At 59.2% G+C, this 112,437-nt stretch carries 103 protein-coding genes, 1 tRNA gene, 6 pseudogenes and 1 riboswitch (1 of these 111 only partly in view); of the genes and pseudogenes, 61 read left to right on the forward strand and 49 right to left on the reverse strand.

The genetic code is table 11. The features are described from left to right. Positions 1-79: 79 nt before the first annotated feature. Both ACEPAJ_RS01125 and ACEPAJ_RS01130 read right to left on the reverse strand, forming a co-directional pair. Complete coding sequence (locus ACEPAJ_RS01125; RefSeq protein ID WP_425913028.1) at positions 80-1,372, reverse strand: sensor histidine kinase; 1,293 nt, start codon at positions 1,370-1,372, stop codon at positions 80-82. Next, a complete protein-coding gene (locus tag ACEPAJ_RS01130) occupies positions 1,362-2,045 on the reverse strand; it encodes a response regulator transcription factor (RefSeq protein WP_425913029.1) in 684 nt (227 codons plus the stop codon). The genes ACEPAJ_RS01125 and ACEPAJ_RS01130 overlap by 11 nt, the downstream gene beginning before the upstream one ends. Positions 2,046-2,150: 105 nt before the next feature. On the opposite strand from ACEPAJ_RS01130, the gene ACEPAJ_RS01135 reads away from it, so the two are divergent. The 3 genes from ACEPAJ_RS01135 to ACEPAJ_RS01145 all read left to right on the forward strand — a co-directional run bounded on the left by ACEPAJ_RS01135 (position 2,151) and on the right by ACEPAJ_RS01145 (position 5,433). Beyond that, positions 2,151-4,109 carry an LTA synthase family protein gene (locus tag ACEPAJ_RS01135; protein WP_425913031.1) on the forward strand — a complete coding sequence of 653 codons (1,959 nt, stop codon included), beginning with the start codon at positions 2,151-2,153 and terminating at the stop codon, positions 4,107-4,109. Between the two features lie 50 nt (positions 4,110-4,159). Beyond that, positions 4,160-4,903 (forward strand): phosphatase PAP2 family protein, encoded by a 744-nt coding sequence (locus ACEPAJ_RS01140; protein ID WP_425913033.1) that lies wholly within the window; start codon positions 4,160-4,162, stop codon positions 4,901-4,903. A gap of 167 nt (positions 4,904-5,070) precedes the next feature. Continuing rightward, positions 5,071-5,433, forward strand: coding sequence for a hypothetical protein (locus tag ACEPAJ_RS01145; protein ID WP_425913035.1), 363 nt, complete (start codon positions 5,071-5,073; stop codon positions 5,431-5,433). A 47-nt stretch (positions 5,434-5,480) separates the two neighbouring features. Here the strand turns inward: ACEPAJ_RS01145 and ACEPAJ_RS01150 are convergent, their stop codons facing one another. Next, entirely contained in the window at positions 5,481-7,004 is a 1,524-nt protein-coding gene (locus ACEPAJ_RS01150; RefSeq protein WP_425913036.1) for a fumarate hydratase, read from the reverse strand. Positions 7,005-7,268: 264 nt separating this feature from the next. Between ACEPAJ_RS01150 and ACEPAJ_RS01155 the strand changes: the two genes are divergently transcribed. From ACEPAJ_RS01155 to ACEPAJ_RS01165, 3 genes are read left to right on the forward strand one after another with little or no spacing between them, the layout of a single operon-like run. Beyond that, positions 7,269-8,396, forward strand: coding sequence for a diguanylate cyclase (locus tag ACEPAJ_RS01155; protein ID WP_425913535.1), 1,128 nt, complete (start codon positions 7,269-7,271; stop codon positions 8,394-8,396). Next, positions 8,389-9,330, forward strand: a complete 942-nt coding sequence (locus ACEPAJ_RS01160; RefSeq protein ID WP_425913037.1) for an iron-sulfur-binding ferredoxin reductase — start codon at positions 8,389-8,391, stop codon at positions 9,328-9,330. Before ACEPAJ_RS01155 ends, ACEPAJ_RS01160 begins: the two co-directional genes overlap by 8 nt. 46 nt (positions 9,331-9,376) lie before the next feature. Beyond that, positions 9,377-10,150: an enoyl-CoA hydratase gene (locus ACEPAJ_RS01165; protein ID WP_425913039.1), complete on the forward strand. Its 774-nt coding sequence runs from the start codon at positions 9,377-9,379 to the stop codon at positions 10,148-10,150. A 62-nt stretch (positions 10,151-10,212) separates the two neighbouring features. On the opposite strand, the gene pyk is transcribed toward ACEPAJ_RS01165, so the two are convergent. Continuing rightward, entirely contained in the window at positions 10,213-11,664 is a 1,452-nt protein-coding gene (gene pyk / locus ACEPAJ_RS01170) for a pyruvate kinase (RefSeq protein ID WP_339526129.1), read from the reverse strand. 172 nt (positions 11,665-11,836) lie between these two features. Here pyk and ACEPAJ_RS01175 point away from each other — a divergent pair, with 172 nt between their 5' ends. The 3 genes from ACEPAJ_RS01175 (at position 11,837) to ACEPAJ_RS01185 (ending at position 13,125) form a co-directional block, all read left to right on the forward strand. After that, the gene (locus ACEPAJ_RS01175) at positions 11,837-12,211 is read left to right on the forward strand and encodes a tetratricopeptide repeat protein (RefSeq protein ID WP_425913041.1); all 375 of its coding nucleotides are present in this window, start codon (positions 11,837-11,839) and stop codon (positions 12,209-12,211) included. 68 nt (positions 12,212-12,279) lie between these two features. Further along, positions 12,280-12,702: a DUF4124 domain-containing protein gene (locus ACEPAJ_RS01180; protein ID WP_425913042.1), complete on the forward strand. Its 423-nt coding sequence runs from the start codon at positions 12,280-12,282 to the stop codon at positions 12,700-12,702. 60 nt (positions 12,703-12,762) lie between these two features. After that, positions 12,763-13,125, forward strand: coding sequence for a PilZ domain-containing protein (locus ACEPAJ_RS01185; protein WP_425913044.1), 363 nt, complete (start codon positions 12,763-12,765; stop codon positions 13,123-13,125). A 69-nt stretch (positions 13,126-13,194) separates the two neighbouring features. Here ACEPAJ_RS01185 and mqo read toward each other — a convergent pair whose 3' ends face one another. After that, positions 13,195-14,697 (reverse strand): malate dehydrogenase (quinone), encoded by a 1,503-nt coding sequence (mqo, locus tag ACEPAJ_RS01190; RefSeq protein ID WP_425913045.1) that lies wholly within the window; start codon positions 14,695-14,697, stop codon positions 13,195-13,197. Between the two features lie 453 nt (positions 14,698-15,150). Beyond that, on the reverse strand, positions 15,151-15,384 hold the full coding sequence (locus ACEPAJ_RS01195; RefSeq protein WP_425913046.1) for a hypothetical protein: 234 nt from the start codon (positions 15,382-15,384) through the stop codon (positions 15,151-15,153). A 223-nt stretch (positions 15,385-15,607) separates the two neighbouring features. Between ACEPAJ_RS01195 and ACEPAJ_RS01200 the strand changes: the two genes are divergently transcribed. Then, the gene (locus tag ACEPAJ_RS01200; RefSeq protein ID WP_425913047.1) at positions 15,608-16,192 is read left to right on the forward strand and encodes a YajG family lipoprotein; all 585 of its coding nucleotides are present in this window, start codon (positions 15,608-15,610) and stop codon (positions 16,190-16,192) included. Positions 16,193-16,276: 84 nt separating this feature from the next. Here ACEPAJ_RS01200 and ACEPAJ_RS01205 read toward each other — a convergent pair whose 3' ends face one another. Continuing rightward, entirely contained in the window at positions 16,277-16,483 is a 207-nt protein-coding gene (locus tag ACEPAJ_RS01205; RefSeq protein WP_322949182.1) for a hypothetical protein, read from the reverse strand. Between the two features lie 257 nt (positions 16,484-16,740). Between ACEPAJ_RS01205 and ACEPAJ_RS01210 the strand changes: the two genes are divergently transcribed. After that, the gene (locus ACEPAJ_RS01210; protein ID WP_425913048.1) at positions 16,741-17,028 is read left to right on the forward strand and encodes a hypothetical protein; all 288 of its coding nucleotides are present in this window, start codon (positions 16,741-16,743) and stop codon (positions 17,026-17,028) included. Positions 17,029-17,087: 59 nt separating this feature from the next. Here the strand turns inward: ACEPAJ_RS01210 and ACEPAJ_RS01215 are convergent, their stop codons facing one another. Then, the gene (locus ACEPAJ_RS01215) at positions 17,088-18,254 is read right to left on the reverse strand and encodes a 1-acyl-sn-glycerol-3-phosphate acyltransferase (RefSeq protein WP_425913049.1); all 1,167 of its coding nucleotides are present in this window, start codon (positions 18,252-18,254) and stop codon (positions 17,088-17,090) included. A 128-nt stretch (positions 18,255-18,382) separates the two neighbouring features. Here ACEPAJ_RS01215 and ACEPAJ_RS01220 point away from each other — a divergent pair, with 128 nt between their 5' ends. The 3 genes from ACEPAJ_RS01220 to ACEPAJ_RS01230 all read left to right on the forward strand — a co-directional run bounded on the left by ACEPAJ_RS01220 (position 18,383) and on the right by ACEPAJ_RS01230 (position 19,749). Further along, positions 18,383-18,565, forward strand: coding sequence for a CPXCG motif-containing cysteine-rich protein (locus ACEPAJ_RS01220; protein ID WP_425913050.1), 183 nt, complete (start codon positions 18,383-18,385; stop codon positions 18,563-18,565). Beyond that, positions 18,565-18,825, forward strand: a complete 261-nt coding sequence (locus tag ACEPAJ_RS01225) for a putative signal transducing protein (RefSeq protein ID WP_425913051.1) — start codon at positions 18,565-18,567, stop codon at positions 18,823-18,825. Before ACEPAJ_RS01220 ends, ACEPAJ_RS01225 begins: the two co-directional genes overlap by 1 nt. Positions 18,826-19,131: 306 nt before the next feature. Next, complete coding sequence (locus tag ACEPAJ_RS01230; RefSeq protein ID WP_425913053.1) at positions 19,132-19,749, forward strand: SOS response-associated peptidase; 618 nt, start codon at positions 19,132-19,134, stop codon at positions 19,747-19,749. A gap of 79 nt (positions 19,750-19,828) precedes the next feature. On the opposite strand, the gene ACEPAJ_RS01235 is transcribed toward ACEPAJ_RS01230, so the two are convergent. Both ACEPAJ_RS01235 and ACEPAJ_RS01240 read right to left on the reverse strand, forming a co-directional pair. Then, a complete protein-coding gene (locus ACEPAJ_RS01235) occupies positions 19,829-20,671 on the reverse strand; it encodes a methyl-accepting chemotaxis protein (RefSeq protein WP_425913537.1) in 843 nt (280 codons plus the stop codon). A 12-nt stretch (positions 20,672-20,683) separates the two neighbouring features. Continuing rightward, positions 20,684-21,979 (reverse strand): annotated as a pseudogene (locus tag ACEPAJ_RS01240) (HAMP domain-containing protein); the annotation flags it as partial. 170 nt (positions 21,980-22,149) lie between these two features. Between ACEPAJ_RS01240 and ACEPAJ_RS01245 the strand changes: the two are divergent. Beyond that, a complete protein-coding gene (locus ACEPAJ_RS01245) occupies positions 22,150-22,962 on the forward strand; it encodes a M48 family metallopeptidase (protein ID WP_425913055.1) in 813 nt (270 codons plus the stop codon). Between the two features lie 68 nt (positions 22,963-23,030). Here ACEPAJ_RS01245 and ACEPAJ_RS01250 read toward each other — a convergent pair whose 3' ends face one another. The 4 genes from ACEPAJ_RS01250 to ACEPAJ_RS01265 form a co-directional block, all read right to left on the reverse strand. Then, a complete protein-coding gene (locus ACEPAJ_RS01250) occupies positions 23,031-23,474 on the reverse strand; it encodes an ester cyclase (RefSeq protein WP_425913057.1) in 444 nt (147 codons plus the stop codon). Positions 23,475-23,576: 102 nt separating this feature from the next. After that, positions 23,577-24,161 (reverse strand): TMEM165/GDT1 family protein, encoded by a 585-nt coding sequence (locus ACEPAJ_RS01255; protein WP_425913059.1) that lies wholly within the window; start codon positions 24,159-24,161, stop codon positions 23,577-23,579. 76 nt (positions 24,162-24,237) lie between these two features. Beyond that, a riboswitch (yybP-ykoY riboswitch) is annotated at positions 24,238-24,375 on the reverse strand. Between the two features lie 30 nt (positions 24,376-24,405). Then, positions 24,406-25,404 carry a methyltransferase gene (locus ACEPAJ_RS01260; RefSeq protein ID WP_425913061.1) on the reverse strand — a complete coding sequence of 333 codons (999 nt, stop codon included), beginning with the start codon at positions 25,402-25,404 and terminating at the stop codon, positions 24,406-24,408. A 28-nt stretch (positions 25,405-25,432) separates the two neighbouring features. Then, positions 25,433-26,398 (reverse strand): 2-hydroxyacid dehydrogenase, encoded by a 966-nt coding sequence (locus ACEPAJ_RS01265; protein ID WP_425913062.1) that lies wholly within the window; start codon positions 26,396-26,398, stop codon positions 25,433-25,435. Between the two features lie 81 nt (positions 26,399-26,479). On the opposite strand from ACEPAJ_RS01265, the gene ACEPAJ_RS01270 reads away from it, so the two are divergent. Beyond that, positions 26,480-27,109: a LysE family transporter gene (locus ACEPAJ_RS01270; protein ID WP_425913063.1), complete on the forward strand. Its 630-nt coding sequence runs from the start codon at positions 26,480-26,482 to the stop codon at positions 27,107-27,109. Between the two features lie 60 nt (positions 27,110-27,169). Here ACEPAJ_RS01270 and smpB read toward each other — a convergent pair whose 3' ends face one another. Then, complete coding sequence (gene smpB, locus ACEPAJ_RS01275) at positions 27,170-27,652, reverse strand: SsrA-binding protein SmpB (protein ID WP_425913065.1); 483 nt, start codon at positions 27,650-27,652, stop codon at positions 27,170-27,172. Between the two features lie 153 nt (positions 27,653-27,805). Between smpB and ACEPAJ_RS01280 the strand changes: the two are divergent. The 3 genes and pseudogenes from ACEPAJ_RS01280 to ACEPAJ_RS01290 all read left to right on the forward strand — a co-directional run bounded on the left by ACEPAJ_RS01280 (position 27,806) and on the right by ACEPAJ_RS01290 (position 29,990). Then, positions 27,806-29,208: pseudogene (locus ACEPAJ_RS01280) on the forward strand (sodium-dependent transporter). A gap of 34 nt (positions 29,209-29,242) precedes the next feature. Continuing rightward, a complete protein-coding gene (locus ACEPAJ_RS01285; protein WP_425913066.1) occupies positions 29,243-29,677 on the forward strand; it encodes a type II toxin-antitoxin system RatA family toxin in 435 nt (144 codons plus the stop codon). Next, complete coding sequence (locus ACEPAJ_RS01290) at positions 29,670-29,990, forward strand: RnfH family protein (RefSeq protein WP_425913067.1); 321 nt, start codon at positions 29,670-29,672, stop codon at positions 29,988-29,990. The genes ACEPAJ_RS01285 and ACEPAJ_RS01290 overlap by 8 nt, the downstream gene beginning before the upstream one ends. Before the next feature lie 75 nt (positions 29,991-30,065). On the opposite strand, the gene ACEPAJ_RS01295 is transcribed toward ACEPAJ_RS01290, so the two are convergent. Next, on the reverse strand, positions 30,066-30,584 hold the full coding sequence (locus ACEPAJ_RS01295; protein WP_425913069.1) for an outer membrane protein assembly factor BamE: 519 nt from the start codon (positions 30,582-30,584) through the stop codon (positions 30,066-30,068). 97 nt (positions 30,585-30,681) lie between these two features. On the opposite strand from ACEPAJ_RS01295, the gene fur reads away from it, so the two are divergent. Next, the gene (fur, locus tag ACEPAJ_RS01300; protein WP_090255961.1) at positions 30,682-31,086 is read left to right on the forward strand and encodes a ferric iron uptake transcriptional regulator; all 405 of its coding nucleotides are present in this window, start codon (positions 30,682-30,684) and stop codon (positions 31,084-31,086) included. A 71-nt stretch (positions 31,087-31,157) separates the two neighbouring features. Here fur and recN read toward each other — a convergent pair whose 3' ends face one another. After that, positions 31,158-32,831, reverse strand: coding sequence for a DNA repair protein RecN (gene recN, locus ACEPAJ_RS01305; RefSeq protein ID WP_425913070.1), 1,674 nt, complete (start codon positions 32,829-32,831; stop codon positions 31,158-31,160). Between the two features lie 155 nt (positions 32,832-32,986). Here recN and grpE point away from each other — a divergent pair, with 155 nt between their 5' ends. The 8 genes from grpE to ACEPAJ_RS01345 all read left to right on the forward strand — a co-directional run bounded on the left by grpE (position 32,987) and on the right by ACEPAJ_RS01345 (position 43,201). After that, positions 32,987-33,556 (forward strand): nucleotide exchange factor GrpE, encoded by a 570-nt coding sequence (gene grpE / locus ACEPAJ_RS01310; RefSeq protein WP_425913071.1) that lies wholly within the window; start codon positions 32,987-32,989, stop codon positions 33,554-33,556. A gap of 99 nt (positions 33,557-33,655) precedes the next feature. Then, entirely contained in the window at positions 33,656-35,572 is a 1,917-nt protein-coding gene (gene dnaK / locus ACEPAJ_RS01315) for a molecular chaperone DnaK (protein ID WP_425913073.1), read from the forward strand. Positions 35,573-35,694: 122 nt separating this feature from the next. Beyond that, the gene (gene dnaJ / locus ACEPAJ_RS01320) at positions 35,695-36,822 is read left to right on the forward strand and encodes a molecular chaperone DnaJ (protein WP_274086219.1); all 1,128 of its coding nucleotides are present in this window, start codon (positions 35,695-35,697) and stop codon (positions 36,820-36,822) included. Between the two features lie 68 nt (positions 36,823-36,890). Then, positions 36,891-37,694, forward strand: coding sequence for a 4-hydroxy-tetrahydrodipicolinate reductase (dapB, locus tag ACEPAJ_RS01325; RefSeq protein WP_274086218.1), 804 nt, complete (start codon positions 36,891-36,893; stop codon positions 37,692-37,694). Positions 37,695-37,903: 209 nt separating this feature from the next. Continuing rightward, entirely contained in the window at positions 37,904-39,052 is a 1,149-nt protein-coding gene (carA, locus tag ACEPAJ_RS01330) for a glutamine-hydrolyzing carbamoyl-phosphate synthase small subunit (RefSeq protein ID WP_425913075.1), read from the forward strand. A gap of 36 nt (positions 39,053-39,088) precedes the next feature. Continuing rightward, positions 39,089-42,310, forward strand: a complete 3,222-nt coding sequence (gene carB, locus ACEPAJ_RS01335; RefSeq protein ID WP_425913077.1) for a carbamoyl-phosphate synthase large subunit — start codon at positions 39,089-39,091, stop codon at positions 42,308-42,310. Further along, on the forward strand, positions 42,307-42,783 hold the full coding sequence (gene greA, locus ACEPAJ_RS01340) for a transcription elongation factor GreA (protein WP_425913079.1): 477 nt from the start codon (positions 42,307-42,309) through the stop codon (positions 42,781-42,783). Before carB ends, greA begins: the two co-directional genes overlap by 4 nt. Beyond that, positions 42,755-43,201: a DUF4149 domain-containing protein gene (locus tag ACEPAJ_RS01345; RefSeq protein ID WP_425913081.1), complete on the forward strand. Its 447-nt coding sequence runs from the start codon at positions 42,755-42,757 to the stop codon at positions 43,199-43,201. Before greA ends, ACEPAJ_RS01345 begins: the two co-directional genes overlap by 29 nt. A 65-nt stretch (positions 43,202-43,266) precedes the next feature. Here the strand turns inward: ACEPAJ_RS01345 and ACEPAJ_RS01350 are convergent, their stop codons facing one another. Further along, positions 43,267-43,578 carry a YhbY family RNA-binding protein gene (locus ACEPAJ_RS01350; protein WP_425913083.1) on the reverse strand — a complete coding sequence of 104 codons (312 nt, stop codon included), beginning with the start codon at positions 43,576-43,578 and terminating at the stop codon, positions 43,267-43,269. A 102-nt stretch (positions 43,579-43,680) separates the two neighbouring features. Between ACEPAJ_RS01350 and rlmE the strand changes: the two genes are divergently transcribed. The 16 genes and pseudogenes from rlmE (at position 43,681) to ACEPAJ_RS01430 (ending at position 59,899) form a co-directional block, all read left to right on the forward strand. After that, on the forward strand, positions 43,681-44,322 hold the full coding sequence (rlmE, locus tag ACEPAJ_RS01355; protein ID WP_425913084.1) for a 23S rRNA (uridine(2552)-2'-O)-methyltransferase RlmE: 642 nt from the start codon (positions 43,681-43,683) through the stop codon (positions 44,320-44,322). A 162-nt stretch (positions 44,323-44,484) separates the two neighbouring features. Next, entirely contained in the window at positions 44,485-46,401 is a 1,917-nt protein-coding gene (gene ftsH, locus ACEPAJ_RS01360) for an ATP-dependent zinc metalloprotease FtsH (RefSeq protein WP_425913085.1), read from the forward strand. A 9-nt stretch (positions 46,402-46,410) separates the two neighbouring features. Then, the gene (gene folP, locus ACEPAJ_RS01365) at positions 46,411-47,262 is read left to right on the forward strand and encodes a dihydropteroate synthase (protein ID WP_425913086.1); all 852 of its coding nucleotides are present in this window, start codon (positions 46,411-46,413) and stop codon (positions 47,260-47,262) included. Positions 47,263-47,280: 18 nt separating this feature from the next. Then, positions 47,281-48,618, forward strand: a complete 1,338-nt coding sequence (gene glmM / locus ACEPAJ_RS01370) for a phosphoglucosamine mutase (protein ID WP_425913087.1) — start codon at positions 47,281-47,283, stop codon at positions 48,616-48,618. A gap of 65 nt (positions 48,619-48,683) precedes the next feature. After that, positions 48,684-49,438, forward strand: a pseudogene (gene tpiA, locus ACEPAJ_RS01375) (triose-phosphate isomerase). 4 nt (positions 49,439-49,442) lie between these two features. Beyond that, a complete protein-coding gene (gene secG, locus ACEPAJ_RS01380) occupies positions 49,443-49,826 on the forward strand; it encodes a preprotein translocase subunit SecG (protein ID WP_425913088.1) in 384 nt (127 codons plus the stop codon). A gap of 32 nt (positions 49,827-49,858) precedes the next feature. Continuing rightward, positions 49,859-49,944 (forward strand) — tRNA-Leu (locus tag ACEPAJ_RS01385). Between the two features lie 301 nt (positions 49,945-50,245). After that, positions 50,246-50,707, forward strand: a complete 462-nt coding sequence (gene rimP, locus ACEPAJ_RS01390) for a ribosome maturation factor RimP (RefSeq protein ID WP_274086206.1) — start codon at positions 50,246-50,248, stop codon at positions 50,705-50,707. A gap of 68 nt (positions 50,708-50,775) precedes the next feature. Beyond that, positions 50,776-52,257 carry a transcription termination factor NusA gene (nusA, locus tag ACEPAJ_RS01395; RefSeq protein ID WP_425913089.1) on the forward strand — a complete coding sequence of 494 codons (1,482 nt, stop codon included), beginning with the start codon at positions 50,776-50,778 and terminating at the stop codon, positions 52,255-52,257. Between the two features lie 27 nt (positions 52,258-52,284). Beyond that, a complete protein-coding gene (gene infB, locus ACEPAJ_RS01400) occupies positions 52,285-54,774 on the forward strand; it encodes a translation initiation factor IF-2 (RefSeq protein WP_425913090.1) in 2,490 nt (829 codons plus the stop codon). Positions 54,775-54,882: 108 nt separating this feature from the next. Continuing rightward, positions 54,883-55,290 (forward strand): 30S ribosome-binding factor RbfA, encoded by a 408-nt coding sequence (gene rbfA, locus ACEPAJ_RS01405; protein ID WP_425913091.1) that lies wholly within the window; start codon positions 54,883-54,885, stop codon positions 55,288-55,290. Positions 55,291-55,294: 4 nt separating this feature from the next. Beyond that, a complete protein-coding gene (gene truB, locus ACEPAJ_RS01410; RefSeq protein WP_425913093.1) occupies positions 55,295-56,215 on the forward strand; it encodes a tRNA pseudouridine(55) synthase TruB in 921 nt (306 codons plus the stop codon). 204 nt (positions 56,216-56,419) lie between these two features. Further along, on the forward strand, positions 56,420-56,689 hold the full coding sequence (rpsO, locus tag ACEPAJ_RS01415; RefSeq protein ID WP_090243769.1) for a 30S ribosomal protein S15: 270 nt from the start codon (positions 56,420-56,422) through the stop codon (positions 56,687-56,689). 214 nt (positions 56,690-56,903) lie between these two features. Then, positions 56,904-59,009 carry a polyribonucleotide nucleotidyltransferase gene (pnp, locus tag ACEPAJ_RS01420; RefSeq protein WP_425913094.1) on the forward strand — a complete coding sequence of 702 codons (2,106 nt, stop codon included), beginning with the start codon at positions 56,904-56,906 and terminating at the stop codon, positions 59,007-59,009. A 264-nt stretch (positions 59,010-59,273) separates the two neighbouring features. Further along, positions 59,274-59,642, forward strand: coding sequence for a BON domain-containing protein (locus ACEPAJ_RS01425; RefSeq protein WP_425913096.1), 369 nt, complete (start codon positions 59,274-59,276; stop codon positions 59,640-59,642). Positions 59,643-59,701: 59 nt separating this feature from the next. Further along, positions 59,702-59,899, forward strand: coding sequence for a CsbD family protein (locus tag ACEPAJ_RS01430; protein ID WP_274086199.1), 198 nt, complete (start codon positions 59,702-59,704; stop codon positions 59,897-59,899). A gap of 63 nt (positions 59,900-59,962) precedes the next feature. Here the strand turns inward: ACEPAJ_RS01430 and ACEPAJ_RS01435 are convergent, their stop codons facing one another. The 23 genes and pseudogenes from ACEPAJ_RS01435 to ACEPAJ_RS01545 form a co-directional block, all read right to left on the reverse strand. Then, positions 59,963-60,253, reverse strand: coding sequence for a DUF2845 domain-containing protein (locus tag ACEPAJ_RS01435; RefSeq protein ID WP_274086198.1), 291 nt, complete (start codon positions 60,251-60,253; stop codon positions 59,963-59,965). A gap of 42 nt (positions 60,254-60,295) precedes the next feature. Continuing rightward, on the reverse strand, positions 60,296-60,595 hold the full coding sequence (locus ACEPAJ_RS01440; protein ID WP_425913099.1) for a DUF2845 domain-containing protein: 300 nt from the start codon (positions 60,593-60,595) through the stop codon (positions 60,296-60,298). A gap of 3 nt (positions 60,596-60,598) precedes the next feature. After that, a complete protein-coding gene (locus ACEPAJ_RS01445; protein ID WP_425913539.1) occupies positions 60,599-60,844 on the reverse strand; it encodes a DUF2845 domain-containing protein in 246 nt (81 codons plus the stop codon). Between the two features lie 62 nt (positions 60,845-60,906). Next, entirely contained in the window at positions 60,907-63,903 is a 2,997-nt protein-coding gene (locus tag ACEPAJ_RS01450; protein WP_425913101.1) for a DUF748 domain-containing protein, read from the reverse strand. Between the two features lie 103 nt (positions 63,904-64,006). After that, entirely contained in the window at positions 64,007-65,023 is a 1,017-nt protein-coding gene (locus ACEPAJ_RS01455) for a class I SAM-dependent rRNA methyltransferase (protein ID WP_425913102.1), read from the reverse strand. A 104-nt stretch (positions 65,024-65,127) separates the two neighbouring features. Next, entirely contained in the window at positions 65,128-66,309 is a 1,182-nt protein-coding gene (locus ACEPAJ_RS01460) for an acetyl-CoA C-acetyltransferase (RefSeq protein ID WP_425913104.1), read from the reverse strand. A gap of 95 nt (positions 66,310-66,404) precedes the next feature. Beyond that, positions 66,405-67,283, reverse strand: coding sequence for an oxygenase MpaB family protein (locus ACEPAJ_RS01465; RefSeq protein WP_425913541.1), 879 nt, complete (start codon positions 67,281-67,283; stop codon positions 66,405-66,407). A gap of 126 nt (positions 67,284-67,409) precedes the next feature. Continuing rightward, positions 67,410-69,347 (reverse strand): acetate--CoA ligase, encoded by a 1,938-nt coding sequence (gene acs / locus ACEPAJ_RS01470; protein WP_425913106.1) that lies wholly within the window; start codon positions 69,345-69,347, stop codon positions 67,410-67,412. Between the two features lie 111 nt (positions 69,348-69,458). After that, a pseudogene (gene pgi, locus ACEPAJ_RS01475) lies at positions 69,459-71,122 on the reverse strand (glucose-6-phosphate isomerase). Between the two features lie 103 nt (positions 71,123-71,225). Continuing rightward, positions 71,226-72,086, reverse strand: a complete 861-nt coding sequence (gene panC / locus ACEPAJ_RS01480) for a pantoate--beta-alanine ligase (protein WP_425913108.1) — start codon at positions 72,084-72,086, stop codon at positions 71,226-71,228. Next, positions 72,083-72,883 carry a 3-methyl-2-oxobutanoate hydroxymethyltransferase gene (gene panB, locus ACEPAJ_RS01485; RefSeq protein ID WP_425913109.1) on the reverse strand — a complete coding sequence of 267 codons (801 nt, stop codon included), beginning with the start codon at positions 72,881-72,883 and terminating at the stop codon, positions 72,083-72,085. Before panB ends, panC begins: the two co-directional genes overlap by 4 nt. Before the next feature lie 226 nt (positions 72,884-73,109). Next, entirely contained in the window at positions 73,110-73,607 is a 498-nt protein-coding gene (folK, locus tag ACEPAJ_RS01490; RefSeq protein ID WP_425913110.1) for a 2-amino-4-hydroxy-6-hydroxymethyldihydropteridine diphosphokinase, read from the reverse strand. Beyond that, positions 73,607-75,013 carry a polynucleotide adenylyltransferase PcnB gene (locus ACEPAJ_RS01495; protein WP_425913111.1) on the reverse strand — a complete coding sequence of 469 codons (1,407 nt, stop codon included), beginning with the start codon at positions 75,011-75,013 and terminating at the stop codon, positions 73,607-73,609. The genes folK and ACEPAJ_RS01495 overlap by 1 nt, the downstream gene beginning before the upstream one ends. A gap of 701 nt (positions 75,014-75,714) precedes the next feature. Next, positions 75,715-77,139, reverse strand: coding sequence for a sigma-54-dependent transcriptional regulator (locus tag ACEPAJ_RS01500; protein ID WP_425913113.1), 1,425 nt, complete (start codon positions 77,137-77,139; stop codon positions 75,715-75,717). 66 nt (positions 77,140-77,205) lie between these two features. Further along, positions 77,206-80,168 (reverse strand): annotated as a pseudogene (locus ACEPAJ_RS01505) (sensor histidine kinase). Between the two features lie 45 nt (positions 80,169-80,213). Beyond that, positions 80,214-80,390, reverse strand: a complete 177-nt coding sequence (locus ACEPAJ_RS01510; RefSeq protein ID WP_090243806.1) for a hypothetical protein — start codon at positions 80,388-80,390, stop codon at positions 80,214-80,216. Between the two features lie 271 nt (positions 80,391-80,661). Next, complete coding sequence (locus ACEPAJ_RS01515) at positions 80,662-81,618, reverse strand: DUF808 domain-containing protein (RefSeq protein ID WP_425913115.1); 957 nt, start codon at positions 81,616-81,618, stop codon at positions 80,662-80,664. A 1,046-nt stretch (positions 81,619-82,664) separates the two neighbouring features. Continuing rightward, on the reverse strand, positions 82,665-83,576 hold the full coding sequence (locus ACEPAJ_RS01520; protein WP_425913116.1) for a glycerophosphodiester phosphodiesterase: 912 nt from the start codon (positions 83,574-83,576) through the stop codon (positions 82,665-82,667). A gap of 228 nt (positions 83,577-83,804) precedes the next feature. Then, complete coding sequence (locus ACEPAJ_RS01525) at positions 83,805-84,377, reverse strand: HupE/UreJ family protein (RefSeq protein WP_425913118.1); 573 nt, start codon at positions 84,375-84,377, stop codon at positions 83,805-83,807. Positions 84,378-84,408: 31 nt separating this feature from the next. Further along, positions 84,409-85,023: an urease accessory protein UreG gene (gene ureG / locus ACEPAJ_RS01530; RefSeq protein WP_296222197.1), complete on the reverse strand. Its 615-nt coding sequence runs from the start codon at positions 85,021-85,023 to the stop codon at positions 84,409-84,411. 19 nt (positions 85,024-85,042) lie between these two features. Then, positions 85,043-85,717 carry an urease accessory protein UreF gene (locus ACEPAJ_RS01535; protein ID WP_425913120.1) on the reverse strand — a complete coding sequence of 225 codons (675 nt, stop codon included), beginning with the start codon at positions 85,715-85,717 and terminating at the stop codon, positions 85,043-85,045. Next, entirely contained in the window at positions 85,714-86,214 is a 501-nt protein-coding gene (gene ureE, locus ACEPAJ_RS01540; RefSeq protein WP_425913122.1) for an urease accessory protein UreE, read from the reverse strand. Before ureE ends, ACEPAJ_RS01535 begins: the two co-directional genes overlap by 4 nt. A 166-nt stretch (positions 86,215-86,380) precedes the next feature. After that, complete coding sequence (locus ACEPAJ_RS01545; RefSeq protein ID WP_425913543.1) at positions 86,381-86,971, reverse strand: TetR family transcriptional regulator; 591 nt, start codon at positions 86,969-86,971, stop codon at positions 86,381-86,383. Between the two features lie 301 nt (positions 86,972-87,272). Between ACEPAJ_RS01545 and ACEPAJ_RS01550 the strand changes: the two genes are divergently transcribed. The 3 genes from ACEPAJ_RS01550 to ACEPAJ_RS01560 all read left to right on the forward strand — a co-directional run bounded on the left by ACEPAJ_RS01550 (position 87,273) and on the right by ACEPAJ_RS01560 (position 90,490). Beyond that, a complete protein-coding gene (locus ACEPAJ_RS01550) occupies positions 87,273-88,388 on the forward strand; it encodes a ferredoxin reductase (protein ID WP_425913124.1) in 1,116 nt (371 codons plus the stop codon). 11 nt (positions 88,389-88,399) lie between these two features. Beyond that, complete coding sequence (locus ACEPAJ_RS01555; protein ID WP_425913126.1) at positions 88,400-89,488, forward strand: fatty acid desaturase family protein; 1,089 nt, start codon at positions 88,400-88,402, stop codon at positions 89,486-89,488. A 111-nt stretch (positions 89,489-89,599) separates the two neighbouring features. Further along, on the forward strand, positions 89,600-90,490 hold the full coding sequence (locus ACEPAJ_RS01560) for an esterase/lipase family protein (protein ID WP_425913128.1): 891 nt from the start codon (positions 89,600-89,602) through the stop codon (positions 90,488-90,490). Positions 90,491-90,630: 140 nt separating this feature from the next. On the opposite strand, the gene ACEPAJ_RS01565 is transcribed toward ACEPAJ_RS01560, so the two are convergent. Both ACEPAJ_RS01565 and ACEPAJ_RS01570 read right to left on the reverse strand, forming a co-directional pair. Next, positions 90,631-90,957, reverse strand: coding sequence for a Rieske (2Fe-2S) protein (locus ACEPAJ_RS01565; RefSeq protein WP_425913130.1), 327 nt, complete (start codon positions 90,955-90,957; stop codon positions 90,631-90,633). A gap of 118 nt (positions 90,958-91,075) precedes the next feature. Further along, positions 91,076-93,268 (reverse strand): TonB-dependent hemoglobin/transferrin/lactoferrin family receptor, encoded by a 2,193-nt coding sequence (locus tag ACEPAJ_RS01570; protein WP_425913132.1) that lies wholly within the window; start codon positions 93,266-93,268, stop codon positions 91,076-91,078. Between the two features lie 130 nt (positions 93,269-93,398). Here ACEPAJ_RS01570 and ACEPAJ_RS01575 point away from each other — a divergent pair, with 130 nt between their 5' ends. The 8 genes and pseudogenes from ACEPAJ_RS01575 (at position 93,399) to ACEPAJ_RS01610 (ending at position 99,867) form a co-directional block, all read left to right on the forward strand. Then, complete coding sequence (locus tag ACEPAJ_RS01575) at positions 93,399-94,127, forward strand: energy transducer TonB (protein ID WP_425913133.1); 729 nt, start codon at positions 93,399-93,401, stop codon at positions 94,125-94,127. A gap of 20 nt (positions 94,128-94,147) precedes the next feature. Next, the gene (locus ACEPAJ_RS01580; protein WP_425913135.1) at positions 94,148-95,218 is read left to right on the forward strand and encodes a hemin-degrading factor; all 1,071 of its coding nucleotides are present in this window, start codon (positions 94,148-94,150) and stop codon (positions 95,216-95,218) included. A 1-nt stretch (position 95,219) separates the two neighbouring features. Continuing rightward, positions 95,220-95,861: a MotA/TolQ/ExbB proton channel family protein gene (locus ACEPAJ_RS01585; RefSeq protein WP_274086170.1), complete on the forward strand. Its 642-nt coding sequence runs from the start codon at positions 95,220-95,222 to the stop codon at positions 95,859-95,861. After that, positions 95,858-96,289, forward strand: a complete 432-nt coding sequence (locus tag ACEPAJ_RS01590; protein WP_397495180.1) for an ExbD/TolR family protein — start codon at positions 95,858-95,860, stop codon at positions 96,287-96,289. Before ACEPAJ_RS01585 ends, ACEPAJ_RS01590 begins: the two co-directional genes overlap by 4 nt. After that, the gene (locus ACEPAJ_RS01595) at positions 96,276-97,175 is read left to right on the forward strand and encodes a heme/hemin ABC transporter substrate-binding protein (RefSeq protein ID WP_425913138.1); all 900 of its coding nucleotides are present in this window, start codon (positions 96,276-96,278) and stop codon (positions 97,173-97,175) included. Before ACEPAJ_RS01590 ends, ACEPAJ_RS01595 begins: the two co-directional genes overlap by 14 nt. Next, the gene (locus ACEPAJ_RS01600) at positions 97,172-98,209 is read left to right on the forward strand and encodes a FecCD family ABC transporter permease (protein WP_425913140.1); all 1,038 of its coding nucleotides are present in this window, start codon (positions 97,172-97,174) and stop codon (positions 98,207-98,209) included. The genes ACEPAJ_RS01595 and ACEPAJ_RS01600 overlap by 4 nt, the downstream gene beginning before the upstream one ends. Beyond that, a pseudogene (locus ACEPAJ_RS01605) lies at positions 98,209-98,975 on the forward strand (heme ABC transporter ATP-binding protein). The gene ACEPAJ_RS01600 and the pseudogene ACEPAJ_RS01605 overlap by 1 nt, the downstream one beginning before the upstream one ends. A gap of 10 nt (positions 98,976-98,985) precedes the next feature. Further along, positions 98,986-99,867 (forward strand): ChaN family lipoprotein, encoded by an 882-nt coding sequence (locus ACEPAJ_RS01610; RefSeq protein WP_425913141.1) that lies wholly within the window; start codon positions 98,986-98,988, stop codon positions 99,865-99,867. Between the two features lie 553 nt (positions 99,868-100,420). Here ACEPAJ_RS01610 and ACEPAJ_RS01615 read toward each other — a convergent pair. The 4 genes from ACEPAJ_RS01615 to ACEPAJ_RS01630 all read right to left on the reverse strand — a co-directional run bounded on the left by ACEPAJ_RS01615 (position 100,421) and on the right by ACEPAJ_RS01630 (position 103,760). Beyond that, positions 100,421-101,221 (reverse strand): Crp/Fnr family transcriptional regulator, encoded by an 801-nt coding sequence (locus ACEPAJ_RS01615; protein WP_274086165.1) that lies wholly within the window; start codon positions 101,219-101,221, stop codon positions 100,421-100,423. 106 nt (positions 101,222-101,327) lie between these two features. Continuing rightward, the gene (locus tag ACEPAJ_RS01620) at positions 101,328-101,600 is read right to left on the reverse strand and encodes a TfoX/Sxy family protein (protein ID WP_425913142.1); all 273 of its coding nucleotides are present in this window, start codon (positions 101,598-101,600) and stop codon (positions 101,328-101,330) included. 168 nt (positions 101,601-101,768) lie between these two features. Then, positions 101,769-102,113: a pentapeptide repeat-containing protein gene (locus ACEPAJ_RS01625; RefSeq protein ID WP_425913143.1), complete on the reverse strand. Its 345-nt coding sequence runs from the start codon at positions 102,111-102,113 to the stop codon at positions 101,769-101,771. An 84-nt stretch (positions 102,114-102,197) separates the two neighbouring features. Then, positions 102,198-103,760, reverse strand: a complete 1,563-nt coding sequence (locus ACEPAJ_RS01630; RefSeq protein WP_425913145.1) for an AAA family ATPase — start codon at positions 103,758-103,760, stop codon at positions 102,198-102,200. Positions 103,761-103,877: 117 nt separating this feature from the next. Here ACEPAJ_RS01630 and mrcB point away from each other — a divergent pair, with 117 nt between their 5' ends. Genes mrcB through ACEPAJ_RS01645 form a run of 3 tightly spaced genes read left to right on the forward strand, consistent with a single transcriptional unit; the run spans position 103,878 to position 107,239 of the window. Next, the gene (gene mrcB, locus ACEPAJ_RS01635) at positions 103,878-106,196 is read left to right on the forward strand and encodes a penicillin-binding protein 1B (protein ID WP_425913146.1); all 2,319 of its coding nucleotides are present in this window, start codon (positions 103,878-103,880) and stop codon (positions 106,194-106,196) included. Between the two features lie 15 nt (positions 106,197-106,211). Then, positions 106,212-106,910: a tetratricopeptide repeat protein gene (locus tag ACEPAJ_RS01640; protein WP_425913148.1), complete on the forward strand. Its 699-nt coding sequence runs from the start codon at positions 106,212-106,214 to the stop codon at positions 106,908-106,910. After that, positions 106,910-107,239: a YqcC family protein gene (locus ACEPAJ_RS01645; RefSeq protein ID WP_322949150.1), complete on the forward strand. Its 330-nt coding sequence runs from the start codon at positions 106,910-106,912 to the stop codon at positions 107,237-107,239. Before ACEPAJ_RS01640 ends, ACEPAJ_RS01645 begins: the two co-directional genes overlap by 1 nt. Before the next feature lie 15 nt (positions 107,240-107,254). Here ACEPAJ_RS01645 and ACEPAJ_RS01650 read toward each other — a convergent pair whose 3' ends face one another. Continuing rightward, a complete protein-coding gene (locus tag ACEPAJ_RS01650; RefSeq protein ID WP_425913150.1) occupies positions 107,255-107,698 on the reverse strand; it encodes a DUF4124 domain-containing protein in 444 nt (147 codons plus the stop codon). Positions 107,699-108,105: 407 nt separating this feature from the next. On the opposite strand from ACEPAJ_RS01650, the gene ACEPAJ_RS01655 reads away from it, so the two are divergent. From ACEPAJ_RS01655 to ltrA, 3 genes are all read left to right on the forward strand, one after another. Continuing rightward, positions 108,106-109,830 carry an acetolactate synthase 3 large subunit gene (locus tag ACEPAJ_RS01655; protein WP_425913152.1) on the forward strand — a complete coding sequence of 575 codons (1,725 nt, stop codon included), beginning with the start codon at positions 108,106-108,108 and terminating at the stop codon, positions 109,828-109,830. 2 nt (positions 109,831-109,832) lie between these two features. Further along, positions 109,833-110,324: an acetolactate synthase small subunit gene (gene ilvN, locus ACEPAJ_RS01660; protein ID WP_090243865.1), complete on the forward strand. Its 492-nt coding sequence runs from the start codon at positions 109,833-109,835 to the stop codon at positions 110,322-110,324. Positions 110,325-110,796: 472 nt separating this feature from the next. After that, positions 110,797-112,218, forward strand: coding sequence for a group II intron reverse transcriptase/maturase (gene ltrA / locus ACEPAJ_RS01665; protein WP_425913153.1), 1,422 nt, complete (start codon positions 110,797-110,799; stop codon positions 112,216-112,218). 79 nt (positions 112,219-112,297) lie between these two features. On the opposite strand, the gene ilvY is transcribed toward ltrA, so the two are convergent. Continuing rightward, a protein-coding gene (gene ilvY / locus ACEPAJ_RS01670) for an HTH-type transcriptional activator IlvY (protein WP_322949147.1) crosses the window boundary here: on the reverse strand, positions 112,298-112,437 show its 3' end. Its footprint extends 742 nt past the window's final position; the window shows 140 of its 882 coding nt (coding positions 743-882); the start codon falls outside the window, past its right edge — the gene reads right to left on this strand; its stop codon occupies positions 112,298-112,300.

A 112,437-nucleotide genomic window follows, 5' to 3' on the forward strand; every position in this document is an offset into this window, starting at 1 on the left:
GGTAGGCAGGGCAAGCATGGCTGAGCGTCCAGTAAGGGGGAACGCTCGCCACATTAGGTGTCAGGGCATCAACAGGCTGTTAAGGGGATGTGAAAATTTCGTTAGCGGGTGGGTTGAATTTGACGGTGAAGCAGGTGCCACCCTCTGCACGGCTCTGCACAGTGATACTCCAGCCTTGCTTGGCGCAGATGCGTTTTACCAGCGAGAGCCCCAGCCCGAGCCCTTCACCGCGTGCCTGCGGGCCGCGTACGAAGGGTTGGAAGATCTGCTCGTGCTGCTCGTGGGGAATGCCCGCACCACTGTCCTCCACACGAAAGCCGCCTTCTTCCAGCACCAGGCGAACCACGCCGTGTTCGGTGTAATGCAGGGCGTTGCGCAACAAGTTAGCCATGACCGTACTGAGGAAGGTGGCGTTGTAGAGGCCGTTATCGTTGCCTTCTTGCGCATGCTGGAAGGCTAACCCCTTGTCATTGAACATCGGCTCCCAGCGCTCTATTTGTGCCGCCGCGATACTGGCGAGGCTGCTGTCTGCAACAAAAGCGCTTTCATTGGCTTTGCTGCGGGCCAGTTGCAAGAAGGTCTGCACCAGCTCGCGCATTTCCTCACAGGCTCTGGTGATGCGCTCAAGCTGTTGGCGTTCACGGGGTGACAGGGCGGCTTCTGCAAGCAGTTCGCAGGAGGTGGCAATGACCATCAAGGGTGTGCGCAATTCATGGCTGACATCGCTGGTGAACAGGCGCTCACGCTCCAGCGATTGGCGTACCTGCCCCAGGGTGCTGTCGAAGGCGGCGGCCAGTTGGCCCACTTCGTCATCGGGGTAGTCCGGTGCCAGCGGCGGGGCCAGGGTGTGCAACTGGTCGCGGTGGCGAACCTGTTGCGCCAGGCGGCTGACCGGTGCCATGACCCTGCGCGCCATGATCAGGCCCAAAGCCCAGGCGCCGACGACGGTCAGCAGAAAGCCGGCGAGTACAACATTGAACAGGGCTTGCTCGCGGGCCTCGAATTCGTGCTGCTCTTGCACCAGCTGGTAGGTGTTGCCGTTGATTTCCTGCACATAAACGTAAAAAGCTTTGTCCCCGTCAAATACCTCATTGAAGCCCTCCGACAGCCCGGCGTATTGCTCGGGAATGGCGTAGCCGGGGAGGTTGGAGGCAAAAAAGCGTGTGCTGGAATCCAGGCGAGGGCGGTTGCCATGTTTGAGGTCTTCATGCAGCACGGTATCCAACTCGCGGCTGAGTTCCTCGGACACCAGATGTTCTTCAAGAACATGCACCACCGCCACGATACTCAGCGAAAACAGGCCGCTGACCAGCGTCGTCATCAGCACAAAGGCGATCAGGATGCGCTGGGCGAACGGTTGCTTAGACGCCATTGGCATGCTCCGCCAGGCGATAGCCGACGCCGTGCAAGGTATGCAGCAGCGGGGTCGCGAAGGGTTTATCCAGCACTTGGCGCAGTTGATGGATGTGGCTGCGTAAGCTGTCGCTGTCTGGACTGTCGTCCCCCCAGAGCGCTTCTTCCAGCGCTTCGCGGCGGATCACCGCCGGGCTCTTCTGCATCAGTACGGCCAATAATTTGAGGCCGATGGGGTTGAGCTTGAGTGGCTGCCCAGCACGGCTGACATGCAGCGTGTCGAGGTCATAGACCAGGTCGGCGACTTTCAGCTGGCGTTTGCGGCTGCCCTGGCTGCGCCGCAGGATCGCCTCAATGCGCGCCACCAGTTCGGACAACGCGAAGGGTTTGATCAGGTAGTCGTCAGCGCCGGCATTCAGTCCTTGCAGGCGATCATCCAGTGCATCGCGGGCCGTCAGCATCAGAATGGGCACCTCATTATGACCATCCTCACGCAGGCGCTTGCACACCTGATAGCCGTCAATGCCGGGCAGCATGATGTCCAGCACGATCAGGTCATAGTGGCCACTGCTGGCCAGGTGCAAGCCGCCCAAACCATCTTGCGCGCAATCAACGCTAAAGCCTTTGAGCTGCAGGTAGTCGAGTATGTTGGCCAGAATATCGCGGTTATCTTCGATGACCAGGATGCGCATGAGCGGGTGTTCCTTTCGCGTTGACGTTTTTTTCACATCGTTTTGACAAGCGCCTCACAGATGCAGTTGCACACTGCGGCACGTTCATCCAAGCAGGATCATACGATGCCTCAGCTCCACTTCGCGCAACTTCGTTACCTGTCGATCATCGTGACGGCATGGTTGGTGGTTTTTTTTCTGACCCGCAGTGCGCTGCTGGCCACCCATCTGAGCGACGCCAATGTCAGTGTGCTGCAGTTGTTCAGCCTGTATGGGGTTGGCGTGGTGTATGACCTGAGCTTCCTGCTCTACGCCAGCCTGCCGCTTGCCGTGTACCTGCTGCTGTGCCCGCGGCGCCTGTGGCAGCAGCGCTGGCATAAACAGTTGCTGCTCGGCGTGGTCGGGGTCAGCCTGTTTGTCATGCTGTTTACCGCGGTGGCGGAGTGGCTGTTCTGGGATGAGTTCGGCGTGCGCTTCAACTTTATCGCCGTGGACTACTTGGTGTACTCCGAGGAGGTGATCAACAACATCCTCGAGTCCTACCCGATTGACCCACTCCTGGCGATGCTGGCGATCGTGGCCATTGCCACCACTGCGCTGTTGCGTAAAGCGGTGCTGGCGGCTCTGGATGCACCGCGCCTGCGGCCGTTGCCGGCACTGCTCAGTGTGTTGGCGGTGCTGTCGCTGGCCGGTTTGAGTAGTCTGCTGATTGGTCAGGATGCCCCGCGGGGCACGGATGGCAACGCCTACCAGCGCGAGTTAGCGAGCAATGGTCCATTCCAGTTCTTTGCCGCGTTTCGTAATAACGAGCTGGATTACCTGCAGTTCTACGCCACCCTGGCGGATGCTGACGTGGCCGGTCTGCTGCGCAATGAGGTGCGTGAGCCGAATGCGCGTTTTATCGGCAGTGACCCGCAAGACATCCGCCGGGTGATCGACAACCCGGGCAAGCCTGAGCGGCTGAACGTGGTGCTGGTGACCATCGAAAGCCTGAGTGCCAAGTACCTGGGCAGCTTTGGCGACACGCGTGGCTTGACGCCAAACCTGGATCAATTGCGCCAGCAGAGCCTGAGTTTCAGTAACTTCTACGCCACCGGTACGCGTACGGACCGTGGTTTAGAGGCCATTAGCCTGTCCATGCCGCCAACGCCTGGGCGCTCCATCGTCAAACGTATCGGCCGTGAGTCTGGCTTCGGCAGCCTCGGGCAGCAGTTCAGCGCGCAGGGCTATGACAGCGTGTTTCTCTATGGTGGGCGTGGCTATTTCGACAATATGAATGCCTTCTTCGGCGGCAATGGTTATCGCATCGTTGACCAGAGCAGCGTGGCCGAGGCGGATATGGTGTTCCAGAACGCCTGGGGCATGTCCGATGAGGACATCTACACGCAGACGATCAAGGTAGCCGACGCGGATCATGCCGCCGGCAAACCCTTCTTTCTGCAGTTGATGACCACCTCCAACCATCGGCCGTATACCTACCCTGAAGGCCGTATCGACATCCCATCCGGTGATGGTCGCGAAGGGGCGGTGAAGTACACCGACTACGCCATCGGCCAATTCCTTGCCCAGGCGCGGGATAAACCCTGGTTCAAGCAGACGGTGTTTATTTTTGTCGCAGACCACACGGCAGGCAGTGCCGGCAAAGAAGACCTGCCGGTAGCCAATTACCACATTCCGCTGTTCATCTATGCCCCAGCGCATATCCAGCCGCGCGAATTCAATGACGTAGCCAGTCAGATCGACCTGGCGCCCACGCTGCTGGGGTTGCTGAATATGGACTATGTCTCGACCTTCTTCGGCCGCAATGTGCTGCGCGATGACCGTGCGCCAGGGCGTGCGCTGCTGGGTAACTACCAGCACCTGGGGCTGTTCGACGGTTCCAGCCTGGCGATTCTAAGCCCGCGTAAAAACATGCGCCGCCATGATGATGCGCTCGGCCTGAGCCATGAGATTGCAGTGGATGCCTCCGATGAGTTGCAGCGTCGCAACATCGCCTATTACCAGGGCGCCAGCCACGCCTTTAAAGAACACCTGATTGCCTGGCGGCCGACCCTGTTGCCTGACGAGCAACTGAGTAAGCGTTAACCCTAAAACTTTCAGGCACTGCCGCGCAGTGCCTTGGTTGGAGCACCGTTATGCGGGCCAATCGGTCTAGTGAGTTCTCACGTTATTTTGATTTCCGGCTGGGCCTGGGCATACCTCTGCTGCTGATGGCCTTGCTATTGCTGCTTGACCCCAGCGGCCTGGATTTCGCCATCGAGCGCCTGTTCTACCAACCGGGCCAGGGCTTTATTGGAAAACACAGCTTTTGGTTGGAAGACATCCTGCACGACCGGGCCAAGCAGCTGGTTATCGTGTTTGGTGTGCTGGCCATTATTGGCTTTGTCATCAGCCTGTTACCCACCCGTTTTAGGGTGTGGCGTCGGTCGCTGGGGTTCTTGGTCCTGGCGCTGGGGATCTCGACCAGTGTGGTTACGCCCTTGAAGGCGCTCACCGCCGTGCATTGCCCTTGGAGCTTGAGTGAGTTTGGCGGCACGGAGACCTTTACCCCGCTGCTGAGTGAGCGCGCTGCAACGGAAAGTCCAGGGCGTTGCTGGCCGGGTGGCCATGCCTCATCGGGGTTTTCCTTGCTGGCGCTGTTTTTTCTCCTGCGTGACAAACGCCCGCGAAGTGCACGTGTCGCGTTGGTATTCGCGTTGGGGCTGGGTGCGCTGTTTTCGTTGGGGCGAATGATGCAGGGCGCGCATTTCCTGTCGCACAACCTGTGGACCTTGCTCTTCGACTGGACGATCTGCCTGCTCTGTTATCGCTGGGTGCTCTATCGCGCGCCGCTGCCTCAGCACGCCGAACAACCTGTACTTAAACCGCTGGAGGGCTAGTTAATGGCACGCATGGTTTACCTGTGTCGTCTTGGTTTTGCTGCACTGCTATTTACGCTCGCTTTAGTGGCACTGCCTTACAGCATGGCGTGGAGCGCAGAGGCTGTTTTGCCAAGCCCGCTATGTCCGCTTATCCAGGGCGCTTGAGGCAGCTGCGGATGATCAGCATGCCTGCTGTGACCTGGTTAAGAATGGCCGCGCTTGGCGTGGCGGCAGTGTTGCTGTGCGGTTGCCAACATACCCGCGAGCAGATGCAGGCCGAGGGTTACCCACCGGCCTTTGTTGATGGTTTTGAAGCGGGTTGCAGCAGTGGCCGACAAGCCGCTGGCGCACTCGATGGTTTCCGCAAGGATGTGCCGCGCTACCTGGCAGCGCCGCTGTATGCCCAAGGCTGGGACGATGGCTTTCGCCAATGTCAGGCCACTCAGCAAAGCGCCCTTGAGCGCGAGTGGCATGACGACGATTGGCGTGACCGCGAATGGCGTGCGCATGTTGATCAGTCCATGGCGCAGGCGCTGCGGCGTCGCTAAAACAACAAACCCGGCACTAGGCCGGGTTTGTGTTAACGCTGCAACGCTTACTTGATTTCGACTGCCAGGCTGTCGTGGATCTTCTTGTTCCAGATCGCTGGACCGGTGATGTGCACCGACTCGCCCTTGGTGTCGACTGCCACGGTTACCGGCATGTCTTTCACGTCGAACTCGTAGATGGCTTCCATGCCCAGTTCGGCAAAGGCCACCACGCGCGACTTCTTGATCGCCTGGGCGACCAGATAAGCGGCGCCGCCGACGGCCATCAGGTACACGGCTTTGTTGTCCTTGATTGCCTCGATGGCAATTGGGCCGCGCTCGGATTTACCGATCATGCCCAGCAGGCCGGTGCTTTCGAGGATCTGCCGGGTGAACTTATCCATCCGCGTGGCGGTGGTCGGGCCGGCCGGACCGACAACTTCTTCGCGTACCGGATCGACTGGGCCGACGTAATAGATAAAGCGACCTTTCAGATCGACTGGCAGCGCTTCACCTTTATTCAGCATATCGACCATGCGCTTGTGCGCAGCGTCGCGGCCAGTGAGCATTTTGCCGTTGAGCAGCACGGTTTCGCCCGGCTTCCAGCTCTGCACGTCTTCCGGCGTCAGGGTGTCGAGGTCAACGCGGCGTGCGCTCGGGCCGGCTTCCCAGACGATTTCTGGGTAGGCGGACAGGTCCGGCGCTTCCAGCTCGGCTGGGCCAGTGCCGTCGAGCACGAAGTGCGCGTGACGGGTGGCGGCGCAGTTAGGGATCATACACACCGGCAAGCTGGCAGCGTGGGTCGGGTAATCCATGATCTTCACGTCGAGCACGGTGGTCAGGCCGCCGAGGCCCTGGGCGCCGATGCCCAACTGGTTCACTTTTTCGAACAGTTCGAGGCGCATTTCCTCGATCTTGTTCTGCGGGCCGCGGGCTTTCAGCTCATGGATGTCGATCGACTCCATCAGCACTTCCTTGGCCATTACCGCGGCTTTCTCGGCGGTGCCGCCGATGCCGATCCCGAGCATGCCAGGCGGGCACCAGCCCGCGCCCATTTCCGGGACGGTCTTGAGTACCCAGTCGACGATCGAGTCGGACGGGTTGAGCATGGCCATCTTCGATTTGTTCTCGGAGCCACCACCTTTGGCGGCAACGTCCACTTCAACTTTATCGCCTGGGACGATGGAGAAGTGGATGACTGCTGGGGTGTTGTCCTTGGTGTTCTTTCGTGCACCCGCTGGGTCGGCCAGAATCGAGGCGCGCAGGACGTTTTCCGGCAGGTTGTAAGCGCGGCGAACGCCTTCGTTGATCATGTCGTCAACGCCCATGGTCGCGCCATCCCAGCGCACATCCATGCCCACACGGATAAATACGGTGACGATGCCGGTGTCCTGGCAGATCGGCCGGTGACCGGTGGCACACATACGCGAGTTGATCAGAATCTGTGCCATGGAGTCGCGCGCAGCGGGCGACTCTTCGCGCAGGTAGGCCTCGTGCATGGCCTGGATAAAGTCCACGGGGTGGTAGTAAGAAATAAACTGCAGGGCGTCGGCGACGCTCTGAATCAGGTCGTCTTGCTTGATCACGGTCATGCTATGCGCTCCCTTTATATGGGTAGGAGTAGGGCAGGAACTTCGAAGCGCGCAGGGGCATACCCGGCGCAGGCTTATCAGGGCCAGAGGACAAGATAAAAAAGGCGCGAAAGTATACCGTGCACGCCGCCGGGCGGACACCTCGGCAGGCTTAGATCATGGTCGCTGATCGGTTACTGACGTCGATTAATTGACTAGGCATCCTGTGGTCACGGGGGTAGAGTGGCGGCTAGATGCCAGTATGGGATGGAGCCCATAATGCCCATGACCTCAAACAGTCAAACAGGTACCCGGCGCACCTTACAAAGCCTACTGCTAAAGCGTTTCGGTATGGCAGTGGGAACTTACGCTTTGACCGGGCTGTTGTGCGGCGTTGGCGTGTTTGCTGGGTTGTTTGATGCGCCGCCGTTAGCCGTTTTAGGCATCGCCGCCTTGGCCGCGCTCAGCCAATTAGTTTTTCTTGGGCTGTTTCTGTCCCGCCTCAATCTGCGCTTCGCCGATCCCAGCTTGACTGAGCCTCAGGTGCTGGTGGCATTGCTGTGGCTGACAGTGCTGCTTTCGCAGTTCAGCGAGGGGCGCGGCAGCTTATTGGTGATCTACCTGCTGATTTTGCTGTTCGGCGTGTTTCAGCTGCCGCCCAAGGTCTTTGCCCGCTGCGCATTGGTCGCCTTTTGGGGCTTTACCGGGTTGAACCTGTATGAGGCCTATACCCTGCAGTTGCGTGCGCCACGTATGGCGCTGATGCAGGCCTGCGTATTGGCTATGGTGCTGGTGTGGCTTTGCCTGTTTGCCAGCTATGCCCAGGCTTTGCGCAAGCGAATGCGTCAGCGCCGTTTTGCCCTGCAAGCCCATCAGGATACGCTGCGCGGTATGATGCGCCAGCTGGAAGACTTGGCTGCGACTGACGAATTGACCGGGCTGTACAACCGTCGGCACTTCCTGCGCTTGGCCAGTTGTGAGCTAGAAAGTCTGTGTGGTGGTCGTCAGCACGGCCTGGCATTGCTGGATCTCGACCATTTCAAGCGCATTAATGATATGCACGGTCACGCGGCGGGTGATCGCGTCCTGCAAACGTTTGCCGCCGTCGCCCGCGCCTGCCTGCGCGATGGGGATGTGGTGGCACGTTATGGCGGTGAGGAATTTGTCTTGCTGTTACCCAATACCGAAGCCGATCAGTTCACGGCCTGCTGCGAGCGCTTGCGCGAGGCTTTTAGTCGCGCCGAGCCGCTGGGCGTGCAGGTGGCCAATCTGAGTGTATCCATTGGCATGACCTTGCTGACCGCTGACGATGACCTTGATGAAGCCCTGCAGCGTGCCGATCAGGCGCTGTACCAGGCCAAGCGTGATGGGCGTAACCGTTGCGCGGCGACCTGGGAGGATGTGGATGCCTGAGTTGCGGGCCGCTGAACGCTGCCTTGAGGTCGCCCCTGCCAGTAACCTGCTGGACAGCCTGCTGGCTGCTGGCATCGCCGTGCCCTATAGCTGCCGCGCTGGCAGCTGCCATGCCTGCCTGGTGCGTTGTGTGCGTGGCGAGTTGCTCGATGCCAAGCCTGAGGCCCTGGACGAAGCGCGGCGTGAGCAGGGCTGGCGGCTGGCGTGCCAGTGTCGGGTGGTGGATGACGTGCAGGTCGAGGTGTTCGATCCGTTGCGTGATGCGGTCCCAGCGGTCATTCACAGCTGCGATTGGCTAAGCCGCGATGTACTGCGCCTACGCCTGACCCCACCGCGGCCAGTGCGTTACAGCGCCGGCCAGCACCTGCAGCTCTGGACTACCAGCGGGATTGCCCGACCCTACTCCTTAGCCAGCGTGCCGGGCGAGGATGCCTGGCTGGAGTTTCATATCGATTGCCGTCAGGGTGGCGCATTTGCCTCAGAGGCGCGGGCTTTTCAGCCGGGTGACAACCTCCGTTTGGGTGAGTTGCGCGGTGCAGCGCTGCACTATGATCCTGATTGGCAAACCCGGCCGCTCTGGCTGATGGCTGCGGGTACCGGGCTGGCACCGTTGTACGGGGTGCTGCGCGAGGCGCTACGCCAGGAGCATCAGGGGGCGATTAGGGTTATTCACGTGGCCCATGATGCTTCTGCGCATTACATGGCCGAGCCCTTGCGGGCATTGGCGACCAGCCATTCTCAGGTACAGGTCGAGCTGCTTGTGGCGGTCGAGTTGCCGGCTGCTTTGGCCGAACTGCGCCTTGTTTCACGGCAAACCGTCGCCTTACTCTGCGGCCACCCTGACAGTGTCGAAACCTTTGCGCGCCGTCTGTATCTGGCGGGTTTGCCGCGTAGTCAGGTTTTCGCTGACGTCTTTTTGCCCCACGCACGGTAGTGGCTTTTATTGCTGGCATGCGGGTAGCCTGTTTCGAGGAATGATGATGAGTGAGCATCTACTGGTTGAGCGTGAACAAGGGTTGCTGACCCTGCGCATGCACCGCCCCGATAAGAAGAATGCCCTGACCCGCGCCATGTACAGCGGCATGGCCGAAGTGTTGGTGCAGGCTGATCAAGATAAAAGCGTGCGCGCCGTGCTGATCACTGGCGGCGAGAGCTGCTTTACCAGCGGCAATGATGTCGCCGACTTTATCAAGGCGCCACCGACTGGGCTGAACAGCGAAGTGTTCCTGTTTATGCAGGCGCTATTCGAGTTCAGCAAGCCGGTGGTGGCTGCAGTCAACGGCCCTGCGGTGGGCATCGGTACGACGATGCTGCTGCACTGCGACCTGGTGTATGTCAGCCGTGATGCCAGGTTGAAGATGCCTTTCGTCAACCTGGGCCTGTGCCCTGAGTATGGTTCCAGCCTGATCCTGCCGCGCTTGCTCGGCCATGCCCGCGCTGCTGAGCTCTTGCTGCTGGGGGAAAGCTTTACCGGTGAGCAGGCAGCGACTTGGGGAATTGCCAATCAAGCGCTGGACGGCGGTGCCGCCACCCTGGCCAAGGCCCGCGAAATGGCCCTGCGCTTTCAGCAACTTGCACCGGCTGCAGTGGCGGATAGCAAACGCCTGATGCGCGCGCCGGATCGCGAGCAACTGCGCCGGGTGATCGAGGAGGAGGGCGCGCTGTTCGGTCAACGCCTGCGCTCGCCGGAAGCCATCGAGGCGCTGACCGCTTTTATGCAGCGGCGCACGCCGGACTTCAGCACGTTCACCTGATGCCTTGAGGTAAACAAAAAAGGCCGCTCAATCGAGCGGCCTTTTGCATTGCAGCGCAGCAGTTAAACGAGCGCTTCACCGACATGCAAAAGCTTCATGGTGTTGGTGCCGCCGATGGTGTGGTAGCTGTCGCCCTTGGTCAGGATCACCCAGTCACCAGCCTGTACCACGCCGCGTTTTAGCAACTCGTCCACTGCGGCCTGGCTGACTTCGGCCGGTTGCAAGGCAGCTGGGTCGAACGGCACGGTGTAGACGCCACGGAACATGGCCGCACGGGCCTGGGTTTCGCGGTGCGGGGAGAAGGCGAAGATCGGCACCGAAGAACGGATGCGCGACATGATCAGCGGCGTGTAGCCGCTTTCGGTGAGGGCGATGATCGCTTTCACACCGGGGAAGTGATTGGCCGTGTACATGGCCGCTAGGGCGATGCTTTCGTCGCAACGCTCGAACTCGGTGCCGATACGGTGGCTGGACTTCTTGCTGGTCGGGTGCTTTTCCGCGCCCAGGCAAATCCGCGCCATGGCTTGCACCGCTTCCAGCGGGTAGGCGCCGGCGGCGCTTTCCGCAGAGAGCATCACTGCATCGGTGTAGTCGAGCACGGCGTTGGCAACGTCGGAGACTTCCGCACGGGTCGGCATCGGGTTCTGGATCATCGACTCCATCATCTGCGTCGCCGTGATCACCGCCTTGTTATGGCGGCGCGCGTGCAGAATGATTTTCTTCTGGATACCGCACAGCTCGGCATCGCCGATTTCCACGCCCAGGTCGCCACGGGCAACCATTACGGCGTCACTGGCGCGGATCAAGCCATCGAGGGTTTCGTCATCGGCTACGGCTTCGGCGCGCTCGATCTTGGCCACCAGCCAGGCGGTGCCGCCGGCTTCATCACGCAGCTTGCGTGCGTAGTGCATATCGTCGGCATCGCGCGGGAAGGACACAGCCAGGTAATCCAGCTCCATCTCGGCTGCCAGTTTGATGTCGGCTTTGTCTTTCTCGGTCAGCGCCGGCGCAGTCAGGCCGCCGCCACGGCGGTTAATGCCTTTGTGGTCGGACAGCGGACCGCCGATGATCACTTCGCAGTGCAGGGCGTCGCTGGTGGCGCTGACGACGCGCATCACCACACGGCCGTCGTCGAGCAGCAGCTCGTCGCCAACGCCGCAATCCTTGACTAGATCCGGGTAGTCGATGCCGACGATGTCTTGCGTGCCGGCGGTCAGCGGATGGCTGGTGGAGAAGGTGAAACGGTCACCGAGCTTGAGCTCAATGCGCTTGTTGGCGAATTTGGCGATGCGGATCTTCGGGCCTTGCAGGTCGCCCAGCAGGGCCACGTGGCGGCCGTGCTTTGCGGCCAGTTCGCGCACCAGCTTGGCGCGCGCTTTGTGCTCGTCTGGCGAGCCGTGGGAGAAGTTCAGGCGGGCAACATCCAGGCCGGCGATGATCAGTTGTTCAAGAACCTCGGGGCTGTTGCTCGATGGGCCGAGGGTGGCGACGATTTTGGTGCGGCGAACGGTCATGCACAGACTCCTGAGTGGCAACTGCAGACGAGGCTACTATGCCGCAACCCTGTAGTCATTGTTCCGCTGCACTACCTCTGGCGGCCACGTGATGCTGCATGAGTTATTGCTGGGTGTGGTGCTGCAGAATTTCTTTGAGCAGTCGATACACTGCACATCGGAGGAGAGGCTTATGCGCATACTGTTGATTGTTTTTTTGCTAGTGGGATTGGCCGGCTGCAACCGCTACTCGTTCGACCATCACCTAAATAGTGCCTACGAGGCTTATGATCGCGGCGAGTGCGAGGCGGCCATTTTGTCGTTGTCCAAGGCCGAGCGTAATAGCCGTTCGCGGCGTTATATGCAGCCCGAAATCTCTCTGCTGCGAGGCCAGTGCCTGGAGCGTCAGGCGCTGTTTGTCGATGCCATGCAGACTTATCAGTTCATCATCAATCAATACCCAGCCAGCGAATATGCCTACCGTGCCCGTGCGCGTATGAATACCCTGCGCCAGCTTGGGCATGAAGGTGTTGATATGGCGGTTAAGGTCAGCCCGGTCAAGCCTTGACCGCTGGTCGTCATCGCTGACAGAGCGCTGATCGCGGCAGTAAGCTGAGGCTTTTCGGGAGGGAATCCATGCGTGTTTTGTTGTGCCTGTTGTTGTTACCGGGGCTGGCCGCTGCGGAAATTTATCGTTGGACGGATGCCAATGGTCAGGTGCACTTCGGCCAGCGCCCTGCAGTCGCGGGGGCGGAAAAGGTTGAAGTGAAACCACAGGTGGTTGAGCGTGACCAACTGACCCGTGAGCGGGAAGAACGTACCAGTCGGTTTTACGATGCCCGCCGTGCAGAGCAGGCGCAGGCCTCCGCAGTTGCAGCCGAGCAGCAGGCCAAGCGTGCCCAGGAGTGCCGCGAGCTGCGTAAGCGCCTGGCCTCTATTCCTGAAGGGCGTAGCTACTATCGGGATGAGGCCGATGGCCAGCGCAGTTATTACAGTGACAAGCAAATTGATACCGCCCGTCAGCAACTGCAAGGCCGCGTATCCGAACGCTGTTCCTGAAACTGGTTTAAGCGCAGTAGTGGGGCCATACTTAATGGCCGTTTATAGCGATTTGCCACTATGCCAAAGCATGTTCAGCGCCGCATCGAACGTCATCAGCTGCCGTACTACCTGAAGGTGTTCAATCGCATCACCGACAAGCCCATGGGCTATATCGGTAACGTCTCTCTGGACGGTCTGCTGCTGATCAGCCAGCTTCCCCTGCTGGTGGGTGCGCGCTTTGATATGTGTTTGAAAATTCCAGGTCATGATGCCCTGCATCACATTGACTTCTCGGCCACTTGCCAATGGTCCCGTGAGGATGTCACTCCCGGCTACTATGATTCGGGTTTTGCGCTGGTGGCGCCGCCCGCTGACTATGTTGAGATGGTGGATGCGCTGCGCCATTATTTCAGTTTCAGGCAGATGACCACCTCAGCCTGAATGCTTTTGCGCTGACTGAGCATGCATAAAAAACCGCCCCGAAAGGCGGTTTTTTATTGCCTAAGCGGTTTAGGCGTTAACGCTTTGCTCCAGTTGCAGCAAGGCATCGGAGCGCGACTGCACTTCGCGGTAGCGCTCGGCATCGCTGGCCAAAACATCAGCCATGGCCGGGAAGATCTCGTTCAGCTTGGTGCGCCATTGCTCTGACTTCACCTGCTCGCCGAAGCAGCGCTGGATCAGGTCAAGCATGATCGAGACGGTTACCGAAGCACCTGGCGATGCGCCCAGCAGGGCGGCCAGAGAACCGTCTTGTGCGGCCACCAGCTCGGTGCCGAACTGCAGGATGCCACCGTTTTTCGCATGCTTCTTGATGATCTGCACGCGTTGGCCCGCGATCTCAATGCGCCAGTCTTCGGCTTTGGCTTCTGGGTAGAAGCCGCGCAGAGTTTCCAGGCGCTTCTCTTCGGACTGCAGTACTTCCTTGATCAGGTAGCGGGTCAGGTCGAAGTTGTCGCGCGCCACGGCCAGCATGGGGCCGATGTTGTTGAAGCGGATCGACAGCGGTAGGTCGAGGAACGAACCACGTTTGAGGAACTTGGTGGTGAAACCGGCGTAAGGGCCGAACAGCAGCGAGGTCTTGCCTTCGACTACGCGGGTATCCAGGTGCGGGACCGACATCGGTGGTGAACCGACGGCCGCTTGGCTGTAGACCTTGGCCTGGTGCTGTTTGACGATTTCCGGGTTGTCGCAGCGCAGCCACTGGCCGCTGACCGGGAAGCCGCCAAAGCCTTTACCTTCAGGAATGCCAGACATCTGCAAGAGCGGCAGCGCCGCGCCGCCGGCACCAAGGAAGACGAACTTGGCTTGGATTTCCCGAGTACTGCCGTTTTCCAGATTCTTGACGCTGACGCGCCAGCCTTGACCGCTGCGCTTGAGGCCTACAACCTTTTGGCCACAGGTGACCTTGGCTTCGTTCTGCTGACGGAGGTGGTCGAGCAGGTGCAGGGTTAATGCGCCGAAGTTAACGTCGGTGCCGGCCATCACTCGGGTGGCGGCGATTGGCTCGTTCGGGTCGCGGCCCGGCATCATCAGCGGCATCCATTCGGCCATGGTGGCGCGGTCTTCGCTGTATTCCATTTCGCTGAAGGCGTGGTGAGCGGTCAGCGCGGTAAAGCGCTTCTTCAGGAAATCGATGCCTTTCTGGCCACGTACGAAGCTTAAGTGCGGAACCGGGCTGATAAACGATTTGGGCGAGCCAAAACGACCTTTCTCGACCAGGTAAGCCCAGAACTGCTTGGACTCCTCGAACTGAGCATTGATGGACACCGATTTTTTGATGTCGATCGAGCCATCAGCCGCTTCTGGCGTGTAGTTCAGCTCGCACAGGGCCGCATGGCCGGTGCCCGCATTGTTCCACGGGTAAGAGCTTTCACTCGACGCGGTGCTCATCATATCGAGCACTTCCAGCTTGATGGCTGGGTCGAGTTCTTTCAGCAGTACGGCCAGGGTCGCACTCATGATGCCGGCACCAACCAGCACCACATCCATTGTTTCGTATTCGTTTTGCGCCATTACCACTTCTCCGCAAACCAGCACTCAATAGACGTTAATCAGCCAGGACAAACAGGCAATCAGCAGTCGGTGAGACGTTCAGGGTTGAAGGAAGCAGGCTTCTGGGAGCAGATGCCAACCGCGAGATCGTTCATTTTCGCCACACTCTTGTGAAGTTTTCCAAACCGTTTTTTTCACGCTCTTTTGGAGTCGTGAACCTCAAAACACGTTTGCCTGAGCCAGCTTTTCACCGACGTAAAGCGACCTTTGCAGAAGCTGCATGGCGTTTCACAGTTGGGAAAAGCGCTAGCTAGAAGGCAGCGTGAAGTGGGCGACTCTCTGGGGCGCGGCCGATGAGTGGTGCATCAGCGTGACGGCAAGGCCCGAACAGGAGGCGTCCTTATATTCGGGGCGCGATTATAAGGGCAAAGCAGGAAAATTGATCGCCTGGTGTGACTTTTCTTCTTTTGTCCGTCAGGCCGCCAGCGTTTGCCGGGCGTGCAAACATGGCACGATTTGTAAGGTTCGGGCGCTGGCTGGCAACGGCCGATTGAGCCAGCTGGAGCAACTTTGTTGCACCTCAACCCAGCCAGGGCCTTGCGGGGCTTGGGCTGACTGGCGCAGCGCCGTGCAAATGCCCTGCGCGTCGAGTAGGGCGAATGAGCGCATCGGACGCTTTGGGGCGAGCAGGCTACGCAGGGCAAACATGGCGATCACTCACAGATAGGGAAGACTAAAGTCTTATGCCCGATGCGCATGACAAAGGCATTACGGGAACCTGTTACACCCCTGTGCGTCAGATGAGGGGCTGTTGCCGTGTTGGATTAGCTGCACGTACAGCGCTAACCGACCCCAACCAGCGCTGTCAGGCACATATCGCGCTGGTTATACTGCGCGCCACATCTGCCCCTTATTCTATGGAGAGTTGAGCATGCTGCATCGTCTGCTGTTTGGTCTGGTGGCTGTTGCCAGCCTTACTATGGTGGGTTGTGCCCACAGCCCGCAACAACTCAGTCCACAACCCAAACTCAATAGCCCGATCACGGCTGTTGGTCAGGGCCAGCCAGTGGTGGTGCGGGTGGCCGATGGGCGTCCTTCGCCGGTGTTAGGCACCCGCGGTGGTCTCTACCCTGAAACCAGCGCCATCAGTGTGTCTGGTCAGGACATCCTGCCCAAGCTGCAGGCCCAGGCTGAAGCGGCCGTACGTTTGCTAGGGTTTACCCCAAGCGCCAATGCCTACAACGCCCCTCAGTTGACCTTGACCCTGGCCGAGCTGAAGTACCAGTCGCCGAAAGAAGGTTTGTACGTGACTGAGGCTGACATGACTGCGACCTTCCGCGTCGACGTGCAGAACACTAGCCGTCGCTACAGTGGCCGCTACGGCGCGTCGTTGAATCAACGTTTCGGCATGGCGCCTAATCAGGCCACCAACACCAAGCTGGTTAGCGATGTGTTGAGCGATGCCCTGACCCGCGCGTTTAAGGACCCGACCATTGGTCAGGTGCTCGCGCAGTAAGCGGTGTTGGCGTAATAAAAAAGCCCGGATTATTCCGGGCTTTTTTCTATTTGCGATTTCTCGCCTGCAGCGAACGACCACGCTTTAGGCGGCTTCGCTGTAAAGCGCTGGCAGGCTGATGCCCGTGCGCGTGTCGATATCAGGCAGGGCGTAATGTTCATGGCCGCCGAGGGCGCAGTACACCAGCCAGTGCTCGTCTTGCACGTTGAATGACAGCCCGTCGATGACGGCTTCAACGTCGTCCAGCGAGTCGATCAGGTAGTCGCGGTCTTGGGGTTGGGCATGCAGCATGGTGAGATTCTCCATGGCTAATAAGGGGCTGTGCTTCGCGCAAAGCCTTTTGGGCGCGGCGTTGCGGCGCGCGTTAAACCCTATATCAAGCATGTGACAGTACGCTCACAGTCACTGCGATTCGTCGGAATCGAGCCGCGAGAGCGGCATCCTTCGGTAGACTCCGCGCCCGTAATTGGACTGCCCGTTGCTGTATCGGGTGTGCTGATGGTCAGGCGCGACACTGCTCGCATGCCATTAAGAAGTTGAGGTCTAACATGTCGTTGCAAGCGCTCTGGTGGCTGATCGAAGGGCAGCCCGGGCAGTGGCTGAATGGGTTGGCGCTGTTTTTTGCCCTGGCCGGCGCCTGGTTGCTGTTGGCCACCCGCCTGCGTGAGCAGCTTGCGCAGGCGCGGTTGTTGGCCGGTAACGCGCTAAACGCGCTGGCGCAGCAGGCCGATGCTTGTGATGAGCCGACCCGGCGGATCAACCGTTTCTTCTATCGATTTGGTTATGCTTGCCTGGCCTTGGCGCTGCTGCTGTCCTGGCTCAGTATCCAGCTGTAGGGTCGGGTTAGACAAAAACGGCAGCCATTGGCTGCCGTTTTTTATTGCGGGTAAGGGCGCTAAAGGGGCAAGCCGGCCTTGATTCGGTACTGGTTACGCACCGGGTTGGCGTATTGCAGGATCAGGTAGGGCTGCTGCTCGCTCGGGCAGTTGGCCAGGCGGCGTTGCCATTCGATTTTTGCCGCACTGAGTTCTGCGGCAGGGAACAGTTCGGCCGCGTCGGGCACAGCCAGTGCAGGGTCGCGATCCGCCCACATGGCATACGCCAGGTAATGCACGGGGAACAGCCGGTAGCCGGTAAGAATCTGCCGATCCATCTCCGCCGCCAGAACCTTGCTGTCCTCTAGGCATTGTTCCACCGGCGCGCCGAAGTGCACATGTACGCGGCCTTTGTAGCCGGTAATGCCGAGCGCGATGCTTTGGTCATCCTCGCCGGCGGCCTTGGTGTAACTGCCACTGCTGGCGCGGGTTGACAGTTCGCGGGCCTTGGCCTGATCGCAAGGGTCGTATTCATAGCTGATCGACACCGGCGTCAGGCGCAGGCTGTTGATCAGCTCGGCAAACGGCTCGGTTTTACGGCTCATATGAAACATCTTGAGGATCGCCGAGTCGGTGCGGTCATCACCGTCCTTGGCGCGCCCCTCAGCCTGGGCGATCCAGATAGACTCGCCATCAACGCGGATCGAGTGATTGATATAGGCCGAGAGCAACTGGTAAGCCGCCAGCTTCTCGCGCCGGCCAGTGATCGAGCGGTGCACGATAAAGCTCTTGTTCAGGCGCATCAGGTCGCTGACAAACGGCTTTTGCAGCAGGTTGTCGCCAATCGCGATGCGTGGCGTCGGCAGGCCTGCGTGGTATACCGCATAGTTGACGAACGCCGGGTCCATCACGATATCGCGGTGGTTGGCGAGGAACAGATAGGCTTGGCCAGCTTGCAGGTGCTCGATGCCGGAATAGCTCACGCCATCGGTCGCCTGCTCAATGGTGTGGTCGACATAACTGGCAATGCGCGTTTGCAATTGCGCCACCGAACTCACGTCACGGAACTCAAGACGCAGGCGATAGGCTATAAGTGGTTTAAGCAACCAGCCCAAAGGCCCAGCCAGGCGCGGGAAGCGGAACTGAGTGAGGATGCCGAGAAACGCATCGTCGGCCAGCAGGCGCGCAAGTACGGCAGGGACTTCTGCGTCAGCGTAAGGTCGGATGGTATCGAATTCGCCCATCATGTTCTCTTGTCGTGGTTGGCTGTAGAGATGTTCACTGCTCTGGTCGTCGCGCTCAGCATGGGCTGTTGCGCGACCGCAGGGCCAGCTATAGACCGGCGATTATACGCCCAAGTCACAAGGAGACCGCGATGCTGGAAACTCAGGACTACCAGTGCCCTTATTGTGGCGAGCAGGTCGAGGCTTTACTCGACCTGTCTGCTGGCGATCAGCAATACATCGAAGACTGTCAGGTGTGCTGCCGGCCGATCGTATTTTCGCTGCAGACCGATGGTGAGGACTGGAGCCTCGACGTGCGCGGGGAGAATGACTGATGCAACGCATTTATGAGCCGCAAGACCTGATGGAAGCTGAGTTGCTGCTCGGCATGCTGGCCAGTGAGGGCGTCGACGCCTACCTCACCGGGCAGCACCTGGCGGGCGCAGTGGGCGAGTTGCCTGCCTGCGGCTTGCTCGGGGTGATGGTTGAAGATGACCAAGCGCACAGCGCACAACAGCTGATCGCCGCGTACAATGCCGCCCTGCCGCTGCCCGGCGATGAGCCGGATAATGTCCAAGGTACGCTGCTCTGCTGATTGCCGGTTATGGTCTGCTGCGCTTCGGATCTGCGTTGTTTAAAGCAGACCGGGCCGCGGCGTCTTGCAAAGCCTCTTGTGGCTAATGCGCTTCATTGCGACCCCGAATGGGCGAGTAATGCTCATGTGCAAACGTACACGCGTGTGCGAGCCCAGCCCGCTTGATTCGCTACGCTCCCCCTTCGGGCCAGGCTGCGGCTGTTACTAAAGCAGCGCCTTACAGGGCTCTAGCTTGCGAGACCGTAAAGCACGTTTTCAAATGTCGTTGTGCAGCTTTTTCTCTATTCAAACGCTATCGAGTTGCCCATGTGTGGACGTTATGCCCTGTTCCGTTGGACGCCTGCATTTGCGGCGATTCCCGGTTTTCCCGCTGACCAGTTACCGCACTGGAGTATCTCGCCGCACAGTCAGGTCTTGCTGCTGCGCAATGTCGACGGCGAGCGCCAACTGGCGCGCGCGCGCTGGGGGCTGACGCCACCCTGGTTGACGGATCTCACTAAGACCCCCGCCCAGGCACGCGCGGAAACTCTGGCTGAACAGCCGATGTTTCGTGAGGCGTTTCGTCTGCGCCGTGGTCTGTTGCCGGCTAATGGCTTTTACGAATGGCGAGGCACGGCGCGCAAACGCCCGTATTGGCTGACGGGTGAGGGCACGCCGCTGTACTTTGCGGCCTTGTGGGAGGCTTATCCGGTTGAGGGTTTCGTCTACCTAAGTGCTGCGGTCGTCACCCAGGCGGCTGCCAATCAGCGTCGGCCGTTGATTCTCGATGAGGCCGGGCAAGCGGCGTGGTTGTCGGCCGATACATCGCATGCTGAGTTACAGGCCCTGTTGGCAAGGCCGCAACCGGCACTGCGCGAGCGGGTGCTGGCCAACCTGGTCAATGATCCCAAGCTGGATGCGCCGGAGTGCCTGACGCCTGCCTAGTTGGCGGGTGCTCCTTACAAGGCATGAACAATAAAAAAGGGCGAACTGCGAGGCAGTCCGCCCTTTTTTGCCTGCCCAGTTAGACCTTGAATTGGTTGATTAAGCGACGTTGCTGTTCGGCCAGTTTGGTTAGCTCTGCGCTGGCCTGGCTGGCCTCGTCGGCGCCACCTGCAACTTCATTGGCCACCTGGCCAATATTGGTGACGTTACGGTTGATGTCTTCGGCAACTGCGCTTTGCTCCTCGGCCGCGCTGGCGATCTGCGTATTCATGTCGTTGATCACCGAAACCGCCTGAGTGATGGACTGCAGTGCTTCGGCTGCCTGGCTGGCCTGCTTCACGCTGATTTCGGTTTTGCTCTGGCTGTCTTCCATGACCTTGACGACGTCGCGGGTACCTTGCTGCAGCTGCTGGATCATGGTCTGAATTTCTTCAGTGGCCTGCTGGGTTTTTTGCGCCAGGTTACGCACCTCGTCGGCCACTACGGCAAAGCCTCGGCCCTGTTCGCCAGCGCGTGCGGCCTCGATGGCCGCGTTGAGCGCGAGCAGGTTGGTTTGCTCGGCAATGCCGCGAATCGCCACCAAGATAGCGTTAATGTTCTCGCTGTCTTTGGCCAGCGTTTGCACCACTGTCACCGCGCGTCCGATTTCCTGGGCCAGTGCAGCAATCGAGTCAGCGGTGTCCTGTACCGTTTGCTTGCCTTGATTAGCGGCGCGGTCTGCATGGTTAGCCGCTTCAGCTGCATGAGTCGCGTTGCGTGCCACGTCTTGGGCCGTAGCGGTCATTTCATGCACGGCAGTGGCGACCAGTTCGATTTCCGCCATTTGTTTCTGCACGCCCTGGTTAGTGCGGATGGCAATGTCGGCAGTGTGCTCGGATGAGTCGCTGACTTTCTGTACCGAACTCACCACCTGGCTGATCATGGCCTGCAGCTTACTTAGGAACGTGTTGAAGCCGAGTGCGATCATGCCCAGCTCGTCCGCTCGGTCGGTTGTTAGGCGGCGGGTTAGGTCGCCTTCACCCTTGGCGATGTCATCCAGCATCGCCACCATTTGTTTTAGTGGGCGGGCAATGCCGTAGCCAACAAACCACACCACCAATAAGCCAATAGCCGCAATCAATAAGCCCACCAGCGCCATGCCCAGGGTGTCGGCCTCGCCTTGTGCGTGGAGGTCGGCCTGCATGCTCTGTAGATCAGCCATGACGGTATTGACCGGGAGTACCAGCATGAGCACCCAGCGAGTATCGCTATCGCCAATATTGAAGCTGAGAAACAGTTCGATGTGGTTCTTGGACGGGTCTTCTTGCTCGTCAATGTCATAGATGACTTGGCCTGCAGTCATGCTTTGTAAGTTCGCCACTTCGTTAGCGTCGAGCAGCTCAGTTGCAGGGCTACCAAGCTTATCCGGGGCTTGAGTCGACGCGACCAGGCGGCCATTACTCGCGATAAGCGCTATTTCCCCGGCGCCGTCATAGAGTTGGCTGTCTGCTTTGAGCAGCAACTCCTGAATGAAGTTAACGGCCAGGTCTGCCCCGGCAATGCCACGAAATTGGCCATTAACGAGAATCGGAGAAGTAAAGGAGGCGAGCATGATCATCTTGCCGCCGACGTCGTAGGGGGCAGGGTCAATCACGCAGGTTTTTTTGCTCTCTTTGGGGCAAAGGTAGTACTCGCCAGCGCGAACACCAGTAGGGAGCAACGTTTCGGTCTCCATATCGCCAAGGGCATCAATACCTAAGCTGCCATCGGCATTGCGGAACCACCATGGGTTGAAGCGCCCCGAGCCATCGTAGCCGTTTTCTTTTATGCCGGCGTAGACGTCATCATTGGCGTCGAAGGCATTTGGCTCCCAGCCGATATAACTGCCCAGCAGTTTAGGGTTTTGTGCTGTGGTTTCGTGTACGAGGTTTACCAGCTCTTCCCGGCTAATGGACAACAGCGGGCTGCCAGTGCTGTCCTGCATACCGAGTAGCGCGTTAGTTCGCGCCAGGTCGGCAGTGATCTGCAGGGGTACGTCTAACTCACGCTGAATCTGTAAGACCTGGGCTTGCGCCAGAGCCGTCAAACGTTGCTGGATGACGTGTTCGAGTAGGTCGCGGGTGCGCTCCTGCACTAACTCCTGGCTTCTGCTGCTGGCAAAAACTGCGTACATCACCAGTGCAGCGACCACGGCGAGGACGCTCGCACCGGCCATCGCTGCAACTGAAAATTGAATGGATTTAAGCTTCATGGATGCTCCGGCGAGAGTAGGGGGCTATCCATAGCTATCGGCAGGCTGGGATGGAATCCGTAGTGCCGTATGCAGATAAAAGATGGCTTAGGCTGATTGTGCAAGTTCAGCTGTTGCTCGGTTGGAGGGGGCGGCCTAGCATACGAGCCTTGTTTATCGGGAGATTCAGCATGAAACACTTGTTGCCATTATCTGCGCTGGCTGCGGCCTTGCTGTTGGCAGGATGCCAGGCCGTTAATACCACCAGTGGCGGCGCGGTGGGTGTAGAGCGCAAGCAGTACATGTTTAGCGCGCTCTCGACTCAGGAAGTTAATCAGATGTATGCGCAGTCCTATCAACAGACCTTGGGCGAGGCTTCCAGTAAAGGTGTATTGGATAAAACCAGTAATAACGCCAAGCGTCTGCGTACGATTGCCGATCGCCTGATCAAGCAAGCGCCGCTGTTTCGCCCGGATTCCGCGCAGTGGCAGTGGGAAGTCAACCTGATCAAGAGCCCCGAACTTAACGCCAACTGCGGCCCGGGCGGCAAAATTATTTTCTACAGCGGCATCATCGATAAGCTGGACCTGACTGATGACGAGATCGCCGCGATCATGGGCCACGAAATGGCTCACGCGCTGCGCGAACACAGCCGTGAGGCAATGTCCAAGGCCTACGGTATCGAAATGGCCAAGCAAGGCGCCGGCGCTTTGCTCGGGCTGGGCTCAGACACTCTGGCGCTGGCCGATGCCGCGGTGGAATACGGCATGACCCTGCCCAATAGCCGTGGCAATGAGAACGAGGCCGACCTGATTGGTTTGGAGTTGGCGGCCCGCGGTGGCTACAACCCTAACGCCGCGGTGAGCTTGTGGCAGAAGATGGCTGCAGCCAGTGAAGGCGCACCGCCTGAGTTTATGAGCACTCACCCGTCGTCGAATAGCCGTATCGCGTCCTTGCAAGCGGCAATTCCTAAAGTAATGCCGCTGTACGAGCGGGCGCGTTAAGTCGCGATCAATATCAAAAAGCCCCGCTTGCATGCGGGGCTTTTTTGTTTGGGGCATGGTGTTCGCGGTTAAGGCAGGGCTTTGGCTGCAAAGGATTGCGTGGGCATGCCCAGCTGTGAGCGGAAACTTTCCATGTCGAACATGGTGCAGATTTCCTGGATTTCATGGCTTGGGGTGAGCGTCCAGAAGGCCATGGCCGAGATGCTCAGCACTTTGTCGCTGGGCTGATAGCCGAGGGCAGGCCGCTGGATGGTGCCGATCAGGGTGCTCCAGGTCACCACTTTGTAACCTTCGGCAATGCATTCCTCAACCACCACCTGCAAATCTGGCATGGCGTGACGGATGTCTTTCACCATCTGCGTAAACGCTGGGCTGTTGAGTGGTCTGCCCATAAACGAACTCTTATAGAGAAAGTCTTTGCTGTGCAGTTGCTCTGCCAGCATCGGGCGGCCTTTGTTCCACGACAGGTCTATATGCTGGCGTACCAGCTTTTTCCGATCATCCAGTGGCATGCATGTCTCCGTGACGGCCTGTAGGCAGGTTTTTTCCCACTTTAGCAGTCGTCTACGGGTCGAGATAGGGGATTGACGCCAGTGTCCTGGCGTCGTTGCGGGTTAAATCAGCCCACTGAATTTCATTGCCTGGTACCCGGCATAGATGGCCAGAGCTGCAAAGGCGCAGGCGGCCACCCGGCGAATCAGCGTCAATGGCAGGCGCTCGGCTGCAAAGTTACCGGCCAGTACCACCGGCACGTTAGCCAGCAACATGCCCAAGGTCGTGCCCATGATCACCAATATGAAGTGTGGGTATTGTGCCGCGAGCATCACCGTTGCCACTTGAGTCTTGTCGCCCATTTCGGCGATGAAGAAGGCGATCAGCGTCGTGAGGAACGGGCCGTATTTTTTCAGGCCGGATTCTTCGTCCTCGTCGAGCTTATCCGGCACCAGTGTCCAGAGCGCGACGGCGACAAAGCTGGCGGCGAGCACCCAGCTAAGGGTGGCGGGGGAGAAGAAGCTGGCTACCCAGTTGCCGACAGCACCCGCCGCGAAATGGTTGGCCAGGGTGGCGACCACGATGCCCCAGATGATGGGCCAGGGTTTGCGAAAGCGTGCGGCCAGGAGCAAGGCAAGCAATTGCGTCTTGTCACCGATTTCGGCCAAGGCAACGATGAAGGTTGGAACAAATAGGGATTCGAGCATCAGGCTTTCCTAAAGGGGCGGGTCGACACGGCTATGACACGTACAGCCTTCCCGCCCCGGGTAAGGTGTGCGTGTCATAGGTCTTGTCAAACCGCAGGCCCCGCTGAGTGGGCCTTGGGTCGCACGCGCCATGCTCTGTTGAGCAAGTATGTTGACGCGTGCCGGGCGAGCTGGCGCTCGCGGGAGACTACTCCCCTAGGACGCGCGCATTTTGCCCGCGCACCCGCGAGAGGGCAAGCTTGTTTTAGTTTTTGCGGGCGCGGTAGATGCGAAAGCCCTTGGCATCGGCCAGCGTCTGGCAGGTACCGAGGTGCTGCTCGATCAGTGGCGGGTATTTGAGGAAGCTGTTGGCGACCAGGCGCAGCTCGCCTTGGCTGGCCAAGTGTCGGGCCGCCTGGCGCAGTAAATGTTCGGTAGCCTGGTAGTGGGTGTGCACGCCCTGGTGGAAGGGCGGGTTGCTGAGGATTACGCTGAGGCCGGTGGGGGCGGCATCGATACCGTCACCACTGATTACATCGGCGTGCAGGCCATTGGCGGCGAGCGTCAGGCGGCTGCTTGCCACGGCAAAGGCGTCGACATCCAGCATCGTCACCTGGCTATCTGGGTAACGGCGTTTTAGCGCCGCGCCGAGAACCCCGGCGCCACAGCCGAAATCCAGCATGTGCCCGCTCGGCAGGTTATCCAGGTGCTCCAGCAGCAGTGCACTGCCTACATCTAAACGGCCATGGCTGAATACGCCGGGCAGGCTGAGCACTTTCAGGGGGCCATCGCTCAGGGGTAGCTCATAGTGCTGCGCCAGGCTGTGCAGATCCGGCGTGGCCGGTGTGTGCTCAACCCTGACTTGCCAGAGTTGGCAGTGCCGTGCGCTGTCGAGTTTGCGCGCCTGGCCAAACGCTGCCAATTGTTTGGCCGCACGCTCGACACCTGCGCGCTTTTCTCCCACGAGGAACAACTCGCGCCCACCCAGGCGCGCGGCCAGAGTGTTGAGCAAGTATTCGGTCAGTTCGCGGGATTTCGGCAGAAACAATACCGCCGCCTGGAAGTCGCGTTCGTCAGGCTGGGTGGCAAACTGGCAACGGTTGCTGAAGCGCGCATCCAGCAGGGCATGCTCACCGGCGTGCCAGCTCCAGCCGTGGGCCTCCGGGAAATGACCGAGCAGATCATCCGCCGGCAAGCCAGCCAGCAGCAATTGGCTGGTGAATAGATTGGCCTGACGCAGCAGTACTTCGCTTCGCGGGTCCATGGACGCTCCTGGAAAAAAGTCGCGTAGCTTAGCCGACTACGCGCACCGGTGCGCCGTTGAAAAATGCCTGAGCGTTTTCTGTCATCTGGCCGACGATGCGTTGCCGTGCCTCGCGGCTACCCCAGGCGCTGTGCGGCGTGATGATCAGTCGAGGAATATCGGCGGCGAGCAGCACGTTGCCATCCTTGGGCGGCTCCTGGGTCAGTACATCGGTGGCTGCGCCGCCGAGGTGGCCGGCGCGCAGCGCATCAGCCAGGGCCTGTTCGTTGACCAAGCCGCCACGCGCAGTGTTGATCAGCAGGGCGCCAGGCTTTATCAGGCTGAGCTCGCGGGCATCGATAAGGTTCAGGGTGTCGCTGTTCAGCGGGCAGTGCAGGGTGAGCGCGTCGACCTGTGGCAGCAGTTCATCCAGCGGCAGACGGTCTGCGCGGGCCGGGCGGCCGGGTAGCTGACCGAGCAGTACGCGCATGCCAAAGGCTTCGGCCAGTCGGGCGACGGCGCTGCCGAGCTCACCATGGCCAAGCATGCCGAGGGTTTTGCCGTGTAGCTCGATAATCGGGTGGTCTAACAGGCAAAATTGCTGCGCCTGTTGCCAGCGACCGGCGCGCACATCCTGCTGATAATCCGGCAGGCGCGTGGCCAGCGCGAGCAGCAGCATCAAGGTGTGCTGCGCCACCGATGGTGTGCCGTAGCCCTGGCAGTTGCTCACTGTAACGCCGTGAGCGCGTGCGGCAGTCAGGTCAATTGAGTTGATGCCGGTGGCCGCTACCAAGATGAGTTTCAGCTCAGGGCACGCGGCGAATACCTCGGCAGTCAGGGGCACTTTGTTGCTGATAGCAACCTGTACACCTTGCAGGCGTTCGATGGTCTGCGCCTGGGTGCTGTGCGGATACAGTTGCAGGTCGGCAAAGCAGGCGCTCAGGCTGGATAAATCAAGATCGCCCAAGTCGAGCGAGCTGTGGTCGAGAAAGACGGCGCGGTGACTATTACTCATCAGCTGTATCTATCCTGCTGGTTTGGGTGGGGAGTAAGGTTGCGAGCCTAACAGAATCATTTCGTCGTCGCGGAGTCGCCCATGTATTGGACTGAGTTTTTAGCTGTGGCCCTGATCCACTTGCTGGCAGTGGCCAGCCCCGGGCCGGATTTTGCGATTGTGGTGCGCGAAAGTGTTGGTCACGGGCGACGTGCCGGTATGTTCAGTGCGCTGGGCGTGGGCTGCGGGATTTTTATTCATGTGGCCTATTCGCTGTTGGGCATCGGTTTAATCGTGTCGCAATCGCTGGTGCTGTTCAACGCGTTGAAATGGCTGGCGGCTGCGTACCTGCTTTACATCGGTATCAAGGCGTTGCGCGCCAAACCGGCCGGTGCGAATAGCGCCGAATTGAGTGTGCAGGAGGGTGTACGCTCACCCCGCGCAGCCTTTATGGCGGGCTTTGTGACCAATGGTCTGAACCCTAAGGCCACGCTGTTTTTCCTGTCGTTGTTTACCGTGGTGATCAACCCGCATACGCCGTTGCTGGTGCAGGCGGGGTATGGCGTTTACCTGGCGGTTGCGACAGCGCTGTGGTTTTGCATGGTTGCCCAGCTTTTCAGTCATCAGCGGGTGCGCGCCGGTTTTGCGCGAATGGGGCATTGGTTTGATCGGTTGATGGGTACGGTGTTGATTGGTTTAGGCGTGAAGTTGGCCTTCAGCGAGTTGCGCTAACTTCGCTTGTTAACGAAAACGCCCCGCATCAGCGGGGCGTTTTGATTTGGCTCGGCGCGTTTAGTCGTCTTTGCCTTTGGTGCGCATGGCGCGCTGCACTTCACGGTCGGCGTCGCGTTCTTTCTCGGTGTGACGCTTGTCGAAGTCTTTTTTACCCTTGGCCAGGGCAATTTCGCACTTGATCAGGTGCGCCTTCCAGTAGATCGACAGCGCCACGCAGGCATAACCTTTCTGCTGCACGGCACTGAACAGCTTGTCCAGCTCGCGCTTGTTCAGCAGCAGCTTGCGGGTGCGGATGGGGTCGGCAATCACGTGGGTGCTGGCCGCGGTCAATGGGGTGATGTGGCAGCCCATCAGCCAAGCTTCGTCGTTTTTCAGCAGCACGTAGCTGTCGACCAACTGAGCCTTACCAGCGCGCAGACTTTTCACTTCCCAGCCGGCCAGGACTAAGCCCGCCTCGAATCTGGATTCGACGAAGTAGTCATGCATCGCCTTCTTGTTTTGCGCGATGGTGCCTTGTGGGTGTTTCTTTTGTTTAGCCATAGGGCGCGCATTATAGGGAGTCCCAGGCGCGGAAGCTATGTGTGCGATCAGGCAATAGCACTCACGGGCCATCCAGTGTCGGCTGCGCTTGAGCCGACCTGGCGAATCCCCGACAATACGCGATCTTTTTTAAATAGAGCAGGCTAGCCGAGCATGGCGAACGATAAGGTTTCGATACACGGTGCCTGGGCCAGCCGTTGGGTGTTTATTCTGGCGGCGACTGGGTCGGCTGTCGGCCTGGGTAATATCTGGAAGTTCCCCTACATGACCGGCATGTACGGCGGCGGGGCTTTTGTGATGATGTACCTGGTGTGCATCTTTATGGTGGGTCTGCCGATCATGCTCGCGGAGACGCTGATCGGTCGGCGCGGCCGGCAGAGCCCGGTAAATACCCTCAAAACCTTGGCCATTGAGTCGGGGGCTTCGCCGAAATGGTCGTGGGCCGCGCTGGTCGGAATGGTTGCCGCGCTGTTGATCCTGTCGTTTTACAGCGTGGTGGCCGGCTGGTCGCTGGATTACATCCTCAGCATGGGCAGTGGGCAGTTTGCCGGTGTCAGTGCGGAAGGGGCCGGTGCGGCGTTTGGTGCGCTGACCGCCGATCCGTGGCGGCTTACCCTGTGGCACACGCTGTTTATGCTGCTGACCGGTTTTGTTATCGCCCGAGGTGTGGTGGCGGGGCTGGAGCGTAGTTTGCGCATCATGATGCCGCTGCTGTTTGTGCTGTTGTTGGTGTTGCTGGGTACAGCATGACCACCGGCCACTTTATGCAGGGCTTCCACTTTCTGTTTAATTTCCAGCCCGAGCGGGTTCTTGATGGTGTGCTGGCCGCCATGGGGCATGCCTTCTTTACCTTGAGCGTCGGCGTGGGCGCGATCATGGTTTACGGCTCTTATATGCCGAAGCAGGCTTCGATTGGCAGCACGATTCTCACCGTGGGTATTCTCGATACCCTGGTGGCACTTACGGCGGGAATGGCGCTATTTCCTATTGTCTTCGCCGGCGGTCTGGAGCCGAGTGCGGGGCCGGGGCTGATGTTTGTCACCCTGCCCGTGGCATTCGGCAATATCGCCTTCGGCCAGGTGATGGGCACGCTGTTCTTTGTTCTCGTGCTGATTGCCGCATGGACTTCTTCAATCTCCATGCTGGAACCCGCGGTGGCTTATCTGGTTGAGCGCACTAAACGCAGCCGGGTGCTGGTGACCAGTGTGCTGGCATTTCTGTGCTGGGTGGTTGGCATGGGCACTGTGCTGTCGTTCAACCTGGGTGCTGAGGCGAAGTTCTTTGTATTTGCCGAAGACGGCTTTCATCTGTTCCAGTGGGGAGCAGAGGGCGGGCGGAATTTCTTCGACAGCATCGATTACCTGACCAGTCGCATCCTGTTGCCGCTCGGTGGTTTGACGTTTGCCCTATTTGCCGGCTGGGTGCTCAAGCGTGAAGCGGTGCGTGAAGAGCTGGCGATGAAGAGCCCGTTGCTGTTTAACGTGGTGTATTGGTTTATTCGCGTGGTTGCGCCGATTGGTGTGCTGATCGTGTTTGTTGCAGAGCTGAATAAATGATCACCTGTATCCCGTTTAACCCAGTGGTTGGATTATGAGTACGCATATTCAGCGTTCGGCGTTGTTGCCGTATCCGGCGCGAGCGCTTTATGACCTGGTCAATGATGTGGCCAGTTACCCGCAGTTTTTGCCCTGGTGCTCGGCCAGTGAAGTACTTGAAGTCAGTGATACGCACATGCGCGCCTGTCTTTCTGTGGCCAAAGGCAGCTTGAGCCAGCGTTTTGTCACCGCCAATGTGCTGGTGCCAGGTGAGCGTATTGCCTTAAATCTGGTCGAGGGGCCGTTCACTCAGTTGTTTGGGCATTGGGAGTTCAAAGCGTTGGGCGACAAGGCCTGCAAGATCAGCCTGGACCTCACGTTCGACTACGCCGGGCCGCTGGTGCGCGCAACGCTCGGGCCATTGTTCAATCAGGCCGCCAACACCCTGGTTGATGCGTTTTGCCAAAGGGCCAAACAACTCTATGGATAAGCCAAACATCGTGGTCGAGGTGGTGTATGCCCTGGCTGACAAGCAGAAGTTGCTGCGTCTGAGCGTGCCCTATGGCACTACGGTGCGGCAGGCCGCGTTGCAGTCCGGTATGCAGGCGCACTTCCCCGGCCTGGATCTACACCACACCCCGCTGGGTATTTTCGGCAAGGCAGTAAGCAAACCCGATGAGCGCGTGCTGGAAGAGGGCGAGCGGGTGGAGATCTATCGTCCGCTGATTGCTGACCCCAAAGAGGTGCGTAAGCAGCGCGCGGCCAAGGCCGCACAAGCCAAGGCGGACAGTGGCGGGGATTAGTGATAAAGGCGTGTCGTCAGAGATGGCGAGGCACAAAAAAGCCCGGACATGTCCGGGCTTTTTATCAGCGCATTATTACTGCGGTGTGCTGTCCAGGGGTTCTGGTGTCGGCACTGGGACGACTTTTACATCGTCTACTTCACGCTGAATCTGCTCGAGCAGCGAGCCGGGTGCAGGCTTCTCTTCTGTTCGAGTTGGCTGCGCCGCCTGCGGCGTGGTAACACCACTGCTTTCGCCGAGGATTGCCTGGTCGCGGCTCACGCCTGGCATAAAGTCGCCCGACAGGCCGACCAGTTGGTCCTCAGCACTGAAGTTCACACTCACACGCTCTTGCAAGCGCTGACCGCCACCTGGCTGGATGCTGTACAGGTAATCCCAGCGGTTGGCGTGGAAGGTGTCGGTGAGCAAGGGGTTGCCCATGATAAACCGCACTTGCTTGCGGGTCATTCCCGGGCGCAACTGGTCTATCATGTCCTGCGTGACGACATTGCCCTGTTGGATGTCGATTTTGTAAACCCCGGGGAATGAACAACCGGCGAGTGCGAGTAGCCCCGTAAGGGAGAGGCTGGTCAGCAGGAGTTTGGTCTTTTGCATCGGTGGGCGACTTCCACTATCTTGGCTGGGCAATATAAACCCGGATCATACCCGCAATAAAGGAAGCTGCGAAGCCGCTTCCGTGAGAAAGCAGACCATGGTTGAAAATAGCGAACTACGCAAGGCTGGCCTGAAAGTGACCCTGCCACGGGTCAAGATACTACAAATGCTCGACTCTGCCGGCCAGCGTCACATGAGTGCCGAAGACGTATATAAGGCTTTAATGGAGGCTGGTGACGACGTAGGTTTGGCGACTGTCTACCGCGTACTGACTCAGTTTGAAGCCGCAGGCCTGGTGGTTCGCCATAATTTTGATGGCGGTCATGCGGTCTTCGAATTGGCGGACAGCGGGCATCACGACCATATGGTGTGTGTCGATTCTGGTGAAGTGATTGAGTTCTTTGATGCGGAGATCGAAAAACGCCAGAAAGAAATCGTCAAAGAGCACGGCTTTGAACTGGTTGATCATAATCTTGTGTTGTACGTGCGCAAGAAAAGCTGATCAGCCTGTTTGTATGCCAAAGGCGACCCTCGGGTCGCCTTTGTGCTTTCTAACGTTCTGGTGCGGCTGAATCAGGCTTGGGCGCTACCGACCATTTGCCGTGCGTGGGCCAGGGATTCTTCGGTTAGGTCTACGCCGCCGAGCATGCGGGCGATTTCCTCGACGCGCTGAACCGGGCTGAGCTTGCTCACCGCGGTGCGCGTGGCATCGCTTTCGCGGACCTTGTGAACAAACAGGTGCTGATGCCCCTGCGCTGCGACCTGCGGCAGGTGAGTCACGGTGAGCACCTGGCCACGTTCGCCGAGCTTGCGCAGTAGTTGTCCGACCACTTCTGCGGTAGGGCCGCCGATGCCGACGTCGACTTCATCGAATACCAAGGTTGGTACCCGTGAGGTTTGCGCGGTGATCACCTGGATCGCCAGGCTGATGCGCGACAGTTCGCCGCCCGAGGCCACTTTGGCCAGGGCTTTGAGCGGCTGGCCGGGGTTAGCGCTGACCAGAAACTCCAGCTGCTCCAAGCCATTGGGGTGTGGCTCATTGTTGCTGTTAGCGCTCAGCTTGATGGTGAAGCGCCCGCCGGGCATGCCGAGGGTTTGCATCTCCACTTCTACCGCGCTGGCCAGTTGGCCAGCGGCGTTATTGCGCAGTGTGCTGAGTTCTGTTGCTTTTTCCTGGTAATGCCGTTCGAAGGCTGTCAGCTCCTCGCTGAGACGCTCGGCCGCCTGGTCGTCAGCGTTGAGGCTTTCCAGTTCTTCGAATAATTGTTGCTGCATCGCCCCCAGTTCAGTTGGCTGGATACGGTGCTTGCGTGCCAGGGTGTAGATCGCATCCAGGCGCTCTTCCATCTGTTGCAGGCGCTCGGGGTCGGCATCGAAGTGGTCGAGAAAGCGGTTCAGCTCGCCGACGGCTTCTTCAACTTGGATCTGTGCGCTGGCCAGTAGGTTGGTCGCTTCGCTCAGCGCTCCGGGCTGGCCCTGGAAGTTGCCAAGGCGGTTGAGGCTGTTGGTGAGGGCGGACAGGACGTTGCCTGCATCATTCTCGCTGCATTGTTCAATCACCAGGCGACAGGCGCTGAGTAGGCTTTCGGCATTGGTCAGGTTCTTGTGTTCCTGCTCCAGTTGCTCAAGTTCATCTTCGCCGAGGGCCAGATTATCCAGCTCTTCGAGCTGGTAGCTGAGCAGCTGGTGGCGAGCGCGCTGCTCGTCGCCGAGGCTGGAAATCCGTTGCAGTTCATTCTTGGTTTGTTTCCAGCGTTGCGCGGCCAGTTGCACCTGGCGCGCCAGCTCCTGGCTGCCAGCGTATTCATCGAGCAGCCGGCGGTGGGTCTCGGGTTTGAGCAGCGACTGGTGTTCATGTTGGCTGTGGATGTCGATCAGCAGCTCGCCGAGCGCCTTAAGGTCGCCTTGAGGGCTGGGGGCGCCGTTGATATAGCCGCGCGAACGGCCTTCGGCAGTAATGACCCGGCGCAGGATGCACGGGCCGTCGTTGTCCAGGTCGCGTTCGGCGAGCCAGGTGCGGGCTTCGGGGATGTCGCTCAGGTCGAAGCTGGCGAGGATATCGGCCTTGTCCGCGCCAGGGCGCACCACGCCGCTGTCGGCGCGATCACCTAAGGTCAGGCCGAGGGCGTCGAGCATGATCGACTTGCCAGCGCCGGTTTCGCCGCTGATTACGCTCATGCCGGCATCCAGTTCTAGATCAAGGTGTTCGACAATGGCGTAGTTGTTTACGGACAGGTGCACCAGCATGGCGAGGGCCTCCCAAGTTCATGTCTGGTTATTTATACAGTGTTTTTTTGTGGGCTGACAATCCGTCTTTCATCCTTGAAACGATAATTTTTGACCCCATATAACCGCCAGGCACGTGAGTTAAGGCTCGCGTCAGAATTCAAAAGGAGAGACGCATGGCTGACGAACAGACCCTGGATACGCAGAACCCTGATCTACAGACAGCTGCTGAGGCCGCTGCGGGTGATGATCTGGTTGCTCGCGTGCACGCGCTGGAAGAGCAACTGGCCGCTGCGCAGGATCAGTCGCTGCGCATGGCCGCCGATCTGCAGAACGTGCGCCGTCGCGCGGAGCAAGATGTAGAGAAAGCGCATAAGTTTGCGCTGGAAAAATTCGCCAACGACTTGTTGCCGGTGGTGGATAGCCTGGAGCGCGGCCTTGAGCTGTCGAATCCAGATGATGAAGCGATCAAAGCGGTGCGTGAGGGCATGGAGCTGACGCTCAAGTTGTTCCTCGACACCCTTAAGCGCTTCCAGTTGGAAGTCATTGATCCTCATGGTGCACCGTTCAACCCTGAGCACCATCAGGCAATGGCAATGCAGGAAAGCACCAATGTTGAGCCCAATAGCGTGCTCAAGGTGTTCCAGAAGGGCTTCATGCTCAATGGCCGTTTGCTGCGCCCCGCCATGGTGGTGGTCAGCAAGGCGCCGGCAGAAGTGCCGCCATCGATTGATGAGCAGGCTTGAAATTCATCGAGCTGCCCCATTTAACAGTCAAGCGTTTTAGTTCTACCGCCGTTGGCAATTAACCAGCGGCGGAAATATCAAAATTTCGGGAGAATGAATATGGGCAAAATTATCGGTATTGACCTGGGGACAACCAACTCCTGCGTCTCTGTTCTGGAAAACGGCAAAGCCAAAGTTATTGAAAACGCCGAAGGCACGCGTACTACGCCATCGATCATCGCCTATGCCAACGATGGCGAAATCCTCGTAGGCCAGTCGGCTAAGCGTCAGGCTGTGACCAATCCGCATAACACGCTGTACGCGGTTAAGCGTCTGATCGGTCGTCGTTTCGACGAAGAAGTTGTGCAGAAAGACATCCAGATGGTCCCTTACAAGATCGTCAAGGCGGACAACAATGACGCCTGGGTTGAAGTGAACGGCCAGAAAATGGCGCCGCCACAAATCTCGGCTGAAATTCTGAAGAAAATGAAGAAGACCGCCGAAGACTACCTCGGCGAGCCAGTGACCGAGGCGGTGATCACTGTTCCTGCTTACTTCAACGACAGTCAGCGTCAGGCCACTAAAGACGCCGGCCGTATTGCCGGTCTGGACGTTAAGCGGATCATCAACGAACCGACCGCTGCGGCCCTGGCTTACGGTATGGACAAGGCTAAAGGCGATCACACCGTGATCGTTTATGACCTGGGTGGCGGTACCTTCGACGTTTCCGTGATCGAAATCGCGGAAGTTGATGGCGAGCACCAGTTCGAAGTGCTGGCTACCAACGGTGATACCTTCCTCGGCGGTGAAGACTTTGACATTCGTCTGATCGATTACCTGGTTGACGAGTTCAAGAAAGAAACCGGCATGAACCTTAAGGGTGATCCGTTGGCGATGCAGCGCCTGAAAGAAGCTGCCGAGAAAGCCAAGATCGAACTGTCCTCGAGCCAGTCGACCGACGTTAACCTGCCCTACATCACGGCAGATGCCAGCGGTCCTAAGCACCTCAACGTGAAGATATCCCGCGCCAAGCTGGAATCTTTGGTTGAAGATTTGGTGCAGCGCACCATCGAGCCTTGCCGCATTGCGTTGAAAGACGCCGGTATCGACGTTGGCGCGATCAACGACGTGATTCTGGTCGGTGGTCAGACCCGTATGCCGTTGGTGCAGAAGCTGGTAACCGAATTCTTCGGTAAAGAAGCACGTAAGGATGTGAATCCGGACGAAGCCGTTGCCATGGGTGCTGCTATCCAGGGCGCTGTATTGGCCGGTGACGTGAAAGACGTGTTGCTGCTCGACGTATCGCCGCTGACCCTGGGTATCGAAACCATGGGTGGCGTGATGACCGCGCTGATCGAGAAGAACACCACCATCCCGACTAAGAAGTCGCAGGTGTTCTCGACTGCCGACGACAATCAGGGCGCGGTGACCATTCACGTGTTGCAGGGTGAGCGTAAGCAGGCCAGCGGTAACAAGTCGCTGGGCAAGTTTGACTTGGCCGAGATTCCGCCAGCGCCACGTGGCGTGCCGCAGATCGAAGTGACCTTCGATATTGACGCCAACGGCATTCTGCATGTCGGCGCCAAAGACAAGGCCACTGGCAAGACTCAGTCCATCGTGATCAAGGCCAACTCCGGTCTGTCCGAGGAAGAAATCGAGCAGATGGTGCGTGACGCTGAAGCTAACGCTGAAGAAGACCGCAAGTTCGAAGAGCTGGCCAGTGCCCGCAACCAAGGCGATCAGCTGGTGCACGCCACCCGTAAGATGATCACCGAGGCTGGCGATAAGGCGACTGCCGACGAGAAGGCTGCAATCGAAGCGGCGCTGAGCGCACTGGAAGTCGCGGTGAAAGGCGACGACAAAGCTGAAATCGAAGCCAAGATGACCGCGCTGTCCGAAGTGACCGCTCCGTTGGCGCAAAAGATGTACGCCGAGCAACCGCAGCCAGGCGCTGCTGAGCAAGGTGCCGAACAAGCCAAAGACGCCGGTGACGACGTGGTTGATGCTGAGTTCGAAGAAGTCAAAGACAACAAGTAAGCGCAAGCTTATGCCGCTTTGGCCGGGTGTGACGCGAGTTGCGCCCGGCATGATTCGCCGCGCGGGAGCTTGCTCCCGCGTTGGCGTGTCTGGAGTAGACGATTTTAAGGTGTTGAAGACTTATGGCTAAACGTGACTTTTACGAGGTGCTCGGTGTTGAGCGCGGTGCCAGCGAGGCGGAGCTGAAAAAAGCTTACCGTCGCCTGGCCATGAAGCATCACCCGGATCGCAATCCCGACGACAAGGCCTCGGAAGAGAAGTTTAAGGAAGCCAACGAGGCTTACGAAGTACTCTCCGATGCCGCCAAGCGTTCGGCGTACGATCAATACGGCCATGCCGGCGTTGACCCGCAGATGGGTGGCGGTGGCGGCCCGGGTGGCGCGAACTTCTCCGATATCTTCGGTGATGTGTTCAGTGACTTCTTCGGTGGCGGCGGTGGTCGTGGCGGTGGTCGCGGTGGCGCCCAACGCGGCAGTGATCTGCGTTACACCCTGGAGCTGGACCTGGAAGAAGCGGTGCGTGGCACCACAGTGACCATTCGTGTGCCGACCCTGGTCAATTGCAAGCCGTGCGATGGCTCTGGGGCGAAGAAGGGCACCACGCCCGTAACCTGTACCACCTGTGGCGGTATTGGTCAGGTGCGCATGCAGCAGGGCTTCTTCTCGGTGCAGCAGACCTGCCCGCGCTGTCATGGCCAGGGCAAGATGATCACCGATCCGTGCGGTTCATGCCACGGTCAGGGTCGCGTGGAAGAGCACAAGACCCTGTCGGTGAAAGTGCCGGCTGGTGTTGATACAGGCGACCGCATCCGTCTTACGGGTGAAGGTGAGGCAGGCGCCATGGGTGGCCCGGCGGGCGATCTGTACGTGGTGGTGAATGTGCGCGAGCACGCGATCTTCCAGCGTGACGGCAAGCACCTGTACTGCGAAGTGCCAATCAGCTTTGCGGATGCCGCCTTGGGTGGTGAGCTTGAAGTGCCAACCCTGGATGGTCGGGTCAAGCTGAAGATTCCGGAAGGCACGCAGACCGGCAAGATGTTCCGTCTGCGCGGTAAAGGTGTAGCGCCGGTGCGTGGCGGTGGTGCGGGAGACTTGATGTGCAAGGTGGCGGTCGAAACGCCAGTCAAGCTCGACAAGCGTCAGCGTGAGTTGCTTGATGAGTTCCGCAAAACCCTGGAAGGCGATAGCTCGCATTCGCCCAAAGCCAATGGCTGGTTTGAAGGCGTGAAGCGCTTCTTCGGCGACCTGTAAAACACCCGTGGCAGGCAGCGGCGGTCGTTAGCGATCGCCGCCTGTCGCGCGGCTAGGAGCAGATGGTTATGCAACGAATTGCTGTGATGGGCGCCGCTGGGCGCATGGGCAAGACCCTGATCGAAGCTGTGCAGTTGGCAGATGGCGCAAGCTTAAGTGCGGCAATTGATCGTGCTGACAGCAGCCTGGTCGGCGTGGATGTTGGTGAGTTGGTCGCGCAAGGCAAGATGGGCGTCAATCTCTCCGGTGATTTGCATGCGGTGCTGGATCAGTTTGATGTGCTGATCGATTTCACCCACCCCTCGGTCACCCTGAAGAACTTGGAAGTCTGTCGTCAGGCTGGCAAGGCCATGATCATTGGTACTACCGGCTTTTCGCCGGAGGAAAAGCAATTGTTGGCGGATGCCGGCAAGCAGATTCCGATCGTGTTTGCTGCCAACTTCAGTGTCGGCGTCAACCTGTGCTTGAAACTGCTGGATACCGCCGCGCGGGTGCTGGGTGATGACGTGGATATCGAGATCATCGAAGCCCATCACCGCCACAAGGTCGATGCGCCATCTGGCACCGCCTTGCGTATGGGTGAAGTAGTGGCCAATGCCCTGGGGCGTGATCTGCAGAAAGTCGCGGTCTATGGTCGTGAAGGTCAGACCGGTGCGCGTGAGCGCGAAACCATCGGTTTTGCCACGGTGCGTGCGGGCGATGTGGTCGGCGATCACACCGTACTGTTTGCTGCAGAGGGTGAGCGCGTTGAAATTACCCACAAGGCATCAAGTCGCATGACGTTTGCCAAAGGGGCGGTGCGTGCGGCGCTGTGGCTGCAAAATCGTCAGCCTGGGTTGTACGACATGCAGGACGTGTTGGGCCTTAACTGAGGCGGTTTGTCACAGGAATGGCTTTTGCCTGGGTATTACTCGCATCTGGCAGTGGACCCAAAAGGCGCATTCCTGTAAGCTTTCTGCTTTAGTGTGTCCACTAAAGTTGCGCAGAATGAATAAGATAAAAAAGCGGGGTGACGGTTCATACGTCATCCCGCTTTTTTACAATCTGCGTTTGCTTCACGATTTGATCTCCGGAGGTTTTCTTGAGTAAGCCAGCCCTTAAACCTGCCATTTTGGCTCTTGCTGATGGCAGTATTTTTCGCGGCGAGGCCATCGGTGCCGATGGCCAAACTATTGGAGAGGTGGTTTTTAACACCGCCATGACCGGCTATCAGGAAATCCTTACCGATCCTTCCTATGCCCAGCAGATCGTTACCCTGACCTATCCGCACATCGGCAACACCGGCACCACGCCGGAAGACGCCGAATCCAATCGCGTATGGGCAGCCGGTCTGATTATCCGTGACCTGCCGCTGACCTCCAGCAACTGGCGTAACAAGCAGCCACTGGATGAGTACCTCAAGGAAAACGGCACTGTTGCCATCGCGGGTATTGATACCCGTCGCCTGACCCGCATTCTGCGTGAGAAGGGTTCGCAGAACGGCTGCATTCTGGCCGGCGATGACGCCACTGAAGAAAAAGCGCTGGAGTTGGCGCGCAGCTTCCCGGGGCTTAAAGGTATGGACCTGGCCAAAGTGGTCAGCTGCACTGAGCGCTACGAGTGGCGCTCCAACGTGTGGAACCTGCAAAGCGACAGCCACCCAGAAGTTCCGGCCAGTGAGCTTAAGTATCACGTGGTGGCCTATGACTACGGCGTTAAGTGGAACATCCTGCGCATGCTGGTCGAGCGCGGCTGCCGGGTAACCGTAGTTCCTGCGCAGACCCCTGCTGCTGAAGTACTGGCGCTGAATCCTGATGGCGTGTTCCTGTCCAACGGCCCTGGCGATCCCGAGCCTTGCGATTACGCCATTGCTGCTATCAAGCAGGTGTTGGAAACCGATATTCCGGTATTCGGTATCTGCCTCGGCCACCAATTGCTGGCCCTGGCCTCCGGTGCCAAGACCCTGAAAATGGGCCACGGTCACCACGGTGCCAACCACCCGGTGCAAGACCTCGACACTGGCGTGGTGATGATCACCAGTCAGAACCACGGTTTTGCTGTGGATGAAGACAGTCTGCCGAGCAATCTGCGCGCGATTCACAAATCGTTGTTCGACGGCTCCCTGCAAGGCATCGAGCGGACCGACAAGCAGGCGTTCAGCTTCCAGGGTCACCCTGAGGCCAGTCCTGGCCCGGCTGACGTTGCACCGTTATTTGATCGTTTTATCGAAACCATGGCCAAGCGCCGTTAAACCCGCCGACTGACCCCAGGATTCGAGAGAAAGAACATGCCAAAACGTACAGACATAAAAAGCATCCTGATCCTCGGCGCTGGCCCGATTGTTATCGGCCAGGCCTGCGAGTTCGACTATTCCGGTGCCCAGGCGTGTAAAGCGCTGAAAGAAGAGGGCTACCGCGTCATTCTGGTGAACTCCAACCCAGCCACCATCATGACCGACCCGGCCATGGCTGACGCCACCTACATCGAGCCGATCAAGTGGTCCACCGTGGCCAAGATCATCGAGAAGGAGCGTCCGGACGCCCTGCTGCCAACCATGGGTGGCCAGACTGCGCTGAACTGCGCACTGGACCTGGAAAAGCACGGTGTTCTGGAGAAGTTCGGTGTCGAGATGATTGGCGCCAATGCCGACACCATCGACAAGGCCGAAGACCGTTCGCGCTTTGACAAGGCGATGAAAGACATCGGCTTGGCCTGCCCGGTTTCCGGCATTGCGCACAACATGGAAGAGGCCTACGCGGTTCTTGAGAAGGTCGGCTTCCCGTGCATCATCCGTCCGTCCTTCACCATGGGTGGTACCGGTGGCGGCATCGCTTACAACCGTGAAGAGTTCGAAGAAATCTGCGCCCGCGGTATCGATCTGTCGCCGACCAGCGAACTGCTGATCGATGAGTCGCTGATCGGCTGGAAGGAATACGAGATGGAGGTGGTCCGAGACAAGAAGGACAACTGCATCATCGTTTGCGCGATTGAAAACTTCGACCCGATGGGCGTGCATACCGGTGACTCGATCACTGTCGCTCCGGCCCAGACGCTGACCGACAAAGAATACCAAATCCTGCGTAACGCCTCCCTGGCGGTGCTGCGTGAGATCGGCGTAGAAACCGGCGGTTCCAACGTGCAGTTTGGTATTTGCCCGAACACCGGCCGTATGGTCGTCATCGAGATGAACCCGCGCGTGTCGCGTTCTTCGGCGCTGGCTTCCAAGGCCACCGGCTTCCCGATCGCCAAGATCGCTGCCAAGTTGGCTGTGGGTTACACCCTCGACGAGCTGAGTAACGACATCACTGGCGGTCGCACCCCGGCCTCGTTCGAGCCGGCCATCGACTATGTCGTGACCAAGATTCCACGTTTCGCCTTCGAGAAGTTCCCTAAGGCTGATGCGCGCCTGACCACTCAGATGAAGTCCGTTGGTGAAGTCATGGCGATTGGCCGCACCTTCCAGGAATCCCTGCAGAAAGCCCTGCGCGGCCTAGAAGTGGGCGTGGCGGGCTTTGATGAGAAGCTCGATCTGGCTGATCCGGAAGCTGAAAGCACCTTGCGCCGTGAGCTGACCGTACCAAGTGCTGACCGTATTTGGTTCATCGGCGACGCCTTCCGTGCGGGTAAAACCGTTGCAGAAGTCTTCGAGCTGACCAATATCGATGAATGGTTCCTGGTGCAGATCGAAGACCTGATCAAGGACGAAGAGCGCATCAAGACCCTGGCGCTGTCCAGCATCGACCGTGATGCCATGTACAAGCTCAAGCGCAAAGGCTTCTCCGATATCCGTCTGGCCAAGCTGCTGGGTGTGACCGAGAAGACCCTGCGCAGCCAGCGTCACAAACTCAAGGTGCTGCCGGTGTACAAGCGCGTCGACACCTGCGCTGCCGAGTTCGCCACCGACACCGCCTACATGTACTCGACCTATGAGGAAGAGTGCGAAGCCAATCCGTCGGGCCGTGACAAGATCATGATCCTCGGTGGCGGGCCGAACCGTATCGGCCAGGGCATCGAGTTTGACTACTGCTGTGTGCATGCGGCGCTGGCGCTGCGTGAAGATGGTTACGAAACCATCATGGTCAACTGCAACCCGGAAACTGTATCGACCGACTACGACATCTCTGATCGTCTGTATTTCGAGCCGGTGACCCTGGAAGACGTGCTGGAAATCGTCCGTGTCGAGCAGCCGAAAGGTGTGATCGTGCAGTACGGTGGTCAGACCCCGCTGAAGATCTGCCGCGCCCTGGAAGAAGCTGGCGTACCGATCATCGGTACCAGCCCTGATGCGATTGACCGCGCCGAAGACCGCGAGCGTTTCCAGCAGATGGTTCAGCGCCTTGGTCTGCGTCAGCCTGCCAACGCCACCGCACGCAGCGAAGACGAAGCGCTGGCTGCCTCGAAGGTTATCGGTTATCCGTTGGTGGTGCGTCCGTCATACGTATTGGGCGGTCGTGCGATGGAGATCGTCTACCAGGAAGATGAGCTCAAGCGTTATATGCGCGAAGCGGTGAAAGTTTCCAATGACAGTCCAGTGCTGCTTGATCACTTCCTCAACTGCGCCATTGAAGTGGACGTGGATGCGGTATGCGACGGCGAAACTGTGGTGATTGGCGCGATCATGCAGCACATCGAGCAAGCAGGCGTGCACTCCGGTGACTCCGCTTGTTCGCTGCCGCCTTACTCGCTGCCGATGCATATCCAGGATGAGATCCGCGACCAGGTCAAGAAAATGGCTTTGGAGCTGGGTGTGGTTGGTTTGATGAACGTGCAGATGGCTGTGCAGGGCGAGGACATCTTCGTGATCGAAGTGAACCCGCGAGCCTCGCGTACTGTGCCGTTCGTCTCTAAGTGCGTCGGTGTTTCCCTGGCCAAGGTGGCTGCCCGCGTGATGGCTGGTAAGTCGCTGGCTGAAGCCGGTTACGCCAAGGAAATCATCCCGCCATACTTCAGCGTTAAAGAAGCGGTGTTCCCGTTCGCCAAGTTCCCGGGTGTTGACCCGATCCTTGGCCCGGAAATGAAGTCCACCGGTGAGGTTATGGGTGTCGGTGACACCTTTGGTGAGGCCTTCGCCAAGGCTCAGTTGGGCGCTAGTGAAATACTGCCAAACACCGGCTGTGCGTTTATCAGCGTGCGTGAAGACGATAAGCCGGAAGCTGTGCAGGTTGCGCGCGATCTGGTCGCGTTGGGCTTCGAAGTGGTGGCCACGGCCGGTACCGCCAAAGTGATCGAGGCCGCTGGTTTGCCTGTGCGTCGCGTGAACAAGGTGACCGAGGGGCGTCCGCACGTGGTCGATATGATCAAGAATGACGAGGTCACCCTGATCATCAACACCACTGAAGGTCGTCAGTCCATCGCTGACTCCTACTCCATTCGTCGTAACGCTCTGCAGCATAAGATCTACTGCACCACCACCATTGCGGCGGGGCAGGCGATCTGTGAAGCGCTGAAGTTTGGTCCAGAAAAGACCGTGCGTCGGCTGCAGGATCTGCATGCAGGAATCAAGGCATGACTAAATACCCCATGACCGTCCAGGGCGCTCGCGCCCTGGAAGAAGAGCACGCACACCTGACTAAGGTGCTGCGCCCCAAGCTGAGCCAGGAAATTGGTACGGCACGTGAGCTGGGCGATCTTAAGGAAAACGCCGAATACCATGCTGCTCGTGAGCAGCAGGGTATGGTCGAGGCGCGTATCCGTGATATCGAAGGCCGCATGCAGAATGCGGTGATCATCGATGTCACCACGATCGAGCACACCGGCAAGGTGATTTTCGGTACAACGGTTGAGATCGCTAACTGCGAAACCGATGAAGCCGTGGTTTACCAGATCGTTGGTGAGGATGAAGCCGACATCAAGAAGCGCAAAATCTCCGTTGGCTCACCTATCGCGCGTGCCCTTATCGGCAAGAGCGAAGGGGATGTGGTGGTGGTGCAAACGCCGAGCGGCGCGATTGAGTATGAGATCGTCGAGGTTCGCCATCTCTAAGCCGGGCTCGCGTGATGCGGGCTCTATCAGCTGGCTGCTGGCTCAGACACTCTGGGTTGGCGGCCTCTGGTTGCTGCACTTTTTAGTGATGCCCGCGATCGCCAAGATTGGTCTTGCGTCATTGCTGGTCGAGGAGATCAGTAATGCGCTGCGGCCACTGCTGGTCGGTTTGGCGGCTGTCTGCGCCGGGTTACAGGTGGTGGTGTTGGTTCGCGCAGAGTCGCTTACAAGCCTGTGGCGCGATACACGTGGGCAGTTGTTGCTGGTGGTTGTGGTGATGGCGGGAAGTTATTTCGCTGTGCCTAGGCTGCTGGCGGGGGCTGAGCTGTGGTTGATGTTCAGTTACTTGGTCATGGCCTTCTGTGGCCTGCTGCTGGTGTTGCAGCCGCTACCGCAGCGGTATGGGCGCAGGCCTTAAGTGCTGCCTTGGCTCGTGAAAGGTAGTTGCAAAGGCGCTAAGCGCGCCTTGCAGTCACTGATCAATCAGCCGTGATGGCGATGAACGTTAGACAGGTTCTTGTTCACTTTCGGGTTTTTACGGTAAATCAGCGCCATTTTGCCAATCACCTGAACCAAGTCGGCTTTGCCGGCCTTGCACAGCTCGTTAATGGCTGCCAGGCGGCTTTCGCGCTCGGTGATGCGCAGTTGTACTTTAATTAACTCGTGGTCGCTCAGTGCGCGCTCCAGTTCAGCCTGTACACCGTCGGTCAAACCATTGTCAGCCACAATCAATACAGGCTTTAAATGGTGACCGATAGTTTTGAATTGTTTCTTCTGCTCTTGAGTGAGCGGCATAATCTAATTCCTGCATTTAATCTGGTAAAAAACGGTAACTAGTTTACCCGAGCGCCTTCGAGGCCGCCCAGATATTCATGCGTTACACATCCGAGGTATTGCGTGGCCCGTACCAAGAGCAGTCAAGGTTGGCTGAAAGAGCATTTCAACGACCCTTACGTCAAAATGGCGCAGAAGGACGGCTATCGTTCGCGCGCCAGCTACAAACTGCTGGAGATCCAAGAGAAGGATCGCATCCTCCGACCAGGCATCACGGTAGTCGATCTGGGTTCGGCGCCCGGTGGCTGGTCACAAGTCACCAGTCGTGTGATTGGCGACAAAGGCACGCTGATAGCCTCCGATATCCTTGAGATGGACAGTATCCCGGATGTTACTTTCATTCAGGGTGACTTTACTGAGGATGCTGTGTTCGATCAGCTTCTTGAGGCGATCGGAGGGCGTCCGGTAGACCTTGTGATTTCTGATATGGCCCCCAATATGAGTGGGGTGAAAGAGTCGGATCAGCCGCGCGCGATGTATCTGTGCGAGCTAGCCTTGGATTTGTCCACTCGTGTGCTGCGTCCGGGCGGTGATTTTTTGATCAAGATATTCCAGGGCGAAGGCTTTGCGGAGTACCACAAGCAGGTGCGCCAGTTGTTCGACAAGGTGCAGATGCGCAAGCCTTCTTCCTCGCGGGATCGCTCCCGTGAGCAGTACTTGCTGGCCCGCGGGTATCGCGGTATCAAAGCGCCGAGCGCTGATTGAACGGTTGCGTGGTTGTTACAGTCTGATTAGTAAATAAAGGGTTACAGACGGCGTCTGCCAGGGGTGGGCGTTGTGTAGTAAGTTAGATCGGTACATAACTGGTCGTCATGCGAAGCGCGCTTCAGCACGGGGCCTGCTTCAGAGGGTAGCTAATTGAACGACATGGCAAAGAATCTGGTCCTGTGGCTGATCATCGCCGCCGTTTTGGTAACGGTGATGAACAATTTTTCCAGCCCGACTGAGTCGAATAAACTCAATTATTCGCAGTTTATCCAGCAGGTTCAGGATGGCAGCGTTAAGCGAGTGACGGTTGATGGCTTCATTATCAGCGGTACGCGTAGTGACGGTTCATCGTTCGAGACAGTGCGTCCGGCGATTCAGGACAACGGTCTTATCAAGGACTTGATGGACAACAACGTCGAGATCGTCGGCAAGCAGCCTGAGCAGCAGAGCATCTGGACTCAGCTGCTGGTCGCCAGCTTCCCGATTCTGGTGATCATTGCCGTGTTCATGTTCTTCATGCGTCAAATGCAAGGTGGCGCGGGCGGTAAAGGCGGGCCGATGAGCTTCGGCAAGAGCAAGGCGCGCCTGCTCACTGAAGATCAGGTTAAAACTACCTTTGCTGACGTCGCAGGCTGCGATGAAGCGAAAGAAGAAGTCAGCGAGCTGGTCGAATTTCTCCGTGATCCGGGCAAGTTCCAGCGCCTTGGCGGGCGTATCCCACGTGGTGTGCTGATGGTTGGTTCGCCGGGTACCGGTAAGACCTTGCTAGCCAAGGCGGTTGCCGGGGAAGCCAAGGTGCCGTTCTTCACCATTTCAGGTTCGGACTTCGTGGAAATGTTCGTCGGTGTTGGTGCATCCCGTGTGCGCGACATGTTCGAGCAAGCCAAGAAGCATGCGCCTTGCATCATCTTTATCGACGAGATTGACGCCGTTGGTCGCCATCGTGGCGCCGGTATGGGCGGTGGTCACGACGAGCGTGAGCAGACGCTTAACCAGCTACTCGTAGAGATGGATGGTTTTGAGGCGAACGACGGCATCATCGTAATCGCAGCGACTAACCGTCCTGACGTGCTTGACCCTGCTTTGCTGCGTCCGGGTCGTTTCGACCGTCAGGTTGTGGTTGGCTTGCCGGATATTCGCGGTCGCGAGCAGATTCTTAAAGTGCACATGCGCAAAGTACCAATGGGCGAAGATGTTGCCCCAGCGGTTATTGCGCGGGGTACGCCGGGCTTCTCCGGTGCTGACCTGGCTAACCTGGTCAACGAAGCATCGCTGTTTGCTGCGCGCTCCGGTAAGCGTGTGGTCGAGATGAAAGAATTCGAGCTGGCTAAAGACAAGATCATGATGGGTGCTGAGCGCAAAACCATGGTCATGTCCGACAAGGAAAAGCTCAATACGGCCTACCACGAAGCCGGTCACGCGATTGTTGGGCGCCTGGTGCCAGAGCATGACCCGGTTTATAAGGTTTCGATCATTCCGCGCGGTCGTGCCCTGGGTGTGACCATGTTCCTGCCTGAGGAAGATCGTTACAGCTTGAGCAAACGTGCGCTTATTAGCCAGATTTGCTCATTATTCGGTGGTCGGATAGCCGAGGAAATGACCCTAGGCTTTGACGGGGTGACCACCGGTGCATCCAACGACATTATGCGTGCTACCCAGCTGGCCAAGAATATGGTCACCAAGTGGGGCCTGTCGGAAAAGCTCGGCCCGCTGATGTATGCGGAAGAAGAGGGTGAGGTTTTCCTTGGGCGTAGCATGGGCAGTAACCAGAGCAACGTGTCTGCCGATACCGCCAAGATGATTGACCAGGAAGTGCGCAGCATCATTGATGAGTGCTATGGCATTGCCAAGCGCCTGCTGGAAGAGAATCGCGATAAGCTGGATGCGATGGCTGAGGCGCTGATGAAGTACGAAACCATCGACGCTGAACAGATCGAAGACATCATGAATGGACTCGCTCCGCGTGAGCCGAAAGGCTGGCAGGGCGGTGATGATAATAACGGCACGCCTACTGCGCCTGTTGAGGTCGCGATGCCTGCGGACAAGCCAATCGGTGGTCCTGCCGCAGAAATCTAAGGTTTCTCCATGCCTGTTGTTTCAACCTTCAACCGGCTGCCCTGTGGCAGCCGGTTTCTTGATTTAAGCCGCCCGCAAGTGATGGGCATTCTCAATGTCACCCCTGACTCCTTCTCTGATGGCGGTCGCTTCGCTCAGCGTGATGCAGCCTTGCGTCACGCTGAGGCAATGTGGCGTGCTGGTGCAGCCTTGATTGATGTTGGCGGTGAGTCGACGCGCCCAGGTGCTCGTGCTGTTTCTCCAGTCGAGGAGTTGGAGCGGGTTGCGCCTATTGTCGAGGCGATTGCTCGCGAGTTGGACGTGATCATCTCGGTGGACACTTCGACACCTGCGGTCATTCGTGAGACGGCGCGGTTAGGCGCCGGCCTGATCAATGATGTGCGCTCATTACAGCGCGACGGGGCCCTGGATGCGGCTGCAGATAGCGGTTTGCCGATCTGCTTGATGCACATGCGCGGTGAGCCGACCACGATGCAGCACAACCCCCAGTACCCTGATGTGGTGGCTGAGGTGCGCGAGTTCCTACTTGAGCGACTGGCTGCCTGTGCGGCCGTTGGGATTGCTGCTGAGCGTATCGTTCTTGATCCGGGCTTTGGTTTTGCAAAAAGCCTTGAGCACAATCTTTCATTATTCAAACATTTGCAGATGCTGCATGAGCTGGGCCGGCCTTTGTTGGTTGGCGTGTCGCGCAAGAGCATGATTGGCAAGGTTTTAGGGCATGAGGTGGGCGAGCGGTTGTACGGCAGTCTGGCCTTGGCTGCGCTGGCGCTGAGCAAGGGTGCGCACATCCTGCGGGTGCATGATGTGGCCCAAACGGTTGATGTGGTGCGGATGATCGCCGCGGTTGACGCTGCAGAATAAGTTAGAAGGAATGTTGGGATGGGCAGAAAATATTTTGGTACTGATGGTATTCGTGGGCGTGTCGGTGACTTTCCCATTACCCCGGAATTCATGCTCAAGCTCGGCTGGGCGGCTGGGATGGCGTTTCGCAAGCACGGTAAATGCCGCATCCTGATCGGTAAGGACACGCGCATTTCCGGCTATATGTTTGAGTCTGCCTTGGAAGCGGGTCTGTCCGCTGCAGGTGCGGATGTGATGTTGTTGGGGCCAATGCCGACGCCGGCAATCGCATACTTGACGCGTACCTTTCAAGCCGAGGCGGGGATTGTTATTAGCGCTTCGCATAATCCGCATTACGACAATGGCATCAAATTCTTTTCCGGGCAGGGCACCAAGTTGCCGGATGAGATTGAGCTGATGATCGAAGAGCTGCTCGACGCGCCGATGACCGTGGTTGAGTCCGAGCAGTTGGGCAAGGTGTCGCGAATCAATGATGCTGCCGGGCGCTATATCGAATTTTGTAAGAGCAGTGTGCCTACCAGTACCAGCTTTGCTGGTCTGAAAATAGTGGTCGATTGTGCTCATGGAGCTGCCTATAAGGTAGCTCCCAGCGTATTTCGCGAGCTAGGTGCGCAGGTGACGGTATTGTCGGCGCAGCCCAATGGTTTGAATATCAACGATGCGTGCGGCTCCACTCATATCGAGGCGTTACAGGCTGAGGTGCAGGCGCAGCACGCCGATCTGGGTATCGCGTTTGATGGTGATGCCGACCGGGTGTTGATGGTCGATCATTCTGGTGCAGTGGTTGATGGTGATGAGCTGTTGTTTATCATCGCCCGTGATCTGCAGGAGCGCGGCAAGCTGCAGGGCGGCGTAGTTGGCACGCTGATGAGTAATCTGGGGTTGGAGTTGGCCTTGGCTGACCAAGGTATCCCTTTTGTGCGGGCCAAGGTGGGTGACCGTTATGTGATTGCCGAGTTGCTGTCGCGTAACTGGCAATTGGGTGGGGAGAATTCGGGTCATTTGGTGTGTTTCCAGCACACCACCACCGGTGACGCGATTATTGCGGCCCTGCAGGTGCTGATGGCGCTGAAGCGTCGCGGGCAGACGCTGGGCGAGGCTCGGCTGGGTATGCGCAAGTGTCCCCAGGTGCTGGTGAATGTACGCTTTGCTGGTGGTGTCGATCCGCTGGAGCACCCGGCAGTGCAGGAGGCGAGCGCGCAGGTCACCGAGAAAATGGCCGGGCGTGGGCGGGTGTTGTTGCGCAAGTCGGGCACCGAACCCATGGTGCGCGTCATGGTTGAAGGTGATGATGAAACCATGGTGCGCAGCTATGCCAATGAATTGGCTAAAGTTGTTGCGGATGTATGTGCTTGATTCGGCTTGCCAGTCGGCTAGCTGTTGGGTAACATCTGCGCCCTCTTTGACCGACGAGGTAAAGCATGCGTCGCCCAATGGTTGCTGGTAACTGGAAAATGCACGGTACCCGCGCCAGCGTTGCAGAGCTGATCAACGGTCTTACTAAGCAGAATTTGCCTGCTGGCGTAGATGTGGCGGTGTTCCCAACATGTTTGCATCTCTCTCAGGTGATTGGTGGTCTTGCTGGGGCGGCTGTGGCGGTTGGTGCGCAAAACTGCGCCGGCGAGGCCCAGCAAGGTGCTCTGACTGGTGAAGTGGCGGCGACTCAGTTGAGTGATGTGGGTTGCTCGCTGGTGTTGGTTGGCCACTCCGAGCGCAGGCTGTTGCTGGGCGAGGGGGGGGAGCTTGTGACGCGCAAGTTTGCTGCGGCGCAGTCTTCCGGTCTCATACCGGTGTTGTGTGTGGGGGAGACCCTTGCGCAGCGTGAGGCGGGTCAGACGCTTGATGTGGTGGTTGCGCAGTTGTCTGCGGTGACTGATGCGTTGGGTGTTGAGGTGTTTGCGGATGCGGTCATTGCCTATGAGCCTGTTTGGGCGATTGGTTCTGGCTTAACCGCTTCGCCGGAGCAGGCTCAGCAGGTGCATGCGGCCATTCGTGCGCAGTTGGCGTCGAAAAGCCCTGAGTTGGCTGGCAAAGTAAGAATTCTTTATGGTGGCAGTGTTAAGGCCGCCAGTGCTGCCGAGTTGTTCGGTATGCCGGATATCGATGGGGGCTTGTAGGTGGAGCCTCTCTGAATGCGGATGAGTTCGGTGCGATTTGTCGCGCCGCAGGAAGCTAAAGAAATGCTGGAAACAGTTATCGTTGTTCTTCATCTGCTGGGTGCCATCGGTGTTGTTGTGCTGGTTCTGCTGCAGCAGGGTAAGGGTGCGGACGCGGGCGCCTCTTTTGGTGCGGGTGCTTCTTCTACCGTATTCGGTAGTCAAGGAAGTACTACCTTTCTGAGTCGTTTTACTGCTATACTTGCCACCGCTTTTTTCATGACTAGCTTGGGTTTAGCGTTCTTTGCTAAAGACAAAGCTGATGGTATGGCTCAGGTTGGTTTGCCTGATCCTGCAGTCTTGGAAGTACAGCAGGCTGCTCCAGCTGCTGAAGATGTACCTGTTCTAGATGCAGCTAAGCCGGCTAATGATGCGGTGGACGTGCCTCAGGCTCCAGAGCAGCAGTAACACGTAAAAAGTTGCACGCAGTAAGTGATTTTGCCGAGGTGGTGGAATTGGTAGACACGCTACCTTGAGGTGGTAGTGGCCATAGGCTGTAGGGGTTCGAGTCCCCTTCTCGGTACCAATTTTCAAAAGGGCCCGCATGATGCGGGCCTTTTTGTTGCTGGAGTGTCGATTGACCCTGCTTAGGGTTAAGTCGTATAATCCGGCCCCAGCTTTGATGTGGGATTGAGCAGTAAGGTCTCTCCTCGGGTGTTGAATCCGATGATGGCTGGGTTAAACCAGCCCCCGCATTGAGTTGCAGAGGAGCCCCTTTTAAGGGGCTTTTTGCTAGCTGGGCGACAGCTTTGCCGGCCTTTAGAGGGCGGTTTGATGATGGGCGATTCGCCCATTTTTTATTTTTACAGCATGCGCGAGGGGTTCCGGTGTCGAGCAAGCTAGAACAGTTGCAAGCCTTGGTGGCCCCGGTAGTCGAGGCTCTAGGCTACCAATGTTGGGGTGTCGAGTTCCTGTCACAGGGGCGGCATTCTCTGCTGCGAATTTATATTGATAAGCAGCCTGACGGCGTACTGATCGAGGACTGTGAAATTGTCAGTCGGCAGATCAGCGGTGTGCTCGATGTCGAGGACCCGATCAGCGCCGAGTACACTCTTGAGGTGTCCTCGCCAGGCATGGATCGGCCGCTGTTCACCCTTGAACAGTTTGCCACTCATGCCGGCGAGCAAGTGAAGATCAAGCTGCGCTCGCCTTTTGAAGGGCGACGCAACTTTCAGGGCCTTCTACGCGGTGTGGAAGAGCAGGACGTGGTAGTGCAGGTGGATGACCATGAATTCCTGTTGCCGATCGACATGATCGACAAGGCCAACATTATCCCCAGGTTTGACTGAGACGCGGATCCCGCGAGAGCTGCGCGGATTGCGCAGGATCCAATGGATTGCGAAAGGCGAGGCGTACGATGAGCAAAGAAGTACTGCTGGTTGTTGAGTCGGTTTCCAACGAAAAGGGCGTGCCGGCTAGCGTAATTTTTGAAGCGCTGGAGTTGGCTTTGGCCACTGCTACCAAGAAGCGTTTTGAAGATGAAGTCGAGTTGCGTGTGGCGATCAATCGTCAGACGGGCAACTACGAAACATTCCGCTGCTGGACAGTGGTTGAAGAAAGTGACTTTGATGATCCTGCACACCAGGTCACCACTGATATGCCGCGTGCTGTTGAAGCCAACGCTAAAGTGGGTGATGTGCTGGAAGAGAAGATCGACTCCATCGAGTTCGGTCGTATTGCCGCGCAAACCGCCAAGCAAGTGATTGTGCAGAAAGTCCGCGAAGCTGAGCGTGCTCAGGTGGTTGAGGCTTATCGCGAGCGTCTGGGTGAAATCATCTCGGGCACCGTGAAGAAAGTGACCCGTGACAGCGTGATCGTTGATCTGGGTAACAACGCAGAAGCCATGCTGGCGCGTGAAGACATTATTTCGCGCGAAACTTTCCGTGTCGGCGTGCGCTTGCGTGCCCTGCTTAAGGAAATTCGCACCGAGAACCGCGGCCCGCAGTTGATCCTGTCGCGTACTGCGCCAGAAATGCTGATCGAGCTGTTCCGCATTGAAGTGCCGGAAATTGCCGAAGAGCTGATCGAAGTTATGGGCGCGTCCCGTGACCCGGGTTCGCGCGCTAAACTGGCCGTGCGTTCCAAAGATAAGCGTATCGACCCGCAGGGTGCCTGTATCGGCATGCGCGGTTCGCGCGTACAAGCGGTCTCCGGTGAATTGGCGGGTGAGCGTGTAGATATCGTGCTGTGGGATGACAATCCTGCACAGTTCGTGATCAACGCCATGTCGCCGGCTGAAGTGGCCGCCATTATTGTTGACGAAGATGCCCATGCAATGGACATCGCCGTTGGCGCAGACAGCCTTGCTCAGGCCATTGGTCGTGGCGGTCAGAACGTGCGGTTGGCCAGTCAGTTAACTGGCTGGACCTTGAACGTGATGACCGAAGCGGACATCCAGGCCAAGCAGCAAGCGGAAACAGGCGACATCCTGCAGCGCTTTATCGATGAGTTGGAAGTCGACGAAGAGCTGGCCCAGGTGTTGGTCGAAGAGGGCTTCACCAGCCTTGAAGAAATTGCCTACGTACCGATGGAAGAAATGCTCAGCATTGATGGCTTTGACGAGGATATCGTCAGCGAGCTCCGCGCTCGTGCCAAAGATCGCTTGCTGACTAAAGCCATCGCCAACGAGGAAAAGCTGGCAGATGCCCACCCAGCCGAAGACTTGCTCTCGCTAGAGGGGATGGATAAGGCGCTTGCGCATGAACTGGCAGTGCGCGGCGTTATTAACCGCGAAGACCTGGCCGAGCAGTCTATTGATGACCTGCTCGACATCGACGGTATCGACGCTGAGCGAGCCGGCAAGTTGATCATGGCCGCCCGAGCCCATTGGTTCGAGTAAGCAGTAGCGGCCTGAGGAGAGAAATGCATGACGCAAGTCACGGTTAAAGAACTGGCCCAAGTGGTCAATACGCCGGTTGAACGCCTGCTGCAGCAAATGCGCGAGGCTGGTTTGCCGCACATGAGCGCTGAGCAAGCGGTCACTGATAGTGAGAAGCAGGCCCTGTTGGCCCACCTCAAAAGCAGTCACGGCGACAGCAAAACAGAAGAACCGCGCAAGATTACCTTGCAGCGCAAAACCACCAGCACCTTGCGTGCTGGCGGTAGCAAGACCATTAGCGTTGAAGTGCGCAAGAAGAAGACCTTCGTTAAGCGCAGCGCTGAAGAAATTGAAGCTGAAAAGCAGCGTGAGCTGGCTGAACAGCGCGCGGTAGCTGAAGCCGCCAAGGCAAAAGCTGACGAAGAAGCTAAGCGTCGTGCCGCAGAAGAAGCGCCGCGTGCTGCTCCTACTGGCGGTGCTGCAGCGACTGAGGCCGCTCCGGCTGTCGCCGTTGAGCGTCCTGCCGTGGCTGCCCCGGCAGCAGACGAGCGCAAGAAAGAAGAGCCACGCCGTCCAGACAAACCGCGTAATGATGATGCAGACCGTCGCGGTGGTGATCGTAAGACCACCCAGCATCGTCCGACTGCCAAGGAAAAAGCACCGGCTCCGCGTGTTGCTCCGCGTACCACCGACGAAGAAAGCGACAGCTTCCGTCGCGGCGGTCGTGGTAAAGGCAAGTTGAAGAAGCGCAACGCACACGGCTTCCAGAGCCCAACAGGCCCAGTTGTACGTGACGTAGCCATTGGCGAAACCATCACTGTGGGCGATTTGGCTCAGCAGATGTCGGTTAAAGCTGCTGAAGTCATCAAGTTTATGTTCAAGATGGGCACCCCGGTGACTATCAACCAGGTACTGGATCAGGAAACTGCCCAGTTGATCGCCGAAGAGCTGGGCCACAAGGTCAAGCTGGTAAGTGACAACGCCCTGGAAGATTCCCTGGCTGAGTCCTTGAAGTTTGAGGGTGAGTCGTTCTCTCGTGCGCCAGTTGTGACCGTAATGGGCCACGTTGACCACGGTAAAACCTCGCTGCTCGACTACATTCGTCGTGCCAAGGTTGCTGCTGGCGAAGCCGGTGGTATTACCCAGCATATCGGTGCTTACCACGTTGAAACTGAACGCGGCATGGTTACCTTCCTTGACACCCCTGGTCACGCTGCATTTACCGCAATGCGTGCCCGTGGTGCCAAGGCGACCGACATCGTGATTCTGGTGGTTGCAGCCGATGACGGCGTGATGCCGCAGACCATTGAGGCCGTTCAGCACGCTAAGGCTGCTGGTGTACCTCTGGTGGTTGCAGTGAACAAGATTGACAAGCCGGGCGCTGATCTAGATCGCATCCGTAGCGAGTTGTCGGTTCACGGCGTGACCTCGGAAGAGTGGGGCGGTGATACACCGTTCGTCTCCGTCTCGGCTAAGGCCGGTACCGGTGTCGATGACCTGCTCGAAGCCGTACTGCTGCAAGCCGAAGTGCTTGAGCTGAAAGCGACGCCGTCGGCCCCAGGTCGTGGTGTGGTGGTTGAATCGCGTCTCGATAAGGGCCGTGGCCCTGTTGCGACCGTACTGGTTCAGGACGGCACGCTGCGTCAAGGCGACATGGTGTTGATCGGTTCCAACTACGGCCGTATCCGCGCCATGCTCGATGAAAACGGTAAGGCTATTAAAGAAGCCGGCCCGTCGATCCCTGTCGAGATTCTCGGCCTGGACGGTACGCCGGAAGCTGGCGACGACATGAGCGTGCTGGCTGACGAGAAGAAAGCCCGTGAAGTTGCTTTGTTCCGTCAAGGCAAGTTCCGCGAAGTGAAACTGGCTCGTGCGCATGCCGGCAAGCTGGAAAATATCTTCGAGAACATGGGCCAGGAAGAGAAGAAGACGCTCAACATCGTCCTCAAATCTGACGTCCGTGGTTCGCTGGAAGCGCTGCAAGGCTCGCTCGGCGGTCTGGGTAACGATGAAGTGCAAGTGCGTGTGGTCGGTGGTGGCGTCGGTGGTATCACCGAGTCCGATGCCAACCTGGCGCTGGCCTCCAACGCTGTACTGTTCGGCTTCAACGTGCGTGCCGATGCCGGCGCGCGTAAGATCGTCGAGCAGGAAGGTCTGGATATGCGTTATTACAACGTCATCTACGACATCATCGAAGACGTTAAGAAGGCCCTGACCGGCATGCTCGGCAGTGATGTTCGCGAGAACATTCTGGGCGTGGCTGAAGTGCGTGACGTGTTCCGCTCGCCGAAGTTCGGTGCGATTGCCGGTTGTATGGTGATCGAAGGGACTGTTTACCGTAACCGTCCGATCCGCGTACTGCGCGACGACGTGGTGATCTTCGAAGGCGAGCTGGAATCCCTGCGTCGCTTCAAAGACGATGCCTCCGAAGTGCGTAACGGCATGGAGTGTGGTATCGGCGTGAAGAGCTACAACGACGTTAAGGTCGGCGATAAGATCGAAGTGTTCGAGAAAGTCCAAGTGGCCCGTAGCCTGTAAGTACGAGTCGCAACACGCAGCGCCCGGTCCCGTTTATTCGCGGCCGGGCGTTTGCCGCTTTTAAGTCCGCTGCTTTTTCGAGCAGCGTGACGAGTGAAGGTAGTAAAAATGGCCAAACAATTTAGCCGGGCCCAGCGCATCGGCGACCAGATACAACGCGAGCTGGCGCAGTTGATCCGTATGGAAGTCAAAGACCCACGTCTTGGCGGCCTTGTTACTATCACCGCGGTTGAGGTCAGCCGTGACTCCAGCCATGCCAAGGTGTTTGTCACCATCATGGGCGGTGAGCCTGAAGAGGGTGTCGATCCGATTGTGCAGAGCATCAAGGTGCTCAACGATGCCAGCGGTTTCCTGCGCATGCAGTTGGGCCGTGCGATGAAGCTGCGCAGCGTGCCGAACCTGCGCTTCCATTACGATGAGAGCGTGATTCGTGGTGCGCAGCTGTCTGCACTGATCGAGCGTGCGGTCAGCCAAGATCGGCAGCACGATGACGAACCGACCGAGGCCAAGGAGTAAGCGCGTGGCCCAGGTGAAACGTATTCGTCGTGCCGTCGATGGCATCATCCTGCTGGATAAGCCCAAAGGCTTTAGCTCCAACGCCGCCCTGCAAAAGGTGCGTTGGTTGCTGAATGCCGAGAAGGCTGGGCACACCGGCAGCCTCGATCCTCTGGCCACTGGCGTACTGCCGCTGTGCTTTGGTGAGGCGACCAAGTTTTCCCAGTACCTGCTGGATGCCGACAAAGGCTACGAAACCTTGATGCAGTTGGGTGTGACCACCACCACCGCCGATGCCGAAGGTGACGTGCTGGAGCGTCGTCCGGTGACCGTTGGTCGCGCCGATATCGAGGCTGTATTGCCGCAGTTCCGTGGCGCAATCAGCCAGATACCGCCTATGTACTCAGCGCTCAAACGCGATGGGCAGCCACTTTACAAGCTGGCCCGTGCCGGTGAAGTAGTGGAGCGCGAGCCGCGTTCTGTTACTATTGCGCGCCTGGAATTACTGGGCTGCGAGGCGGAGCAAGCGCGCCTGGCGGTTGATTGCAGCAAAGGCACCTATATCCGCACGCTGGTCGAAGACATTGGCCATTTGCTGGGTTGCGGTGCACACGTTGCAGAACTGCGCAGAACCAAGGCTGGGCCGTTCGACTTGAGCCGTACCGTCACGCTCGAAGAGCTTGAGCGCGTGCATGCTGAAGGTGGTAACGAAGCGGTCGATCAGTTTTTGCTGCCGGCTGATAGCGGTTTGCAACATTGGCCGCTGTTGCAGTTCTCCGAGCACAGTTCGTTTTATTGGCTGCAAGGGCAGCCGGTACGCGCCCCGGAAGCGCCGAAGTTCGGCATGGTGCGGGTGCAAGATCACAATGGTCGCTTTATCGGTATCGGTGAAGTGAGCGAAGACGGGCGCATTGCGCCGCGTCGATTGATTGCAAACAAGGCCTAGCCTTGGTTGCAGACACTGGTCTCAAGCCTGTGTCGTTTGATTCGGTCAGCATGACCGTAGCGCAAGCAAGAGTTTCGGCTCTGGTTTGCGTGCTTTGAGGGTGGCTGTTAATAGGCGCGGTCATACCTCACTTTAAAACACAGGAAGTAATTCCTGGCCTATTGCAGCTGTTTCGACAGTTGCCTAACTGAGAGGATTGCCCACATGGCACTCAGCGTTGAAGAAAAAGCTCAAATCGTTGCCGACTACAAGCAAGCTGAAGGCGATACTGGTAGCCCAGAAGTGCAAGTTGCACTGCTGACCGCCAACATCAACAAGCTGCAGGGTCACTTCAAAGCCAACGGTAAAGACCACCACTCGCGTCGTGGCCTGATCCGCATGGTAAACCAGCGTCGTAAGCTGCTGGATTACCTCAAAGGTAAGGAAGTTTCTCGTTACACCGCTTTGATCGGTCGCCTGGGTCTGCGTCGCTAAGCAATGCTTATGCGTAGCTGACTGCCGAAGCTGGAAGTGGGGTTTACCCCTGCTTCCAGCTTTTGTGTTTGTGCATTAGCTGTTTTTGGACGCCAACGGGTCCGATTCCCGTCACCGCCCACTCATTCTGCAATACCCGTGTGTGCTTCATTAAGACGCACACGCGGTGGTAAGAACCGCTTTCCCCAAGGGCAATAAAGAGAAGGAAAACACCGTGAACCCGGTAATCAAGAAGTTCCAGTTCGGTCAATCGACCGTTACCCTCGAGACTGGCCGTATCGCCCGTCAAGCCTCCGGCGCTGTGCTGGTCACCGTTGACGACGACGTTGCTGTATTGGTCGCTGTTACCGGCGCCAAGACTGCCGACCCGAGCAAAGGCTTTTTCCCGCTGTCCGTGCACTACCAGGAAAAAACCTACGCAGCCGGCAAGATCCCTGGTGGTTTCTTCAAGCGCGAAGCACGTCCTTCCGAGAAAGAGACCCTGACCTCGCGCCTGATCGACCGTCCGATCCGTCCGCTGTTCCCAGAAGGTTTCCAGAACGAAGTGCAGGTTATCTGCACCGTGATCTCCACCAGCAAGAAGACCGATCCGGACATCGCAGCGATGATCGGTACCTCGGCTGCGCTGGCCATCTCCGGCATCCCGTTCAACGGCCCGATCGGCGCTGCGCGCGTAGCCTTCCACCCGGAAACTGGCTACCTGCTGAACCCGAACTACGAGCAGCTCAAAGCCTCGAGCCTGGACATGGTTGTAGCGGGTACTAAAGACGCCGTACTGATGGTTGAATCGGAAGCTAAAGAGCTGACCGAAGACCAGATGCTGGGCGCTGTACTGTTCGCTCACGACGAATTCCAGGTTGTGATCAACGCCATTGCTGAGCTGGCTGCTGAAGCCGCCAAGCCAACGTGGGACTGGCAGCCTAAGGCTGAGAACACCACTCTGCTCAACGCGATTCGCGGCGAGTTCGGCGATGCCATCTCCCAGGCTTACACCATCACCGTCAAGCACGAGCGTTATGCCCGTCTGGGTGAGCTGCGCAATGAAATCGTTGCCAAGTTCTCCGGTGAAGAAGGTCAGCCGACTGCCGGTGAAGTCAAAGAAATCTTTGGCGAAATCGAATACCGCACCGTGCGCGAAAACATCGTTAACGGTAAGCCGCGTATCGATGGACGCGACACCCGTACCGTGCGTGGCCTGAACATCGAAGTCGGTGTACTGGACAAGACTCACGGTTCGGCGCTGTTCACCCGTGGCGAAACCCAGGCTCTGGTCGTTGCTACCCTCGGTACCGCACGTGACGCACAGCTGCTCGACACCCTCGAAGGCGAGCGCAAAGACCCCTTCATGTTGCACTACAACTTCCCACCGTACTCGGTCGGTGAGTGTGGTCGCATGGGCGCCACTGGCCGCCGCGAAATCGGTCACGGTCGTCTGGCCCGTCGCTCCATCGCCGCGATGCTGCCGGCTGCTGACGTGTTCCCTTACACCATTCGTGTCGTCTCGGAAATCACTGAGTCCAACGGCTCCAGCTCCATGGCGTCGGTCTGCGGTGCTTCCCTGGCACTGATGGACGCTGGTGTGCCGATGAAGGCGCCGGTTGCTGGTATCGCCATGGGTCTGGTTAAGGAAGGCGAGAAGTTCGCTGTACTGACCGACATCCTCGGTGACGAAGATCACCTGGGCGACATGGACTTCAAGGTTGCGGGTACCGCCAACGGCGTTACTGCACTGCAGATGGACATCAAGATCCAGGGCATCACCGAAGAAATCATGGAAATCGCTCTGGGCCAAGCCCTGGAAGCGCGCCTGAACATCCTAGGCCAGATGAACCAGGTCATTGCCCAGTCGCGTACTGAGCTATCGGCTAATGCTCCGACCATGATCGCGATGAAGATTGACCAAGACAAGATCCGCGACGTGATCGGCAAAGGTGGCGCGACCATCCGTGCCATCTGCGAAGAGACCAAGGCCTCGATCGATATCGAAGACGACGGCTCGATCAAGATCTTCGGCGAAACCAAGGAAGCTGCAGAAGCTGCACGTCAGCGAGTTCTGGGTATCACCGCAGAAGCTGAAATCGGCAAGATCTACATCGGTAAGGTTGAGCGCATCGTCGACTTCGGTGCCTTCGTTAACATCCTGCCGGGTAAAGACGGTCTGGTGCACATCTCCATGCTCAGCGATGCACGTGTAGAGAAAGTGACCGACATTCTTAAAGAAGGTCAGGAAGTCGAAGTGCTGGTACTGGACGTCGACAACCGCGGCCGCATCAAGCTGTCCATCAAGGACGTTGCTGCTGCCAAGGCGTCGGAGGCTTAATCGCTCCCGCGCTGTTTAAAAAGGACCCTTCGGGGTCCTTTTTTTCGCCCATGAAAAACCTCAGGGCAGGTCGTGCACAGTGCATGGGGCCATACGCCTGGGCATGCAAAATGCACGACAAGGAATGGTTTTAAATACATCTAAGATGTTGATATATATAGTTAAAGTAATATTTTAAAAGCTGGCATGCCGCCTGCAACAGTACTTATGTAACCGCAACCAATGAAGGTTGCAGGTCTTTTTACTTATGCAGGAGCACTATCCATGAAGCAGCCAATCAAGCACGTCGCCAGCGCCACTCTGACCGCTACTGCCCTGAGCCTGTTATTGGCCGGGCCGGTTCTTGCTGACACCCGCACGGCGGTGCAGCCGACCATGCTGGCCGCGAGCGAGACTATGAACGCCACTGAAGATGCCGTTACCGATACCTGGATCACCAGCAAAGTGAAGTCGACCTTTCTGGCGGACAGTGAGCTGAGTGGCATCGATATCAGCGTTGAAACCAACAAAGGTGTTGTAACTCTGTCGGGCGTTGTTGCCAGCGATGCTGAGCGCGACCTTGCCGTGGCCAAGGCTAAAGAAATCAAAGGTGTAACCGCTGTGGCAGCCGAAGCCTTAAAAACGGCCGATTAAACCCCAAGCTTCGCGTGGGCTGGTGCAATAACCCCGTTATAACCATCGAGGATTGAGCAATGAATTCTGACGTGATTAAAGGTAAGTGGAAGCAACTCAATGGCCGCATGAAGGAGCGTTGGGGCAACCTGACCGATGATGATCTGGATGTAGCCGAAGGTCATAGCGAGTACCTGGCCGGCAAGCTGCAAGAGCGCTACGGCTGGAGTAAGGAAAAGGCTCAGGATGAGCTGCGCGACTTCAGCAGTAAGCTGTAATAAGGCGTAAAAAAGCCCCGCTGGCGCAACCAGCGGGGCTTTTTAGTGGCTGCGTGGCAGGGCTTAGCTGCCGCGTTTGCTCTCCACGCTCTTCAGTCGTCCGCCTTCGAATCGCAGGTAGTAGTTCATGCCGTTACGTGGGCCATAGACCCACTCCTCGACGAGAAACTCGTTATTGCCGTGGGCATCCAGGGTGTAACCCAGCATGTCGCGGGCAATCGGCTCGCCACATTTGCTAGCGACCTCTGTGGTGCGGTCGCCGGTACTGGCGATGCCCTTCTCACAGCGCAGGGTGCTGGCCTGGGCGCCGGTTGCTAGAGCGAGCAGGGTGAGGCTGAGTGCTATCCGTTGCATGGCGCAATGTCCTTATCGTGGGTGTGGGAGGGTAGGGTGTTGCTAGTTACGGCGTTTGCTGTCGATCTTGATCAATCGATTCCCTTGAAAACGCAGAAATTGGTACATGCCGTTGCGTGGCCCGTATGACCACTCTTCGACCGCGACTTCATTGTAGAAACCGTATTCATCCAGCACTTCACGGTAGCCGAGAAAGTCACGGCTCAGTGGTTCGCCGCATTTACTGCTGACTTCGCTGGTGGTGTCATCGAGGCTGACCAGCCCGCTATCGCAACGCAGGGTCGATGAGGCCTGTGCACAGATGGACACAAGTAATAGCAGGGCGCTGATCAGGGGTTTCATCTATTAGCGGCTTCGACGGCGTTCGATGGCGCGCAGGCGCGTGCCCTCGAAAGTAAGAATGCTAAGCATGCCGTTACTCGGGCCGTAGACCCATTCCTCGATCGGGTACTCGCGGCGCTCGTTTGGGCCGAGGGAATAGCCCACTAGGTCACGGAACGCCGGCTCGCCGCATTTCTGCAGCACTTCAAAGCGGCGATCACCCAGGCTCACCAGCTGGCTACCGCAGCGCAGGGTTTCGGCCTGGGCCATAAACGCAGCGCCCAACAGGGCAAGTAACAGCGTTGACGTCAGTGTGCGCACAGACAACAGGCCTATTCGCTGCCGAGGTGCAGAGCGCTAGCCACACTGCCATCGCCATTGGCCTGGGTAATACTGACATCCAGCAGGTAAATGCGTTCAGCGCTCAGGCCGCCACGCTCAACCAGATAGTTTTTTATTTCTGCCGCGCGGGCTTGGGCCAACTGGCGCAGTAGCAGCGGGCTCTGCGCCCAAGATTGCAGCACGTCGGCGCGCATCTTCGCGGTGCGTTCTTCGTCACTCAACTTGGCCCATTCTGCCGGAGGCTGCTGCTTGAGGCGGGCTCGGTAGATGCCTTCAAGCAGCACCGCCTTGTCGTCTTCATCTACCACCAGCTCGCTGGCGTCGGCAGGTACATTATCGCCACGGCGTTGCAGTATTTTGTACCAGGTGCTCTGGTATTCGCGCTCCAGGCGTGCAACCGCAAGCGGCGGGCCATCGCTGCTCTGGGCACTCATGCCTTCGACCTCCAGGCGCAGGGTGGGGCGTTCCTTCAGGGCGCTGGCCAGGGTGTCCAGTGCGCTCTGTGCCGTGCTGTCGAGTTGGCTTTCCCCTGCACTGAAGCGCACGGTGCTGAGGTCGACCTCGCTGCCGCCGCTGACCAGCCCGCCAATAAACTTGAACGGCGCCTGCGCCGCACGCAGCACCAGATTGCGCAGGGTTTGCCAGACGATGGGCATCACGCTGAATTCGGGACTGTTGAGGTTGCCTTGAACGGGCAGCTGGATTTCGATATTGCCTTGGGTGTCTTTGAGCAAGGCTACGGCCAGGCGAATCGGCAGGTCCATGGCGTCTTTGCTCTCGACTTTCTCGCCCAGTTGCAGGTCTTCCAGCAGCAGTTTGTTTTCGGCGTTGAGCTGGCCTTTTTCTATCTGGTAATGCAGGTCGAGGTTGAGGCGGCCCTTGCGGATACGGAAACCGGCGAATTTACCGGAGTAGGGCGTCAGGGTGGTTAGCTCAACGTTTTTGAAGCTGGTGGCAATATCCAGGCTGTTCAGCGGGTCGAATGGGGTGAGTTGGCCTTTGATGCTGACGGGGGCGTACTTATCGACCTTGCCCTTGATGTCGACGCTGGCGGCTTTCGCGCTTTGGTTATCCAGCGTGCCGATCTGGCCGTTGAGCTGGCCAATCGCCGTGGCGAAGTTGGGGCGCAGGCTGAAGTCGGCAAAGTTGGCCGAACCCTCCTTGATACTGATGCCGCCAATGCGGACAGGCAGCGGCTTTTCCGCCGGGGCTTTGCTCGCCTCGGTGCTGGCGGGCTGGGGCACCATTAGGTCATTAATATTGGTGGTCAGGTCTTCGTTAATGATGAAGCGTACATAGGGCTGCTGCAGTTTGATCTGGCTGATCGCCAAGCCTTGGCCATGCTGGTAATCGAGCCCTTCGACCCGTACCTGCTGCCACTTGAGAAAGTCGCGGTTTTTCAGGGTGTCGAGGGTGTGCAGCTGTTTGATCTCGGCGTGCCCAGCAATACTGAAGGCCAGCGGCTCGACACGCTGCAGGTCAACGGCCAGGTCACTGCCCAGTTTTCCGCTGCGCAGCTCCAAGTGCACAAAAGGACTTAGGTAGGTTTGTGCCAGGCGCAGGTCAATGTCCTGGGTAAGCACGTGCAGCTTTGCAGTGGTCGGGCTCAGTTGCACTTGACCGTTGGCCTTGATCAGCCCGGTTTTATTCACCCCGGTATCGAGCGTGATGCTGAAGGGGGAGGTGCCCAGGCTGTCGAAGTCACTGAGATCAAGATTGAGCGGGGCCAGATCGATGTTGACGTCTGTGCCGGCTGCGCGATCAGCCAGGTGTATCTGGTAATCACGCAGTTGTACGTCACGCAGGATCACTTGCCAGGGCTTATTGGGCGCTTCGGGTTGGCCGGTGCTGGCTGCGGGCTGCTCGGCGGACTGTTGTGCCGTGCTCTCAGTGCTGGTGTCTTTTACCGGCCTGGGTTCTGCTGCTGCGCTGGAGTCGCCACCAGCCTTGGCGGGAGTTGGAGTTGGAGTTGGCTTGGCCGGTTGGCTGGCCAGTAGCTTCTGCCAGTCGAGTTGGCCATCGGCCTCGCGGGCCGCCCAGGTTTCCAGCTTCTGGCTGCGAATCTTGCCGACGATGACTTGCTGCTTGATCAGGTCCACGCTGGTATCGCTGATATCCAGGCTTGCGAGGCGCAACAGTGGCTTGTTGGCTGGACTTTTGATCGCGAAATTACTGAGGTTGAGTTGGGTGTTGCTCAACAGCAGCTCGGTGCCTTTGGCCAGGTTGAGGCTGTAGTCGCTGTTTAGATTCACGCTGCCGTCTTCTAGAGCCAGCGGCACGGCGTCGCGCACGTAGGGCCAAAAAGCTTTCAGCTTGCCGTCGGTGATTTTCAGGTTGCCACTAGAGCTCAGCGGCACCAGGCTGATGCGGCCAGTCCAGTCGATACGCCCGCCAATGGGGCCTGTAGCAACCAGGCTCATGTCGGCATTGTCATCCGGCAGGGTACTGAGGTTGAGCAGTTCGACGTTGAGGTCGTCGTAGATGAACTCGATGGGCTCGCTGGGCCGCAAGTCCTCAAAGTGCACGTTGCCACCGAGCAGCTTGATGCTGTCAATGCGCAGGGGGAACGGTTCGCTGGCGGGTTCTTCGGTCGCAGGTGGCGAGCTGGCGGGCAGTTTGAACAGTTGGGTCAGGTTAAGGCTGCCGTCCTTGGCAAACAGTATTTCGCTGCGCGGCTTGTCTAGCTCAATGTCGGCCAGGTGCAACACACCGCTCCATAGGCTGTCGAGTTGCAGGTTGCTATACAGCCGCTCGAAGGCAATTTGCGGCTGTTCGGCTTCGCCAATCTGTAGCCCCCAAAGGCTCAGCTCCAGGCTGAAGGGGTTGAGTTGCAAGCGTTGCAGCATGGTGGGCACTTCGGCGTATTGCGCCAGCTGCTGGTTGGCGATACGCAGGCCGATACCGGGCAGAATCAAGAAGCCCAGCAGGCTATAGAGTGCAACAGCGATGGCTATGGCGCTGGCGGCGCGCTTTATTCCTTTAAGCATAAAAAACGTCATCTATCCCGACGAAGAAGTGCCTTGGAGTATGGCACGCGTACACAGTTCCGCAGAGCCGCTGCGGGTGATTCTCTGAACGCGTGAGGGTAAATCAGAACTGCAGGATCAGGGTTTTAAGTGGCGGCTGGCCATCCAACGATGGGAAGTCATTAGCCGGTGGCAGTACCTGCCACTCACGTACCGGGCGGCCGAGTTTTTCCGCGCAGCGCAGCACCTGCTCGCGCCAGTCCGCCATGCTAACTTTTGCCAGGTTATTGCAGCAGATCAGCACGCCATCATCAGCCGTGGCGAGAATCGCCGGCTTGAGCAGGCTTTGGTAGTCACGCAGCAGATCGACGGTGCCGAAGGCGCTCTTGGCCCAAGCCGGCGGGTCGAGCAGCACTAGGTCAAACGGGCGCTGCGCTAAACGCGGATAGTCCGGCAGTTTGTGGCCCCGGCGCGCGCTAATCGGCAGGCCCGCCAGTTGGCGAATCGCCGGGAAGTAATCCGACTGGATAAACTGCATGGGCGCCAGCGCTGGGTTGAGCGCGCCATTCTCACGGCCGACTGCCAGATTGCCTTCGGCAAAGTCGAGGTTGAGCACTTCGCGGGCGCCGCCTGCAGCAGCGCTCAAGCCAACCCCACAGGTGTAGGCGAACAGGTTGAGCACCGATTTGCCGGCGCTGTGCTGTTTGACCCAGCCGCGGGCGTTGCGCAGGTCAAGAAACAGCAGCGGGTCTTGCCCAGCATGACGCCCACGTACGCGGTAGTTGAGGCCCCACTCATGGCCAACCAAGTCGTCCAGCGCGGCGGGCTCGGCCTGGTAGACCGAGTCACTGCGGTCGATGCGCGAATTGCCTTGGGAGCGGTCGTTGTACACCAGCAGCAGGTCTTCGCCTAGGCTGGCCTGGCATTGCTCGGCCAGTTGCAGCAGTTCATCGCGGCTGAGGCGCTGGTGAAAGCTCTGTACCAGTAACTGTGGGCCGTAACGGTCGATGGTCAGGCCGCCGGCGCCTTCCTGGCTGCCATGAAACAGGCGATAGCAGTCGGTGCCTTGCTGATGCAGCTCAGCCAGCAGATCGTGGCGATTATTCAGGGCGGCGCGCAGCGCCTGATCGAGAGCGGGCATGCGCGGCGACTCTAAAAAAGGAGGGCGCGCAGTTTACCAAGAAAAACGCCGGCGCCCGCTAATCCGGGTGCCGGCGTTCAGTTGTGCGGTTGGCCGCGCTGTTATCAGGCGCGCTCAATCGCCAGCGCTACACCCTGACCGCCACCGATGCACAGGGTGGCCAGGCCTTTTTTAGCGTCGCGCTTGATCATCTCGTGCAGCAAGGTGACCAGGATCCGGCAGCCGGAGCCGCCAATCGGATGGCCGAGAGCGATGGCGCCGCCGTTGACGTTGACCTTGCTGGCATCCCAATCGAGTTCTTTACCCACCGCCAGCGCTTGCGCGGCAAACGCTTCGTTGGCTTCGATCAGGTCGAGGTCGGTCAGCGTCCAGCCGGCTTTGGCCAGGCAGCGATGGGTGGCGCTAACTGGGCCAATGCCCATGATCGCCGGGTCGACACCGGCATTGGCGTAGCTGGCGATTTTTGCCAGTACTGGCAGGCCCAGGGCTTTGGCTTTTTCAGCGCTCATCAGCAACACCGCCGAGGCGCCGTCATTGAGGCTGGAGGCGTTGCCGGCGGTTACGCTGCCGTCTTTCTTGAATGCCGGCTTAAGTTTGCCTAGCGACTCGGCGGTAGTCCCGGCGCGCGGTTGTTCATCTGTGACGAAGGCCAGTGGCTCGCCTTTGCGCTGCGGAATCATGATCGGGGTGATTTCGTCGACAAAGCGACCGGCTTCGATGGCGGCCACGGCCTTCTGCTGCGAGGCCGCGGCGAAGGCGTCCTGCGCTTCACGGCTGATGCCGTACTTATCCACCAGGTTCTCGGCGGTGATGCCCATGTGGTAGTCGTTGAAGGCGTCCCACAGACCGTCGGTGATCATCGTGTCGACCAGCTTAGCGTGGCCCATGCGCAGGCCGGTGCGGGCGCCGGGCATGACGTAAGGGGACAGGCTCATGTTCTCCATGCCACCGGCAATCATCACCTCGGCATCGCCGCAGCGAATGGCCTGGGCTGCCAAGTGCAGGGCTTTCAGGCCCGAGCCGCAGACCTTGTTTAAGGTCATTGCCGGTACGGCGTGGGGCAGGCCCGCGAGAATCGCCGCTTGGCGGGCCGGGTTCTGCCCGCTGCCTGCCGTGAGTACCTGGCCGAGGATCACTTCGTCGACCTGTGCGCCGTCCAGGCCGGTTTGCGCAAGCAGCTGGCGGATCACAGCAGCGCCCAACTCGGGGGCCGGGATATTCGCCAGTGAACCCTGGAAGCTGCCGATGGCAGTGCGGGTGGCGGCAACGATGACAACATCTTGCATAACGCGATCCTCACAAGTGACAGGCGCGGCAGGCCGCGAAAGGTCGCTATGGTGGCACAGCGGCTTTGCTCGCGGCCAGCGTGCGAACTGAGCAGTCAGCCGCGCGGCGGTAACTGTAAGCGTTTGCGCGCACCGTGAATGGCGCCGCCGCGCACCGCCCAACGTAGCACCGGCGCCAGGCTGTGGACGCCGGTATGGATCACGCGGCTGCGCGCTGGACCGATCTGCTGGCCGAGCATCTGCTGTGCCCAATCCGGTAGCAGGTCGATACCGGCCTGCATCAGCAATTTGGCCGCCGGCGCGGCGAGGGCACTGGGTGCGGGTGCGTCCAGCAGGATGCGCAGAATTTCCAACGAGCGGGCATCGCAACACAGCTCGGGACGAACGGCTGCCAGATAGGCCGCCACTTCGGCGCGCGAACGCGGCACCTGGGTGGCGCCCAGGCGTTCGGCGATCAGGGCGATTTCCGCGTAGTAGCGATCTTGATCGGCCTCGCTCAGCTGCGGGTTGCGGTAACGCAGGTGCGCCTGAAGGAAGCTATGCACTTCGGCGACATGCACCCAGGTCAGCAGCGCGGGGTCGCTGGCGGCGTAGGGGCGGCCATTCGGGGCGGTGCCCGTGACCTTGAGGTGAATGGTTTTGACCTTGTCGATCAGCCAGTCGGCGTCGGCGCGCGAACCATAGGTGGTGCCGGAGATAAACTGGCCGGTGCGACGCAAACGACCAAGCAGGTCCTGACGAAAGTTTGAGTGGTCCCACACACCGGCCAGTGCCAGTGGGTGCAGGGCTTGCAGAAGCAGGGCGCTGATGCCACCGATCAGCATGCTGGTAAAGTCGCCATGCACTTGCCAGCTCACCGAGTCTGGGCCGAATAGGCCGGGGTCACCCTTGGGGTTCTCGAAGTCGATCTGGCCGAGGGCGATACCACTGAGGCTGAGGACTTGGCTTTCGATACGGCGGCGCAGGAATTCTATAGGCTAGGTTGTTCGCTTGCTGGTGTAGGGTGGATCGCGTTTCATCGATCCACCGGGTGGCGATCCACCGCGCGGTGCCATTGGTGGATGAGCAGAGCGTCATCCACCCTACACCAGAGATTGCGGTTAGCGGTTTAGGCGTTGCTCGATCAGCCCGTCCACCACACTGGGGTCGGCCAGGGTTGAGGTGTCTCCCATGTTTTCCAGCTCGTTGCAGGCGATCTTGCGCAGGATGCGCCGCATGATCTTGCCTGAGCGGGTCTTCGGCAGGCCTGGTGCCCATTGGATCAGTTCGGGTTTGGCGAAACCACCAATCTCTTTGCCGACCAGGGCCAGCAGTTCTGTTTTCAGTTCGTCGCTGAGGTCGATGCCGTTCATGGGGGTGACGAAGGCATAAATGCCCTGGCCCTTGAGGTCATGCGGGTAACCGACCACTGCCGCTTCGGCGACAGCGTCGTGCAGCACCAGAGCGCTTTCCACTTCGGCGGTGCCGATGCGGTGGCCGGAGGCGTTGATCACGTCATCCACGCGACCAGTGATCCAGTAGTAACCGTCCTCGTCACGACGCGCACCGTCACCGCTGAAGTAGTAACCGGGGTAGGGCTTCAGATACGTGTCGATCATGCGCTGGTGGTCGCCGTAGACGCTGCGGATCTGGCTCGGCCAGCTCTCTTTGATCGCCAGTACACCTGAACCCGGGCCGTCGATTTCCTTGCCCTGTTCATCCAGCAACACCGGTTGCACGCCAAAGAAGGGTCGGGTGGCGGAGCCGGGTTTGAGGTCGGTGGCGCCAGGCAGCGGTGTGATCAGAATGGCGCCGGTTTCGGTCTGCCACCAGGTGTCGACGATCGGGCAGCGTCGTTCACCGACCACGTTGTAATACCACTCCCAGGCTTCCGGGTTGATCGGTTCGCCGACCGAACCGAGTAGGCGCAGGCTGGAGCGGTCAGTTTTTCGCACCGGACCTTCACCTTCACGCATCAGTGCGCGCAGGGCGGTGGGCGCGGTGTAGAAGATATTCACCTGATGTTTGTCGATCACTTGCCAAAAGCGCGAGGCATCCGGGTAGTTCGGCACGCCTTCGAAGATCAGGCTGGTGGCGCCATTGGCCAGCGGCCCGTAAACAATATAGCTGTGCCCTGTGACCCAGCCGACATCGGCGGTGCACCAGTAAACGTCGCCTTCGTGGTAATCGAATACGTACTTGTGGGTCATCGCCGCCATCAGCAGGTAGCCGCCGGTGCTGTGCAGAACGCCCTTGGGCTTGCCGGTGGAGCCAGAGGTGTAGAGGATAAACAGCGGGTCTTCGGCGTCCATCGGCTCAGGTGGGCAATCGCCGTCTGCTTCGCTCAGGGCTTGGTGGTACCAGATGTCGCGGCCTTCAACCCAGTCGATATCACCTTGGGTGCGCTCGACTACCACCACGGTGCTGACTTTCGGGCAGCTCTGCAGGGCTTTGTCGACGTTGGCCTTGAGCGCTACGTATTTGCCACCGCGCACGCCTTCATCGGCCGTGATCACCGCGCGGCAATCGGAATCAAGAATACGGTCACGCAGCGCATCCGGTGAGAAGCCGCCGAACACCACCGAATGCACCGCGCCAATGCGCGTGCAGGCGAGCATGGCGTAGGTCGCCTCGGGAATCATCGGCATGTAGATGCACACCCGGTCACCCTTCTTTACGCCACGGCTTTTCAGCACATTGGCCAGACGACTGACGTTGTGGTGCAGCTTTTTGTAGGTGATATGTGCCGATTCGCTGGGGTTATCACCCTCCCAGATCAGTGCGATTTGCTCGCCGCGTGTGGCCAGGTGGCGGTCGATGCAGTTGTAGCTGACATTTAGCTGGCCGCCCTTGAACCAGGAACCCTGGCCGCTGAGCAGGTCGCCCTGCTGCACGCTGTCCCAGGGTTTGGACCAGTCGAGAAACTGTTTGGCCTGCTCGGCCCAGAACGTATCAGGCTGCTCGACCGATTGTTGGTAGAGGCGCAGGTAGGCGTCGTTGTCGATATGCGCGCGCTGGCGCACCGAGTCGGCAACCGGGTGACGGGTAATTTCGAACATGGCGGGTCCTTGTTGTTGTGTGTCCGCGATCACAACAAGGGTGCACCCAGTGGGGGCTGGGTTCAAGTGCTGGCCCGGTGCAGCCATGCCGGGCCTTGCGTGGTGGACTGATCAGCCGCGATGGCGCTCGCGGAAGTGCTGAATCAGGCCTTGGGTCGAGGCATCACTGGCCGGCGTATCGAGTTGCCCCGTCAGGCGCTGGTACACGCCCTGGCCGAGCTCTTTGCCCAGTTCGACGCCCCATTGGTCGAAGGCGTTGATGCCCCAGATCGCGCTTTGCACAAAGACTTTGTGCTCATACAACGCGACCAGCGCACCGAGGCCGAACGGGTCGATCCGGTTGAGCGCGAGAATATTGCTTGGGCGGTTACCGGGAACCATCTTGTGCGGCGCAAGGCGTTGCACTTCAGCTTCGTCGAGGCCTTTGGCGCGCAATTCGGCTTCGGCTTCGGCTTGGGTTTTACCATGCATCAGCGCCTGGCTTTGCGATAGGCAGTTGGCAAACAGCCACTGGTGATGATCGGCCAGCGGGCTGAAGCTGTTGACCGGTACGATAAAGTCCGCCGGGATCAGCTCGGTGCCTTGGTGCAGTAACTGGTGGTAGGCATGCTGGCCGTTGCAGCCGACGCCGCCCCAGATCACCGGCCCGGTACTGAAGTCCACCGGGCTGCCGTCTTGGCGCACGGATTTGCCATTGGATTCCATGTCCAGCTGCTGCAAGTGCTTGGTGAAGTTACGCAGGTAGTGATCGTAGGGCAGGATCGCCTGGCTTTTCGCCCCCAAAAATTGCCATACCAGATGCCCAGCAAGGCCATCAGTACCGGCATGTTTTCCGCCAGCGGCGCCTGGGTGAAGTGCTGGTCCATGGCGTAAGCGCCGGCCAACAGCTCCTTGAAGTTGGAGATGCCAATCGCCAGCGCAATAGGCAAGCCGATTGCTGACCACAGCGAATAACGGCCGCCGACCCAGTCCCACATCGGGAAGATGTTTTCCGCCTTGATGCCGAACTCGATGGCCGCCGTCTGATTGCTGGTCACCGCAATAAAGTGCTTGTGCAACTCAGCTTCCGGGCCGCCCAGGGCGAGGTACCAGTCGCGCGCCGCCAGGGCATTTTTCAAGGTTTCCAAGGTGCTGAAGGATTTTGACGAGACGATAAACAGGGTGGTTTCAGGGTCTAGGCGCGCGGTCAGTTCACGGAACTCGCTGCCGTCGATATTGGCCAGGTAATGGCAGCGCACGCCACGCTGGGTAAAAGGCCGCAGTGCTTCGGAAACCAGCTGCGGGCCGAGGAACGAACCGCCGATGCCTATATTCACCACTTCGGTGATCGGTTTGTCGCTGTAGCCGCGCCACAGGCCGCTGTGCACGCGGCTGACCAGCTCGGTCATTTGATGCAGTACGCGATGCACCTGTGGGATCAGGTCGACGCCATCCAGCTTGACGCTGCGCCCAATCGGGCTGCGCAGGGCGGTATGCAGAGCCGCGCGGCCTTCTGAGGCATTGACCTGATCGCCGCAGAACAGTGCCTGGATGGACTCACCAAGCTGACTTTGCTCGGCCAGTTGTACCAGCAGGCCTAGGGTTTTTTCGTCGATCAGGTTCTTTGAATAGTCCAGCATTAAGCCGCAACTGCTCAGGGAGAAACGCTTAAAGCGCTCTGGGTCACTGGCAAAGGCCTCGCGCATGCTGAAGTCGTTCATCTGCTCGCGGTGCTCGCGCAGCGCCTGCCAGGCGGGCAGGGAGGTGACGTCATGCGGCTGTTGGTAATAGGCCATGGGTGCGTGTTCCTTGTGCTGGGTGCGGCAAATTATGCAAAAAGCCCGGAGTGATCCGGGCCTTGAGTGTAACTGGCAGGTGCGCGAGCCGGTAACCGGCTAATCAAGCAGGCGTATCGAGGTCGAGCGCCAAGTTGTCGATGAGTCGGGTGTTGCCAATGGAGGCAGCCAACAAAATCACCAGCTGACGATCATCCTGTGATGCCGGGCGCAGGCTGCTGGATTCGCGCACTTCGAGGTAGTCCGGGCGGAAACCCGCGGCGCTGTGTTGCGCCTGCGCCGCGTTGATCAGTTTGGCGTAATCACGTTCGCCGGCCTTAATCGCCGCTGCCATTTCCTGCAGGCTACGGTACAGCACCGGCGCCACTTCGCGCTGCTCGGCATTCAAGTAACCATTACGCGAAGACAGGGCCAGGCCATCGTCGGCGCGCACGGTGGGCTCACCGATAATCTGGATCGGCATATTCAGGTCACGCACCAGAGTACGAATTACCGCCAGTTGCTGGAAGTCCTTCTGGCCGAAAATGGCCAAGTCCGGTTGCACCATGTTGAACAGCTTGCTCACTACAGTCGCAACGCCGTCGAAGTGCCCCGGCCGGCTGGCGCCGCACAGGCCTTCGGAAACGCCCGTCACGCTGACGCGGGTCTGACCGTCAGTCCCTTGCGGGTACATCTCCGCGACATCCGGGGCGAACAGCAGGTGGCAACCGGCTGCGACCAGTCTTTCCTGGTCGGCAAGCAGGGTCCGTGGGTAACTCGCGAGATCTTCGTTGGGGCCGAACTGCAACGGGTTGACGAAAATGCTGGCAACCACGAAGTCCGCTCGCTGCGCGGCTTTTTCCACCAGCGCGGCATGGCCGGCATGCAGGTTGCCCATGGTTGGCACCAGAGCGATTTGTTTACCTTCGGAACGGGCTTGGGCGACAGCGGCGCGCAACTCGCGCACGCTTTTAACTGTGTTCATGCAGAAAATCCGTGCTCGGCTGCTGGGAAGCTCTGGTCTTTAACCGCTTTGACGTAGGCGCTGATGGCGTTCTGGATGCTGCTTTGGCCAGTCATAAAGTTCTTCACGAACTTGGGCACGCGGCCGCTCAGTGACAGCCCAAGCATGTCGTGTAGCACCAATACCTGGCCGTCAGTGGCCTTGCCTGCACCGATACCAATCACCGGGATCTTCACCGCCTGGCTGATTTCCGCGGCCAGTTCACTGGGTACGCATTCGAGCAGCAGCATGGCTGCACCGGCCTGTTCCAGCGCCATGGCGTCAGCGCGCATCTGCCGTGCTGACGCCTCTTGGCGGCCTTGCACCTTGTAGCCACCAAGGATGTTCACCGCTTGTGGGGTCAACCCTAGGTGCGCACACACTGGCACGCCGCGCTCGGCCAGTTGGCGAATCGGCTCAGCCAACCAGGCCGCACCTTCCAGCTTGACCATGTGCGCGCCGGCCTGCATCAGTACGGCGCAGTTGTTCAGGGTTTGCTCAAGCGTGGCGTAGGCCATAAATGGCAGGTCGGCGAGGATCAACGCGCCCTGGTTGCCGCGTTTGACGCAGGCGGTGTGGTACGCCATATCGGCCACGGTGACGGGCAGCGTGCTGTCATGGCCTTGTAAGACCATACCGAGGGAATCACCTACCAGCAGCACATTGACACCGGCCTGGCAGGCCGTCTGGGCGAACGTGGCGTCATAGCAGGTCAGCATGGCGATTTTCTCGCCGCTCTGCTTGAGGCTTTGCAGGGTAGTCAGGGTTACATCAGGCATGAAAACTGTCCTCGCTCAGGCGTTCAGTCAGCAGTTGTGCTGCTTCAAGTTGGCCTGCATTGGCCGCAAATTGCACCGGTGCGGGGCAACGGGACGCCTATAGTCCTGATGGGAAGACTCGAAGTCAATTGCAGGTGTTACCGGTTTGTTACTGGCGTTACCGCCAATCTCCCAGGGTTTGCTCTGGGCATAGGTACGGGTGCCGCTGTCGACGGATATCTGGCTCTCAGGTCGAGGCGGTTTCGCCCAGTCGCTCCAGCCCTACAAAAGGGCAGGCGCTGAGGAGTTCAGATAGGGCGCGACCATCCGGCAGACGCAGCGCTGGGGCGATCTCGGCCAGTGGGTAAAGGACAAAGGCGCGGGCATGCATGTGGTAGTGCGGCACGGTCAGGCGAGGCTCATCTAGTTGGCGTTCGCCAAACAGCAGGATGTCCAGATCGAGGGTGCGCGGCCCCCAACGCTCGGCCTTACGCGTGCGGCCCTGCTCAAGTTCGATGGTTTGCAGTGCATCGAGCAGCGCCAGTGGGCTGAGGTCGGTGTCCAATGCGGCTACGGCATTGACGTAGCGCGGTTGGTCCGCCGGGCCCAGAGGGTCGCTGGCGTAGAGCGATGATTGTGCAGCTAGATGGCTCTGCGGCAGCGCGGCCAGGGCGGCCAAGGCGCTGCGCAATTGCGCCTGTGGGGTCGCCAGGTTGCTACCCAAGCCGATGTACACGCGCTCCATCATTCACCCGCAGGGGCATTGCTGCTGTCAGTTGCGGGGCCGCGCTTACGCTTGTTGTTGCTGCGCTTGCGTTTGCGGGGGGCGCCGGCTGCGTCATCTTTGTTGCTGAGGTCGCGGATCATAGTGCGCCGCTCGCTATCGCTGACGTCCTGATAGCGCGTCCACCAGTCGCCGAGTCCGCCGGTTTGCTCGCCTGCGCTCTCGCGCAGCAAGAGGAAGTCGTAACCTGCGCGGAAGCGTGGGTTTTCCAGCAACGTATCGGCGCGTTTGCCGCTGCGGCGTGGCAGGCGTTCTTGCATGTCCCAGATTTCGCGGATTGGCATGGTGAAGCGCTTGGGCACAGCAATCCGCTGGCACTGCTCACTGATCAGTTCATGGGCCGCTTCCTGCATCGCCGGAATCGGCGGCATGCCGCGATTCTGCAGCTTAATGACACGTGCCGGCAGGGCTGGCCAGAGCATCGCCGCGAGGAGGAAGGCAGGGGTGACCGATTTGCCTTGTTGAATGCGCTGGTCAGTACTGTCCAGTGCATTGCGGATCAGCTGGTCGGTGTAGTCCGGGTTGAGTTTCAGTGCTTCAGCACTGGCCGGGAACAGTTGGCCGAACAAGCCGTAATCGACCAGTAGCTCGTAGGTGTAGACCGCATAGCCGGCCAGAAACAGCTTGAGCACTTCATCGAACAGGCGTGCGGCGGGGATGCCGCCAAGCAGCGGCGCCAGTTTGTAGATCGGGGCGGCACTGTGTTTCTCGATGTCGAAATCCAGCTTGGCAGCGAAACGCACCGCACGCAGCATGCGTACCGGATCTTCCTGGTAGCGCTGAGTCGGATCGCCAATCAGGCGGACCAGATGGTTGCGGATGTCGTGCACGCCGTTGGCGTAATCGAGGATGCGCTCGGTGCTCGGGTCGTAATACAGCGCATTGATGGTGAAGTCGCGGCGCTGGGCATCGTCTTCCAGGCTGCCATACACGTTATCGCGCAGGATCCGGCCACTCTCATTGCGTGAAGACAGGTTGCTGTTCTCTTCCTCATCGCCTTCGGGATGGTTGGCGCGGAAGGTCGCGACTTCGATGATTTCACGGCCGAAATGCACGTGAACCAACTTGAAGCGTCGACCAATTACCCGGGCATTACGGAATTCGGCCCGTACCTGCTCCGGGGTGGCGCTGGTGGCCACGTCGAAATCTTTGGGCTCGATATCCAGCAGCAGGTCGCGTACGCAGCCACCGACCAGGTACGCCTGGTAGCCAGCTTGCTGCAGGCGCTCAACCACGCCGATGGCATAGCGGCTGATTTCGCCGCGCTCAATCGGGTGTTGGCTGCTGCCCAGCACTTCAGGCGTGCTGTGCGAATGTTTGCCACGGAGGACGGGGGTGCGAAAGGACTTGAACAGCTTTTTCAGCATGGGAGGCACTGTTTGACGAAATGACTGGCCAGAGTATATGTCGGCCGCAGGAATGGCGCGGATTTTAGCATTGAGTTGGGGTTTGGTGCAGGAAACGACGGGAGACTGCTGCAGGCGGGGAGTTTGAAGCTACTGGGGGAGCCGAAGCTCCCCCCAAATTGGTGCGTGCTCTATTTTTATTATTATGGCGGGCTTGTTGTTTTTGTTGATTTACCCGTTCCATCCAGTCAGGGACTTTTGGAAACTTTCCCAAGTTGGGAACTAAGAGCAAACGTATTGCTTTGGATACTGACGCTGCCATGATCACATTGTGATCCAACCAGTTCAGGCACTGCCTTGGAGCAGTTTTATTGTTCTCGGCCTGGTTTTGGGGCGAACCCCAAAGGCAAATCCTTTCCAAAAGAATCAGTTAGCTGCGCCTCCGCGTCGTTGTTTTTATTGTGCTGGAGTCGGTACGTCTTATTTTTATTAGGTTTGGAACATGCTTGTTATTGTTCTTGTGCCAGTACTAAAGCAGAACCCGTGCCAGTTTTTGCAAACCCTTTGAATTCAAGGGTTTGAACGCTATGGAGGGTGGTCGGGTGGCATAAAAAAGCCGGGCTCTCGTTACCATAAGACCCGGCTTTTGTTACTAAGTGTTGAATAGGTAACAGATGGCGGAACCTCTGGCCCACACATCTGTCACCGCAGGCGTGGGCAGCCTAGCCTGCGGTAGCGCCCGAAGATTTACGGCGTGGGATGCCCAGACGCTGACGCCGCTCCCACAGGCATTTGCGGCTGATGCCGAGCTTGCGGGCCAGTTCGGTCTCGGTCATGTGGTCTTGATGCTCTAAAACGAAGTGCTGGAAGTAGTCTTCCAGTGACAGGTCTTCGGTTGGCTCGCTGGGTTCATGTCCCGGGCCGCCATTTTGGCTGGGCAGGGTGAAGTCGTCCTCAAGGTCATCGAGTTCGATATCGATACCCAGCAGCTCGGCGGAGATGCTGTTGCCCTCGCATAGAATCACCGCACGCTCGATGGCGTTCTCCAGCTCGCGCACGTTACCCGGCCAGGGGTAATGACGGATGGCTTGTTCGGCGTCCGCCGCAAAACTCAGGTCGAGGCGACCCTGGCGTGTGCACTGACGTATCAGGAAGGCGCGGGCGATCTCGCTCACGTCAGCCCCGCGTTCGCGCAGCGGGGGGAGCTTCAGGGCGATTACGTGCAGGCGGTAATACAGGTCTTCGCGGAACTGGCCGATTTTCGACAGGGTTTTCAGGTCGCGATGGGTCGCGGCGATCAAGCGCACATCGACCTTCTGCGACTGCACCGAGCCCACTCGACGAATTTCGCCTTCCTGCAGCACACGCAGCAGACGTGCCTGGGCCTCTAAAGGTAGCTCGCCGATTTCATCGAGAAACAGGGTGCCACCGTCTGCGGCTTCGACCAGGCCGGCACGGCCGGCGCTGGCGCCGGTAAAGGCGCCTTTCTCGTGGCCGAACAGTTCCGACTCGATCAGTGATTCTGGGATAGCCGCGCAGTTCACTGAAATCAGCGGCGCTTTGGCGCGGCGTGAGAGGTTGTGCAGGGCGCGGGCAACCAGCTCTTTACCGGTGCCGGATTCGCCCTGGATCAGGACATTGGAGTCGGTGGGCGCAACCTTGCGGATCTTGCTGTACATCTCCTGCATCGCAGCGCAGGAGCCGATGATGCCGATTTCGCCGTTGCTGTTATCCACCACCTTCTCGGTGCCGACTTTTGCGTTGGCAGCAGCGGGTACGGGTGTGCTTTTAGTCTGTTGGAAATCACGCAGGATGCGCGCTACAGCTTGGAGCATTTCGTCGTGATCGAAGGGTTTGGCGATGTAGTCCACCGCGCCCATTTTCATCGAGTCGACGGCCGAGCGCAGGCTGGCGTAGCTGGTCATGATCAGCACCGGGGTGCCCTGACCGAGCTTGATCATCTCGGTGCCAGGCGCGCCCGGCAGGCGCAGGTCGCTGACGATCAGGTCGAAGCTGGGGATGCTGAAACGCTCTTGGGCTTCCTGTACCGAGCCGGCTTCGCTGACTTCGTATTGGTTGCGCTCCAGTAGGCGGCGCAGGGCAGAGCGGATAATGGTTTCGTCTTCGACGATCAAAATATGAGGCATTAATTTGGTCTCTCGACGGTCTCGGGGCATGCCGCGGGGCTAGAGGCCTTGCAGGCACGCTCTCAATTAGCTGGTTTGAGTCGCTAGGGACGTCGCCTCGACATGCCTCGGCAGGCTGACCCGAATGCGGGTGCCGCGCTGCAGTTCTAGGTCGGCCGGGCTGTCGATTGTTATTTGTCCATAATGCTCTTCCACGATCGAATAGACCAGAGCGAGGCCCAGTCCGGTCCCTTTGCCCACCTCCTTGGTGGTGAAAAAGGGCTCGAACAAACGGTCGATGATGGCCTTGGGAATGCCTGTGCCTTCGTCTTCGACGATCAGGTCGATGGTGTGTTCGAAGGTTTCACTCTTGACTCGTATCGCGCTGCCTGGCGGTGAGGCGTCACGGGCGTTGGACAGCAGGTTGATCAGCACCTGGGCCAAACGCTGCGGGTCACCCACCACCCGCTGGTCAGCTTCGCAGAGGTTGAAGAACTGCACGTCGACGCTGTGTCGATTGAGCGCCAGCAGGGCAATCGCATCTTGCGCGACCTGGGCTAGGCACACCGGCTCTTCACTGTTCTGGTGGCTGCCGGAATGGGCAAAGCTCATCAGCGACTGGACGATGCGTGACACGCGTTTGGTCTGCTCGATGATCTGCTCACTGATCTCCGTCAGTTCGCTATCACCTTCGCGTTCTTCACGCAGGTTCTGCGCCAGGCAGGCGATGCCGGTGATCGGGTTGCCGATTTCATGGGCTACCCCGGCGGCCAGGCGGCCGATACTGGCCAGGCGTTCGGAGTGCACCAGCTTGTCTTCGAGCATCTGGGTTTCGGTGAGGTCTTCAACCAGTAGCACCAGGCCGCTGTTACCGGGCGCCAGGGGCTCGTCGATGGCGGCCTTGTGCAGGTTGAGCCAGCGGGTCTGGCCGTCGAGGGCCAGGCTTTGTTTGTGCAGGTGTTCGTCGGGCAGCTCGATAAAGTTTTGCAGCAGGCTGCGCCACGGCTCGCCTAGGGTGCTCAGGCGCGAACCGACGACGCGCTGCGCGGGTATGTCGGTGAGTTCTTCCATGGCCTTGTTCCACATCAGGATTTCTTGATCCTTGGCCAGCGAGCAGACGCCCATGGGCAGTTCCTGCAAGGTCTGGCGGTGGTAGCGGCGCAGAGTGTCGAGTTCCGCGGCCAGACCGGTGAGGCGTGAGTGGTAGTCCTCTAGGCGGTTCTCGATAAAGTGGATGTCTTCGCTGACGTAGGTTTCGCTGCCGGCTTTATATGGCAGGAACGTCTCGACAATGTCCTGGGCCACGCTGGGGCCCATCAGCCCGGAGAGGTTGGCCTCGATGCGGTCACGCAGGCGGCGCAGGGCATAGGGTCGGCCTTCATCGAACGGCAGATGCAGATCGCGCAGCGCTTGTTCGACCTCGTGCTGAGCCGTTTTTGCGCCTAGGGGTTTGGCCAGTTGCGCGGCAAACTCCTGGGGTGAATCGGCGAGCAATTCACGCCGTTGTGGGCGGCGGACGTTATCCACGGCGCAGGCTTCGGCGGCGCTTTTCTCCTCTGCGCTGGCTTCTGTGAACAGCGACACCAGGGTGAACACCAGTACGTTAGCGGCCAGCGAACCGATCGCTGCCATGTGCCAACTGCTGTCATCCAGCACATAGATGACGTTGAACCAGGGCAGGTATAAACCCTGCAGGTTGCCGAGCATCGGCAACAGCATGCTCACCACCCACACGCCGATACCTGCCAACAGCCCGGCGATAAAGCCTTTGCGGTTGGCCGCCGGCCAGTACAGCACCGAGAGTACGCCGGGGAGGAACTGCAGGGTGGCGACAAAGGCGACGATGCCGAGGTTGGCCAGGTCTTGCTCAGCCCCTAGTAATAGATAGAAGCCGTAGCCGGCCATGATCACCAGCAGGATCAGCGCGCGGCGCGTCCATTTCAGCCAGCGGTAAATGTTGCCTTCCGATGGAGGCTGATACAGCGGCAGCACCACATGGTTAAGCACCATGCCGGACAGCGCCAGGGTGGTGACAATAATCAGCCCGCTGGAGGCCGACAGGCCGCCGACATAGGCGATCAGTGCCAGGGTCTGGCTGTTGACCGCAATGCCGACGCCTAGGGTGAAGTACTCCGGGTTGGTGGTCGCGCCCAGTTTCAGCCCGGCCCAAAGAATCAGCGGTACGGCCAAGCTCATCAGCAGCAGAAACAGCGGCAGCCCCAGCTGGCACTGACCATGGCGCGCGGGTTGAGGTTTTCGGTAAAGGTCATGTGATACATGTGCGGCATGACGATGGCCGAGGCGAAGAACACCAGCAGCAGGGTGCGCCAGGGGCCTTCCTGCAGAGGGGTATGCAGGTTAGACAGTGACGACTGGTTCTGCACCAGCCAGGATTGCAGATCCTGCGGGCCGTCGAACACGCCGTACAAGGCATACAGGCCGATGATGCTGATCGCCACCAGCTTGACCACCGACTCGAAGGCGATGGCGAACACCAGGCCTTCATGTTTCTCGCGGGTGGCGATATGCCGTGCGCCGAAGAGGATGGTGAACAGAATGATCAGCCCGCAATAGGCCAGGGCGACGCGCTCTTGCACCGGCTCGCGGGTGAGGATGCCGATGGAGTCCGCCACCGCCTGAATCTGCAGGGCCAGCAACGGCAGTACGCCGACCAGCATAAATACCGTGGTAAGGGCACCGGCCCAGGTGCTTCGAAAACGGAAGGCGAAGAGGTCAGCCAGGGATGACAGCTGGTAGGTGCGGGTGATTTTTAGAATCGGGTAAAGCAGCACCGGTGCCAATAGAAACGCCCCGGACACGCCGAGGTAACTGGCCAAAAAGCCATAACCGTATTGGTAGGCCAGGCCCACCGTGCCATAAAAGGCCCAGGCGCTGGCATACACGCCAAGCGACAGGATGTAGGTCAGCGGGTGACGGATCACCCAGCGCGGAATCAGGCCGTGTTCACTGATCCAGGCGACGCCGAACAGAATAAGAAGATAGGCCGCACTGATCAGGATCAGCTGGCTCAGGCTAAAGCTTGTCAGCATCAGGTTGGCTCGGCGAATAGAGAGAGGGCGGGGCGGCGCAGGGGGTCAGAGTTCATCGGCATCTTGCTGGCTCTGCAGAATAAAGGTCACCACGATCAGAATCAGCCACAGCAGGTAGGGGCGGTACCAGGCCCCGTTGGGGTCGATCCACCAGTCCATGATGGCGGGGGAAAATAGATAGATCCCCACTACCAGGATCAGCACCAGTCGATAGATATACATGCTGCATCTCTTCACTTAATTGCTGGCGATGGTAACGGATGCGTGGCGCTCTGCGTAGGCTGGCTATTGGGTGGGGTTGAGGCTGCTGGTGCAGGGCTTGGCTTTCTTATTGATTGGTACTTTCGTTCTACTTAGTAAGAATAATGCTGGGGATTGGCATGCGAATGGCTGTCGCCGCTAAAGCCCTGCGCCGTCATTCAGCGCCGCGCATCTGCAGCACGGGCTCTGTTGTTGGCCAGTGCTGTGCTTAAGCCTGAACAGCGGTTGCGGTTTATGCCGAGGGTTTGGCCGGTTTCAGCTTTTGCCACAGGCGCGTTGCCAGGCTCACCAGCAGCAGTGCGACGGCCCCGGCAATGACCCCTATCCCAGCATTCAGCAGGGTGGGTAGTAGGGCTGCCAGTATGCCGCTGCTGGCGGCCACGCTCTGCGCCAGCTGCTCGATCCACACCTGCGCGGCATGTACGCCGTGAGTGAGGATGCCGCCGCCGACCATAAACATCGCCGCCGTTCCCACGACTGACAGCCCTTTCATCAAGTATGGCGCTGTCAGTAGCAGGCCTCTACCCAGGCTACGTTGCAGGCGCGCGCCCAGGCCTTCGCCGCTGCGCTGGCTGAGAAACAGCCCCGCATCATCGAGTTTGACGATGCCCGCCACCAGGCCATACACCCCAGCCGTCATCAGAATGGCGATACCGGACAGCACCACAACCTGTTTGCCGAAGCTGGCCAAGGCCACGGTGCCAAGGGTGATGGCGATAATTTCCGCCGAGAGAATAAAGTCGGTGCGGATCGCACCTTTGATCTTGTCCTGCTCGAACGCCACCAAATCCACGGCTGGGTCCGCCACGGCCGTGCGCCGTTCGTCATGTTTGCTCTGGCTCTCAGCCTGGCTGTGCAGAACCTTGTGCGCGAGCTTCTCAAAGCCCTCGTAGCAGAGGAATGCGCCACCGAGCATCAACAGCGGTGTGACCGCCCCCGGCGCAAGGGCGCTGATCAGCAAGGCTGCCGGCACCAGAATCAGTTTGTTGCGCAAGGAGCCTTTTGCTACCGCCCACACCACCGGCAGTTCACGTTCGGCGCGCACGCCGGTGACTTGTTGGGCATTTAGCGCCAAATCGTCACCCAGTACGCCTGCGGTTTTCTTCGCCGCGACTTTGGTCATCAGTGCGATGTCGTCGAGCACACTGGCGATGTCATCAAGCAGGGTTAACAGGCTAGCACCGGCCATGGGGCGGATTCCTTTCTACGGTTTCTGAGAGGCCAATCGCCTGGCAGCGCGGCCGACGACAATGCGCTGATTTATACGTGAGTCAGCCTGCATCAGCCAGCGCTGGCCTGCCGAGGTTTGCCGGCTGAGCGGTTTACTCACCGCTGCTGCCACTGGCCCCGCTGGCGTAGGTGGCGAGCAGGCTGCGTAACAGGTAATTAAATCGCATGGGAAAGCTCCTTGATGTGAGCATTGACCTTACGCCTGAGCCCCGTTGCGGGGCTGTTGATTGTCTCGATAAGTGCCATAGGTAAAAGCCGATTCGCTTTTATACACAGCACCGCCGCCGCATGCGGGTAGTTGTGCACAAAGACTGTGGAGCGAGTTGTGGATAAGGTGGGCGTATACGCGTGAAGGCCTAGTGGTGTGGCTGTTAGCGGCTTCTGTGCGTTTTTTGATCAGTTGATAATTTGCTGCATAAACAACCGCTTGGCTGGGTTATTCAAGCAAATGTCGGGGTATGGCGCTGAAGTTGTCCACGACTACTGTGGGTAGAGCTGTTTATAACTCTGGTATGCCTGCTTGTAAGCCTTGTTGGGCGTGGCTTTGCGCGAGTTGTATGTTTTTTGATCAGTGTGCGGATTATCGAGTAAACAACAAATTAGTCTGGTTATTCAGGTTGCTATGGGGTAGCGCTAAAGTTGTCCACGACTACTGTGGGTAGAGCTGTTGATAACTCTGGTATGCCTGTCTGTAGGCCATATGACGCGAGGCTTTACGAGGGTTGTTTGTTTTTTGATCAGCTTGTTGTGGTGTTGAAAAGCGTCATTTTAAGCCTGCTGCGTCAAGCAATAATCGCGTTATTTGCAGGTTTTTCCACACGCCCAAGAGGCGCGGTGGATAACTTATCCCAAGTTACTGTGGAGCGATCTGTGGATAAGCTGCGCACGCTTGCGTCCAGGCCACAGTGGGCGGGGGCTGGACGCAGTAGGTTGTTTTTTGTACAGGTCATGTGCGGCTGCTATTAACAGCGCAGGTCTTATGCGCCGCCGCTCATCAGTCGGCGCTTAGTTTTCCAGGGCGCTGATGCGGGTCGAGCGCCCCAGTACCTGCAGGGCGCGGTCCGGGTAATCAGTGATCAAGGCATGTGCGCCCTGGTCGAGCAGGCGACGCATGTCCGGCTGTTCGTTGATGGTCCACAGCTGCACATTCAGCCCGCGCTGTGCGGCGGTCTGTAACAGGCTGGCGCTGGCCACAACAAGGTCACCATGGGCCTCAGGAATTTGCAGAGCCTGGTAGGAGGGTGACAGCAAGCTGCCCAGGCCCAGCCAGTTGAGCGCCACCAGTAAGCGCACTGAGCCAGGCCCAGCGGAGGTGGCAACGCCTGGGCAGTGTTCGCGGAACAACTGCAGGCTGCGGTCATAAAAGCTGCCGACGATGACCTGATCACGTTGCTTGTGCGCATCAAGGGCCTCACACAGCTGCGCTTCCATGCCGACGTCCGGCACTTTGAGTTCAATCACCTTGGGCGTATCCGGAAAGCGGTCGAGCACTTCGGTAAAGCTTGGGATGCGGATGCCCTGGCCGCGATAGGGGTAGCTCTGGCCGCCATCGGCGCTCCAGTTGTAACCGGCGTCCAACGCTTGTAACTGCGCCAGGCTGTGCGCAGCGACCGGGCCATCACCGTCTGTGGTGCGCTCCAGGGTGCGGTCGTGAATGACCACCAGCTCGCCGTCACTGGATAGGTGCAGGTCCATCTCCAGCATGTCCACGCCCAGGGCGCTGGCGCGCTGGAAGGCAAAGAGGCTGTTCTCTGGCCACAGGCCTTTGCCGCCACGATGAGCGATGACTAGCGGTTGCTCGGCAAAGCGACTGAGCACCGCCGCCGGCTGGGCCGGCTTGCTGGTCAGGGCCAGCACGCCGAGAGCGATGGCCAGCAGTAGGAGTGGGGCAAATAGAAATCGAGCGACGCGCAGCATGAGGAGAGTCCGGGGCAGTCGAATGAGGGATTCTGAATACGCCTCGACTATGACAAAGACACGGCCCCTGAGCGAGAGGCGAAAGACGTCAGTCTGGGTGCCATCTACGCCAGGTGTTTTGAGTCGCCCGGATGAATCCGGGAGCCGATCAGGGTTTGGCCAATCAGCTCCGGGTCCGGGCTCCACGGTGTTGTGCTTAGCGCGGATGGGGCGGCGTCCGTGCAGCGGTCAGCCGGCCAACAACCAGGCACCGGTCAGCGCCGATGCGGCGCCTAGAACCCGTACCAAAGGCGCCGCCGCGTGTGGCAGCAGGCGCACCAGGGCGTAGCCGCTGGCATGCAGGGCGGCGGTGGCGACCACAAAACCGGCGGTATAGCCCCATGGGCTGGCCAGCGCTGGCAGTTCCAAACCATGGGCGACGCCGTGGGTCAGGGCAAATACGGCGGTCAAGGCAATGGCAATCAGCATCGGCAGGCGAATGGCCACGGCCACCAGCAGGCCGAAAGCCAATACCGAGGCGGCGATCCCGGTTTCCATAAGAGGAATCTGCAGGCCGTTAAAGCCCAGTAGACCGCCGATCAGCATGCTGCCAACAAAGGTCAGTGGCAGCGCCCAGCGCGCCGCGCCGGATTGCTGCGCGGCCCACAGGCCAACGGCGAGCATCGCCAGCAGGTGGTCAAGGCCAAATACCGGGTGGGCCAGACCGGCCATAACGCCTGAATGGTCATGGCCGGCATGGGCGAACGCCATGGCTGGGCTGAGGAGGAGGGCGATGGCGAATACTGATTTGCGCAGGTTCATGGGGTGTCTCCTTGACTGAATAGGGGCGTTCTCAGGCTGCGGTGAGCATGCCGTGTCGTTCTATAAAGGCGATGATCTGCTCCAGGCCTTGGCCGATCTTCTGGTTACTGAAGACGAATGGCTTGTCGCCGCGCATCTTCAGGGTGTCGCGCTCCATGACTTCAAGCGATGCGCCGACCAGTGGCGCCAGGTCGACCTTGTTGATCACCAGCAGGTCGGACTTGCAGATGCCGGGGCCGCCCTTGCGCGGCAGCTTGTCGCCGGCCGACACGTCGATCACATAGATGGTCAGGTCTGACAGTTCCGGGCTGAAGGTGGCCGAGAGGTTGTCGCCGCCGGATTCGACGATGATCAGGTCCAGCCCCGGAAAGCGGCGGTTGAGTTGGTCAACGGCTTCCAGGTTGATCGAGGCGTCCTCGCGAATGGCGGTGTGCGGGCAGCCGCCGGTTTCCACACCGATGATCCGTTCTGGGGCCAGGGCCTCGTTGCGCACCAGAAACTGCGCGTCTTCCTGGGTGTAGATATCGTTGGTCACCACCGCCAGGTTGTAACGTTCGCGCAGGGCCAGGCACAGAGCCAGGGTCAGGGCCGTCTTGCCGGAGCCGACCGGGCCACCGATGCCGATACGCAGGGGTTGGCTGTTCATCTTTAAGGCTTCCTTATCATCAAGAACGGAATAAACGGCTGTATTGGCGCTCGTGCGCCATGCTCGCCAGGGCCAGGCCGAACGCGGCGCTGCCCCAATTGTGCGGTTCTAGTTCGTTGGCTTGGCGCTGCGCCTGATCGAGCAGCGGTAGCAGTTGTGAGGTCAGGCGTTGCGCGGCTTGTTGGCCCAGCGGCAGGGTTTTCATCAGCACCGCCAGTTGGTTTTCCAGCCAGCCCCACAGCCAGGCGGCGAGGGCATCGTCTGGGCTGATCTGCCAAGCACGGGCGGCCAGCGCCCAACCCACGGCCAGGCCGGGTTCATTCAACTCGGCAAACAGCTGCTGCGCCGGTTGATCCAGTTCTGGCAAGCCGCTCAGCAGTTGCTGCAGGGAGTAGCCCATCTGCCGGCTTTCCAGGCGCAGTTCGCGGGTTTCGCGGCTGGCGCGTTGTTGTTCGGCCAGGTTGCGCAGCTGGTTCCAATCCTCGTTTGCGGCAGCCTGGCAATGGGCGAGCAGCAGCGGCGCTTCGAAGCGGGCGAGGTTGAGCAGCAGTTGATCAGCGATCCAGCGCTGGGCGCTGTCTGCGTTATCCACCAGCCCCTGTTCGACCGCCATTTCCAAACCCTGGGAATAGCTATAGCCGCCAATAGGTAATTGCGGGCTGGCTAACCTAAGCAGCTGCCAGGCGGGATTCACTTACGCGCCCCAAACTGATGCAAGCGCGGCGCGTAGCTGAATTCGGCATCGCCGGCATGTGAGTGGTGATGGCCGCCGCCGTAGGCACCTTGCTCGGGTTGGTAGGGCGCTTCGACGTTTTCCACCGTCGCGCCGAGCTGTTCGAGCATGGCCTTGAGCACGTAATCATCCGGCAGGCGCAGCCAGCCATCACCCAGTTGCAGGGCGACGTGGCGGTTGCCCAGGTGATAGGCGGCGCGCATCAATTCGAATGGGTTGGCGCAGGTCACGTGCAGCAACGGCTCGCCGCGGGCGATAACGCGTACGATACGGCCATCTTCGGCCTGTAGGCATTCGCCGTCATGCAGCGCGGGTTGACCGCGCTCGAGGAACAGGCCGACGTCCTCACCGGTGCGGCTGAAGCAGCGCAGGCGGCTTTTGCTGCGAGCCTCAAAGCTCAGTTCGAGTTCGGCGTCCCAGTGCGGCTGGGCGGTAATACGGCGGTGGATCACCAACATGGGGCAGTTTCCGGCAGGTCAATGCCGGTTACAGAGCAAGGGGCTTGCCAATCCGCGTTGAGCCCAGGCGCAACGTGGCTTTGCGGGCACTGCGTGCCAGTTTACCGTGCACTGCTGAGGGCAGCTTTGGTGCGCTGTGGGTGTGGGTGAGTCTTTTTGGTGCGTATCAGCGGGTCGACTGGCCCAGCCCTTGCCAGTGTTTGGCACCAATGAAGATAAAGCGCAGCTGTTCGATCATCTTGACCTCGGGCGAGGCGTGCATCGGCAGGGTCTCGGCAGGCGGGTCGATCAGCTCGGGCAGGGTGGCGAATACGGTTTTCACCACCAGGTCGGCGATTACATTCTGCGCGGGGGCATCGAAATGCTGCAGTTTTGGCATGGCTGCAAGGTCGGCGACCAGGTCGGCGGTAATACGTTCGCGCAGTGCGCCCACGGCCTGGCGGACCAGTAGCGAGCCACCGTACTGCTCGCGGGCGAGAAACAGGAATTGCGAACGGTTGGCCGTCACCGCGTCGAGGAAGATGCGCACCGAGGCGTCGATTACGCCGCCCACTTCGAACTCGTGATGGCGCACCTGGCGGATGGTTTCGCGGAAGGTTTCCCCGACCTCGGCAATCAGCGCCAGGCCCAGGGCGTCCATATCCTCGAAGTGCCGGTAGAAACCGGTCGGCACGATGCCGGCGCAGCGCGCCACCTCACGCAGGCTCAGGCTGCCAAAGCCGCGGCCGCTGTCCATCAGGCTCCGCGCTGCGTCCATCAGGGCGTGGCGGGTTTGCAGTTTTTGTTCGGCGCGCGGTTGTAGTGGTTTCAAGCTGCCTGGCTCTGCATGGCGAAATCAGCGCAGCACTCTAGGGGCTGTTGCCGTTTCAGTGCAAGCCGCGTGGCTGCACAAAATTGCACCAGGCTGGTTGTAGCCGCGATGAAACGCTAACCGGTGCTGATGAATAACCATTGGTTACGTCGAGGCGAAGTTGTGCTGTGTGTTTTGAGTGCACAAGTGTTGACTGAATAAATATGCTCTGCCAGCCTAGTGAGCAATTGTTCACTGGAGTCTTGGCATGGCCTTTCTTCCTTTTACCTGGGTACGTGGGCTCACCAGTCTGCTGTCTCCGCTGCGCCTGTTAGCTGCGCATGGCTGGTTGCGTGAGAGCGATGTCGACGCCGGGTTGGCGCTGCTGCACCCGGCGCTGCGCCTGAATCGCGTATTTGCACAGGTCACGCAACGCCACTGGGTTGCCGATGACATGCTCGAACTGACCCTGCGCGCCAACGGTAATTGGCGCAGCGCGCAGCCGGGTCAACATCTGCAGCTGTTTCTTGAGCGTGACGGCATGCGTCTGAGCCGCAGTTACAGCCTGACAGCCGTGCAAGCCGGTGGCCGTCTGCAGGTTGCCATCAAGCATCAGGCGGGCGGGCGTGTTTCGCCCTACCTGCTGGAGCATCTGGCAGTGGGCGATGTGCTGGAGCTGGGTCACGCTTATGGCGAACTGAGCTGGCCCGCAGCGCCGCAGGGCGTGCTGCTGCTGGCCGCTGGCAGTGGCATCACGCCGCTGCTGGGTATGTTGCGCGCCGCTCTGGCGCAAGGCTTCAGCGCACCGATTACGTTGCTGCATTACGTGCGCGAGCAGGGCCAGCGTGGCTTTGCCGCCGAGTTGCAGGCCTTGCAGGCGCAACACAGCAATCTGCAGGTGCGCTGGTCGCTGACCGCCGCAGGTGCTGAGCCGGAAGGGTTAGCTGGACGTTTTACCGGTGAGCATCTGGCCGAGGTTACGCAGCTGGATCAGCGCCGTGTGCTGGCCTGCGGTCCGGCGGGGTTTGTCGCTCAGGTGCAGCAGTGGTGGCAGGCCGCCAAATTGCCTGGCGCGCTGCAGACCGAAGCCTTCACGCCGCCAGCGTTCAGCCGCGACATCAGTGTGCGCCAGGTGCGCCTAGGTTTTACCCGCAGCCACCAGCAGGCGCTTGCCAATAACCAGCGCAGTTTGCTCGAGCACGCGGAGGAGCAGGGGTTGAAGCCGGCTTATGGTTGTCGTCAGGGTATCTGCGCCAGCTGCACTTGCACCCTGGTCAGTGGCACGGTGCGCGATTTGCACAGTGGCGCGTTATTCAGTGAGCCTGGGCAACCCATTCGCTTGTGTGTCAGCGCGGCGCATAGCGATGTTGAAATTGATCTTTAAAGGAGAGGCCCATGCGTGGTGATCGCGAACTTTCTGCGGATGAAATGAATGCGTTCGGCCAGGAGCTGGACGCCCTGCGTCAGCGCACTCTGGCCGATCTGGGCGAGGTGGATGCGCTCTATATCCGCCGTATCCGCGCGGCGGTGCGCTTCTGTTGCTGGAGTGGGCGCGGTCTGCTGATGCTCGGCTGGTTTCCGCCGACCTGGCTGCTCGGCACCTTGCTACTGGGCCTGGGCAAGATTCTGGAGAATATGGAGCTGGGGCATAACGTGATGCATGGTCAGTACGACTGGATGAATGATCCTGAACTGGCCGGGCGCAGCTATGAGTGGGATATCGCCGGCCCCAGTGATTTCTGGCGGCACACCCACAACCACGTACACCACACCTGGACCAATGTGTTGGGCATGGACGATGACGTGGGGTATGGCGTTGTGCGGTTATTCCCCGAGCAGCGCTGGAAGCCGTTCTACCGCTGGCAGCCGCTGTGGGTGACGATTCAGGCGCTGTTGTTCCAGTATTCGGTGGCGATCCAGCATTTGCGCCTGGACAAGGTCTTCAAAGGCAAACTGAGCAAGGACGAGGTGCGCCCGCTGATCAAGCAGTTCAACACCAAGATACTGCGTCAGTGGGGCAAGGATTACCTGTTCTTCCCGCTGCTGGCGCTGCTGCTAGGGGCCAATGCCCTGGCGGTATTGGCCGGTAACGTTGTGGCCAACCTGATCCGCAATTTGTGGACCTTCACAGTGATCTTTTGCGGGCATTTCACCGAGCAGGCGGCGGTGTTCAGTAAAGAGTCGGTGGTCGGTGAGAGCCGTGGCCATTGGTACCTGCGCCAATTACGTGGCTCTAGCAACCTCAATGGCGGGCCGCTGTTTCATATTCTTACCGGCAACCTCAGCCACCAGATCGAGCATCACCTATTCCCTGACTTGCCGGCGCGGCGCTATGCGGCGTTGGCTGTGGAAGTGAGGGAGATTGCCGAGCGTTATGGCCAGGTTTACAACAACGGCAGCTTGTGGCGGCAGTTCGCTACGGTGCTCAAGCGGATTTGGGTGTATCGCTGTCCGCCAGCTGAGGCCATGTCTGCGCCGCTTTAGCGGCCATATTGCTGCGAAATTGAGCGGCTACTACCGCTCAGTGTCTATGCGCTGGCTATTTGTAGCCTGGTTGGCGGATGCTCAGGGCTTCAATTACCAGGAAGGTTAGCCATGACGTCATCATCTGCTCCCCGTTACCCGCTGGTGTTGGTGCCCGGTTTGCTTGGGTTTGTCAGCCTGCTCGGCTATCCCTACTGGTACGGCATTGTTACGGCGCTGCGCCGGCTTGGCGCGCAGGTGTTCCCAGTGCTGGTGTCTTCGGTGCATTCGACCGAGGTGCGCGGCGAGCAACTGCTGATACGCATAGCCGATGTGTTGCAGCAGACCGGCGCAGAAAAGGTGCACCTGATCGGCCATAGCCAAGGTGCACTGACGGCGCGTTATGCCGCCGCGTTGAAACCTGAGTGGGTGGCGTCCGTCACCTCGGTGGCTGGGCCTAACCATGGCTCGGAGCTGGCGGATTTTCTTACGCGCAAAGCCCCGCACGGCAGCCTGCGCGAGCGCGTGTTAAGTGCCTTGTTGCGTGGTGTGGCCCGTTGCATGGCCTGGCTGGAACGCGGCTATAAAGGTGCGCCACTGCCGATGGATGTGGCTGCAGCGCAGCAGTCGCTGACCAGTGACGGCGTGGCGGCCTTCAATGTGCAGTATCCGCAGGGCCTGCCTGAGGTCTGGGGCGGTGAGGGCGCAGCCGAGGTCAATGGCGTGCGTTACTACTCCTGGTCCGGCACCATCCAGCCGGGTATCACCAATAAAGGTGGCAACCGTTTCGATGGGCCGAATGTTGCCTGCCGGCTTTTTGCCAAAACCTTTCAGCGCGAGATTGGGCAGTGCGATGGCATGGTCGGGCGCTACAGCTCACACCTGGGCACGGTGATTGGTGATCAGTACCCGATGGATCACTTCGACATCATCAATCAAACCTTTGGCCTGGTCGGCAAAGGCGCCGAGCCGGTCAAATTGTTTGTTGAGCATGCGCAACGGCTGCAGGCCGCCGGCCTTTAGACTTCGTTTGGCAAGCCGTTGCAAAACGTAGGCGAGGCAGGCAAGACAAGGCAAAAACGTCCATGAAAGCGGGGTTTACTGGTTGTAAATGAGCATTTCGAGGCCGTTTTTAACGCAGTATTGCCAACGCAGATAGTTTTTCAACGGCCTGTTAGATCGACCCAGATGCCCTGATCATCCTCGCGGATAGCAAGCTCTTGCAGCGATTGCCCGGCGCAGGGGCCAGCGACGCATTCGCCTGATTCGATCAGAAACAGTGCGCCGTGGGTGGCGCATTGGATCAGGCTGGCGCTGTTGTCGAGAAACTGGTCGGGCAGCCATTCCAGTGGAATGCCTCGGTGCGGACAACGATTGCGATAGGCATACAGCTGGCCGTCCTTGCGCACGACAAGCAGCTTCTCTTCAGCTATCTCGAAGCCCCGGCTCTGGCCTTCAGCCAACTCATCCGGTGCACATAAACGCAACATAGGAACCTCCCCGACAGGTCGGCATTATGCCGCCCTGGCGCGGAAGTGAAAGAGGAGGGCGCATCCGTGCGCCAAGTGAAACTCGTTTTTACAGTGATTCACTAGGCGGTTGCCCAGGTCAGATTTCCCAGACCACATTGACCGCCGCATGCCGCCCTGGCTGGCTGAAACGGCCCATGCTGGCGCTGTTCTCGGTCAAGCCGCGCACGTCGCCCCATTGCCAATACTGCTTGTCGGTGAGGTTAAACAGGCCGGCATTCACCGCGAAGTTGTCGCTCATCTGCCACCAGCCATTCAGGTCGAGCACGCCATAACCAGAGGTCTGCACGTGGTTGCTGGTTTGTGTGGTGTCGACGCGGGTTTTTGCCGCGACCAAAGTCCAGCTCAGCTCGCCGCCAAACCTGCCGTTCGGCTCGCTGTAACCCAGGCCGAACACGCCCTTGAGTGGGTCGATACTGTTGAGCGGTTGGCCTGTGCCTTCATCTTTGCCACGGGCATAGGCGACGCTGCCACGGGCCTTCCAGCCTGCAGGTAAGCCCAGTTGATCGAGGAACAGCTCGCCCTTGGCCTCTGCGCCACGAATGGTCACGCGGTCGCGGTTGACGTACTGGAACTCGCCGAAGGGAAAGCCTGGCACGCTGGAGGCACGGCTGACTTGCTCAATAAAGTCGTCGTACTGGTTGTAGAACAGCGCCGCGCCAAAGCTGCCGATGGCGTATTGGCCACGCAGGCCCAGTTCAAAGCTGTCGCTGGTTTCCGCCTTCAGGCTGGTGTTGGCCAGCGTGCGGTACATGCCTGGATTGGTGAACTCACCGAAGATTTCGATGGCCTGAGGGGCGCGGAAGCCGGCGGCGTATTGACCGTAGACGCTGTGCGCATCGTCGAGCTGGTAGGTCACGCCAAACTTGGGCGATAGCGCCGAATCCTTGAAGTCGCTGGGGTTGCGCTCGGTGGCCTGACTATTTAGGTACTTGTCGGTAACGTGCGGCTGCATCTCATAACGGTCGTAGCGCAGGCCTGGCAGCAGGGTCCAGCGGCCGATGCTGATGTTGTCCTGCACAAACAGCGCATATTCCTTGGTGGTCGGGTCGGGGAAGTCGCTGGTCGGTAAAACAGGCGTGGTGACGCCGGTGGCCAGGACTGTTTCGCCGCCTTCGCGCAGGTCGGCATTCTTCAGGTGTTTGATGTCCAGGCCGTAAACCAGCGCATGTTGCGTGCTGCCGATGCTGAAGGCCTTGTCCAGCTTGGTGTTGAAGGCCCAAAGCTTTTCTTCGTAGTACGAATCCCGTGTGCGGTAACGCGGCTGCCCGCCGACCACGCGGTCTTCGAAGGTTTGCTGGCGGGTCTGGCTGTCCTGATAGTTGAGCTGGCTGTGGATCTGGTCGACCAGCAAGGTGTCGAGTTGCTGGGTATGGGCGAGGGAGAAACGCTCACGGTCGACGCGGTCTTCGGCGTCCTGGGTGCGAATGGTCGCGGTGTTGCTGTAGTTGCTCAGTACGCGGGTGTCGGTGTCGTCCTGGTAACGCTCGTAGGTCAACTGCAGGCGGCCGCTGTCGCTGTAATCCCAGCCGAATTTGCTCAGCAGGTTGTCGGTGCGGTAGTCCAGCGGGTTGGCCTGTTCGCGGGTTGCACCGATGCCGCCCTGGCCGCCGTAGGTCTCTGTAGCCTGACCGCTGCGCCGGCCCAGGTGCAGCAGGCCATCAACCTGGCCCAGACGCGCGGCGAAGGTGGCGCTGCGCTGCCAGCTGTCATCGCTGCCGTCATAGCCAGTCTTTAAACGTGCGTAGGCGTCATCGCCTGCATCCAGATAGTCGCCGGCATCCTTGGTCAGAAAGCTCACCGCGCCGCCAATCGCATCGCTGCCATACAGCGAACTGGCAGGGCCCCGGATGATTTCCACCTGCTTGACGGTGTCGAGGTCGACGTAATCGCGTTTGGCACTGAGGAAGCCGCCGAAGGAGAAGGCGTCGGGCATGCCAACACCGTCCACTTGAGTCAGCACTCGGTTGCCGCCGATACCGCGAATGGTAAAGCCGGACAGGCCAAAACGATCGCCGCTGCCGCCGACCGATACGCCGGGCTCGTAGCGCACCAGATCTTTGATGTTCTTGATGTTCTGCTGATCGATATCGCGTTCGGTCTGGACCGATACGGTGCTTGGAACCTGGTCGAGGGTCTGCTCGGTGCGGGTTGCCGTAACGGTCACCGTATCGAACTGATTCGGCGCTTTCTCGGCTCCAAGGGCCAGCGATGGGCTGAGTAACAGCAGGGCAAGCCAGGGGCGACGGGCGAATGGAGGACTTCTGTGCATGGGGACTCCAGGATCGTACGGGTGGTTTCTCTGACCACCGGGTTGGCATCGGCGGCAAACCTAAACGACATTGACATTCGAATGCAAATAATTATCAAATAGATTTAATTCGAGCTAACCGAGTATCCGCATGCTGCGTTTGTCGTTGTTCTTGTTGCTGTCATTGGCGCTGCATAGCGCCGGTTGGCTGCTGCATGGCGAGCAGCAGCCACCTGCTTTGAACGCGGCGCAAACCCATCAAGCGCCTCAGGTGTTACGCCTGGCTGCAGTGCTGCAACAGGCCGCGCCGGCAGCGGCCAAGCTGCCAGAGCAACCGCAACCGCAACCGCAACCGCAACTGCAACCGCAACTGCAACCGCAACGCCAGATGGTCGTGCCTAGAAAGGCGCCGGCGCCTAAGCCTGTCGTGCGGACGCCAGTGACCAAGGCAAAGCCAGCGGTAGTGGCACAGCCAACTCAAAACCAGCCCCTGCAAGCGCAGCCAGCCGAGACAACCCGTCAGTCTGCTGTGGTGACCGGCTCAGCTCAGTTCGCGCCCACCAAGCAGGTTGCCGCGCAACCGGCCGCTGAAGTGTTCAGCGCTAAACCGAGCTTTCGTGAGCCGCCACGCCAGCCTAGCTACCCGTCCCAGGCGCGGCGGCGTAATCAGCAGGGTGTGGTGCTGGTCGAGGTGCGTCTGGATGAGCGCGGCCAGCAACGCAGCCTGAACGTACTGCGCTCTTCGGGCGTGGAGAGTCTTGATCGCGCCGCCCTGGAGGCGGTTGCCAAGTGGCGCTTTCGCCCCGAAACCACCGGCGGTCAGGCTGTGCCTAGCCGTGTACAGATCCCTATTCAGTTCGCTTTGACCGCGAGCCGTTGATAAATCACTGAGGAGTTTCCATGAGCACACACGCCCAATCCGTCGCGCCCACCAATGATCTGTATCTAGCCTGGCAGGTGCTGCGCAGCGAGCAGCCACGCCTGCGTGCCCGCGATGCCGCCGAACGTCTGGCCGTCAGCGAGGCCGAACTGGTGGCCAGCCGCCTCGATGTCGATGCGGTGCGTCTGCAGCCGGATTGGGCGCAGTTGCTGCCGGCACTGGGCGAGCTGGGTTATGTGATGGCGCTGACCCGTAACGAGCATTGCGTGCATGAGCGCAAAGGTTATTACCGTGAAGTAACGGTTACCGCTAATGGCCAGATGGGCCTGGTGGTCTCGGCCGATATCGACCTGCGCCTGTTCCTCGGTGGCTGGGCCAGTGTGTTTGCCATCGAGGAGCAAACCGGCAAAGGCACCCAGCGCAGCATTCAGGTGTTCGACCGTCAGGGCACTGCGGTGCATAAGGTCTTTCTCACCGAGGACAGTCAGCTAAGTGCCTGGGGGCCGCTGCTGGAGCGTTTGCGTATGGCTGAGCAGAGCGCCGAACTGGAGCTGATGCCTTTGCCCCAGGCGCAGCCGGCGCAAGCCGATGCCCAGGTGGATGTGAATGCATTGCGCGTGGGCTGGTCGACCCTCAAAGACACTCACCACTTCTTTGCCCTGCTGAAAAAACACGGCACCACCCGCACCCAGGCCCTGCGCCTGGCGGGGCGCGAATGGGCCGAGCCAGTGGATGTGCGCGAGCTGCCGAAACTGCTGGAGCAGGCTGGTGCGCGTGAAGTGCCGATTATGGTGTTTGTCGGCAATCGCCACTGCATCCAAATTCACTCCGGCCCGGTGCGCAACCTGCGCTGGATGGACACCTGGTTCAACGTGCTCGACCCTGAGTTCAATCTGCACCTGCAGACCACGGGCGTGACCGAACTGTGGCGGGTGCGCAAGCCGAGCAGCGATAGCGTGATCACCAGCTGGGAAGCCTTCGATGCCCATGGCGAGCTTGTGGTGCAGCTGTTTGGCGCGCGCAAACCGGGCATCCCTGAGCGCGAAGACTGGCGCGCCCTGGCCGAAAGCGCTGCCGCGCTGGAGTGCTGAAATGAGCCAGTGGTGGAGTGCGATGGGGCCGCTGGGCTGGCCGCTGGCGCTGTGTTCGCTGCTGGCGCTGGCGCTGATACTTGAGCGTCTCAGTGTTTTTCTGCGTTTGCAGCCGCTGAGCACTGCCGCCGGGCGTGCGGCAGTCAGCGCCTGTCGCACCTGTGAGCGAGAGCACTGCAAAGGCCGTGCGCGCGGTTGGCGCTATGGCCTGGCGTTGCTGCTCAAACACAGCGCTCTGCCGGCCGTGCAGCGTGAAGAGCTATTAGGTTGCTGGCTGCTGGAGGAGCGTCAGCGCCTCAATCGGCAGCTGCGCTTGCTGCAGCTGATCGGCATGTTGGCGCCCATGCTCGGCTTGCTCGGCACGGTGCTGGGCATGCTCGAGATGTTTGCCAATATTGCCGGGCAGAACAGCCCGGTAACCCCCGCGTTGCTTGCCGATGGTTTGTGGCAGGCGCTGTACACCACCGTCTGGGGTTTGCTGATTGCAATCCCCGCGTTGGCGGCGGGGCAGGGCTTTGCCTTGTGGGCCGAGCGCTATCTGGAAGGTGTGCAAGCGCTGCTCAATCGCTGTCAGTTGGCGTTGGACGGACTGGAGCTGGAACTGACCGGTAGCCCATTGGCTAACCAGTGGGTGTTGCCATGATTCGTCTGCCCGCGGCCAGCAGCTCCCAGAGCAATCTGTTGCCCGATCTGACGCCGCTGCTCGATGTGATTTTTATCGTGCTGGTGTTCTTTCTGCTGACTGCGCAAACGCCACTGCTGGAGCTGCCCTTGCAGTTGCCGCAGAGTCGCGAGGCGTTGCCCACGGCGAGTGCCGGCAGTGGCGAGCGCATGCAAATACAACTCTCCGCTGACGGGGCTTGGCGCTTTAACGGCGCGCAGCAGGCGGATTTCAGCGCGCTGCGCACTGAACTGAGCGAAGCCTTTGCCGCCGACAACACGGCAGGCTTGGATCTGGCACTGGATCGTCAGGCGCCACTGTCGGCATTTCTCGATCTGATGGCCTTGCTGCAACAGCAGGGCATTCAGGACAGTCGCATTCTTCTAGAGGCCAATCATGAAACGCCTTAATACTCTGCTCGCCTTCTGCGCGAGCCTGTTGTCCTGTGCCTCGTTAATGGCCGCCGAGCCATTGCCGCAACGCTGGATCAGCTCCGGCGGCTCGCTCAGTGAGTGGGTGGTGGCGCTAGGCGGCGAAAGCCGTCTGGTGGGAGTGGACAGCACCAGTCAGCATCCGCAGTCGCTGCGCGAGTTACCGAGCATCGGCTATCAACGTCAGCTGGCGGCCGAGGGCATGCTGACGCTGCGCCCGGATGTACTTATCGGCAGTGAGGAAATGGGCCCGCCGCCGGTGCTGGCGCAATTGCGCGGCGCCGGTGTGCGGGTGGAAATGCTCTCGTCCAAGGCGGAGCTGACCAGCTTGCAGGACAACCTGGCGCGTATCAGCACGTTGTTGGGCGAGCCTGCGCGCGGTGCTCACGTGTTTGCTGCCTATCAGCAGCGCTTGCAGCAGCAGGCCGACTGGCTGGTGACTGCACAGCGTCAGCAGGCGGCGCCGGGAGTGTTGCTGTTGCTCGGACATGCCGGTGGTAGCCCGATGGCGGGCGGTAAGGACACCTCGGCCGATTGGCTGATCGAGCGCGCCGGCGGGCGCAATCTGGCCAGCCATAGCGGTTACAAGGCGCTGTCCACCGAAGCCTTGTTGGCGCTTGATCCGGAGGTGGTGATCATTGCTGATCGCAGTCTTTCCGGTGCTGCCGCGCGTGAGGCGCTGTTGCAGCAGAATCCCGCGCTGGCAGCGACCCGGGCGGCGCGCAATCAACGTTTGTTGATGCTTGACCCGACGCTGCTGGTCGGCGGTCTCGGCCCGCGTTTACCGGATGGGCTGGCGGCCTTGTCCGCAGCCTTTTATCCTGCCAGCCAACCTCTGGTCGCCGAAGCTAAGCCAACGCCATGAATCCTGTTATTCGTCCGCGCTCACTGTTTATCGCACTGAGCCTGCTGCTGGCGCTCGCGCTCTGGTTATCCCTGGCGCTGGGGCCGGTCAGCCTGCCGCTGCTGGATACCTTCAAGGCGGCGTTGCGCCTGCTTGGCCTGGCGCAAGCGGGTGATGACCTTGCCCAGGCCGAACTGATCCTTGGTCAGATTCGTCTGCCGCGTACGCTGCTGGGGTTGCTGGTTGGCGCGGTGTTGGCGTTGTGTGGGGTGGCGATGCAGGGGCTGTTTCGCAACCCGCTGGCCGATCCCGGCCTGATCGGCGTATCCAGCGGCGCGGCCCTCGGCGCGTCGATTGCGATTGTCGGCGGCGCGGCCCTTGGTGGTTTGCCGGAAGCCTTTGCCCCTTATCTGTTGTCGCTGTTTGCCTTTATCGGCGGCCTTGGCGTGACGGCGCTGGTCTATCGCCTGGGCCGGCGTGATGGTGAAACTAATGTGGCGACCATGCTCCTGGCCGGTATCGCGCTGACCGCATTGGCCGGCGCGGCCATCGGTCTGTTCACCTATCTGGCCGATGACGCCACCTTGCGTACTCTGACGTTCTGGAACCTGGGCAGCCTGAATGGCGCTAGCTACGCGCGTCTGTGGCCGCTGCTGCTGGTCACGGCCGCCGTGGCGCTGTGGTTACCGCGTCGAGCCAAGGCGCTGAATGCCTTGCTGCTGGGCGAGTCCGAGGCGCGACATTTGGGCTTTGCGGTTGAGCGAATCAAGGCCGAGCTGGTGTTCTGCACTGCTCTGGGTGTCGGCGCAGCAGTGGCTGCGGCGGGGATGATCGGCTTTATCGGCCTGGTCGTGCCGCATCTGGTGCGCCTGCTGGTCGGGCCGGATCATCGCGTGCTGTTGCCGGCCTCAGCTCTCGCGGGTGCCAGCCTATTACTGCTGGCGGATCTGGCGGCGCGACTGGTGCTGGCTCCGGCCGAGTTACCGATTGGTATCGTCACGGCGCTGATTGGCGCGCCGTTCTTCCTCTATCTGTTATTGCGAGGGCGTACCTGATGCTGCGCGCGGAAAATCTGGCGGTACAGCGCGGCCCGTGCACGGTGTTGGCAGATATCAACCTGGAGTTGCGTCCGGGCGAAGTGCTCGGCGTACTGGGCCCAATGGCGCCGGCAAGAGCACCTTGCTCGGTGCGTTGTGTGGTGAGCTGCAGCCGAGCCACGGCGATGTCTGGCTGGATCAGCGACGGCTGCAGGACTGGCCGGGCAGTGAGCGCGCGCAACGCCTGGCGGTATTGCCGCAGACCTCGACGTTAAACTTCGCCTTTCGTGTGGAGGAAGTGGTGGCAATGGGCCGTTTGCCCCATGCCAGCGGCCAGCTAAAAGATGTGCAGATCATCAAGCAGGCGTTGGAGGCGGCCGATGCGTTACACCTGGCCGGGCGCAGTTACCTGGCGTTATCCGGCGGCGAGCGTCAGCGCGTGCACCTGGCGCGGGTGCTGGCGCAGCTCTGGCCCGGTGGTGAGGGGCAGATGTTGCTGCTCGATGAGCCGACCTCAATGCTCGATCCGCTGCATCAGCACACCACGCTGCAGGCCACGCGCGCCTTTGTTGAGCAGGGTGCTGCTGTGCTGGTAATCCTGCATGACCTTAATCTCGCTGCGCGCTACTGTGATCGCCTGTTGCTACTGGAGCGCGGTCGACCGCATGTGCTGGGCAGCCCCGAGCAGGTGCTGCGTGCCGAACCGCTGCAGGCGGTATTCGGGCTGGAGGTGCTGGTGCAGCAGCACCCAGAACGCGGTCATCCATTAATCATTGCCCGTTAAGGTCCTATTTATGCGTTGTGCGTTATTGCTGGTTGTCGCGCTGTTGAGTGCTTGCCAGGCCATGTTGCCGGCGTTACCGGCCTGGCAAAGCCCTGAAGGTGTGCAGCATGCCGAGCTGGGGCAGATTGTCGAGTTGCGTACTGGCGCGCAGCTGACCCCGGCGCAGTTGCTTGAGCGCCTGGCCGCTGCGCCCACGGTGCTGGTCGGTGAACGGCATGACAATCCCGATCACCACGCGCTGCAACTCTGGCTGTTGCGTGCCCTGGCAGCGCAGCGCCCGCAGGGCAGCCTGCTGTTGGAAATGCTGACGCCGGATCAGCAGGTCAAGGTGGATCAAGTGCGCGCCGCTATCGCTGCCGGTCAGGCGCCGCAGAACATGCTCGATGCCCTGGCCTGGCAGCCGGGCTGGGCCTGGTCGCTGTACGGGCCGCTGGTGCAGCATGCGCTGCGTCAGCCTTATCCGCTGCTGGCAGCCAACCTCGAACGGCGCGAAATCATGCAGATCTATACCCAGGTGCCGCAGCTGCAAGGCCAGGCCTCCACCGCTCAACCGGTGCGCGAGGCGTTGTTCAAGCAGATTCGTCAATCGCACTGCGACATGCTGCCGGAAAGCCAGCTGCTCGCGATGTTGGCTGTTCAGCAGCAACGTGACCGGCGCATAGCTGAAGCGCTGATCGCGGCACCTGCGCCGAGCCTGCTGTTTGCCGGGGCTTTCCATGTGCGCCGCGATCTTGGCGTGCCACTGCATCTGCAAGACTTGCACGCAGATCAGGGCTTGCAGGTACTGATCCTGGCGGAGTCTGGCAGTGCGGTCAGCGCCACCTCTGCCGATTACGCCTGGTATACACCGCCGCGACCTGAGCAGGACCACTGCGCCCAACTGCGCCCCTAGCCTATCTCCCTGCGGCTGAGCAGCTAGCTTGCGGTTTTTACCGGGGCCTAACGCTGCCAGTCGCTGCCCACACCCTTACGTCAACGCCTTAGCAAGGCGCGATAGGCGCACCCGCCTGTCGCTGTTCAGTCGCGGCTATTGCTGAGCAGTAATCCAGGGCCGGGTGAGCCAACCCTCAATATGCCGGAGTGACTGGCGTAGGTCGGTGAGAGTGCTGGGGCATATCCCCTAAGTTAGAACGGCGGGCGCGATATCTTAAAGTGCGCGGCGATGCTCCCGACGGGGTGGTTGGCATGGATGGCAGGGCAAAAAAAGACCCGGCAAGAGCCGGGTCAATAACCGTGATTAGCCTGATGAGGAGATAATCTGAAGAGGACGACTGAAGGTCTCTTAAGCTTATCGGCTGATCTCGCGACCAGTTGTGATAATAATAACAATTCTCATTTTCAAGTCAACACCTTCAAGTAAACTTTCTCTTGGCTTATTGAGTGCGTGCTCGCCCCATAAAAAACAACCCGACACGAGGTCGGGTTGTTTGTGCGGTTTGAAAGTATTAAGGCGTATCGGCCGGTAAACGCAGCTGCGTGACTTCCTTGTTGAGCAGGTCGATACGCTTGGCCATGCTCTCGATCAAGCTGTGGGCAATCCTGGGATTGCTCTGCATGAGGCTGAGGAACTGCTCCTTGGGAATCACCATTACCGTGCAGGGCTCGCTGGCCAATACGGTAGCGCTGCGCCTTTCGCGGGTGAACACCGCCATGGCACCAAAGATTTCATCCTTCTGCACATCACCGACCCTATGCCCGTCGACGTAGGCTTCGGCATGGCCCTCGATGATGATGAATACGTTATCAGCGATGTCGCCCTGATGGATCAGCTCTTCACCAGCGGCAAAGTGCTGGAAGCCAGTGGAGGGGCGAATTTCGGGTTGCTTCAGGCGCGCTAACGCATCAGACAGCAGTGCGGTATGGCCGATCAGGTACTGAAGAAACAGTTCCTGGCGTTGTTCGTCGGCATAAATATGTTTGAACACCTCACTGCGCGAGTAGGGGATCAGGCTCAATTGTTCTTCGCTGCTGTAACGGCAGCTGGGCATATCCAGGCCCTGGCGCAGACCAACCAAGTCACCTTCTTGCAAGTAAAACAACGGGCGTTCATCGACGACTGCATGTAACAGGCCATTTTCGATGATAAAAAGTTGATTGCCAGGCAGGGCCTTGGCGAGGTCTTCAGCTTGTTCCAGTCGCAAAGGCGGCCCAGCAGGTGCAAGCCCATCGAGCAATTGAGTGGGGATGCTTTGTAGTCGGTTGATCAGCTGATCGGCGTAGGCCGGTTGCTCCCCGAGTAAGTACATGAGCGAATTTCCTTGAACTGGCTGGGCATACTAAACCGCACGAACGTCCCTAAAACAATAGTGCCCAGCGCGCCTCAGGTAAATCAAAAGCCTGAGAGGTTGTGAGCTAGCTCTTGTTGTTATGTGCAGTTTCATCGAGCTGGTCATTTAGTTCGGCCTTGTGGCCAGGCGGCAGCTCGTTCCAGTGTACATCCAACAGTGCGCCTTCAATTGCGTAAAGCAGCACTTTAGAGGCCCTAAACCCCCGCGCGCGTACAGCTCGATAGGCGCTGACTGCGCCCAGTCGGCGCAGGTCGTTGGCGCTGTGAATGCCAACTGCGTGTAGCCACTGGGCCGAAGTTTTGCCGAGGTTTTTCAAATGTTGCAGTTCATCGTTCATCAAGCCTCCTTGCGCTGCTAGGCAGTTGTGCGGATGGCGTCAGTGTGGCGTGCTTGCAGGAAAGTGTAGCGGTCAGCCGGTAAAGTGTGGCTATTTGGCATCCCCTTAGGCGGTGCCCTTAGGCATGCAATAGCGTTAGCCGAGGCGGCTCTGGATGGCCGGCGCGTCTCAGCGGGTGTTGTAGCACAGGCGAGTGCCAAAATTGACCGACATAAGAATCTCGTCAGCCGTCAGTGCAGCAGGGAAGTAGGCGCCGGATATCTGCGCATGAGCCAGGCTGGCGCCTTCGAGTTGAGCGTCGCGCAAGTCTAGGCCGCGTAAGTCGGTGCCGCGGAAGTAGGCATTGGTGAAGTTGATACCGTGTGCATCCAGTGCACGTAGGTCGAGCCCGCGAAAATCACCATCGCTCAGATCGACGACAGTGTCTTTGGGTTTCTGGGTATTGAAGGCAGAGATATTTTCGTTGTGGATAAGGACATACAGCGGGTTGTCCAATTGCCTGGGCTGACTCATGGGGCGTCTCCATGTCGGGTATCCCCAGTATAGAAGCCGCGGCGCGCTCTGCTCGCGCCGCAACTAAATCGCCCGGTCAGATCTTTACAGGTTGGGCAGGCGCTGACGGATACGCGCAATCAGGGTATCCAAGCTGGCGCTTTCGTGGGTGTCGACACGTTTGCTCTGCAGGAGTTCTTCTGCGCTGAGCGGTTCGCGACTGGCTTGCTGGGCACGTACGACCTCCATGGTGGCGTCGGACGGATCAGTGCCTGCGGCCTTACGTTGCTCAAGCCAGCTGGCGATGATTTCATCGGGTGCGCAGCATTCCAAAATCACGAAAGGCGCACCGCACGCTTCGGCAACCTGGCTGGCAGCCTCACGTTGAGCTTGTTTGAGGTAGGTGGCGTCAATGACGACGGGGAAGCCAGCACGCAGCGCTGCTTCGGCAAGTTGGTGGAGGCGTTGGTAGGTGGCTGCACTGGCGTCCTGGGTGTAGATGCCGGCACTGAGCTTGCCGAGGTCGGCATCCTGTTGTTCACCGAACAGGCGTTTACGCTCCACATCCGAGCGCAGGCGAATAGCCCCAAGGGCTTCGACCAGGCGCATGGCCACATGGCTTTTGCCAACCGCCGAAACCCCGTGGGTGATGGCCAGGAAACTGGACGGGATGGCGCTGTAGCTTTCCGCCAGGTTGGCATAGTTACGGTATTGGCGCAGGGTTACAGCCTTTTGCACGGCATCGGTCTGATGGGCCAGGCTAAACAGTGCAACTTTGGCGCGCACCAATGCACGGTAGGCTTTGTAGAAATTCAGCAGTTCCAGCGCTGCGTAGTCGCCTGTGTGCTCCAGCCAGGCATTGATAAAGCGCCAGGCATGCGCCTTGAGGCCTCGGTCTTCCAGGTCCATCGCAAGGAAGGCGGCGTCTAGGGCGATATCGATCAGGCGGAACGGCTCATTAAATTCGATGCAGTCGAACAGCACCACCTGATCATCCAGCAGAGTGGCGTTGCCCAGGTGAATATCGCCATGGCATTCGCGGATCGAACCGTTCGCCGCACGCGCGGCCAGCAGCGGCTCGAGGCGCGTGTAGTTAGCTTCGGTCCAAGCTTCTAATGCTTCGAGTTGCTGCAGGTCGGCTGCATCCTTGAGCATGGGGCGGATTTGTTCGAAGTTCTGCCGCATCGGCGCAACAATTGCCTCAGGCGCACACAGCGCATGATCGGCTGCTACCGCAGGCGTTGCCGCATGGAAGTCGGCAATCTGTTTGGCCAGCGCGTCGATATGCGCTTCGCTCAGTTCGCCGCGTGCCTGTACATCACTGAGCAATTGGCTTTGCGGGAATTGACGCATCTTCAGTGCGTATTCAATGGCCGGGCCGCTGCCGTCGAGTTGCGGTGCTTCGGCGCTGCCGCTGATCGGCAACACTTCCAGATAAAGGCCTTGAGTCAGGCGCTGATTGAGGCGTAACTCTTCCTTGCAGAAGTGCTCACGTGCGCTCAGCTCGGTGAAGTCGAGAAAGCCGAAGTTCACGGGCTTCTTGATCTTGTAAGCGAAAGGGCCAGTGAGCACCACCCAGGAAATGTGGGTTTCGATGACCTGGAACTGCTCTACTGGGTGAGGGTAGAGGGCCGGGTTCTGCAGTGCGGCGATCAGAGCTTGGCTCACGGGCGATCCTTGGCGTTGTACTGAATAAGAGGCGGCCATTATGGACGCTCAACGCCCGTCTGCAAACCGCAGCTACGCCCTGCTGGCAAGTGGACAAAGTGCGTATAATGCCGCGCCATGACTCGTACCCGATCTTCTCGTTCCCGTTCTAAACGCCGTTCTAGCGGTATGCGCCCTTGGTTGGGCTGGGCTATCAAGCTCAGCCTGGTTGGTCTGGTGGTGCTCGCCGTGTTTGCGGTTTACCTCGATGCTGTGGTGCAGGAGAAATTCTCCGGCAAGCGCTGGACTGTGCCCGCCAAAGTCTATGCCAGGCCCCTGGAGTTGTTCGTTGGGCAGAAATTAGCCAAGACTGACTTTCTCAAAGAGTTGGATGCCCTGGGGTATCGCCGTGAGGGCGCGGTAAGTGGCCCTGGTGGCGTTTCGATCGCAGGCAACAACATTGAATTGTTTTCGCGTGGCTTCCAGTTTTATGAAAGCAACGAACCCTCGCAGCGTGTCCGTGTGCGTTTTTCGGGTGATTACGTCGCCGGTCTGACTCAGGCCGGCGGGGGCAACTTGGCGGTGGCGCGTCTTGAACCGCTCTTAATTGGCGGTCTTTATCCTGCGCACCAGGAGGATCGCGTCCTGATCAAGATCGATCAGGTGCCGCCTTATCTAGTGGAAACCTTGGTGGCGATTGAAGACCGTGAGTTCTTCAACCACTTTGGTGTGTCGCCCAAGGGCATTGCGCGTGCCGTGTGGATCAACGCGACCGCCGGGCAGTTGCGCCAGGGCGGCAGTACCCTGACCCAGCAGCTGGTGAAAAACTTCTACCTGACCAACGAGCGCAGCCTGTCGCGCAAGGCGACTGAAGCCATGATGGCGGTGTTGCTAGAGCTGCATTACGAAAAAAAGGACATTCTCGAGGCGTACCTCAATGAGGTGTTCTTGGGACAAGACGGCCAGCGTGCGGTGCACGGCTTTGGCCTCGCCAGTCAGTACTTCTTCAGTCAGCCGTTGTCCGAGCTAAAGCTCGACCAGGTGGCACTGCTGGTGGGTATGGTCAAAGGGCCTACTTACTACAACCCGCGGCGCAACCCAGAACGCGCGTTGGAACGGCGTAATCTGGTGCTCGATGTACTGGCCGAGCAGGGCGTGGCCAGCGCGGCAGAGGTGGCCGCAGCGAAACAGAAGCCATTGGGAATAACCCAGCGCGGTACGCTGGCGGACAGCTCTTTCCCAGCCTTCCTTGATCTGGTCAAGCGTCAGTTGCGTGAGGATTATCAGGAACAGGATCTGACTGAAGAAGGCCTGCGTATCTTTACCAGTTTCGACCCGATTATGCAGCTCAAGGCAGAAAGCGCCTTGGCCGACACCTTAAAGCGCCTGTCCGGGCGTAAGGGTGTGGACCAGGTCGAGGCCGGAATGGTGGTGACCAGCCCGGAAAGTGGTGAGGTGCAAGCCATTATTGGCAGTCGCCAGCCGCGCTTTGCTGGGTTCAACCGGGCGCTGGATGCGGTGCGGCCGATTGGTTCGTTGATCAAACCGGCTATTTACCTGACGGCATTGGAGCGGCCAAGCCAGTACACCTTGACCAGCCTGATCGAAGATCAGCCGTTCTCTATCAAGGGCCAGGACGGTCAGGTCTGGAAACCGCAGAACTACGACCGCAAGGCTCATGGCACGATTTACCTGTATCAGGGCTTGGTTAACTCCTACAACCTGTCGACCGCCAAACTCGGCCTGGAACTCGGTGTGCCGGAGGTCTTGAAGACGCTGGACCGTTTGGGCGTTGAGCAAAAGTGGCCCGCCTATCCGTCGATGCTGCTGGGGGCGGGTGGGCTGAGCCCGCTGAACGTGGCGAACATGTACCAGACGTTGGCCAATGGTGGCTTCAATACGCCATTGCGCGGTATTCGTAACGTATTAACGGCCGAAGGTGAGCCGCTCAAGCGTTACCCCTTCCAGATACAGCAGCGTTTCGACAGCGGCGCGATTTATCTGCTGCAGAACGCCATGCAGCGCACGATGTCTGAGGGTACAGGGCGCTCGGTCTATAACCAGCTGCCGCGCTCTCTGGCATTGGCGGGCAAGACCGGGACCAGTAACGACTCGCGTGACAGCTGGTTTGCGGGGTTCAGTCAGGATGTCTTGGCCGTAGTCTGGTTGGGGCGTGATGACAATGGGCCGACTCCGCTGACGGGTGCGACGGGTGCACTGCAGGTGTGGGCAGACTTTATGCGCAAGGCTGACCCGCTACCGCTGGATATGCCAGTACCGGATAACGTGGTGCTCGCTTGGGTCGATGCCAGCAGCGGTCAGGGCACTGATCCGAGTTGCCCGAATGCAGTACAGATGCCGTATATTCGCGGCAGTCAGCCCGTTGCGGGTCCGGCCTGTGGTATTCAAGCACCGGTCAATGAAGTGATGGATTGGGTACGCGGCTGGTTGGATTAAGTGAGAGGGTTTGACGTGAATAAGTGGTTGATTCCAGCTGTAACGGCTTCGCTGGTGCTGGCAGGTTGCAGCACTGTGCCACGCGGCTCGATTCCAGTAGTCGATGGCGGTTCGTCGATTGGTAGCGCGCAGTCAGGCACGCCCGGCGGTTACGGCAATCAGAGCGCTCAGCCACAGGCGTTGCCCGAAGATTCTGGCGTCGTGGTGATGGTGCCGGGCGGTGGTGGCAGCTCCATGCCGATTCAGTCGTTCCCGGCAGGCAATGCTCCGCTGGAGACGACTATTAGCACCCAGCCATGGAGTGCCACCCCGCCAGCTACCTCGCAAGGTGGCTTTGTGGCGCCGACACCGAGCGGTATTCCAAGCGGTGGGTTGGCTATGGATGAGCAGCTGGATGGGCCGGTGCTGGCCTTGTTGACGACAGCGCAGCAGCAGCAGGGCGGTGGTGACCTAAATGGAGCCGCCTCTAGCCTGGAGCGTGCTCAGCGTATTGCACCGCGTGAACCGCAGGTGCTCTATCGCCTGGCGGAAGTGCGTCTGGCTCAGGGGGATGCGTCACAGGCCGAGCAGTTCGCCCGGCGTGGCCTGAGTTACGCCAGTGGCCGTCCTGCATTGCAGGCCAGTCTATGGAATCTCATCGCCCAGGCCCGTGAACGTCAAGGTGATGCAGCAGGTGCTGCTCAGGCGCGTGAGCAGGCGCGAGTGAGCCTCTGATGGATGCGCGTACGCCTGTGGTGGCGGAGCAGTTACTGCTGATTGAGCGTGAGTTGCGGCTGCAGGGCTGGTGGGACGCGCAAGCGCCTGATGCGCAGGCGTTGTCCAGTCAACTGCCATTCAGTGTCGATACGCTGGCGTTCGAGCAGTGGCTGCAATGGATATTTCTACCGCGGATGAAGCAGCTGCTGGAGGCTGGAGCGCAGCTACCCAGTGTTTCTGGTATTCAGTCGATGGCGGAGCAGGTGTATGACGGGCAGCCTGATAAGGCCAGAGGGTTGATCAAACTTTTGGGTGAGTTCGATCAGCTGATCGTTGGCGCGACCTGAGCCGCGCCACTTTGCTTACTTGCAATTGTCAGTAATCGACTTTTGCGTTTCGCTGATCCGTGCCTGGCGTTCTTCTTCGTTTAAGCGCCGCAGCTCTCCGTCGACCTCCACGCGAACACGCGGGTTGTTCTGCAGCTGAGCCAAGTTGGTACGCACACCTGCGCAGTACTTCTTACGCTCGGCTTCTTTGGCGGCTATTTCCTGTTTGACCTTCTGATCAATAGCGGCCTGCTCAGGGTCGGCGATGCTCTCGAAAGTCGGTGCGGCCTTCTTCTCTTCGCTTGCCACCGGCTTTGGCTGTGGTGCCGCGGTGTTGATGCTGGTGGCTTCTTGGCCCTGCGGTGGCTGTGCGCCGAAATGCGTCACGCCTTGGGCGTCGACCCACTTATAAACCTGGCTGGCCATGGCGGTGGCGCTCATGGCGAGCAGCAAGCTGCTGGTGATAATCATGCGGCGCATGCGGTTTCCTTATGTTGAGCTGCGGTGCCTGCTAACTACTATAACCAAAATGATCGCGTCTTCATCCTGCGTTGCGTCACAGCAGAAGATTGCAGATTGAATAACTGATTGCTTGACTTGGCTGCGCTGAATCCCAACAATTCCACGCTCGCTGTAGTGGAGTTTGCCGCAAGCAGGCTTTAGCTCAGTAGACATGAGGCGCACACCCGCGCCGACCTGTTACACCCGCAACGCGTTACCTCGCGCTGGGTGGGAGAACCCCGCAACACCTTGGGGCTTTCCCAATGCTTGCTCAGTAGTAGCTGACGTAGTCGGCGACCACCGTCGCTCATGCTCTGCTGGCAGTAAACCTATCTTAGGCCGTCCTCCTTGTTGGGCGGTTTTCTGGCGTTTTAGAGGTGAACAACGTGGAGCTTTTATCCGGCGCTGAAATGGTCGTCCGCTTTTTGCGTGACGAAGGCGTTAAGAACATTTATGGGTACCCGGGCGGTGCCCTGCTGCACATCTACGATGCCTTGTTCAAAGAGCCGGAAGTGAATCACATCCTGGTTCGTCATGAGCAAGCTGCAACTCATATGGCTGACGGCTATGCCCGTGCCACCGGTAAAGCCGGTGTCGTGCTGGTAACCTCTGGCCCTGGCGCAACCAATGCCATTACCGGTATTGCTACGGCCTACATGGACTCCATTCCGATGGTGGTGTTGTCTGGCCAGGTGCCTAGCAACATGGTCGGTACTGATGCGTTCCAGGAAACCGATATGATCGGTATCTCCCGGCCGATCGTGAAGCACAGCTTTATGATCAAGCACGCCTCGGAAATTCCGGAAGTCATGAAAAAAGCCTTCTATCTGGCTGAGTCCGGTCGCCCTGGTCCAGTGGTTGTGGATATTCCTAAGGATATGACCAACCCGGCTGAGAAGTTCGAGTACGTCTATCCGAAGAAGGTCAAGCTGCGCTCCTACAGCCCCGCATTGCGTGGCCACTCTGGGCAGATTCGCAAGGCAGCCGAATTGCTGCTGACGGCCAAGCGTCCGATCATCTATTCCGGTGGTGGCGTGATCATGGGTGGTGCTGCAGCGCCGCTGACTGAACTCGCCCAAATGCTTAATCTGCCAGTCACCAACACCCTGATGGGCTTGGGCGGCTATCCAGGAACCGATCGCCAGTTCCTTGGCATGCTCGGTATGCACGGCAGCTACACCGCCAACCTGGCCATGCACCACGCCGATGTGATTGTCGCGGTGGGTGCGCGCTTCGATGACCGCGTGATCAATGGCGCGAGCAAGTTCTGCCCGCATGCCAAGATCATTCACGTAGATATCGACCCGGCCTCGATCTCCAAAACCATCAAGGCTGACATCCCAATTGTTGGGCCGGTTGATAGTGTTATGACCGAAATGGTCGCCATCCTCAAAGAGATCGGCGAGCAGCTAAACAAAGATGCGTTGTCGAGCTGGTGGAAGCAGATTGAAGAGTGGCGCGGCGGCCGCATCATGTTCCCTTACGACAAGGGTGACGGCAGCATCATCAAGCCGCAAACCGTGATCGAGACACTGTCCGAAGTCACCGGTGGCGACGCGTTTGTCACCTCCGACGTTGGTCAGCACCAAATGTTTGCCGCGCAGTACTACCGTTTCAACAAGCCGAACCGCTGGATCAACTCGGGCGGCCTGGGCACCATGGGCTTTGGCTTCCCTGCAGCTATGGGCGTCAAACTGAGCTTCCCGGATGATGAAGTTGCCTGTGTAACGGGTGAGGGCAGCATCCAGATGAATATCCAAGAGCTCTCGACCTGCCTGCAGTACGGTTTGCCGGTGAAAATCGTCAACCTGAACAACGGTGCGCTGGGAATGGTGCGTCAATGGCAGGACATGAACTACAACAGCCGTCACTCGCATTCCTATATGGAGTCGTTGCCGGACTTCGTCAAACTGGCTGAGGCCTATGGCCATGTCGGCATGCGTATCACTGATCTGAAAGATCTCAAACCGATGATGGAAGAGGCCTTTGCGATGAAAGATCGCCTGGTGTTCCTCGATATCCAGGTTGATACCAGTGAGCACGTCTACCCGATGCAAATCAAAGACGGTGCAATGCGCGACATGTGGCTGAGCAAGACGGAGCGGACCTAATCATGCGACACATTATTTCTCTGCTGCTGGAAAACGAGCCCGGCGCACTGTCACGTGTTGTGGGTCTGTTCTCGCAGCGCAACTACAACATCGAAAGCCTGACCGTGGCCCCGACCGAAGACCCGACGTTGTCGCGTCTGACGTTGACCACTGTGGGGCACGATGAGGTCATCGAGCAGATCACTAAGAACCTCAACAAGTTGGTTGAAGTCGTTAAGTTGGTCGATCTGTCGGAAAGCGCTCACGTTGAGCGCGAACTGATGTTGGTTAAGGTCAAGGCTACGGGCGCTCAGCGTGCCGAGGTCAAGCGCACCACTGATATCTTCCGCGGGCAGATCGTTGATGTGAGCAGTAGCGTGTACACCATTCAGTTGGCTGGCACGAGTGACAAGCTGGATAGCTTTATTCAGGCCGTCGGCACCGCGTCGATCCTGGAAACCGTTCGCAGTGGTGTAACGGGCATTGCGCGTGGCGATAAAGTGCTGAGCATCTGATCCTTGTTGTACAAAAAAGCCCTGCATATGCAGGGCTTTTTCGTTGTGCGCCAGGCATGGCGCGTTGCGCGCAAGCGCAACCAGCTTGGCTGTGGTGGCCTCGCTGGTGACTTGGAGGTGAAAGTCCTCTACACACCCGGCAAGGGGAAGTGTTAGCCAGAGGCAAGGGTGTCGCGGGTGACCGCGAATCTGAAGGAAGCCCGAGGCAAAATGCTGGCCTGACGTACAGGAAGCGGATAGAGGCGTCGTAGTGGGGTGAGGTCGCAATGACAGCCAAAGCCCAATACTTGCACGGAACACTACGGCGTAAATCCGACAGGCATAAGCAGGAAGGTCGCGCGAATTACCCTGGGAGATCTGTAGGTTTGCCACTGGGCTACCAAGCGTCGCGAGGCGCTGGGATGAATCTACAGAAGTCAGCCGAAGCCGTAGTAAGTGACGAATGACCGCGTCACCAAGGGCCGAACAGGTTATGCCGCCAGTAGGCGTCAGAGTCTCGTCGAATGTCGAAAAGCAGAAAATTCTCCGAGGGAGAACTGTGAACCTAAGTTCCGGACGGTATCCGCGGACGACGGTTGGCAGTGCGCAGGCATCGGCGTCGTCTGTGACGTGGACGAACGCGGAGCCGGACACGCTGATGGAGCGGGTGCTTACACCGGCCAACCTCAAGCGTGCGTACCAACGCGTAGTCAGCAACAAGGGAGCGCCGGGTGCCGATGGCATGACGGTCGACGAATTGGCGGGTTACGTAAAACAGTATTGGTCAACCCTCAAGGCGAGACTGCTAGCCGGCGAGTATCACCCACAAGGTGTTCGCGCCGTCGACATCCCCAAGCCCAAAGGCGGCACCCGACAGCTGGGTATCCCTAGCGTCGTGGATCGCCTGATCCAACAGGCATTGCTGCAACAGCTCACGCCGATCTTCGATCCGCTGTTCTCGAACTACAGCTACGGTTTTCGTCCGGACAGAAGCGCCCACCAGGCCATTGAAACAGCCCGTGCCCATGTGGCGGCGGGTCACCGTTGGTGCGTGGAACTCGATCTTGAGAAGTTCTTTGACCGAGTCAATCACGACATCCTGATGGCCCATGTGCAGCGTTATGTCGAGGACAAACGCGTGCTCAGGCTGATCCGTCGCTACCTCGAAGTCGGAGTCATGTCGGGCGGGATCGTCAGCCAGCGACAAGAGGGGACGCCGCAAGGCGGCCCGCTCTCGCCGTTGCTGTCGAACATTTTGCTCAATGAGCTCGATCGAGAGCTTGAGCGACGGGGCCATCGCTTCGTGCGTTATGCCGATGATGCGAACATTTATGTACGTAGCCGTCGTGCTGGCGAGCGAGTGATGAACAGCGTCGAGCGCTTCCTGAGCAGGCGTCTGAAACTGACGCTGAATCGGGAAAAGAGCCGGGTGGCAAGGCCGTGGGTCTGTGACTATTTGGGTTATGGGATGAGCTGGCATCAACAGCCGAGACTAAGAGTGGCGACGATGAGTTTGAGTCGCTTGCGTGCCCGGCTCAAAGGGCTTCTAAGCGGAGCGCGTGGACGCAAGATGTCGGATGTCATCGAGCGAATAAACCCTGCGCTGCGTGGCTGGGCGGGCTACTTCAAGTTGAGCCAGAGTAAGCGACCACTTGAAGAGCTGGATGGCTGGGTGCGTCACAAACTTCGCTGCGCTGTATGGCGTCAATGGAAGCAATCCGCAACGAGGGTTCGCAACCTGATGCGCCTGGGACTCAGCGAGGCCCGCGCATCCAAGTCTGCGTCTAATGGCCGTGGCCCATGGTGGAACTCGGGAGCGGCGCATATGAATCAGGCGCTGCCGAAGAAGCTATGGGATCGCCTGGGGCTGGTCTCAATACTGGATACGATCAACCGGCTTAGCCGCATAACCTGAACCGCCGTATACGGAACCGTACGTACGGTGGTGTGAGAGGACGGCGGATGTGAATCCGCCTCCTACTCGATTCTGATTGCTAAGTCTGTCTGTTCCAGAAGGCGTTGATAAGTGGTTCTTTGAGGCGTTTCTCCAGCGCAAACAGGCCAATGTCGTAGGCGGTCAGCGGTGGCTGAATGTCATAAGTGCGGATGCGAGCGGTCAATGGGCTATTGTCGA

Source organism: Pseudomonas sp. GWSMS-1, assembly GCF_049847425.1.
Taxonomy (GTDB): domain Bacteria; phylum Pseudomonadota; class Gammaproteobacteria; order Pseudomonadales; family Pseudomonadaceae; genus Aquipseudomonas.

Bases quoted from the DNA above. Each gene is read 5' to 3' on its own strand.
- ACEPAJ_RS01150 (WP_425913036.1), bottom strand. From the start codon at position 7,004: ATGACCGTGATCAAGCAAGACGACCTGATTCAGAGCGTCGCCGACGCC.
- ureE (WP_425913122.1), bottom strand. From the start codon at position 86,214: ATGTTGGTGATCCACCGCCGTATTACCGCCCAGCCGCACTGGGACGCC.
- ACEPAJ_RS01555 (WP_425913126.1), top strand. From the start codon at position 88,400: ATGCGTGGTGATCGCGAACTTTCTGCGGATGAAATGAATGCGTTCGGC.
- ACEPAJ_RS01245 (WP_425913055.1), top strand. From the start codon at position 22,150: ATGAAACACTTGTTGCCATTATCTGCGCTGGCTGCGGCCTTGCTGTTG.
- ACEPAJ_RS01500 (WP_425913113.1), bottom strand. From the start codon at position 77,139: ATGCCTCATATTTTGATCGTCGAAGACGAAACCATTATCCGCTCTGCC.
- nusA (WP_425913089.1), top strand. From the start codon at position 50,776: ATGAGCAAAGAAGTACTGCTGGTTGTTGAGTCGGTTTCCAACGAAAAG.
- ACEPAJ_RS01580 (WP_425913135.1), top strand. From the start codon at position 94,148: ATGAGCACACACGCCCAATCCGTCGCGCCCACCAATGATCTGTATCTA.
- dnaK (WP_425913073.1), top strand. From the start codon at position 33,656: ATGGGCAAAATTATCGGTATTGACCTGGGGACAACCAACTCCTGCGTC.
- ACEPAJ_RS01615 (WP_274086165.1), bottom strand. From the start codon at position 101,221: ATGTACTTACTCGGGGAGCAACCGGCCTACGCCGATCAGCTGATCAAC.
- ACEPAJ_RS01455 (WP_425913102.1), bottom strand. From the start codon at position 65,023: ATGCCCGCTCTCGATCAGGCGCTGCGCGCCGCCCTGAATAATCGCCAC.
- glmM (WP_425913087.1), top strand. From the start codon at position 47,281: ATGGGCAGAAAATATTTTGGTACTGATGGTATTCGTGGGCGTGTCGGT.
- ACEPAJ_RS01345 (WP_425913081.1), top strand. From the start codon at position 42,755: ATGAGATCGTCGAGGTTCGCCATCTCTAAGCCGGGCTCGCGTGATGCG.
- ACEPAJ_RS01200 (WP_425913047.1), top strand. From the start codon at position 15,608: ATGCTGCATCGTCTGCTGTTTGGTCTGGTGGCTGTTGCCAGCCTTACT.
- recN (WP_425913070.1), bottom strand. From the start codon at position 32,831: ATGCTGGTGCACCTGTCCGTAAACAACTACGCCATTGTCGAACACCTT.
- panC (WP_425913108.1), bottom strand. From the start codon at position 72,086: ATGAACACAGTTAAAAGCGTGCGCGAGTTGCGCGCCGCTGTCGCCCAA.
- dnaJ (WP_274086219.1), top strand. From the start codon at position 35,695: ATGGCTAAACGTGACTTTTACGAGGTGCTCGGTGTTGAGCGCGGTGCC.
- ACEPAJ_RS01430 (WP_274086199.1), top strand. From the start codon at position 59,702: ATGAATTCTGACGTGATTAAAGGTAAGTGGAAGCAACTCAATGGCCGC.
- ACEPAJ_RS01565 (WP_425913130.1), bottom strand. From the start codon at position 90,957: ATGTTGCGTTTATGTGCACCGGATGAGTTGGCTGAAGGCCAGAGCCGG.
- ACEPAJ_RS01230 (WP_425913053.1), top strand. From the start codon at position 19,132: ATGTGTGGACGTTATGCCCTGTTCCGTTGGACGCCTGCATTTGCGGCG.
- greA (WP_425913079.1), top strand. From the start codon at position 42,307: ATGACTAAATACCCCATGACCGTCCAGGGCGCTCGCGCCCTGGAAGAA.
- panB (WP_425913109.1), bottom strand. From the start codon at position 72,883: ATGCCTGATGTAACCCTGACTACCCTGCAAAGCCTCAAGCAGAGCGGC.
- ACEPAJ_RS01285 (WP_425913066.1), top strand. From the start codon at position 29,243: ATGAGTACGCATATTCAGCGTTCGGCGTTGTTGCCGTATCCGGCGCGA.
- ACEPAJ_RS01595 (WP_425913138.1), top strand. From the start codon at position 96,276: ATGAAACGCCTTAATACTCTGCTCGCCTTCTGCGCGAGCCTGTTGTCC.
- ACEPAJ_RS01495 (WP_425913111.1), bottom strand. From the start codon at position 75,013: ATGCTGAAAAAGCTGTTCAAGTCCTTTCGCACCCCCGTCCTCCGTGGC.
- ACEPAJ_RS01445 (WP_425913539.1), bottom strand. From the start codon at position 60,844: ATGGCCCAGGCCGAAACCCTGCGCTGCGGTAGCCAGCTGGTGAGCCTG.
- ACEPAJ_RS01545 (WP_425913543.1), bottom strand. From the start codon at position 86,971: ATGGACGCAGCGCGGAGCCTGATGGACAGCGGCCGCGGCTTTGGCAGC.
- grpE (WP_425913071.1), top strand. From the start codon at position 32,987: ATGGCTGACGAACAGACCCTGGATACGCAGAACCCTGATCTACAGACA.
- ACEPAJ_RS01255 (WP_425913059.1), bottom strand. From the start codon at position 24,161: ATGCTCGAATCCCTATTTGTTCCAACCTTCATCGTTGCCTTGGCCGAA.
- ACEPAJ_RS01175 (WP_425913041.1), top strand. From the start codon at position 11,837: ATGCGCATACTGTTGATTGTTTTTTTGCTAGTGGGATTGGCCGGCTGC.
- mqo (WP_425913045.1), bottom strand. From the start codon at position 14,697: ATGGCGCAAAACGAATACGAAACAATGGATGTGGTGCTGGTTGGTGCC.
- ACEPAJ_RS01645 (WP_322949150.1), top strand. From the start codon at position 106,910: ATGGATGCGCGTACGCCTGTGGTGGCGGAGCAGTTACTGCTGATTGAG.
- ACEPAJ_RS01350 (WP_425913083.1), bottom strand. From the start codon at position 43,578: ATGCCGCTCACTCAAGAGCAGAAGAAACAATTCAAAACTATCGGTCAC.
- carB (WP_425913077.1), top strand. From the start codon at position 39,089: ATGCCAAAACGTACAGACATAAAAAGCATCCTGATCCTCGGCGCTGGC.
- ltrA (WP_425913153.1), top strand. From the start codon at position 110,797: ATGCCGCCAGTAGGCGTCAGAGTCTCGTCGAATGTCGAAAAGCAGAAA.
- ilvN (WP_090243865.1), top strand. From the start codon at position 109,833: ATGCGACACATTATTTCTCTGCTGCTGGAAAACGAGCCCGGCGCACTG.
- ACEPAJ_RS01195 (WP_425913046.1), bottom strand. From the start codon at position 15,384: ATGTTTGCCCTGCGTAGCCTGCTCGCCCCAAAGCGTCCGATGCGCTCA.
- rpsO (WP_090243769.1), top strand. From the start codon at position 56,420: ATGGCACTCAGCGTTGAAGAAAAAGCTCAAATCGTTGCCGACTACAAG.
- ACEPAJ_RS01585 (WP_274086170.1), top strand. From the start codon at position 95,220: ATGAGCCAGTGGTGGAGTGCGATGGGGCCGCTGGGCTGGCCGCTGGCG.
- ACEPAJ_RS01460 (WP_425913104.1), bottom strand. From the start codon at position 66,309: ATGCAAGATGTTGTCATCGTTGCCGCCACCCGCACTGCCATCGGCAGC.
- ACEPAJ_RS01250 (WP_425913057.1), bottom strand. From the start codon at position 23,474: ATGCCACTGGATGATCGGAAAAAGCTGGTACGCCAGCATATAGACCTG.
- ACEPAJ_RS01180 (WP_425913042.1), top strand. From the start codon at position 12,280: ATGCGTGTTTTGTTGTGCCTGTTGTTGTTACCGGGGCTGGCCGCTGCG.
- ftsH (WP_425913085.1), top strand. From the start codon at position 44,485: ATGGCAAAGAATCTGGTCCTGTGGCTGATCATCGCCGCCGTTTTGGTA.
- ACEPAJ_RS01425 (WP_425913096.1), top strand. From the start codon at position 59,274: ATGAAGCAGCCAATCAAGCACGTCGCCAGCGCCACTCTGACCGCTACT.
- dapB (WP_274086218.1), top strand. From the start codon at position 36,891: ATGCAACGAATTGCTGTGATGGGCGCCGCTGGGCGCATGGGCAAGACC.
- ACEPAJ_RS01155 (WP_425913535.1), top strand. From the start codon at position 7,269: ATGACCTCAAACAGTCAAACAGGTACCCGGCGCACCTTACAAAGCCTA.
- smpB (WP_425913065.1), bottom strand. From the start codon at position 27,652: ATGGCTAAACAAAAGAAACACCCACAAGGCACCATCGCGCAAAACAAG.
- ACEPAJ_RS01205 (WP_322949182.1), bottom strand. From the start codon at position 16,483: ATGCTGCATGCCCAACCCCAAGACCGCGACTACCTGATCGACTCGCTG.
- ACEPAJ_RS01130 (WP_425913029.1), bottom strand. From the start codon at position 2,045: ATGCGCATCCTGGTCATCGAAGATAACCGCGATATTCTGGCCAACATA.
- ACEPAJ_RS01575 (WP_425913133.1), top strand. From the start codon at position 93,399: ATGCTGCGTTTGTCGTTGTTCTTGTTGCTGTCATTGGCGCTGCATAGC.
- ACEPAJ_RS01260 (WP_425913061.1), bottom strand. From the start codon at position 25,404: ATGGACCCGCGAAGCGAAGTACTGCTGCGTCAGGCCAATCTATTCACC.
- ACEPAJ_RS01435 (WP_274086198.1), bottom strand. From the start codon at position 60,253: ATGCAACGGATAGCACTCAGCCTCACCCTGCTCGCTCTAGCAACCGGC.
- ACEPAJ_RS01510 (WP_090243806.1), bottom strand. From the start codon at position 80,390: ATGTATATCTATCGACTGGTGCTGATCCTGGTAGTGGGGATCTATCTA.
- secG (WP_425913088.1), top strand. From the start codon at position 49,443: ATGCTGGAAACAGTTATCGTTGTTCTTCATCTGCTGGGTGCCATCGGT.
- ACEPAJ_RS01235 (WP_425913537.1), bottom strand. From the start codon at position 20,671: ATGATCAGCCAGGTGGTGAGTTCGGTACAGAAAGTCAGCGACTCATCC.
- ACEPAJ_RS01450 (WP_425913101.1), bottom strand. From the start codon at position 63,903: ATGCTTAAAGGAATAAAGCGCGCCGCCAGCGCCATAGCCATCGCTGTT.
- infB (WP_425913090.1), top strand. From the start codon at position 52,285: ATGACGCAAGTCACGGTTAAAGAACTGGCCCAAGTGGTCAATACGCCG.
- ACEPAJ_RS01600 (WP_425913140.1), top strand. From the start codon at position 97,172: ATGAATCCTGTTATTCGTCCGCGCTCACTGTTTATCGCACTGAGCCTG.
- ACEPAJ_RS01185 (WP_425913044.1), top strand. From the start codon at position 12,763: ATGCCAAAGCATGTTCAGCGCCGCATCGAACGTCATCAGCTGCCGTAC.
- ACEPAJ_RS01160 (WP_425913037.1), top strand. From the start codon at position 8,389: ATGCCTGAGTTGCGGGCCGCTGAACGCTGCCTTGAGGTCGCCCCTGCC.
- ACEPAJ_RS01225 (WP_425913051.1), top strand. From the start codon at position 18,565: ATGCAACGCATTTATGAGCCGCAAGACCTGATGGAAGCTGAGTTGCTG.
- ACEPAJ_RS01610 (WP_425913141.1), top strand. From the start codon at position 98,986: ATGCGTTGTGCGTTATTGCTGGTTGTCGCGCTGTTGAGTGCTTGCCAG.
- ACEPAJ_RS01550 (WP_425913124.1), top strand. From the start codon at position 87,273: ATGGCCTTTCTTCCTTTTACCTGGGTACGTGGGCTCACCAGTCTGCTG.
- ACEPAJ_RS01165 (WP_425913039.1), top strand. From the start codon at position 9,377: ATGAGTGAGCATCTACTGGTTGAGCGTGAACAAGGGTTGCTGACCCTG.
- ACEPAJ_RS01290 (WP_425913067.1), top strand. From the start codon at position 29,670: ATGGATAAGCCAAACATCGTGGTCGAGGTGGTGTATGCCCTGGCTGAC.
- ACEPAJ_RS01220 (WP_425913050.1), top strand. From the start codon at position 18,383: ATGCTGGAAACTCAGGACTACCAGTGCCCTTATTGTGGCGAGCAGGTC.
- ACEPAJ_RS01145 (WP_425913035.1), top strand. From the start codon at position 5,071: ATGCCTGCTGTGACCTGGTTAAGAATGGCCGCGCTTGGCGTGGCGGCA.
- ACEPAJ_RS01270 (WP_425913063.1), top strand. From the start codon at position 26,480: ATGTATTGGACTGAGTTTTTAGCTGTGGCCCTGATCCACTTGCTGGCA.
- ACEPAJ_RS01135 (WP_425913031.1), top strand. From the start codon at position 2,151: ATGCCTCAGCTCCACTTCGCGCAACTTCGTTACCTGTCGATCATCGTG.
- ACEPAJ_RS01650 (WP_425913150.1), bottom strand. From the start codon at position 107,698: ATGCGCCGCATGATTATCACCAGCAGCTTGCTGCTCGCCATGAGCGCC.
- ACEPAJ_RS01620 (WP_425913142.1), bottom strand. From the start codon at position 101,600: ATGAACGATGAACTGCAACATTTGAAAAACCTCGGCAAAACTTCGGCC.
- ACEPAJ_RS01560 (WP_425913128.1), top strand. From the start codon at position 89,600: ATGACGTCATCATCTGCTCCCCGTTACCCGCTGGTGTTGGTGCCCGGT.
- ACEPAJ_RS01265 (WP_425913062.1), bottom strand. From the start codon at position 26,398: ATGAGTAATAGTCACCGCGCCGTCTTTCTCGACCACAGCTCGCTCGAC.
- ACEPAJ_RS01590 (WP_397495180.1), top strand. From the start codon at position 95,858: ATGATTCGTCTGCCCGCGGCCAGCAGCTCCCAGAGCAATCTGTTGCCC.
- pyk (WP_339526129.1), bottom strand. From the start codon at position 11,664: ATGACCGTTCGCCGCACCAAAATCGTCGCCACCCTCGGCCCATCGAGC.
- ACEPAJ_RS01210 (WP_425913048.1), top strand. From the start codon at position 16,741: ATGTCGTTGCAAGCGCTCTGGTGGCTGATCGAAGGGCAGCCCGGGCAG.
- ACEPAJ_RS01520 (WP_425913116.1), bottom strand. From the start codon at position 83,576: ATGCTGCGCGTCGCTCGATTTCTATTTGCCCCACTCCTACTGCTGGCC.
- ACEPAJ_RS01625 (WP_425913143.1), bottom strand. From the start codon at position 102,113: ATGAGTCAGCCCAGGCAATTGGACAACCCGCTGTATGTCCTTATCCAC.
- rbfA (WP_425913091.1), top strand. From the start codon at position 54,883: ATGGCCAAACAATTTAGCCGGGCCCAGCGCATCGGCGACCAGATACAA.
- ureG (WP_296222197.1), bottom strand. From the start codon at position 85,023: ATGAACAGCCAACCCCTGCGTATCGGCATCGGTGGCCCGGTCGGCTCC.
- ACEPAJ_RS01525 (WP_425913118.1), bottom strand. From the start codon at position 84,377: ATGAACCTGCGCAAATCAGTATTCGCCATCGCCCTCCTCCTCAGCCCA.
- ACEPAJ_RS01295 (WP_425913069.1), bottom strand. From the start codon at position 30,584: ATGCAAAAGACCAAACTCCTGCTGACCAGCCTCTCCCTTACGGGGCTA.
- fur (WP_090255961.1), top strand. From the start codon at position 30,682: ATGGTTGAAAATAGCGAACTACGCAAGGCTGGCCTGAAAGTGACCCTG.
- ACEPAJ_RS01515 (WP_425913115.1), bottom strand. From the start codon at position 81,618: ATGGCCGGTGCTAGCCTGTTAACCCTGCTTGATGACATCGCCAGTGTG.
- ACEPAJ_RS01440 (WP_425913099.1), bottom strand. From the start codon at position 60,595: ATGAAACCCCTGATCAGCGCCCTGCTATTACTTGTGTCCATCTGTGCA.
- folK (WP_425913110.1), bottom strand. From the start codon at position 73,607: ATGGAGCGCGTGTACATCGGCTTGGGTAGCAACCTGGCGACCCCACAG.
- ACEPAJ_RS01215 (WP_425913049.1), bottom strand. From the start codon at position 18,254: ATGATGGGCGAATTCGATACCATCCGACCTTACGCTGACGCAGAAGTC.
- mrcB (WP_425913146.1), top strand. From the start codon at position 103,878: ATGACTCGTACCCGATCTTCTCGTTCCCGTTCTAAACGCCGTTCTAGC.
- ACEPAJ_RS01125 (WP_425913028.1), bottom strand. From the start codon at position 1,372: ATGGCGTCTAAGCAACCGTTCGCCCAGCGCATCCTGATCGCCTTTGTG.
- folP (WP_425913086.1), top strand. From the start codon at position 46,411: ATGCCTGTTGTTTCAACCTTCAACCGGCTGCCCTGTGGCAGCCGGTTT.
- acs (WP_425913106.1), bottom strand. From the start codon at position 69,347: ATGTTCGAAATTACCCGTCACCCGGTTGCCGACTCGGTGCGCCAGCGC.
- ACEPAJ_RS01140 (WP_425913033.1), top strand. From the start codon at position 4,160: ATGCGGGCCAATCGGTCTAGTGAGTTCTCACGTTATTTTGATTTCCGG.
- ACEPAJ_RS01570 (WP_425913132.1), bottom strand. From the start codon at position 93,268: ATGCACAGAAGTCCTCCATTCGCCCGTCGCCCCTGGCTTGCCCTGCTG.